125 protein-coding genes and 3 pseudogenes (2 of these 128 only partly in view) are annotated in these 115,343 nt (G+C 33.3%); 56 read left to right on the forward strand and 72 right to left on the reverse strand.

The window, feature by feature from the left end; genetic code table 11:
* Together STK_RS10070 and STK_RS10075 are read right to left on the reverse strand one after the other, a co-directional pair.
* On the reverse strand, nt 1-869 hold the 5' portion of the coding sequence (locus STK_RS10070; protein ID WP_010979868.1) for a thiolase domain-containing protein. The gene continues 307 nt to the left of window position 1, outside the view; the window shows 869 of its 1,176 coding nt (coding positions 1-869); it begins with the start codon at nt 867-869; its stop codon lies beyond the left edge, outside the window.
* Nucleotides 869-1,978, reverse strand: a complete 1,110-nt coding sequence (locus STK_RS10075) for a thiolase domain-containing protein (protein ID WP_010979869.1) — start codon at nt 1,976-1,978, stop codon at nt 869-871. Before STK_RS10075 ends, STK_RS10070 begins: the two co-directional genes overlap by 1 nt.
* Nucleotides 1,979-2,333: 355 nt before the next feature.
* On the opposite strand from STK_RS10075, the gene STK_RS10080 reads away from it, so the two are divergent.
* Nucleotides 2,334-2,558 (forward strand): type II toxin-antitoxin system CcdA family antitoxin, encoded by a 225-nt coding sequence (locus tag STK_RS10080; RefSeq protein ID WP_052846657.1) that lies wholly within the window; start codon nt 2,334-2,336, stop codon nt 2,556-2,558.
* On the forward strand, nt 2,548-2,940 hold the full coding sequence (locus tag STK_RS10085) for a type II toxin-antitoxin system VapC family toxin (protein ID WP_010979870.1): 393 nt from the start codon (nt 2,548-2,550) through the stop codon (nt 2,938-2,940). Before STK_RS10080 ends, STK_RS10085 begins: the two co-directional genes overlap by 11 nt.
* Before the next feature lie 90 nt (nt 2,941-3,030).
* On the opposite strand, the gene STK_RS10090 is transcribed toward STK_RS10085, so the two are convergent.
* Entirely contained in the window at nt 3,031-4,161 is a 1,131-nt protein-coding gene (locus tag STK_RS10090; protein ID WP_198429813.1) for an acyl-CoA dehydrogenase family protein, read from the reverse strand.
* Between the two features lie 67 nt (nt 4,162-4,228).
* Here STK_RS10090 and STK_RS10095 point away from each other — a divergent pair, with 67 nt between their 5' ends.
* Together STK_RS10095 and STK_RS10100 are read left to right on the forward strand one after the other, a co-directional pair.
* Nucleotides 4,229-6,094: an AMP-binding protein gene (locus tag STK_RS10095; RefSeq protein WP_010979872.1), complete on the forward strand. Its 1,866-nt coding sequence runs from the start codon at nt 4,229-4,231 to the stop codon at nt 6,092-6,094.
* Nucleotides 6,091-6,906, forward strand: coding sequence for an amidohydrolase family protein (locus STK_RS10100; RefSeq protein ID WP_052846658.1), 816 nt, complete (start codon nt 6,091-6,093; stop codon nt 6,904-6,906). The genes STK_RS10095 and STK_RS10100 overlap by 4 nt, the downstream gene beginning before the upstream one ends.
* Nucleotides 6,907-6,920: 14 nt before the next feature.
* Here the strand turns inward: STK_RS10100 and gltA are convergent, their stop codons facing one another.
* The 4 genes from gltA to STK_RS10120 are packed head-to-tail and all read right to left on the reverse strand — an operon-like array spanning nt 6,921 to nt 10,624.
* Nucleotides 6,921-8,057, reverse strand: coding sequence for a citrate synthase (gene gltA, locus STK_RS10105; RefSeq protein ID WP_010979874.1), 1,137 nt, complete (start codon nt 8,055-8,057; stop codon nt 6,921-6,923).
* Nucleotides 8,057-8,488 (reverse strand): CBS domain-containing protein, encoded by a 432-nt coding sequence (locus STK_RS10110; RefSeq protein WP_010979875.1) that lies wholly within the window; start codon nt 8,486-8,488, stop codon nt 8,057-8,059. Before STK_RS10110 ends, gltA begins: the two co-directional genes overlap by 1 nt.
* A 23-nt stretch (nt 8,489-8,511) precedes the next feature.
* Nucleotides 8,512-9,354, reverse strand: a complete 843-nt coding sequence (prpB, locus tag STK_RS10115; RefSeq protein ID WP_052846659.1) for a methylisocitrate lyase — start codon at nt 9,352-9,354, stop codon at nt 8,512-8,514.
* Nucleotides 9,329-10,624 carry an MmgE/PrpD family protein gene (locus STK_RS10120; protein WP_010979878.1) on the reverse strand — a complete coding sequence of 432 codons (1,296 nt, stop codon included), beginning with the start codon at nt 10,622-10,624 and terminating at the stop codon, nt 9,329-9,331. Before STK_RS10120 ends, prpB begins: the two co-directional genes overlap by 26 nt.
* A gap of 81 nt (nt 10,625-10,705) precedes the next feature.
* On the opposite strand from STK_RS10120, the gene STK_RS10125 reads away from it, so the two are divergent.
* The 5 genes from STK_RS10125 to STK_RS10140 all read left to right on the forward strand — a co-directional run bounded on the left by STK_RS10125 (nt 10,706) and on the right by STK_RS10140 (nt 14,700).
* Nucleotides 10,706-11,632 (forward strand): lactate/malate dehydrogenase family protein, encoded by a 927-nt coding sequence (locus STK_RS10125; RefSeq protein WP_052846990.1) that lies wholly within the window; start codon nt 10,706-10,708, stop codon nt 11,630-11,632.
* A 33-nt stretch (nt 11,633-11,665) separates the two neighbouring features.
* The gene (locus STK_RS10130) at nt 11,666-12,175 is read left to right on the forward strand and encodes a hypothetical protein (RefSeq protein WP_010979880.1); all 510 of its coding nucleotides are present in this window, start codon (nt 11,666-11,668) and stop codon (nt 12,173-12,175) included.
* Between the two features lie 64 nt (nt 12,176-12,239).
* Complete coding sequence (locus tag STK_RS15360) at nt 12,240-12,455, forward strand: hypothetical protein (protein WP_198429681.1); 216 nt, start codon at nt 12,240-12,242, stop codon at nt 12,453-12,455.
* Between the two features lie 4 nt (nt 12,456-12,459).
* A complete protein-coding gene (locus tag STK_RS10135; RefSeq protein WP_010979881.1) occupies nt 12,460-13,254 on the forward strand; it encodes an undecaprenyl-diphosphate phosphatase in 795 nt (264 codons plus the stop codon).
* A 105-nt stretch (nt 13,255-13,359) separates the two neighbouring features.
* Nucleotides 13,360-14,700, forward strand: coding sequence for an ATP-binding protein (locus tag STK_RS10140; protein WP_052846660.1), 1,341 nt, complete (start codon nt 13,360-13,362; stop codon nt 14,698-14,700).
* Nucleotides 14,701-14,921: 221 nt separating this feature from the next.
* On the opposite strand, the gene STK_RS10145 is transcribed toward STK_RS10140, so the two are convergent.
* The 11 genes and pseudogenes from STK_RS10145 to STK_RS10195 all read right to left on the reverse strand — a co-directional run bounded on the left by STK_RS10145 (nt 14,922) and on the right by STK_RS10195 (nt 24,433).
* The gene (locus STK_RS10145) at nt 14,922-15,290 is read right to left on the reverse strand and encodes a DUF302 domain-containing protein (RefSeq protein WP_010979883.1); all 369 of its coding nucleotides are present in this window, start codon (nt 15,288-15,290) and stop codon (nt 14,922-14,924) included.
* Between the two features lie 611 nt (nt 15,291-15,901).
* Nucleotides 15,902-16,690: pseudogene (gene cobM / locus STK_RS10150) on the reverse strand (precorrin-4 C(11)-methyltransferase); the annotation flags it as partial.
* Complete coding sequence (locus STK_RS10155; protein ID WP_010979885.1) at nt 16,680-17,348, reverse strand: cobalt-factor II C(20)-methyltransferase; 669 nt, start codon at nt 17,346-17,348, stop codon at nt 16,680-16,682. The gene STK_RS10155 and the pseudogene cobM, both read right to left, overlap by 11 nt.
* Complete coding sequence (cbiT, locus tag STK_RS10160) at nt 17,345-17,923, reverse strand: precorrin-6Y C5,15-methyltransferase (decarboxylating) subunit CbiT (protein ID WP_010979887.1); 579 nt, start codon at nt 17,921-17,923, stop codon at nt 17,345-17,347. Before cbiT ends, STK_RS10155 begins: the two co-directional genes overlap by 4 nt.
* The gene (gene cbiD / locus STK_RS10165) at nt 17,920-18,984 is read right to left on the reverse strand and encodes a cobalt-precorrin-5B (C(1))-methyltransferase CbiD (protein WP_010979889.1); all 1,065 of its coding nucleotides are present in this window, start codon (nt 18,982-18,984) and stop codon (nt 17,920-17,922) included. Before cbiD ends, cbiT begins: the two co-directional genes overlap by 4 nt.
* A complete protein-coding gene (locus STK_RS10170; protein ID WP_010979890.1) occupies nt 18,956-19,717 on the reverse strand; it encodes a precorrin-3B C(17)-methyltransferase in 762 nt (253 codons plus the stop codon). Before STK_RS10170 ends, cbiD begins: the two co-directional genes overlap by 29 nt.
* Nucleotides 19,707-20,708, reverse strand: a complete 1,002-nt coding sequence (locus STK_RS10175) for a precorrin-8X methylmutase (protein WP_010979891.1) — start codon at nt 20,706-20,708, stop codon at nt 19,707-19,709. Before STK_RS10175 ends, STK_RS10170 begins: the two co-directional genes overlap by 11 nt.
* A 35-nt stretch (nt 20,709-20,743) precedes the next feature.
* On the reverse strand, nt 20,744-21,412 hold the full coding sequence (locus STK_RS10180; protein ID WP_010979892.1) for a cobalt-precorrin-7 (C(5))-methyltransferase: 669 nt from the start codon (nt 21,410-21,412) through the stop codon (nt 20,744-20,746).
* Entirely contained in the window at nt 21,409-22,368 is a 960-nt protein-coding gene (gene cbiG / locus STK_RS10185) for a cobalt-precorrin 5A hydrolase (protein ID WP_010979893.1), read from the reverse strand. Before cbiG ends, STK_RS10180 begins: the two co-directional genes overlap by 4 nt.
* Nucleotides 22,369-23,184 (reverse strand): isoaspartyl peptidase/L-asparaginase, encoded by an 816-nt coding sequence (locus STK_RS10190; protein ID WP_010979894.1) that lies wholly within the window; start codon nt 23,182-23,184, stop codon nt 22,369-22,371.
* Nucleotides 23,185-23,227: 43 nt separating this feature from the next.
* A complete protein-coding gene (locus tag STK_RS10195; RefSeq protein ID WP_010979895.1) occupies nt 23,228-24,433 on the reverse strand; it encodes an MFS transporter in 1,206 nt (401 codons plus the stop codon).
* Nucleotides 24,434-24,519: 86 nt separating this feature from the next.
* Here STK_RS10195 and STK_RS10200 point away from each other — a divergent pair, with 86 nt between their 5' ends.
* Both STK_RS10200 and STK_RS10205 read left to right on the forward strand, forming a co-directional pair.
* Nucleotides 24,520-25,077, forward strand: coding sequence for a hypothetical protein (locus STK_RS10200; RefSeq protein WP_010979896.1), 558 nt, complete (start codon nt 24,520-24,522; stop codon nt 25,075-25,077).
* A gap of 70 nt (nt 25,078-25,147) precedes the next feature.
* A complete protein-coding gene (locus tag STK_RS10205; protein WP_010979897.1) occupies nt 25,148-25,999 on the forward strand; it encodes a KaiC domain-containing protein in 852 nt (283 codons plus the stop codon).
* Between the two features lie 6 nt (nt 26,000-26,005).
* Here STK_RS10205 and STK_RS10210 read toward each other — a convergent pair whose 3' ends face one another.
* A complete protein-coding gene (locus STK_RS10210; protein WP_010979899.1) occupies nt 26,006-27,334 on the reverse strand; it encodes an APC family permease in 1,329 nt (442 codons plus the stop codon).
* A gap of 43 nt (nt 27,335-27,377) precedes the next feature.
* Nucleotides 27,378-27,905, reverse strand: coding sequence for a hypothetical protein (locus STK_RS10215; protein ID WP_010979900.1), 528 nt, complete (start codon nt 27,903-27,905; stop codon nt 27,378-27,380).
* 122 nt (nt 27,906-28,027) lie between these two features.
* On the opposite strand from STK_RS10215, the gene STK_RS10220 reads away from it, so the two are divergent.
* On the forward strand, nt 28,028-28,369 hold the full coding sequence (locus STK_RS10220; protein WP_010979901.1) for a DsrE family protein: 342 nt from the start codon (nt 28,028-28,030) through the stop codon (nt 28,367-28,369).
* Here STK_RS10220 and STK_RS10225 read toward each other — a convergent pair.
* From STK_RS10225 to STK_RS10255, 7 genes are all read right to left on the reverse strand, one after another.
* The gene (locus STK_RS10225) at nt 28,358-28,771 is read right to left on the reverse strand and encodes a DUF2299 domain-containing protein (protein WP_010979902.1); all 414 of its coding nucleotides are present in this window, start codon (nt 28,769-28,771) and stop codon (nt 28,358-28,360) included. The genes STK_RS10220 and STK_RS10225 overlap by 12 nt on opposite strands.
* Before the next feature lies 1 nt (nt 28,772).
* Nucleotides 28,773-29,375, reverse strand: a complete 603-nt coding sequence (locus tag STK_RS10230; protein WP_010979903.1) for an HAD family hydrolase — start codon at nt 29,373-29,375, stop codon at nt 28,773-28,775.
* Between the two features lie 2 nt (nt 29,376-29,377).
* Nucleotides 29,378-30,844, reverse strand: coding sequence for a 4Fe-4S dicluster domain-containing protein (locus tag STK_RS10235; protein ID WP_052846662.1), 1,467 nt, complete (start codon nt 30,842-30,844; stop codon nt 29,378-29,380).
* Complete coding sequence (locus STK_RS10240; protein WP_010979905.1) at nt 30,841-31,491, reverse strand: TorD/DmsD family molecular chaperone; 651 nt, start codon at nt 31,489-31,491, stop codon at nt 30,841-30,843. The genes STK_RS10235 and STK_RS10240 overlap by 4 nt, the downstream gene beginning before the upstream one ends.
* Nucleotides 31,492-31,504: 13 nt before the next feature.
* Entirely contained in the window at nt 31,505-32,317 is an 813-nt protein-coding gene (locus tag STK_RS10245) for a 4Fe-4S dicluster domain-containing protein (RefSeq protein WP_010979906.1), read from the reverse strand.
* A gap of 38 nt (nt 32,318-32,355) precedes the next feature.
* Nucleotides 32,356-36,666 (reverse strand): twin-arginine translocation signal domain-containing protein, encoded by a 4,311-nt coding sequence (locus STK_RS10250; protein WP_010979907.1) that lies wholly within the window; start codon nt 36,664-36,666, stop codon nt 32,356-32,358.
* Nucleotides 36,667-36,747: 81 nt separating this feature from the next.
* A complete protein-coding gene (locus STK_RS10255) occupies nt 36,748-37,638 on the reverse strand; it encodes a tetratricopeptide repeat protein (RefSeq protein ID WP_010979908.1) in 891 nt (296 codons plus the stop codon).
* A gap of 114 nt (nt 37,639-37,752) precedes the next feature.
* On the opposite strand from STK_RS10255, the gene nrfD reads away from it, so the two are divergent.
* The gene (gene nrfD / locus STK_RS10260; RefSeq protein ID WP_010979909.1) at nt 37,753-38,820 is read left to right on the forward strand and encodes an NrfD/PsrC family molybdoenzyme membrane anchor subunit; all 1,068 of its coding nucleotides are present in this window, start codon (nt 37,753-37,755) and stop codon (nt 38,818-38,820) included.
* Between the two features lie 120 nt (nt 38,821-38,940).
* Nucleotides 38,941-39,699 carry a winged helix-turn-helix transcriptional regulator gene (locus tag STK_RS10265; protein ID WP_010979910.1) on the forward strand — a complete coding sequence of 253 codons (759 nt, stop codon included), beginning with the start codon at nt 38,941-38,943 and terminating at the stop codon, nt 39,697-39,699.
* Nucleotides 39,700-39,727: 28 nt separating this feature from the next.
* On the opposite strand, the gene STK_RS10270 is transcribed toward STK_RS10265, so the two are convergent.
* On the reverse strand, nt 39,728-40,069 hold the full coding sequence (locus tag STK_RS10270) for a DUF2173 family protein (RefSeq protein ID WP_010979911.1): 342 nt from the start codon (nt 40,067-40,069) through the stop codon (nt 39,728-39,730).
* A gap of 253 nt (nt 40,070-40,322) precedes the next feature.
* Between STK_RS10270 and STK_RS10275 the strand changes: the two genes are divergently transcribed.
* Nucleotides 40,323-40,616, forward strand: a complete 294-nt coding sequence (locus STK_RS10275; protein WP_232616470.1) for a hypothetical protein — start codon at nt 40,323-40,325, stop codon at nt 40,614-40,616.
* The gene (locus tag STK_RS10280; protein WP_010979913.1) at nt 40,613-41,428 is read left to right on the forward strand and encodes an SMP-30/gluconolactonase/LRE family protein; all 816 of its coding nucleotides are present in this window, start codon (nt 40,613-40,615) and stop codon (nt 41,426-41,428) included. Before STK_RS10275 ends, STK_RS10280 begins: the two co-directional genes overlap by 4 nt.
* Here STK_RS10280 and STK_RS10285 read toward each other — a convergent pair.
* The gene (locus STK_RS10285) at nt 41,425-41,955 is read right to left on the reverse strand and encodes an LOG family protein (RefSeq protein WP_010979914.1); all 531 of its coding nucleotides are present in this window, start codon (nt 41,953-41,955) and stop codon (nt 41,425-41,427) included. The two genes, STK_RS10280 and STK_RS10285, sit on opposite strands and share 4 nt — an antisense overlap.
* Before the next feature lie 153 nt (nt 41,956-42,108).
* Between STK_RS10285 and STK_RS10290 the strand changes: the two genes are divergently transcribed.
* Nucleotides 42,109-42,801, forward strand: coding sequence for a class II glutamine amidotransferase (locus STK_RS10290; RefSeq protein ID WP_010979915.1), 693 nt, complete (start codon nt 42,109-42,111; stop codon nt 42,799-42,801).
* A gap of 733 nt (nt 42,802-43,534) precedes the next feature.
* Here STK_RS10290 and STK_RS10300 read toward each other — a convergent pair.
* Genes STK_RS10300 through STK_RS10310 form a run of 3 tightly spaced genes read right to left on the reverse strand, consistent with a single transcriptional unit; the run spans nt 43,535 to nt 45,115 of the window.
* A complete protein-coding gene (locus STK_RS10300; RefSeq protein WP_010979917.1) occupies nt 43,535-43,846 on the reverse strand; it encodes a type II toxin-antitoxin system RelE family toxin in 312 nt (103 codons plus the stop codon).
* Between the two features lie 56 nt (nt 43,847-43,902).
* Nucleotides 43,903-44,409: a DUF1286 domain-containing protein gene (locus STK_RS10305; RefSeq protein ID WP_010979918.1), complete on the reverse strand. Its 507-nt coding sequence runs from the start codon at nt 44,407-44,409 to the stop codon at nt 43,903-43,905.
* 31 nt (nt 44,410-44,440) lie between these two features.
* A complete protein-coding gene (locus STK_RS10310; RefSeq protein WP_010979919.1) occupies nt 44,441-45,115 on the reverse strand; it encodes a DUF3834 domain-containing protein in 675 nt (224 codons plus the stop codon).
* A 90-nt stretch (nt 45,116-45,205) separates the two neighbouring features.
* Here STK_RS10310 and STK_RS10315 point away from each other — a divergent pair, with 90 nt between their 5' ends.
* Nucleotides 45,206-46,390 (forward strand): MFS transporter, encoded by a 1,185-nt coding sequence (locus tag STK_RS10315; RefSeq protein WP_198429682.1) that lies wholly within the window; start codon nt 45,206-45,208, stop codon nt 46,388-46,390.
* A 48-nt stretch (nt 46,391-46,438) separates the two neighbouring features.
* Here the strand turns inward: STK_RS10315 and STK_RS10320 are convergent, their stop codons facing one another.
* Nucleotides 46,439-47,527 (reverse strand): MFS transporter, encoded by a 1,089-nt coding sequence (locus STK_RS10320; RefSeq protein WP_052846664.1) that lies wholly within the window; start codon nt 47,525-47,527, stop codon nt 46,439-46,441.
* A gap of 52 nt (nt 47,528-47,579) precedes the next feature.
* On the opposite strand from STK_RS10320, the gene STK_RS15905 reads away from it, so the two are divergent.
* The 8 genes from STK_RS15905 (at nt 47,580) to STK_RS10355 (ending at nt 55,682) form a co-directional block, all read left to right on the forward strand.
* Nucleotides 47,580-47,708 (forward strand): hypothetical protein, encoded by a 129-nt coding sequence (locus STK_RS15905; protein ID WP_260311129.1) that lies wholly within the window; start codon nt 47,580-47,582, stop codon nt 47,706-47,708.
* A gap of 17 nt (nt 47,709-47,725) precedes the next feature.
* A complete protein-coding gene (locus tag STK_RS10325; RefSeq protein ID WP_010979922.1) occupies nt 47,726-48,244 on the forward strand; it encodes a hypothetical protein in 519 nt (172 codons plus the stop codon).
* 516 nt (nt 48,245-48,760) lie between these two features.
* Complete coding sequence (doxD, locus tag STK_RS10330; RefSeq protein WP_010979923.1) at nt 48,761-49,303, forward strand: thiosulfate:quinone oxidoreductase large subunit; 543 nt, start codon at nt 48,761-48,763, stop codon at nt 49,301-49,303.
* A 5-nt stretch (nt 49,304-49,308) separates the two neighbouring features.
* Nucleotides 49,309-49,815, forward strand: coding sequence for a thiosulfate:quinone oxidoreductase small subunit (gene doxA, locus STK_RS10335; RefSeq protein WP_052846665.1), 507 nt, complete (start codon nt 49,309-49,311; stop codon nt 49,813-49,815).
* A 35-nt stretch (nt 49,816-49,850) separates the two neighbouring features.
* The gene (locus STK_RS10340; RefSeq protein ID WP_010979925.1) at nt 49,851-51,245 is read left to right on the forward strand and encodes a hypothetical protein; all 1,395 of its coding nucleotides are present in this window, start codon (nt 49,851-49,853) and stop codon (nt 51,243-51,245) included.
* A gap of 179 nt (nt 51,246-51,424) precedes the next feature.
* Nucleotides 51,425-53,017, forward strand: coding sequence for an APC family permease (locus STK_RS10345; protein WP_010979926.1), 1,593 nt, complete (start codon nt 51,425-51,427; stop codon nt 53,015-53,017).
* Between the two features lie 33 nt (nt 53,018-53,050).
* Nucleotides 53,051-54,913 carry a 4Fe-4S binding protein gene (locus tag STK_RS10350; protein WP_010979927.1) on the forward strand — a complete coding sequence of 621 codons (1,863 nt, stop codon included), beginning with the start codon at nt 53,051-53,053 and terminating at the stop codon, nt 54,911-54,913.
* Between the two features lie 136 nt (nt 54,914-55,049).
* Nucleotides 55,050-55,682, forward strand: coding sequence for a hypothetical protein (locus tag STK_RS10355; RefSeq protein WP_232616471.1), 633 nt, complete (start codon nt 55,050-55,052; stop codon nt 55,680-55,682).
* Here STK_RS10355 and STK_RS10360 read toward each other — a convergent pair.
* On the reverse strand, nt 55,656-57,161 hold the full coding sequence (locus tag STK_RS10360) for a cation:proton antiporter (RefSeq protein WP_198429818.1): 1,506 nt from the start codon (nt 57,159-57,161) through the stop codon (nt 55,656-55,658). The genes STK_RS10355 and STK_RS10360 overlap by 27 nt on opposite strands.
* 117 nt (nt 57,162-57,278) lie before the next feature.
* Between STK_RS10360 and STK_RS10365 the strand changes: the two genes are divergently transcribed.
* Complete coding sequence (locus tag STK_RS10365) at nt 57,279-57,980, forward strand: STK_08120 family protein (RefSeq protein WP_010979930.1); 702 nt, start codon at nt 57,279-57,281, stop codon at nt 57,978-57,980.
* Here STK_RS10365 and STK_RS15365 read toward each other — a convergent pair.
* The 3 genes from STK_RS15365 to thiC form a co-directional block, all read right to left on the reverse strand.
* Entirely contained in the window at nt 57,975-58,124 is a 150-nt protein-coding gene (locus tag STK_RS15365; protein WP_198429839.1) for a hypothetical protein, read from the reverse strand. The two genes, STK_RS10365 and STK_RS15365, sit on opposite strands and share 6 nt — an antisense overlap.
* Nucleotides 58,125-58,536: 412 nt before the next feature.
* A complete protein-coding gene (locus STK_RS15370) occupies nt 58,537-58,758 on the reverse strand; it encodes a hypothetical protein (RefSeq protein WP_198429683.1) in 222 nt (73 codons plus the stop codon).
* A 542-nt stretch (nt 58,759-59,300) separates the two neighbouring features.
* The gene (gene thiC, locus STK_RS10375) at nt 59,301-60,590 is read right to left on the reverse strand and encodes a phosphomethylpyrimidine synthase ThiC (RefSeq protein WP_010979932.1); all 1,290 of its coding nucleotides are present in this window, start codon (nt 60,588-60,590) and stop codon (nt 59,301-59,303) included.
* 109 nt (nt 60,591-60,699) lie between these two features.
* Here thiC and STK_RS10380 point away from each other — a divergent pair, with 109 nt between their 5' ends.
* Complete coding sequence (locus STK_RS10380; protein WP_010979933.1) at nt 60,700-61,938, forward strand: dihydrolipoyl dehydrogenase family protein; 1,239 nt, start codon at nt 60,700-60,702, stop codon at nt 61,936-61,938.
* Here STK_RS10380 and STK_RS10385 read toward each other — a convergent pair.
* From STK_RS10385 to STK_RS10395, 4 genes are all read right to left on the reverse strand, one after another.
* Entirely contained in the window at nt 61,925-62,872 is a 948-nt protein-coding gene (locus STK_RS10385; RefSeq protein WP_010979934.1) for an NAD-dependent epimerase/dehydratase family protein, read from the reverse strand. The two genes, STK_RS10380 and STK_RS10385, sit on opposite strands and share 14 nt — an antisense overlap.
* 41 nt (nt 62,873-62,913) lie before the next feature.
* Nucleotides 62,914-63,297, reverse strand: a complete 384-nt coding sequence (gene lrs14, locus STK_RS10390) for an HTH-type transcriptional regulator Lrs14 (protein WP_010979935.1) — start codon at nt 63,295-63,297, stop codon at nt 62,914-62,916.
* Nucleotides 63,298-63,726: 429 nt separating this feature from the next.
* On the reverse strand, nt 63,727-63,900 hold the full coding sequence (locus STK_RS15375) for a hypothetical protein (RefSeq protein ID WP_232616563.1): 174 nt from the start codon (nt 63,898-63,900) through the stop codon (nt 63,727-63,729).
* Between the two features lie 200 nt (nt 63,901-64,100).
* On the reverse strand, nt 64,101-64,883 hold the full coding sequence (locus STK_RS10395) for an SDR family oxidoreductase (protein ID WP_010979936.1): 783 nt from the start codon (nt 64,881-64,883) through the stop codon (nt 64,101-64,103).
* 213 nt (nt 64,884-65,096) lie between these two features.
* Between STK_RS10395 and STK_RS10400 the strand changes: the two genes are divergently transcribed.
* Nucleotides 65,097-65,552 (forward strand): hypothetical protein, encoded by a 456-nt coding sequence (locus STK_RS10400; protein WP_052846666.1) that lies wholly within the window; start codon nt 65,097-65,099, stop codon nt 65,550-65,552.
* On the opposite strand, the gene STK_RS10405 is transcribed toward STK_RS10400, so the two are convergent.
* The 8 genes from STK_RS10405 to STK_RS10440 form a co-directional block, all read right to left on the reverse strand.
* Nucleotides 65,547-66,470, reverse strand: coding sequence for a CoB--CoM heterodisulfide reductase iron-sulfur subunit B family protein (locus STK_RS10405; RefSeq protein ID WP_010979938.1), 924 nt, complete (start codon nt 66,468-66,470; stop codon nt 65,547-65,549). The two genes, STK_RS10400 and STK_RS10405, sit on opposite strands and share 6 nt — an antisense overlap.
* Entirely contained in the window at nt 66,467-67,159 is a 693-nt protein-coding gene (locus STK_RS10410) for a 4Fe-4S dicluster domain-containing protein (protein WP_010979939.1), read from the reverse strand. Before STK_RS10410 ends, STK_RS10405 begins: the two co-directional genes overlap by 4 nt.
* Nucleotides 67,146-67,829, reverse strand: coding sequence for a hypothetical protein (locus STK_RS10415; RefSeq protein WP_052846994.1), 684 nt, complete (start codon nt 67,827-67,829; stop codon nt 67,146-67,148). The genes STK_RS10410 and STK_RS10415 overlap by 14 nt, the downstream gene beginning before the upstream one ends.
* Nucleotides 67,830-67,875: 46 nt before the next feature.
* Nucleotides 67,876-68,973: a CoB--CoM heterodisulfide reductase iron-sulfur subunit A family protein gene (locus STK_RS10420; RefSeq protein ID WP_010979941.1), complete on the reverse strand. Its 1,098-nt coding sequence runs from the start codon at nt 68,971-68,973 to the stop codon at nt 67,876-67,878.
* Nucleotides 68,974-69,027: 54 nt separating this feature from the next.
* Nucleotides 69,028-70,347, reverse strand: a complete 1,320-nt coding sequence (locus STK_RS10425) for a CoB--CoM heterodisulfide reductase iron-sulfur subunit B family protein (protein WP_052846995.1) — start codon at nt 70,345-70,347, stop codon at nt 69,028-69,030.
* Nucleotides 70,348-70,466: 119 nt separating this feature from the next.
* Complete coding sequence (locus STK_RS10430) at nt 70,467-71,306, reverse strand: 4Fe-4S dicluster domain-containing protein (protein WP_010979943.1); 840 nt, start codon at nt 71,304-71,306, stop codon at nt 70,467-70,469.
* A gap of 58 nt (nt 71,307-71,364) precedes the next feature.
* Entirely contained in the window at nt 71,365-71,604 is a 240-nt protein-coding gene (locus tag STK_RS10435) for a sulfurtransferase TusA family protein (RefSeq protein WP_010979944.1), read from the reverse strand.
* Between the two features lie 10 nt (nt 71,605-71,614).
* A complete protein-coding gene (locus STK_RS10440; RefSeq protein ID WP_052846667.1) occupies nt 71,615-72,040 on the reverse strand; it encodes a DsrE/DsrF/DrsH-like family protein in 426 nt (141 codons plus the stop codon).
* 270 nt (nt 72,041-72,310) lie between these two features.
* Between STK_RS10440 and STK_RS10445 the strand changes: the two genes are divergently transcribed.
* From STK_RS10445 to STK_RS10460, 4 genes are read left to right on the forward strand one after another with little or no spacing between them, the layout of a single operon-like run.
* Entirely contained in the window at nt 72,311-72,691 is a 381-nt protein-coding gene (locus STK_RS10445; protein ID WP_010979946.1) for a DsrE family protein, read from the forward strand.
* 6 nt (nt 72,692-72,697) lie between these two features.
* On the forward strand, nt 72,698-74,011 hold the full coding sequence (locus STK_RS10450) for a dihydrolipoyl dehydrogenase family protein (protein WP_010979948.1): 1,314 nt from the start codon (nt 72,698-72,700) through the stop codon (nt 74,009-74,011).
* A 12-nt stretch (nt 74,012-74,023) separates the two neighbouring features.
* The gene (locus STK_RS10455; RefSeq protein WP_010979949.1) at nt 74,024-74,368 is read left to right on the forward strand and encodes a hypothetical protein; all 345 of its coding nucleotides are present in this window, start codon (nt 74,024-74,026) and stop codon (nt 74,366-74,368) included.
* Nucleotides 74,365-74,913 (forward strand): thioredoxin family protein, encoded by a 549-nt coding sequence (locus STK_RS10460; protein WP_010979950.1) that lies wholly within the window; start codon nt 74,365-74,367, stop codon nt 74,911-74,913. Before STK_RS10455 ends, STK_RS10460 begins: the two co-directional genes overlap by 4 nt.
* Here STK_RS10460 and STK_RS10465 read toward each other — a convergent pair.
* Nucleotides 74,891-75,208 carry a hypothetical protein gene (locus tag STK_RS10465; protein ID WP_010979951.1) on the reverse strand — a complete coding sequence of 106 codons (318 nt, stop codon included), beginning with the start codon at nt 75,206-75,208 and terminating at the stop codon, nt 74,891-74,893. The genes STK_RS10460 and STK_RS10465 overlap by 23 nt on opposite strands.
* Before the next feature lie 46 nt (nt 75,209-75,254).
* Here STK_RS10465 and STK_RS10470 point away from each other — a divergent pair, with 46 nt between their 5' ends.
* Nucleotides 75,255-76,607, forward strand: a complete 1,353-nt coding sequence (locus STK_RS10470; protein ID WP_010979952.1) for a DUF1641 domain-containing protein — start codon at nt 75,255-75,257, stop codon at nt 76,605-76,607.
* On the opposite strand, the gene STK_RS10475 is transcribed toward STK_RS10470, so the two are convergent.
* From STK_RS10475 to STK_RS10495, 5 genes are read right to left on the reverse strand one after another with little or no spacing between them, the layout of a single operon-like run.
* A complete protein-coding gene (locus STK_RS10475; RefSeq protein ID WP_010979953.1) occupies nt 76,584-77,582 on the reverse strand; it encodes a histone deacetylase family protein in 999 nt (332 codons plus the stop codon). The genes STK_RS10470 and STK_RS10475 overlap by 24 nt on opposite strands.
* 1 nt (nt 77,583) lies before the next feature.
* On the reverse strand, nt 77,584-78,402 hold the full coding sequence (locus STK_RS10480) for a hypothetical protein (protein ID WP_010979954.1): 819 nt from the start codon (nt 78,400-78,402) through the stop codon (nt 77,584-77,586).
* Nucleotides 78,399-79,457 (reverse strand): radical SAM protein, encoded by a 1,059-nt coding sequence (locus tag STK_RS10485; RefSeq protein WP_010979955.1) that lies wholly within the window; start codon nt 79,455-79,457, stop codon nt 78,399-78,401. Before STK_RS10485 ends, STK_RS10480 begins: the two co-directional genes overlap by 4 nt.
* Complete coding sequence (locus STK_RS10490) at nt 79,458-80,348, reverse strand: radical SAM protein (RefSeq protein ID WP_010979956.1); 891 nt, start codon at nt 80,346-80,348, stop codon at nt 79,458-79,460.
* On the reverse strand, nt 80,345-81,379 hold the full coding sequence (locus STK_RS10495) for a lipoyl protein ligase domain-containing protein (RefSeq protein WP_010979957.1): 1,035 nt from the start codon (nt 81,377-81,379) through the stop codon (nt 80,345-80,347). Before STK_RS10495 ends, STK_RS10490 begins: the two co-directional genes overlap by 4 nt.
* A 177-nt stretch (nt 81,380-81,556) precedes the next feature.
* On the opposite strand from STK_RS10495, the gene STK_RS10500 reads away from it, so the two are divergent.
* On the forward strand, nt 81,557-81,883 hold the full coding sequence (locus tag STK_RS10500) for a helix-turn-helix domain-containing protein (protein ID WP_052846996.1): 327 nt from the start codon (nt 81,557-81,559) through the stop codon (nt 81,881-81,883).
* Here STK_RS10500 and STK_RS10505 read toward each other — a convergent pair.
* From STK_RS10505 to STK_RS10515, 3 genes are all read right to left on the reverse strand, one after another.
* On the reverse strand, nt 81,869-82,126 hold the full coding sequence (locus STK_RS10505; RefSeq protein WP_010979959.1) for a sulfurtransferase TusA family protein: 258 nt from the start codon (nt 82,124-82,126) through the stop codon (nt 81,869-81,871). The two genes, STK_RS10500 and STK_RS10505, sit on opposite strands and share 15 nt — an antisense overlap.
* Nucleotides 82,127-82,319: 193 nt before the next feature.
* Nucleotides 82,320-82,706: an HTH-type transcriptional regulator Lrs14 gene (gene lrs14 / locus STK_RS10510; RefSeq protein ID WP_052846997.1), complete on the reverse strand. Its 387-nt coding sequence runs from the start codon at nt 82,704-82,706 to the stop codon at nt 82,320-82,322.
* Nucleotides 82,707-82,769: 63 nt separating this feature from the next.
* Nucleotides 82,770-83,126 (reverse strand): hypothetical protein, encoded by a 357-nt coding sequence (locus STK_RS10515; protein WP_010979962.1) that lies wholly within the window; start codon nt 83,124-83,126, stop codon nt 82,770-82,772.
* Between the two features lie 37 nt (nt 83,127-83,163).
* On the opposite strand from STK_RS10515, the gene STK_RS10520 reads away from it, so the two are divergent.
* The gene (locus tag STK_RS10520; RefSeq protein WP_010979963.1) at nt 83,164-83,772 is read left to right on the forward strand and encodes a 7-cyano-7-deazaguanine synthase; all 609 of its coding nucleotides are present in this window, start codon (nt 83,164-83,166) and stop codon (nt 83,770-83,772) included.
* Here STK_RS10520 and STK_RS10525 read toward each other — a convergent pair.
* Nucleotides 83,758-84,240, reverse strand: a complete 483-nt coding sequence (locus STK_RS10525; RefSeq protein ID WP_010979964.1) for a hypothetical protein — start codon at nt 84,238-84,240, stop codon at nt 83,758-83,760. The two genes, STK_RS10520 and STK_RS10525, sit on opposite strands and share 15 nt — an antisense overlap.
* Nucleotides 84,241-84,286: 46 nt before the next feature.
* Between STK_RS10525 and STK_RS10530 the strand changes: the two genes are divergently transcribed.
* The 3 genes from STK_RS10530 (at nt 84,287) to STK_RS10540 (ending at nt 86,313) form a co-directional block, all read left to right on the forward strand.
* Nucleotides 84,287-84,697: a glycine cleavage system protein H gene (locus tag STK_RS10530; protein WP_010979965.1), complete on the forward strand. Its 411-nt coding sequence runs from the start codon at nt 84,287-84,289 to the stop codon at nt 84,695-84,697.
* 73 nt (nt 84,698-84,770) lie between these two features.
* Nucleotides 84,771-85,217 (forward strand): glycine cleavage system protein H, encoded by a 447-nt coding sequence (locus tag STK_RS10535; RefSeq protein ID WP_010979966.1) that lies wholly within the window; start codon nt 84,771-84,773, stop codon nt 85,215-85,217.
* Between the two features lies 1 nt (nt 85,218).
* Nucleotides 85,219-86,313 (forward strand): lipoate--protein ligase family protein, encoded by a 1,095-nt coding sequence (locus STK_RS10540; RefSeq protein WP_052846669.1) that lies wholly within the window; start codon nt 85,219-85,221, stop codon nt 86,311-86,313.
* Here STK_RS10540 and STK_RS10545 read toward each other — a convergent pair.
* Both STK_RS10545 and STK_RS15910 read right to left on the reverse strand, forming a co-directional pair.
* On the reverse strand, nt 86,306-87,025 hold the full coding sequence (locus STK_RS10545) for a CBS domain-containing protein (RefSeq protein ID WP_010979968.1): 720 nt from the start codon (nt 87,023-87,025) through the stop codon (nt 86,306-86,308). The two genes, STK_RS10540 and STK_RS10545, sit on opposite strands and share 8 nt — an antisense overlap.
* On the reverse strand, nt 87,025-87,159 hold the full coding sequence (locus tag STK_RS15910; protein ID WP_269770899.1) for a hypothetical protein: 135 nt from the start codon (nt 87,157-87,159) through the stop codon (nt 87,025-87,027). The genes STK_RS10545 and STK_RS15910 overlap by 1 nt, the downstream gene beginning before the upstream one ends.
* 51 nt (nt 87,160-87,210) lie before the next feature.
* Here STK_RS15910 and STK_RS10550 point away from each other — a divergent pair, with 51 nt between their 5' ends.
* The 4 genes from STK_RS10550 (at nt 87,211) to STK_RS10565 (ending at nt 89,759) form a co-directional block, all read left to right on the forward strand.
* Complete coding sequence (locus STK_RS10550) at nt 87,211-87,660, forward strand: hypothetical protein (protein ID WP_010979969.1); 450 nt, start codon at nt 87,211-87,213, stop codon at nt 87,658-87,660.
* A complete protein-coding gene (locus tag STK_RS10555) occupies nt 87,657-88,067 on the forward strand; it encodes an OsmC family protein (RefSeq protein WP_010979970.1) in 411 nt (136 codons plus the stop codon). Before STK_RS10550 ends, STK_RS10555 begins: the two co-directional genes overlap by 4 nt.
* A 32-nt stretch (nt 88,068-88,099) precedes the next feature.
* Complete coding sequence (locus STK_RS10560) at nt 88,100-88,432, forward strand: hypothetical protein (protein WP_010979971.1); 333 nt, start codon at nt 88,100-88,102, stop codon at nt 88,430-88,432.
* Nucleotides 88,433-88,547: 115 nt separating this feature from the next.
* The gene (locus STK_RS10565) at nt 88,548-89,759 is read left to right on the forward strand and encodes an NRAMP family divalent metal transporter (RefSeq protein ID WP_010979972.1); all 1,212 of its coding nucleotides are present in this window, start codon (nt 88,548-88,550) and stop codon (nt 89,757-89,759) included.
* On the opposite strand, the gene STK_RS10570 is transcribed toward STK_RS10565, so the two are convergent.
* Together STK_RS10570 and STK_RS10575 are read right to left on the reverse strand one after the other, a co-directional pair.
* A complete protein-coding gene (locus STK_RS10570) occupies nt 89,743-90,822 on the reverse strand; it encodes a Zn-dependent exopeptidase M28 (RefSeq protein WP_010979973.1) in 1,080 nt (359 codons plus the stop codon). The genes STK_RS10565 and STK_RS10570 overlap by 17 nt on opposite strands.
* Nucleotides 90,823-90,848: 26 nt before the next feature.
* Nucleotides 90,849-91,106, reverse strand: a complete 258-nt coding sequence (locus STK_RS10575) for a hypothetical protein (protein WP_069168155.1) — start codon at nt 91,104-91,106, stop codon at nt 90,849-90,851.
* 153 nt (nt 91,107-91,259) lie between these two features.
* On the opposite strand from STK_RS10575, the gene tnpA reads away from it, so the two are divergent.
* Both tnpA and STK_RS10585 read left to right on the forward strand, forming a co-directional pair.
* A complete protein-coding gene (gene tnpA, locus STK_RS10580; protein ID WP_010979974.1) occupies nt 91,260-91,670 on the forward strand; it encodes an IS200/IS605 family transposase in 411 nt (136 codons plus the stop codon).
* Entirely contained in the window at nt 91,657-92,961 is a 1,305-nt protein-coding gene (locus tag STK_RS10585; RefSeq protein WP_010979976.1) for an RNA-guided endonuclease InsQ/TnpB family protein, read from the forward strand. Before tnpA ends, STK_RS10585 begins: the two co-directional genes overlap by 14 nt.
* A 16-nt stretch (nt 92,962-92,977) precedes the next feature.
* Here the strand turns inward: STK_RS10585 and STK_RS10590 are convergent, their stop codons facing one another.
* A complete protein-coding gene (locus tag STK_RS10590) occupies nt 92,978-93,202 on the reverse strand; it encodes a YeeE/YedE family protein (protein WP_052846670.1) in 225 nt (74 codons plus the stop codon).
* A gap of 34 nt (nt 93,203-93,236) precedes the next feature.
* Between STK_RS10590 and STK_RS10595 the strand changes: the two genes are divergently transcribed.
* From STK_RS10595 to STK_RS10610, 4 genes are all read left to right on the forward strand, one after another.
* A complete protein-coding gene (locus tag STK_RS10595; RefSeq protein ID WP_010979977.1) occupies nt 93,237-93,971 on the forward strand; it encodes an IS1 family transposase in 735 nt (244 codons plus the stop codon).
* A 171-nt stretch (nt 93,972-94,142) separates the two neighbouring features.
* Nucleotides 94,143-95,093 (forward strand): IS110 family transposase, encoded by a 951-nt coding sequence (locus STK_RS10600; protein WP_010979978.1) that lies wholly within the window; start codon nt 94,143-94,145, stop codon nt 95,091-95,093.
* Nucleotides 95,094-95,474: 381 nt separating this feature from the next.
* A complete protein-coding gene (locus STK_RS10605) occupies nt 95,475-96,587 on the forward strand; it encodes a PhoH family protein (RefSeq protein ID WP_010979979.1) in 1,113 nt (370 codons plus the stop codon).
* A complete protein-coding gene (locus STK_RS10610) occupies nt 96,574-97,299 on the forward strand; it encodes an exodeoxyribonuclease III (protein ID WP_010979980.1) in 726 nt (241 codons plus the stop codon). The genes STK_RS10605 and STK_RS10610 overlap by 14 nt, the downstream gene beginning before the upstream one ends.
* On the opposite strand, the gene STK_RS10615 is transcribed toward STK_RS10610, so the two are convergent.
* Genes STK_RS10615 through STK_RS10630 form a run of 4 tightly spaced genes read right to left on the reverse strand, consistent with a single transcriptional unit; the run spans nt 97,269 to nt 104,918 of the window.
* Nucleotides 97,269-98,246 (reverse strand): stage II sporulation protein M, encoded by a 978-nt coding sequence (locus STK_RS10615; RefSeq protein ID WP_069168205.1) that lies wholly within the window; start codon nt 98,244-98,246, stop codon nt 97,269-97,271. The genes STK_RS10610 and STK_RS10615 overlap by 31 nt on opposite strands.
* A 20-nt stretch (nt 98,247-98,266) precedes the next feature.
* Nucleotides 98,267-100,444, reverse strand: a complete 2,178-nt coding sequence (locus tag STK_RS10620; protein ID WP_010979982.1) for a tRNA(Met) cytidine acetyltransferase TmcA — start codon at nt 100,442-100,444, stop codon at nt 98,267-98,269.
* 3 nt (nt 100,445-100,447) lie between these two features.
* Nucleotides 100,448-102,388 (reverse strand): COG1361 S-layer family protein, encoded by a 1,941-nt coding sequence (locus STK_RS10625; protein WP_010979983.1) that lies wholly within the window; start codon nt 102,386-102,388, stop codon nt 100,448-100,450.
* A gap of 55 nt (nt 102,389-102,443) precedes the next feature.
* The gene (locus STK_RS10630; protein WP_052846671.1) at nt 102,444-104,918 is read right to left on the reverse strand and encodes an MMPL family transporter; all 2,475 of its coding nucleotides are present in this window, start codon (nt 104,916-104,918) and stop codon (nt 102,444-102,446) included.
* Between the two features lie 278 nt (nt 104,919-105,196).
* Between STK_RS10630 and STK_RS10635 the strand changes: the two are divergent.
* From STK_RS10635 to STK_RS10655, 5 genes and pseudogenes are all read left to right on the forward strand, one after another.
* Nucleotides 105,197-106,204 (forward strand): annotated as a pseudogene (locus STK_RS10635) (carbohydrate ABC transporter substrate-binding protein); the annotation flags it as partial.
* Between the two features lie 121 nt (nt 106,205-106,325).
* A complete protein-coding gene (locus STK_RS10640) occupies nt 106,326-107,318 on the forward strand; it encodes an IS5-like element ISSto3 family transposase (RefSeq protein ID WP_010978843.1) in 993 nt (330 codons plus the stop codon).
* A 198-nt stretch (nt 107,319-107,516) separates the two neighbouring features.
* Nucleotides 107,517-107,921: pseudogene (locus STK_RS10645) on the forward strand (carbohydrate ABC transporter substrate-binding protein); the annotation flags it as partial.
* Between the two features lie 45 nt (nt 107,922-107,966).
* Nucleotides 107,967-108,902: an ABC transporter ATP-binding protein gene (locus STK_RS10650; protein WP_052846673.1), complete on the forward strand. Its 936-nt coding sequence runs from the start codon at nt 107,967-107,969 to the stop codon at nt 108,900-108,902.
* Nucleotides 108,895-110,538 (forward strand): ABC transporter permease subunit, encoded by a 1,644-nt coding sequence (locus STK_RS10655; RefSeq protein WP_010979987.1) that lies wholly within the window; start codon nt 108,895-108,897, stop codon nt 110,536-110,538. The genes STK_RS10650 and STK_RS10655 overlap by 8 nt, the downstream gene beginning before the upstream one ends.
* A gap of 355 nt (nt 110,539-110,893) precedes the next feature.
* On the opposite strand, the gene STK_RS10660 is transcribed toward STK_RS10655, so the two are convergent.
* From STK_RS10660 to STK_RS10670, 4 genes are all read right to left on the reverse strand, one after another.
* Complete coding sequence (locus STK_RS10660) at nt 110,894-112,114, reverse strand: ATP-binding protein (protein ID WP_052846674.1); 1,221 nt, start codon at nt 112,112-112,114, stop codon at nt 110,894-110,896.
* A 423-nt stretch (nt 112,115-112,537) separates the two neighbouring features.
* Nucleotides 112,538-112,750: a hypothetical protein gene (locus STK_RS14945; RefSeq protein WP_198429684.1), complete on the reverse strand. Its 213-nt coding sequence runs from the start codon at nt 112,748-112,750 to the stop codon at nt 112,538-112,540.
* A gap of 16 nt (nt 112,751-112,766) precedes the next feature.
* On the reverse strand, nt 112,767-112,907 hold the full coding sequence (locus STK_RS15380) for a hypothetical protein (protein ID WP_198429685.1): 141 nt from the start codon (nt 112,905-112,907) through the stop codon (nt 112,767-112,769).
* Nucleotides 112,904-113,134: a type II toxin-antitoxin system CcdA family antitoxin gene (locus tag STK_RS10670; protein WP_010979989.1), complete on the reverse strand. Its 231-nt coding sequence runs from the start codon at nt 113,132-113,134 to the stop codon at nt 112,904-112,906. The genes STK_RS15380 and STK_RS10670 overlap by 4 nt, the downstream gene beginning before the upstream one ends.
* A gap of 282 nt (nt 113,135-113,416) precedes the next feature.
* Here STK_RS10670 and STK_RS10675 point away from each other — a divergent pair, with 282 nt between their 5' ends.
* Together STK_RS10675 and STK_RS10680 are read left to right on the forward strand one after the other, a co-directional pair.
* The gene (locus STK_RS10675; protein ID WP_052846999.1) at nt 113,417-114,349 is read left to right on the forward strand and encodes a hypothetical protein; all 933 of its coding nucleotides are present in this window, start codon (nt 113,417-113,419) and stop codon (nt 114,347-114,349) included.
* A 102-nt stretch (nt 114,350-114,451) separates the two neighbouring features.
* Nucleotides 114,452-115,343: the 5' portion of an AAA family ATPase gene (locus STK_RS10680; protein WP_010979991.1), read on the forward strand. 794 nt of this gene lie beyond the right edge of the window; the window shows 892 of its 1,686 coding nt (coding positions 1-892); the start codon lies at nt 114,452-114,454; the stop codon falls past the right edge of the window.

Consider the following 115,343-nt stretch of genomic DNA (forward strand, 5'->3'; position numbering starts at 1 on the left):
TCGTAAGGTTCAATCACATCAATTTCCTTATTAGGTCTTTCAATCCCAGCCATTTTATAAGCCATCCTAGCTGCGTGTTCTAAATATCTAGGATAAGCTAATTCTCTTCCGGTCCATTCTGTATTATCTAGTGTCCAACCAACACCTTCAATCCATACTGGAGTATCAGTATATCTACGTGCAACATCCTCATTTACAATAACCATAGCAGCAGCACCATCACTAACTGGGCTAGTATCTAAAAGTTGGACTGGCCAAACTAAAACCTCACTCTTTAAAACATCATTGACTGTAATATTAGCAGCAGCTTGGGCATAAGGATTATTAAGTGCATTCTTTTTGTTTTTAACAGATACTAAAGCTATATCTTCTTTTGTAACTTTATTAACATGCATATATCTATGCATCTCCATTGCAAAGATCCAGATTAGATTAGGATTTAACGGCTTCTCAGTAATCGGATCCCATATATACCTAAATACTGATTGCGGGTGAGGCCTTGCAGGGCTCATCTTCTCCTCTGCAATAGCTAAAACTTTCTCACATAAACCACTAGCAACATGATACCAGGCTGTATTAGGAACCATAACTCCAGTAGCACCACCAACAAAGACTCTACTTACCATTTTCCTAACTCCACCAGAACCATGAGCTAAATATTCTCCTTTCATATGTACTCCATCAAAAGCATCTGGTGCACTACCAATTACAACACAATCAATATCTTTTAGCTCCAAACCAGCCTCATCCAAAGCTTTCCTAGCCGCTTCCCACGCCAATTCTTGTGGAGTCTCTAACATTCTCCTTCTAAATAACGTTAATCCGGCACCTATTACAGCTACCCTTCTAAAATATAAATTCGTCTTCATTATCTACTCACCACCCCAACAACACCTGTAAAAGTAGGAATTCCTCTCCAACTTGCTACTACAGCTTTATCAACAACTCCTTGCCTCAAATATTCAACAGCATCTAGTAATAATGATAATCCACTAACTTCTAATGGTCTACCCTTAGCCAGATGACCACCTAAAGGATTAACTTCAATCTTGCCTCCTCTTTCAAATTCACCTTCTCGTAAATCTTTTACAGCGTTATCACTTAAACTTAGCCCTTCAATATGCTGAAGCTCTTTATAACTATAAGTATCGTCAACAAAAGCAGCTTTTATTTCCCTTTTATTCACTTTCGCCATGTTATAAGCTTCCTTTGAGGCAATTTTCATATATCTTGCCTCTCCCAATTCTGAAAGTTCTATTGTAGAATCAGTAGCAGAGTATATACCATCAATCCATATTGGAGTATCAGTATACTTACGTGCAATCTCTTCACTTGCTAGCACAACAACAATTGCTGCATCCACAAAGCGTGAAATATCTAAATCCGTTAAGGGGTATATTGTATATTCTCTCTCCAATATATCTTCTAAGCTGATATTAGATGCATAAGATGCTCTCGGGTTCTTCAAACCATTACGCTTATTCTTTACAATAACTTTAGCAAAGTCTTCTCTTGTTGCGTTTCTTAATTTCATAAACTTTAACGCCTCTAAGCCGGCAAGAAAATGAATGTTCTTTGCTCCAATCCTATACATTGGGTCGAAGGCGAATTCTATTATATCTCTAATTGTTAGAATGTCACTAGGTTTTGCGTGAGATTCTACTACAGTTATATTAGCTAATCCAGATTTAATATGCATAACTCCATGAAGGATTCCTTGTAATCCATCACCTGTCACAGTCATTGTAGGTCTCATAGCACCACCAATAGGGTCTGGGGCAAATTCGTCAGTTATTGCAATTCCTTCCCAAAAGTCTTCTTGGCATGAAATAAAAGTATCTACATCAGTTCTAGGATTTATATTTCCAGAGTCTTCATAAGCTCTAACGGCGGCCTCAAACATCATTTCTCTAAATGATACATCCTTAGTGTTAGGTCTGAAACCATACCAACCTATACCTACTATAGCTACTTTCATAAAAAATCACAATCATTATATCTCTCAAAAACTATTAAGTTTTTCTTATATAGTGAATATTTCATTTTACTTAAATTGATTTAATTATTAATATATTGCTATAATCCTTAATAACTAAAAATTTGACTTCTTAACGTTTATCTTGTGACTTTACGTGAGGGAAGAGAATGTGATTTATTTATGAGCTCTATAAGAAGATAGCTAATCAATATCTTTTATTTAATATATTTAATAATAGTTGTATAATTTAGAAAATCTCTATTATAACTAAATAAATGAAATCAGTTAATCAAACGCTAGGATGTTATTCTACGTTTACGAAAATTTTATATACACGAAAATCGTATACTTAATTATGTCAACCGTAATAAGTGTAAGAGTGAGGAAAGAGTTGAAGGAGAAAGCTGAAGAATTGGGAATAAACATTAGGGAGGTTGTAGAGAAAGCTTTAGAGGAAGCAATACGAGAGAAAGAAAAGGAAGAAATCAAGGAAACTGCTAGGAAAATTAAGGAACTAATGAAGGATATTAGTGAGGATGAATGGATTACCTCAATAAGGGAAGATAGATATGAGAGATGAGTTTTTATTAGATGCTTCAGCATTATACCCTATACTTAACTACATAGATAAAATAGACGTTGCTAAGATTTATATAATTCCTCTAGCTTTTTACGAGGTGGGAAACACAATATGGAAGGAATACTATCTTCATAAAAAAATTAAGGATCCAATCATATTATCTGCTCTCTTTCAGAAGTTTATGAGTAAGCTTAAACTCCTTAATAGCCCCCCAGCTGAAGAAGTAATGAAGTTTGCAATAGAAAAAGAACTGACTTTTTACGATGCTGCATACGTTTATTCTGCTGCATCTCATGGACTAATCTTAGTCTCAGAAGACAAAGAGTTAATAAAGAAGGCTAATGCACTCTCACTTAAAGATTTTATAAGCAAATTATCTTAAGTGAAATCTCCTATGTAATCAAAATATATTTCATTTTATCAAGGAATAATTAAGAAATTCTAAATGCTGGAAAAAGAAGATTTCTCTTACTCATTCATTGAGTATTTTATCTATCCCATGCCTCATCAAAACTTTATTAATAATTGACAATTGGACTTCGTCAGTCCCTTCTCCAATCCTGGTTAATCTCACATCTCTAAACGCTCTTTCAACTTTGCTCCCTTTAGCATATCCTAAACCACCCATAATTTGTAATGCAGTATCTATAATGTTTTCAGCTACGTTCGAAGAAACAAATTTCAGAGCTGAAATCTTTCCCTCAATTTCAAATAGCCTATCTAACGGATATTTTGAAATTTCTCTTATCATACTCTTAATAGAGTAAAGATTAGCCACAGATTTAGCTAAATACCACTGAATTCCTTGCTTTTCAATTAATTTAGAATCAAATAATTCCCTATGTTTACTCCACTGTATAGCCTCCTCAATTGCGCAAATGCTTAACCCTATGGCTATTGCCGAAATAGCAATCCTACCAACTAATAAAGCGTATTTTACAACTCTCCAACCACCATTTAACTCTCCAACAATGTTCTCTTCTCCAACCTCACAATCGTTTAACTCTACTTCTGCGGTTCCAGTTCCTCTATTTCCCATTACTTCAATTTTTCTTGTAGTAATACACTTATTTCTAGGGACTAGAAAAACAGTAAGTGTTTTTTCCTTTAATTTTGGATCACCAGTCCTTGCTACTATTAAGAAAATATCAGCATAAAGCCCTTGGGTAGTCCACATTTTTCTACCGTTAATAATCCAACTACCCTTAATTCTTTCTGCCTTGGTAATTATACTTCCGGCATCACTACCACAGCAAGGCTCACTTAAACCAAAACCACCAATTAACTCACCTTTTGCAAGCTTATCTAAGATCTCTTTCTGTTCTTTATTCCCAAACATTCTAATAGGTTCTGTTACTAGTTCACCTTGGGCATCTTGTATTAAGGCCACAGAACCACTAACTTTTGCTATCTCTTCAATTATATTTACAGTGTCATATAACGTTAATCCCTCATAAAGCGGTGACAAATAACCAAGCTCACCCATTCTCTTAACTAACTCCCTTGGGTAATAATCCTCTCTATCAATTTTTTCTGCTAATGGTTCAATTTCCCTTTTAACAAACTCTTTTACGGAGGATAAAATTAGTTCACTCATAATTATAAGTTATCAAAGAAAAATAATAAATCATTGTCATAAAACATAAAAATAAAGTATGAGATAATATTGTATGGAAGCGGAATTTTATAGTTTACAAAAAATTAGAAAATTAAGTGAGGAAGCAGTAAAAGACCCAGAAAGTTTTTGGAAGGATAAAATGCATTTGATCTCATGGTTTAAAGAGCCAGAAAAAATAAGGGAAGGAGAACCACCATTTGAGAAATGGTTTGTTAATGGTTATACTAATATTTCTTATAACGCAATTGATAGACATTTAGATAAATCTGAAAAAGTAGCTTTCTATTGGATAAATGAGAAATTAGATACTAGGAGTATAACTTATAGAGATTTATATTGTGAGGTAAATAGGGCTTCTTACGTTTTAAAAGAACTAGGAGTAAAGAAAGGTGACGTAGTATCTCTTATAATGCCTAGTATTCCAGAGGCAGTCTATATGTCTTTAGCTGTACATAGGCTAGGGGCGACACTAGTAATACACTATCTAGGTTTAAGTGAGGAGACATTAACTTATAGGCTAAATGATTGTAATTCTAGGGTTTTAATAGTTGCTAGCAAGGGTTTCAGAAACGGAAATGAAATAAGGATAAAAGATTTCGTGGATAAGCTTCTTGATTCCAGAAAAACTCCGATAGAGAAAGTTTTAGTAGTGAAAAGAGGTTATGACGATTTTAACGTTACAAAGAGGGACGTTATATATGAAGAAGTAAGACCTAGGGGTAGAGTTTATGTTGAACCAATCTGGGTAGAATCTAATGAGCCTTCAACAATTTATTATACTTCTGGAACCACTGGTAGACCTAAAGGCTTATATCACTCTACAGCAGGATATGTAATAGCATTAAATTATGCCTTTAAATCCCTTATGGGTCCTAAAGAGAATGATATATGGTGGACAATATCTGAATTAGGCTGGCCAGTATGGCCTATGGCAAATCTTTACACAATACCATTCATGGGTCTTACTGGAGTACTTTTTGAGGGATATATAGGATATAAACCAGATATGTTCTCCAGAATAATTGAAAGGTTTGGAGTTAATTTAGTATGGAGTTCAACAACAACTTTATATACATTAAAGAGCCTTGGAGAAGAATCGGTTAAATCTGGAGATACTTCAACACTGAGACTCATTTTGAACACTGGAGAACCATTAAACCCTGGTGCATGGAAATGGTTAAGAGAAAATATGCCTCACGTTACTATTGCAGATGCGTATTGGATGACTGAACATTTATTCCCAGTTGCTGGAACACCTTTTGGAATAGGAGAGATTCCTTACAAAGCGGGGTCTGCTGGAATTAGATTTCCTGGTAGTGATTTTAGAGTAGTGGACGATGACGGGAAAGAATTACAAGTTGGAAAGAAGGGATATATTGTGTTAAAGCCTATTAGCCCAGCTTTAGCAAAAATGCACAATGATACTAACGGGGAAAGGATTATAAAGACCTACTGGTCGAGGTTCCCTGGATATTTTTACACTGGTGATTACGGCTATATGGACGAGGATGGATACCTTTACGTTTTAGGAAGAGCTGATGATGTAATAAAGTCTGGTGAAAGAATAGGTACTTTAGAGGTAGAAAGTGTAGTTGTAACACATCCAGCAGTCGCTGAGGCTGCTGTAGTAGGCTACCCAAAGGAAGTAGGAGAAGGAATTTTAGTTTTAGCTGTGATTAAGAAAGGTTATCCAATGAGTGAGGATTTAGCTAATGATATAAAATCATATCTAAGAAATAGTGGATATATAGTAGATAAAGTATATTTAGTAAGAAGACTACCAAAGACTAAGAGTGGCAAGATAATGAGGAGATTAATAAGAGCACTGGTAAGGAATGAGGAGATTGGTGATATCTCTACTTTAGATGACCCAAGCATATTAGAGGAGTTAAAGAGTATATTAAGTGAGAAAGATTGATAGATTTTCACTTCCATGCTCCCATAAAGGAATTCTTAGATTTTTTAGGTGAATATAAGGAATCAACAATGAAATATTTTAATGCGAAGTTCGATATAAAAAGCTTAAGAGAAAGCCTAGACGAGGCTGAAAGCTTAGGGATAAAGAGAGTTGTTTTATTACCCATAGACTCTACAACCTTTTTAGGAAGAAAAATACCTAATGAAATTGTTTGTAATCACACAGATGATAGAATAATAAGGTTTGTGTCAGTAGATCCTTTAAAACCCAATGCTGAAGAAGAACTAAGACGGCTCATAAAAGAATGCGAACCTCAAGGAGTTAAATTTCATCCACAACTTCAAGGATTTAATCCATTAGATGAAAGAGCATTAAGATTATACTCCGTCTTAGATTCGAATGGTCTTGTAGCTGTTTTTCATACAGGGACTTCTGGGGTAGGTGCTGGTGTAAGATCAAATATTAGACTTGATTACGGCAGACCACTATACTTTGACGAAGTAGCAATAAGATTTCCCAGAATGAAGATAATATTGGCACATTTTGGTTGGCCATGGACTGAAGAAGCTATAGCAATAGCACTTCATAAACCCAATATATACTTAGATTTGTCTGGCTGGTTACCTAAATATATACCAGAAGTAGTATGGAAGTATGCGAAAAGATTACAAGATAAGCTCATTTTTGGAAGTGATTATCCCTTAATCTCACAAGAGAGATGGTTAAACGAGTTTGATAAATTAAATTTGCCAGAAGGTATTAAAGAAAAAATTCTGAGAGAAAATGCGGAAAGAATATTGGAAAAAAGTTGAGAAGGAAGAAAATTTTATCTTAACTCTATAGGTTTAAACTCTCTTTTTTCTGGTCCAATGTATAGTGCTCTAGGTCTAATGAGTCTATGCTGTTCCTCTACATATTCAATTATGTGAGCTAACCACCCTAATACTCTTGATAGAGCGAACAGTGAAGTGAACATATATATTGGGAAGCCTAAAGCATAAAATACTATACCACTGTAAAAGTCAGTATTAGGATAAATATGCTTACTACCGAATGTGTCAACTCCCAATTTCTCTATTCTTTCTGCAATTTCATAATACTTTTTAACATTTTCATTTTTTTCAGCAAAGGATTTAGCCAATGTCTTAAATATTTTTGCCCTAGGATCATAAGTCTTATATACACGATGCCCGAATCCCATGAGCCTACTTTTGCCTTTTATTATTTTTTCCTCAAACCATTTATCTGCATTTTCGACAGAACCTATTTCTACAAACTGTTTGAAAGCTTCCTCAGCTGCACCACCATGCAAAGGACCCTTTAGTGCAGCTAATGCTGCAACAATACATGAGTACATATCCGAGAGGGTTGAGGAGGCTACTAAGGCTGCAGTTGTTGAGGCTGGAACTTCGTGATCTGTATATAAAATTAGTGAAGCATCCATAGCCTTTATCTCTTCTTGAGTAGGCTTTTTACCAAACGTTGCAGCCAAGAAGCTTTCAGCATAGCTCTCTGATGGTTCTGGGATCTTTGGTTTTAACCCTTCTTTAGCCCTATAAATATTTGCGGTAATTGTTGCAGTTTTTGCAATAATTTGAACAGCTAATTCTTTATTAGTAGCTCTGTTCCATTTTGGATCATATATTGAAGCTAATATGCCAAATGCTGTTTCCATCATTCCTATTGCATCACAGTTTCTAGGCATCGAAAATATCGTTGATATAACTTGTTCTGGAACTTCAAAACTTTCATTTATTATACCTTTAATCTGATTTAATTGTTGTCTGTTAGGTAATTCACCGTAAAGCATTAAATGGATTAGCTCCTCATATGAAGCATAATTAACTAAATCGTTAATATCGTACCCTCTATATCTTAATATACCGTTAATGCCATCAATGTAAGTTAATCCAGTAGTTTTTATAATTACATTTTCCAATCCTCTACTTACTTCTACGCTCATTAATCACCACCTATCCATTCTTCTATTTTATCTACGTTTGAAAGTATAGATAAAATATGCTTTTCTCCTATGATATCTCTTATTGATACAACACCAATAGGTTTACCAGATTTGTTAACTACAATAAGATGTCTAATACAATGCTTACTCATTAACTCGGCTGCGACGTTAATTGGTGAGTCTTCATCTATAGTAATTAGATTCTTAGTTGTACCTAACTCTTCAACTGGTTTATTTAAATCCTCATCTCTTGCAACAGCCCTAAGTAAATCCCTTTCGGTAAAAATTCCAATAAGCTTATCACCATCAAATATCAAAATAGAACCAACGTTTTCCTTAGCCATTATTCTAACAGCATCCCTAGCACTAGTCCCTTTTTGTACCTTAATTATCGGTTTATTTATTAGTAATTTGATTTTATTCGGCGTCATAATTTTTATATCTCTTTCGTAAACTATAAATCTTTCGCAAGTTGCTTATCTAAATTCTCATAAAAGTAATAATTGATAATTTCATACTGCTCCTTCCTAGTCATCATCTTATCCATCAATGATTTTTGAGATCCTTCTTTAAGAAGTACCTCTAACGCTTCTTTCATGGCTTTTGCTGCAACTCTGAAAATAGTCACTGGAAAGATAACGTACTTATACCCCATTTCTTTAAACTCATTAGCAGTTATTAACGGCGTTTTACCAAACTCTGTCATATTAGCCAATAGTGGTGCTTTAACTTCTTTAGCAAATTTGGCGAATTCTTCTTTGCTTTCCAATGCTTCTGGAAAAATTATATCAGCACCAGCTTCTAAATACATCTTAGCTCTCTCAATAGCGTCTTCAAGACCATTTACCGCTCTTGCGTCAGTTCTAGCAATTATTAACATATCTTTTCTGGCCTTTAGTGCTGATTTTATTTTAGCAACCATATCTTTAGAACTCACAACTTCTTTACCTTCTAGATGACCACATTTCTTTGGAAGAACTTGATCCTCAATTTGAATAGCATTGGCACCAGCTTTTTCCAAAACTTTCACAGCCCTATATACATTTATAACTTCTCCAAAGCCAGTATCAGCATCAACAATAATTGGAATATCAGTGACTTCCCTAATTCTTCTGACCATTTCTGCTACTTCATCTAACGTTATTATGCCAAGATCTGGTAAGCCGTATGAGGACGTTAAAGCTCCTCCAGACAGATACACTGCTTTAAATCCTACTTTTTCAGCTAGTAATGCTGTAAAAGGATTAAATACGCCCGGAATAATTAGGAAATCAGACTTTCGCAAGATTTCTGACAAAATCCCTCACCTTCATATTATCTATTTCCCAAATGAGCTTAATTTGACTTTCTGAAAGCCCTAAAAGCTTAGCTTTTTCTTCAATTTCCTCATCACTCATAGGATTTGCTGAATGCCCTCTAGGAACTCTTACTTCACTTTCATAAGTACCCTTATCTGTAATGACAATAACTCTAGTAGGTAGTTCTTTAGGATAAACAGAAGTATAATCATCCCTCTCTACGACCTCAATCTTTTTCATTAAGCTAACTACTTTAGGGTCTCCAATTAAGCTATACGAATCCAACCAGAAACGCTTTGTAAGTAAAGTAACTGCCGTAATAAATGGTAAACTATGATCGGCAGTTTCTTTATTTTTAGGATTCCATTTATCCTCACTATCAGCCAATATTGTCTTACCAGCTTCGTAAGTTTCTACAATTACTTTCTTTATTTCACCTTCATAGTCTAGTTTCAATGCCGCTTCGACAGTGGCTTCAGCATGGTATTCAACTGGATATTTTTTAATGAAAGTCTTAAGAATAGACCCACTCTTAATATTTTCGAAAGTTGATAAATCAAAATCCTTAGCTATGATATTAAAGAATCCAAAAACTCCAGAAAACGGTTTGTCTGGTGCAGTAAATCCGTTTTTAGCTAAAAGAGTCGCAAATACTGAATTCCTTACAGCCTCAGCCGTAGCTCCAGCTTTCCACATTGATAACTTACCAGATCTTGATTCCCTAAGCGCAATATGAGGAACAAGCGTTAAAGATATTGCATTCTTAGCCTTCTCTCTATCAAGGTTAAGGAGGCGAGAAAGTGCTGAAGTAGAAGCTATTTGAAGGAAATTAACGTGATCATATCCCTTTTTTCTTAGACTTGTACTATCACAGAGCCTCACACCAATTTCATAACCCACGATGATACTCTTTAATAGTTCTTCACCAGAGATATCAAACACGCTACCTACAGATAATAGACCTCCTATCATATCACTTGGATGTAAAGGCTCTTTACTCAAATACGTGTCATTAAAGTCTAAATAACGTATAAGTAAGGTATTATAAAATGATGCAAAATCTATAGTGGCTTCTCCTCCACTTAAAAGAGGAGAATTTCCAGCGAAGAGATTTGACATTTCTCTTAAAATTTTTGCAGGTGGTGAGTTAATTGATGCTAGAGCTACAGCTATGCTATCTAGTAATCTTCTTTTAGCCTCATGAAGCATTTCATCTGAAAAATCCTCAGCTGAGACCACGTATTCGGCTATTTTATCTGAAAGTTCCATAACTTTCTCTTTGAAACTACCAATATAAACTTTTTGAGATAAATTTAAATAATCAAATAGAGAATTTTAAACATGATAAACATGACAAAGATAGCTTTTATAGGAGTTGGAAAGATAGGTCAGACAATCGCCTTTAATACTATAATGGACGGTTACGCTGATGAGGTCATGATCTACGATATTATCCCAGAATTACCGGAGAAATTTGAACATGAACTTAGACATGCTCTTGCATCTAAAAGACTTAAAGTTGAACTTTTATCTACAAACAACTTAGACGATGTTGCTGGTGCTGATATTGTAGTTATTACTGCTGGTAAACCAAGAAAACCTGGTATGAGTAGAAGAGATCTGTTTGTAGATAATGCTAAAATAATGATGGATCTAGCTAACAAATTACCTAAGAAGAATCATGGAGCCGTTTATATTATGGTTTCCAACCCGGTAGACATGATGGCTTCTGTATTCGCAAGATATTCTAGGGAATTCGTAATTAGTACTGGAGACCAAGTAGAGACAATGAGGTTAAGAGCATATATAGCTAAAAAACTAAAGATACCAGTTTATAGAGTTAATGGGTTTGTAGGTGGAGAGCATGGTGAAGATGCTGTAGTATTATGGAGTACTGTAACAGTTAATGGAAAACCATTCTCAGAGGATTTAGGAGTTACAAAGGCAGAGGTTGAAGATTATGTAAAGAAGATCCCAGGAGAGATAATTAGAGTTATGGGAGGTACTACATGGGGTCCTGGGACTATTATAGCTGAATTAATAAGAGCAGTAGCACTCAATGAGAATAAAGTTATGTCAATAGCTACTCCAAGACAATTTGAAGACGAAATAATTCACGTTAGTGTGCCAACAGTAGTTGGAAGTTCAATTGGTCCTTCATTAGAAAACTTATTAGATGAAAAGGACAGATGGAATTTAATGGCTTCAATGAAAGACTTCTATAATGTATATAAAGAGAATTTGAAACACCTAGAAACTTCTATCCAAGCACAGTAAAATCTATTATAAGCTCATCACTTATTTTTTCTTGTGAAAATACTACTTGTTGATTACGATAATACGCTTTTCAACACCAATGAATGTGTAAAAGCATCAGCAAAGGAGTTATGGGGAATTGAAGCTGATAGTGAAGAGATTAGAAAAATAAAAAGAGAGGGAAAAAGTGCTGTTTATTCTCTAGCTTATACAAAGTATAGCCACTTGGCAAAACCTAATCTTAAGATGATTAATTATATAAAAGATAGGATTAAAGAAGGTGATCTGGTTTTTGTATTAACAGCTAGACATTGCTCTGCTAGACCTTATGCCGATTTCTCTCTATTATCTCACGGGGTAATAGTTAGTGGAATTATTTGTAGAAACGATGAAGAGATGAGGTTAAAAGATGAAGAATGGAAAGCAAAAATCATATCTTTATTTAAGGGTGAAATCGAGGTTTACGATGATAAAGAAGAAAATTTAATCTATTTTAGTAAACTGTTTAAGAACATAAAATACTTTCTAGTTAAGGAAGACGAAATTATACCATATAATATATAGTCATATATAGTTCTATGTTGTCTAATTAAGTAAGTCTTAAAATCTTATTGGATACTGTACCTATATGAAATTTATTTTAGTGGCTTCAGCCTTAATGACTCTTTTATCTCTTTTAATAAGCCCAAATTTCGTGTATCTACCATTAATACCACTTATCCTATATCTACATAGAATCAAAATAAAACCATATCTGACAGCAATATTATTGCTCCTCAGTTTACCGCTAGATAATATGATCATATACGGAACAGTTTTAGAGTTAGTGCTAATTTCAGGGTGATAAAATGAATCTTCTAGATATAATAATAATCGGAATTGTACAAGGAATTTCAGAATGGTTACCTATAAGTAGTAAAACACAAGTGTTGATATCATCACATTACCTATTAAATTTACCAATAGCAATAGCTTACTCTTTTGGACTGTTTATGGAAATGGGATCTATAGGTTCTGCCACCATCTATTTTAGAAAAGATATAATGAGTGTATTTAGAGATAGAAAACTACTGCTTTATCTTGCGATAATAACTATAATAACTGGACTAGTTGGAGTACCCCTATATATAATCTCCGATAAACTATTGAAGAACGCATATGATCCTTCGATTCCGATGATAATTCTAGGAATAGCACTAATCGTAGACGGTTTATATATAAGATATTCAAGGATTAAAATTAGAAGTTTTAAAGACTTAAGTTTAAAAAATATAATACTTATCGGAATAGCACAAGGATTAGCGGCATTACCAGGTGTAAGTAGGTCTGGAATGACCGTATCAACAATGTTATTTCTAGGAATCAAACCTGACGATGCTTTCAGATACTCATATCTGGCTTATATTCCAGCAGCAGTAGGTGCAGTAGGAACAACAATATTATTCTCTAAAACTAACATATCTTACGTTATATCTTTAATTGGAATAGGAGGAGTATTAATTTCAGTTATATCAGCATTTATCATAGGAATGCTAACAATAGATCTACTATTAAGATTTGCTAAGAGGAGAAATATTTATATAATAGACTTTACTTTAGGGGGAATAGCAATAGTAGTAAGTGTTTTAACTATACTCATATGATTTTCTTACTAAAAAAGATTGAATAGAGTATTATTTCAACTTTTTATTCAATCGATGAAAAGATATTTAATAAGCATTTGAGAGCTGAGATTTTCTAAGAATTTATTGACTGTCATAAAAATCCTTAATAATTTACTAGGGGAGAATTTGTTAGATAATATGTTTTCTTACACTGAGATATTCAGCGATAAAGAGAGATTTATCCCAGAATTACTATATGGTAGGGAAGATGCTCTGAGGAAGCTAGTTGATTTAGTTTCTAAGCAAGATCTCACATTGTTCTTCATAAAAGGACCTAGAAGGAGTGGTAAATCCAGTCTATTACTTACGCTATTAAAGATTTTAAGCAATGGTGAATACAAGCAGAAATTCAATGTTAAAGATAACTGGATCCCTATAATGGTAAAGTTAGATGCCGTGACTAGTCCCCTTTCTTTGTCTAATTTACTATTGAGAAGAGGATTAACTAATTATACTTTAAAAAGGTTAAACGTTAAAAAAATACCAACTTATGCTAAAGTATTTAGTGAAAAGATTGAGGAACAACTTACAGTAGGAAGAGCTCTAGGTGGCGGAATCTCACTAGGAAATATTGGAGCTTCTGTTAGTAAAGGAAAGAACTTTGCGTTTCCTTACTCAATTGATTTATCACTAGTTAGTGATATTTTATACGAGTCTGCTGAGGGTTCTAAGATAATTATTATGTTTGATGAGTTACAGTATATCTATGAGAACTGGAAAGATAATAAGTCAATTTTTCTTCAATTTTTAAAGAAGATTTCTGACGAATATTATGATAGGATAAAAGTAGTTATGACAGGGTCAGTAATCAGACCTGCAGAATTGTTACTGAGTAAAGATTATACTGAAGAGCTTCACGGTAGACATATCGAAGAGTATAATATAGGAGAGATTTCTTTCGATGATGCAGAAAAGATGCTTATAGATGGTTTTACTTCAGCTAATGTAAATTATAATGATTATATACTTTCATCAGCCCTCAATTTGACCTTTAGGATACCCGGATGGTTAGCTTACTTCGGTAAATATTACGTTGAAACAGGAAAGCTCTTAGAAGCGATTAATAAAAGTTATGAGGAAATGGGGTCTCTAGTAAGAGAAGAATTAGGAAAACTAAAAAGGATAAAAAAAAGAGAATATTACGATACTGCGGTAAATATGCTAGCGAAAAAAGGAATCCTTACACCTTTAGAACTTTCTAAGCAACTTAACATAAGTGCTCATGAAGCAGAAATTATTTTAAATAATCTAAATTATATCGATTTCATAAACGAAAAAGGCGAGCTCAAGGACTATACTATTGCGTCATTAAGGAATGATTTCGAAGAAATGATTTGTCCTATATGCAATTCTGGAAGAGCATTAGTTTTGAAAGGATTACATTATTTTGTGAGATTTTCTTGCAAACATGTAGTTAAATTGTAACTTTTTAACGTGATTCTTTAAGGACTTTAAGTGTAAAAGTGAATTTAATTACGTAAAACATCTACGATAAAAAATTATAATTTTTAGCAAGTTATAAATATTTTTCCTTAGATGAATAAACCCGTTATTCCGCACTAGTATCCTCATCTTTTACCATTAGTTTAATTGGGCTCGTAAATATTGTTTACACCATTCTCTCTATGGCGTAATCTAGCTGTAACTTATGTAACTGAGCTAATAATTGTTTGGATAAACTCATCCATTTTCTTCAGAACCTCGCTCTCTATACTATATTCTTTAGCTATCTCACTCGGTAATTTATAAGCAATATAAGTTTCCCCGTCCTTTTCCCATATAGATACTCTCAAAGGAAGATCATAAGATATTTCAATCTTCTTTTGCATTAAAATAGTGCCTACCTTAGGGTTTCCAAAATAGAGAACTTTACATTTATTTAATTCTAGTCCTACCTCTTCAGCGTTCTTTTTATGATCGATTTCAGTAAATAGTATTGCATTTAATCTTTTTATTTCATTTTTTATCTTTTCTTCACATTCGTTAAAGCTAAATTTACATTTAACGATATGCATAGGGAAAGCTAAGTAAAAATAGAAATAAAATTTTCCCCGGATTATGGAAGAAAAATAAATACCATAAATTCTCTTTACTCTCTATGAAAGTTAAAAACATCGTCTTCGTTATACTAGAAATCTTAGGAGTAGGGATGATATATTTGGGATTTAAAACGAGAGGCGTAGAATCAATAGTTCTGGGAATAGGAGGACTATTATTTATGATAGTAATAGGATTGTATTTCACAAGAGACACCTCCGTTCAATCGAGGCAAAATTAAACATAACTCTTTTATTTAAATTAATGAAAATGTTTTAACAAAAAACTATTAGCAAAGAAATTATTCCATTTACCGTATGATTTTGGAATATTATTCCAGCTATAAAATTATATTATAACTTCACTTATTCATAAAATGATTTCAAAAATCCAGGTGTAATTTTATAATTTTCTCAGCTTCTTCCTTCAACTTAGGATTTATTTTTGCTTCATTAAGTACTTTCTTAATTTTCTCCACTATAACTTCTTTCTCCTCCTTGGAAGAAGTGGTATAGGCCTCAATTAGTGCTTTTAAGTATTCCTCTCCAAATATTTTATCCGTCATATATCTAAGTTCAAAGTACTTTAACTTATCAGTCACCTCAGCGGTTCTAAAGCTAGTGTAATGTTTAGGATCGTAGGTACTTGATCTAACTAAACCCTTATATTTTTCTGGTCTAACAATCTTACCAACGATAATTACTGCGTCCCTGGTTATTTTCTCCTTCTTTACTTTTTCAGCAATGTCCCTTAATTCACCTAAAATTATCTTTTGTTCACCCCACCATGTAGCCTTATATACTACAGCAACTGGAATATCATCAGATATCCCAGCTTCCCTTATTTCTTCAACAACCTTATCGATTACATGAACCCCAGTATAAATGACAAGTGAAGCCCCCTTATTTAGTAGAGGGGCAAAGTCCTTTATAGAACCTTCCATTGGAACTGAAGCTGAAGCCCTAGTTATTATTACAGTTTGAGATACCTTAGGCAATGTTAATTCAATACCTAAAACTGAAGCGGCAGCAATTGCGGCAGTAATTCCGGGGACTAGTTCATAATCTATCCCAGCGTCTTGTAATGCCCACAGTTCTTCCATTAAAGCACCATATATAGAAAAATCACCGGACTTCAGTCTAGCAACTAATTTTCCTTCCTTTGCTTTTTTTATCATAAGATCAGTTATTTCCTCTAGTGTTAGCTCAGCAGTGTTCACAATTTCAGCATCTTTCCTAGCCCACTTTAATATTTCTGGGTTTATCAATGATCCTGCATACAAAATTACATCTGCGTCTTCAATGTAATTTTTTGCCTTGACAGTTATTAATTCTGGATCTCCAGGACCAGCACCAATAAAGACTACTTTACCTTTCAACCTTTTTCACCCCTATTAACATTGAGAAATAGTCTCTATCAAAAGTACCATCCCAGGGAACAATTTTCTCCCCTTCTAAATAACACCTTCTCGCATAAAAAAGCTCATACCCTTCCTTCAAAATCTCTGCTATTTTATCAAGGTTCTCATTTCCTTTAATCACTACGATACTTTCCACCTTATTTTTTACTTCTTGTATGAGAGAAATTCTACTTGAAGGTACTATTAAGATAGCATCATCACCTAAAGCTAAAGAGAGTTTAAGTTTAGAAGCACACGAAGTAACGGAACTAACACCGGGAATTAATTCTATTTTATCAAAACAAGAAAGGAATTTTTTCACTCTGAAAAACGTGGAATATAGTGTAGGATCACCTAAAGTAATAAAGGCTGAAACTTTACCTTTCTCTTCACAAATTGTTCTCCCAATTCTTTCAAGCTCTTTTTCGTCTACCTCTTTAGCCATTGGAAATCCTAGCGTTACTATTTTAGCGTCTTTTTTCCCATAAGCTTGAATAATATTGTAAGATAAACTCCTATTGGTTCCAGTAGAATAGGGAACAAAAATAACATCAGCAATTGATAAAATCTTCATTCCCTTAACTGTTATTAGCTCAGGATCTCCGGGACCTAAACCAATAACATAAAGTTCACTCATGGTTTCTCACCGTAAACGATAAAGATCGGATTACGAGAAATCATAGCATAGCCCTTACTTGTCTTCATACCTTTAGCTATAATGACTTCTATAACATCAGTCTTATATCCCATTTGATTAAGAGTTGATAGAGCCTTATTAACGGTTTCTAAAAGGATAGCATCAATAACAATTCTTCCACCGTTCTTCAACTTTTTATCGCTAGAGAGAAGGATTTCCTCAAGTCTCTCAGTACCCCCAATAAATATTGCGTCAACTTCACTATCTACGTGATCCAAAGCTTCAGGAGCTTCTCCCTCAATGATTACTACATTATTAAGTTTGAATTTTTCCACATTCTTTTTGGTAAGTTCTACAGCATCTTTATCTTTTTCAATAGCCCAAACCTTACCTTTTTCCCCGACTACTAAGCCAGCCTCAACAGTAACGCTTCCAGTCCCACTACCTATGTCAATAAATTTAGCACCATCAAATAGCCTTGCCTTTGAAAGAGCTAAAACTCTTATTTCCTCCTTTGTCATCGGTATCTTTTCAACCCTTATAAATTCCTCATCCGGTATTCCGGGTAGTCTCATAACTCACCCTCCTCAGCTAAAACTTCTCCTTCTTCAGAAATAATAACTACACCTAATTTCACATCATTTTTCACAATCTTCCTTAACCTCTGAAGAACTCTTTTAGCTACTATGCTGAAGAGTGTCTTTCTTTCCTCTGGTAAAAGGTATGTAATTGCTTCTGTCACAGTAGCAGAGTTAGCTATCTTATTTATCTTTTCAATGTCTAATTTCGCTAGAACTGCTGCGTGAGTTAAGGTTTCTATTCTTGCATCACCATATTTACTATGGGTGTTCATTAAACCAGATGCAACTTTAGTTATTTTCCCAGGTAAGCTGACTAAAACTATATGAGTAAAACCTTGCTCAATTGCTAACCTTATTGAATCACCTACTCTATCTCCTATCTTTACTACATTATCGCCATAACGTTTCCTGGCAAACTCAAAGCTAGTATTACCTGGTGCTAAGATTAACTTCTTCTTCCCTAAAGCCTTAACAACGCATATCTCACTTTTTATGTGCTCAAGATATTCATCATCACTGATAGGATACTCAATACCAGTAGTTCCTAAAATTGAAATACCGTTAATAACTCCAACGTCCTTATTCATTGTAAGTTCGGCTATTTTTTCACCATCTGGAACTTCGATCCTAACCTTTACACCATCAGTGGTTACTTCATTTATAGCATCTATTATCATTTGTCTTGCTATTGGATTTATCGCTTTTTCACCCACTTCTACTTTAAGTCCTGGTTTAGTAACTACACCTATCCCATTTCCTCCTTCTATGAAAATTCCGGAATCACACTTTGTACTACAGCTAACAATCTTTAATCCATTTAATACATCTGGGTTGTCCCCAGAAAATTTTGTAACTGTAGCACAGTATTCTTCTCCTCTTCTTTCATAGTCATCTACCGGAATTTCTAGTCTTAAACCAATTGGAGTTGGAATTGTAACACTTTTAGGAGTTTCATTACGAAATAAATAGATAACAGAGGCCTTTGCTGATGCCGCTGCAGTAGCCCCGGTTGTTATTCCAAATCTTTTAAGAGTTGAAAGCATTGACATAATCATACCTCGACGTATAACCTCTTGGAGTTATTATTTTACCATTACATATATATGAACGAGAATTACCAATAATCATCATAGTAACCATATTTATTTTATCAAGATATTTTTTCCACTCTGATAAAGTAGTTACGATAACTTCCTCATTTTCCCTATAAGCACCTTTTACTATACCAACTGGTGTTTCGCCTTTTCTATATTCAGCTATTATCTCCATCGCCTTTAAAAGTAAAGGCTTATTTATAGGATTGTAAAGAGCAATTACAAAGTCACCTTCAGCAGCTTTCCTAACTCTATGAAGAATTTCTTCTGCAGGTACTAAAAGGTCGCTTAAGCTAATCACTGCAAAATCCATTGATAATGGTGAACCTAATCTTGCTGCTGCAGCTAAAGCTGCAGTAACACCTGGTATAATTTCAAAGTCAACGTTAACATTATTAGCACACATCATCTCAAGTGTTGGTGGTGCCATTCCATAAACTTGGGGATCACCACTAGAAACTAAAGCAACAGTATGACCCTCCAAAGCTTTCTTTATTGCCATTTTAGCCCTATATAATTCCTCTTTCATCCTTGCTGTGATAACCTCTTTTCCATCGGTTAAATCCTTAATTAAATCAGCGTAAGTCGTGTACGCAATTATAACGTCACTTTCTTTTATAGCCTCTAGCATTCTTAAAGTACGGTTTTTTTCATCTCCAGGACCAATACCGATTATGTAAATTTTACCCGCCATAACTCCTCACCATTCTAATTAGCTCATTTATGATTGATACTGCTATACTACTACCACCGTAAGTTCCTCTTAACACTATACATGGTATGCCAGATCTTATTAAATCCTCCTTAACCTCAACGGCATTTGTAAATCCTGGTGGAGTAGCAATAACCAAAGGTATCTCTACACCTTCTTTCCTTATTTTTAAAACTTCGGCAACAGCTGTTGGAGCGTTTCCAATAACTACAATCTTTGGAGAAGATAAACCAAGTCTTATACCGGCCGCGGTTCTAGTAATTCTCATTTCCTTAGCTAATTCTGAGGCTTTATCTAGGTAATTTTCAACTTTATTCCATCTTATTCCTGCAGAAACCATCTTTACATCAGTCAAAATTGAAATGCCTGTTTTCAAACTTTCTATTCCAATATCAACTGCATCTTGCGAAATATAGATTTTATCTGCTAAATCAAGATTACCAGACGCATATACTGCTCTGGCTATTATCTCTATCTCTCTGTCACCCATATATGGAAATCGTTCTCTGACTTTTTCCCTGATAAATTTCATTGTTCTTTCTTCAATTTCTTCTGGGTCTTCTATGTACTCATTTTCTTGTTGAGGAAACGCTGTAGAAACTCTGTAAAAAAGTGCTAATTTCACTAGGTTTGAGTCCGCTAAAGGCTTTGTAAAATAGACGTTAATTTCTTTACCCTCATAAGTACTCTTAACCCATTTATAAAACTCACTAACACCAAAACTTCCCATAATGTCTTTAGCTACATGATTTCCCCTTCCCAAAAAAGCTAAAGCAAAGACTATGTGATTAATTCCCTTTGAAAGTAATTCGGATACAATATTCCTCCAATTAGGTTCGGTATATTCATTATGTGATAAAAAAACTGGTACTTCTAGTTTTTCTTCTATATATCTTGCTAGATTTACCATGTCCTCTACAAAGGTATTTCTTCTAGAACCATGTGTGATTATTATAATAGCTGAATTGCTCACGGTATTGGATAGCTTATCCAAATATAAAAATATTTCTAAGAAAAGGAACAAGGAGGAATATAAACTATAGTAAGATCACTAAATTTTAGATCACGCGTTATAATCTCGTCAACATTAAAATTATACACTTTTTCATCTTGATATGTTAACTTTTCCATTATAGTCAAAGTAATAAAATTACAGCCATATTCTTTCAACTTTAATGCAATCCTTTTAACGCCATCTGGATAAGGCTCTGGGTTAATTAAAATTCCTCTACCGGTATTTAGAAACTTCTTAATTTCATCATAATTAATTTCTCCCCTAACATGAAAAGTAAGAAAGACTATTTCTGAAAGGTCTTTTCCTATAATATGTAATGCCCTAATTATTGAAGAAACACCGGGTATAATAACTAACTCTACTCTGTTATCCATACATAATTTCTTCAACTTATTTAACAACTGAAAATCAGAAACAGCAGGATCACCGTGATTAAGGAAAGCCACATTCTCGTTCTTGGCTAATTTCATAATCTCGTTAAGTTGTTTCTCCTCTTCTTTATAATTTAATCTGATTACTTGCTTACCCTGAATATAAGAAGAAAAACGCTCTATTACGCTTCCCCAGCCAGTAACTACTTTACTATCTCTCAAAACTTCTAACCCCTTAACTGTAATTAAACTTGGGTCACCAGGCCCAACGCCAATTACATAAAGTGTCATTCAAATCCCGCTATAGCTATAGTTACTTCATTATTATAAGTAATTTTTCTTAAAAGTAATTTAGCCTCCTTGCCACCAGCTATTAATGCTGAAACTTCTGCAACACCTTTCAGACCAATCTCTTTCAGCTTTTCAGACTGTGGTGATAAACACTCATCGTTAAATGTCTCTATTTCGTCCCTAGTAACCAATCTGAAGGTTATTCCAAGTTCATCAGCAACGATTTTTACTTTTTCCCTAATAGATGAAATAACCTTAACCCTACTTAAGGATAAATTAAGTTTATTCAAAGTTTCAAGAATACCTTTCTTTATTACGGCTGGATCGGTTTCAATTTTACTACCAATTCCTATAGCAAGTTTATAAGGTTTTAAATATACCGTGTTTTCCTCATATCTTTCTGGTTCTTTCTCAACCAGAACTACCTTATATTTACACTCGTCACCTATTACATACCCCGTAACTCCATCTGGTAATTTTTCTAGACCTTGAACACAGACTTTTTCCCCTCTTACCAAGGCGGAAGTTACTTTTACTATATCTTTCACATTAAGTATTTTACAGAATAGTTTACGTGAAAATTCTTCTACGCTGGTTACTCCAAAATTTTCACTCGCTGTAGTTATTATTGCTTCCGCATTCAACAATTTACTTATTAATAAAGCTAAATCATTTGCACCCCAATGAGCTCCTAATATTGGAATAACATATTTCCCTGAATCGTCTACTACAAGAACTGCGGGATCAACATCTTTACTTTTAGCATAATTGCAAATAGTTCTAACAGCACCACTTAAAGCCATTGTAAAAACTATAGCATCATAACATTTCCATATATAGTCAAAGTTAGCCTCAGAATATTTAAAGATATATACTGGATATTCTTTCAGTATCTCCTTAAGTTTGTCTGCAATATCTCTCTTTGAAGCGTAAATGATAGCGATGCCTCTCCACAATTAGATTTCTCCCTCAAAAACAAAGACTCTAACTATATTCTTATCCTTTACTCCCCTTGCCATTCCAACAGTGTTATAATAAGCAGTAGCATATCCTTTATAATCTATCCCAATTAAGCCTACATTACTCTTGCCAAATAGTTCAGTAATCTTATTGATAACAGCCCTAACAGAATCCTCTATTGAGAAACCCATGGAAACTAACATATCTACTTCTTTAGCCGGTAAAATCCTAAGAATAATTTCACCAATACCAGTAGAAGAAACTGCAACTCTAGGAGTTGCATAGTATCCAGCACCAGGTATTGGGGAGTCACCAACTCTACCTGGTAATTTGCCAGAAATTCCTCCAGTACTTGTCCCAGCTACTAAATTACCTTGTTCGTCTAAGGCAACAGCACCGACAGTATCTCCACCGTTATTTCCAATAAAATTGGTTATCGACCTTTCACCCCTTTCGCCAACTAAAAGGACATGTCTACCGTCAAGCATAACTTTTAGTGCTTCTTTTATGGGATTTTTAGCCTTAACCGAAGCCACAGCACCTACTTTCCAACTATTACCATGCATAATTCCAGCATCCATTTCCACTTCTCCTTCAGAGTTCTTAACGCTCCCTATACCAGCATCAAATACTCCAGAGTCCTCCATATATGCGATAGCCTCAACAACAGCTTCAATAGCACTACCTTTTTTAAATTCTTCATAACCCCTTTCTAACGTTTTTTTGATCTCTGTAAGTCCCTTTTCATAGTCTCTTTTACTCCAATCTCCAGCTCCTCCATGGACAACTAAAACGGGTTTTGTGTATTTCATAATAGAAAAGAAGAGTCGAAATAAGAAAAGGTTTTGAAAAAAATTAACTTATTTTTAATTCATTTACCTTTAGAGTTTCTGGTCCTATAGCCAAGCCAATTATAGCAAATAAAGCACCAATTGTTAATACCGTTAAGGCTGAGTAATTAACTGGCATTATTTTACCTAATAAAGAGATATATATTTGTGCAAAGCCTGCAACGAAAAATGCACCGTTATAAGAAAATCCTACACCAGTAGCCCTACTATATGTCTTAAACCTTTCAGCCAAATAGGCTGGAGTAATCGCTGAAGGTAGATTAATTAAAAATCCAAAAGCCGTTATGAGAAAAGTTAGATTAGACGTTGCCGAGTAAAGGTAAAGTAATATTCCAGCAAATATAGAGAGAATAGACCCTATGATAGCCATACTTTTTCTCCCAATGTAGTCTGACAAGAAACCCGAAAGAATCATCGCAGGAATCCCTATTAGGTTCATTATCAGTGCTAGGAAACCGTAAACAGATGAAGGTAACTTTAACACGTTACCTAAAAATACTGGTACAAATTGAGGACCAGAATAAATCATTAGCCAAAATCCTATCATTACTAAAATTGTTTGAAATATAGGTCTCAATCCTTGTGATACAGGCTTTTTCTCAGATTTTAGGTAAATTTCTGATTCTGTAACTTTATACCGTATTATTATAGCTAAAATTGCCGGTAGAATACCTACAAGAAATATTATTCTCCAACCCTCAGTTATTAGAAATGTTGGATCCTTAGCAAAGTAAGTGAAAAGCAAGTCTACTATTACAAATCCCACCAACGTGCCAGACTGTGTTATTCCAGAAAATAGCCCCCTACGAGTAAATACGCTTTCCATTGCAAGCGTAAAACTTGATGAGACATCCCCACCGATAAAAATTCCCTGAAAAACTCTTAAAATGCTGAGGAGTACTGTAGCCAATATTCCAGCTTGATAATATGTAGGAAGAAACGCCGTTAAACCTATTGCTAAGGAGTAACCTAAAACTGTAATGGTTAAAATTGATTTTCTTCCCTTCCAATCTGCAAATAGTCCAAAAATTAATGAGCCTATTGGTCTAAATACAACAGTAAATACTATTGGAAGAACTGCACCTAATAAACCTAGTGTAGGGTAAAAAAGTTTCCCTAAAATTGTTGATGTTATTACTACAGCCCCTAAATCATAAGAATCCATTACCCACGATAAATAAGCTCCAAGAAAGTTTATTTTCCAGTTCATAAATTGAAAACCAAGTTTATATTTTAAAAACTATGTTTTAAGGTATAACGAGTAGTTTTATTAAGTAATGTTAATTAAAAGATATCATGTTTGGATTAATCCTTACCATCATATTTCTTGTAATAGATATTGCGATTTCTATTTGGAATAGCTATAATGCTGGAAAAATATACGCCTATAGGAAAGGATTAGGAGGAGTTGTTTACACTTTAGGAGGATTCTTACCAATATCATACGTATTTGTTATAATAGTTACGGTAATATTCGCTTACTTAGGTTATCTTTCGTTTTCAGATGTAGTTTTCCTTTTAAGCTTTAGTTTCCTGTTTTTTGGCTTAGCAATAGTAGTGTGGGGTGTAATTGCAACAACTTTTTCTTTCATAGCTACAGTAAAGGGGAGAGATTGGAAGGCTGGATTAATTACTGTATATAATGCATTTGCAACAATTTTTGATGCTTATGAATATATAACTGGTTTTCTCTCTGCTTGGAAATCGGTAAGAAGAGCCATAGATTCCTCTGATTTCTCTATAATAGACGTTATAGCAGTAATAGCTATCGCAGTTGGAATAGGATTTGTTATATCTTACGTTGCATTTAAAGAAGGCTTGAGAAGTGAGAGGAGAGTAAGGTATACATTCTGATTTTTGTAACGTGTAAAAATCAGATTTAGTTAGTTTAATTTTATTAGTTCTCTAGTCTATTCTTTAACTAATGAAGGTCCTTAGAGTTAGAACATATATACCAGGGTTTGATGAAATCCTTTATGGCGGAATACCAGAGAGAAATATAGTTTTAATTTCTGGAGGTCCAGGTACTGGAAAATCGATCCTAGGTAAACAGTTTCTTTACAACGGGTTAGTAAAGAAAGATGAACCTGGGATATTTGTAGCGTTAGAAGAACATCCAGTTTCCGTAATTAGAAGTTTTAAGCATTTTGGCTGGGATATTACGAAATACGAAAAAGAAGGAAAGTTTGCAATAGTTGACGCATTCACAGCGGGTATTGGTTCAACAGCGCAAAAGGAAAAATATGTTGTTAAAGACGTAGATAATGTTGGAGAATTAAGTGGTGTATTGAGAGACGCTATAAGGAATTTAAACGCAAAGAGGGTTGTTATTGATTCGGTAAGTACACTATATTTAAGTAAGCCAGCAATGGCAAGATCTATTGTAATGCAACTAAAGAGAGTTATTGCTGGATTGGGTTGCACTGCAATGTTTATTAGCCAAGTGTCAGCTGGAGAAAGGGGATTCGGAGGACCTGGTGTTGAGCATGCTGTTGATGGTATCGTTAGACTTGATCTAGATGAGTATGAGGGACAATTGTATAGGTCAGTAATAGTTTGGAAAATGAGAGATAGTAAAATATCAATGGTTAGACATCCAATGGATATCACAGATGAAGGAATCGTAATACAGTGGGATAAATACTTAAGGATAACTAACGTCAAGGCTGAGATACAGCCTCTACCTCAAAAGGAGATTGAAGAAATGAAAAAGGCGGTTGAAGAGTCTGAAGAAGAGAAAGAATCTATACAAGAAGCTGAAATAGAAGAAGAGTAATCTTTTTTAGTCTTCTTCTTTACTCATATCTATTATCTCAGCAATTAGAAATCCAGCTATTAGCCAAAGTAAGAATATATCTAAAGTTAATGGAACAGTACCTTCGACAGATGCAGAAAAGATTACTAACGTCACTATTACTGCCGATATAGAGAGTGCTAGTTGCAAAATTCTTTTTCTAGCTCTCTTCAAAGATATTTTAAATAAAGAGAAATCTGCCGCTAAATGAACATATAAGTTAGCAAATAATGAGATTAAACCAACTAGAGCGAAAGCATTTGCTAAGTTAAAGCCGCTTATAACTGTAGAGATAAATGAGATAATCCAATATGATGCTACAGCAACAGCTACAGCATAGAAAGGTTCATTCTTTTCTGTTAGCTTAGCCAATATAGAGGGCAAAAAATCATGATACGCCATTGCGAATATGGTTCTAGATGTGGAAAAGATATATGTTAAAGTAGCTAGTACACCATCATTTGCGGCAGCGAATAATACAAATGCTAATGTCAATAATCCAAATCTATATTCTATCAAATGTATTAAATCAATATTAGTTATAGCGATGTGAAAATAAATTATATGATCTATAATCGAATAAATATCAAAAGCAGCAAGTAGTCCTCCGAGTAAGATTACAGTGATTATTGCTCTAGGAACGGTTTTCTTAGGATCTTTAACTTCTCCAGATAATGGAGTTATTGAACCATAACCTGTCGGAATGCTAGAACCAAAAATTATTGCAAGTGCTAGTCGATCTAATGGTGGAATTTTTACAAATGGATTATAAAAAGTAAATTTTGTAGTATATAAGAATGAACCGGCTATAAAAGATAACATGAATATCTCTAAAATACTTGCAAAAATTGCATATCTAAATGAGGGTTTTTTACCTATTAATGCTAAAGTAGAAGATATGCCAAGAATAAGTGAAAGTATTATAAAAGGGTTTATACTGAGTACCTCGCTTAAAACAAAAGATGCACCTAAAGCATAGGCTACACCATAAAATGAAGAATAGAGCAAGTAAGTCCATCCAGTCTCAAAGCCCAATCTTTTTGTTAAAGAATAATAAGCATAAAGATAATATCCTCCCTCCTGCGTAAATTTAGTTGAAAGCCTATATACAACAAGACCGTTAATAAGAACTAAAAGAGTTCCTAATATAACAGCAATAGGAGCGAAATATCCTCCATTTTCAAAAGCCAACAAACCGTAAACTAAAACACTCAAAAACGGAGATTGACCACCAAGACTCAAAAACACGAGATCCCTTAGACCTATTTCCCTTTTAGGTTCTTTCAGCCTCTCCTCTTTCTCAGACGATTTTGACATCTATTTAACTCTTCACTCTTCTTCATTTTTAAAATTTACTTGTTTATTCGTATTTTTTCTTTACTTGTAATCTAACTTTATATTTATTTTTACCTGCTTCAACTATATCATAATCAACAACATAACCAGTACATTCCCTATGTACTGATATCTTATCTTCTGATAATGTTAATTTAGGATCTCCGCAGTTAATTAATAGTTCCTTAAGTCTATCTTCAACTTCTTCTCTGGAGGATACATAAAATTCACTGTACATTCCATCTGCAGTTATAGAAGAGAAAGAGGATTTATAAAATATGAAATTAAATACTAGGAGAGATATAGCTGTATCTATAGCAGAAAATATTATAGCGAAAGTAGGAAGTAAGTTCCCTAATATTGGTACTTTAAGAACATAAAAAGCTAAAGCTATATAAAACGCTGAAGCTATAATAGAGGAAAGTAAAACCGAAAAAATACCTTTCTTATATTCCTTATTAAGAAATGATGAAACAAAACCAAGTATTAAACCACTAAATATTGGTATCCACCAAATTGCTAGAGCTAAAGGTATTGTATATTTAAGTTTCACTTATATCTTCTCTCTATCGTGGTTTTTAAGTCTATCTATTGTTTTGACTACATTTAAAAAGTTAAATTAGTTTTTATCAGTTAAATTTAAAATGAAAAAAGTGATTTTTTAAATGATAAAAAATGGCAAAGTTCCTACTTGTAGTTAAATCCCAAGATCAATTAAACGTTAATACAGCAGTTAACGTAGCACAAGGACTAAAAATGATGGGGGCAGAAGATGTCAAAATGGTATTCCTAGGACCTGGAATAACTGCGTTAAACAAGAAAAATGATATATCACAAATAGTAAGTAAGGCAAGTGAAAATCTTAGAAAAATGAGTATTAAAGTATATGCTTGTGAGATGGCAATGAAAAACTATAATGTTAATAAAGATGACCTAATCTTCTTTGACGAAATATCAAGAGGAGCAGACGTAATAGTTAAATTTGCAAATGAGGGTTATACAATACTAACCTTCTAAAGTTGTTAGAACTAGATAAGCACCATTTTTAACTAATGTAACTGTATCCAATATTTGGTTTTTTGTTAGTCCCTCAGAAAACATAATCTTACCTATTTGTATACTTTTAGGTATTTCAGCATCTGGAGGTATTAAGAAAAACTCCAGGTTCATTCTAATTAAATCTAGCTTTATACTCTTTAATAATGACGGATTCTTTTTTAGTTTATCGACATCTAAATCAATTATTACTGTAATTATATAAAAGGTAGAGTTTGGGTTTGTCCTGATTATTGAAACTTTAACACTATTCTCTACTGGAGGAGAAACAGTTATATGAAAATATGCATTACCGGAAGTCACTTTCTCAACTTTCATACCTAATTCCAAAAACCAATTGTATATTTCAGTATCTGTAGCCATTTTACGTACACCTTAAAGCTGAATCTCCCATACTTGAATCAACTTTATGTTGTGCAGTTGACTCGGCTAAGGACGTTATAGATTTTAGAATATTATCCGGTTGTAAATTGGCTGGAAAGGGGTATTGTAAATTACTGCGATTCATCCAGTAAGCCTTAAACCCCATAGATTTTGCCACTATTATATCTTGTGGATTTGAGGATATTATAGTAATAGCTCCTTTAACACTATTAGCTCTTTTAGCGAGATAATCAAAAAATTCTGGTGAAGGCTTGTATCTTTTTATCTCCTCGGCAGAAATAACATCTTGAACAAACACATCTATATTATTTCTTAACAAAAATTCTTTAACAAATTTCTTTTCTAGATTAGTAATTATAAAGATTCTAGCCCTATAACTTATTTCCTCTAACAATAATGAATCCTGATAAATTTCTAGCTTATCCAATTTAACTCCTTTTGCTTGTAACAGAACAGAATAGGGAACATAAACCCTAGCTAAAGTATAAGTAGTAATTACACATTGTAACTCATTTAACTCTTTAATTGTATTATCTGGGACTTTAGCTATTGTGTTTAGAAAATTAAATGCAAATACGTACATATTTATTTACCTCCTTTTATCTTCAGATAATTCTCAAGCCAGACCTTTGTTAACATTTTTTGTTTACACTCATTACATACATCTGTATACTGTGCTGTGCCAGAAAATCCCATATCTATCAGAAGGGAATCTACCTTATTTTTAACCTTTACAGAACCTATTGGCTTACCACAATATCTACACTTAGCAACAACAGCCTTACTTACAGCAATCTTCTTCAACTCCTTTATTTTAGCAAACCTCTCAACCTTTATAGCATTCTCTGGACAGTTTTTAACACACCGTTGAGAACCTATACACATTGGAATATTATACTCAAGCGACATTGTATCGTTAACATTTTTCAAGTCGGGGACCATCATTTGACAAGCCCTAACACAAACACCACATAAAACACACTTTTCTGGATCTATAGAGACGAAATAGATATCTGGAACTTCTGCTTCTTCATCAAGCTTCACTTTATTTTTCATTTCATCAATAGCCCATAAATATAGATTTCTTCTCCTATACTTCCTTAATGGTAATTCTTCTGGTATTAAGGATTTACTTAGCTCATTTTTTAACTCAAGTTTTTGTAACTCCTCAATCTTAACTTTATAAATGGGTAGTTTCGATCCAGGGAAATATGTAGGAATTTCATCTAATCTCTTCTTTTCGATATCATTAGTTTCACGATCAATTAGTAACACTGGGACTAAACCAGATGCATAAGTAACATAAAGAAATACGTCAGGGATCGAAGCTAATGAAGGTACTAATAATGGATAATAACCCTCCTGCAAAGGAATATCCTTAAATTTAGTAAATACCAAAGCTTTAGCCTTATCATCATAATAATTTATAGTGTTAATAAAATAGACTAGCTGATCAGTTGTAAACGTTGGCATTTCTAAATAACCTAGGTAACCCTTAGTGGTACAATAACCGCAATATGAACAGTTCTCTGGGGAAGTTACTCCAACCCCCTCAATAGTCTTTGCTAATATCCCTTTAGGACATGACGAAATAAGTGTATTAATTTCCCTTTCAGCAAAGATAGAATCAAAAAGAACAGGATAAGGTCTATATTCATAAAGCTTAAACTTAATTAGTGAACGTCTTGATATGGTAACGTTTTTTATGGGCTGTAATCTATATACAAGTTCTTGTCTTGATAACTTTCTTATATAAGCCATGAGTAAAGCAAATCTATAATTCTCGCCCTTTTCGGAGAACCAGGAAAGGGGTAAAACCTCTATTGCTAAAGGATTTAAACCAAGCCTTTCATCTGCTTCAGCAACAAACTTACTCATATCAGACTCGGAAACTATTAAAAGACCTTGCAATTCATTATCTCTAACATCATTAGCCAGATAATCACCAAACTCAGCCACATAAGGAATCCCACTTTCTTTATATATTTTCAACAGAAAATCATCTGTTAGTAATTCTCTAGCCCTTTGGCTAACAACTAAACCAATATTCAATTTTTACCACCACCTAATAAGTAAGAGTTCTCGAAATCAATCCAGCTTTTCAATTCCTTACACACAACCTTAAAAATATCAGCTCTAGGATCATTAATTACGTCATTAATCCAATCTGGAACCCATCCTTGGATATGAGTTATAAAGAAATTCTTTTGATCCATTAAGTTCTTGTAAATATCTTTTCTCTCTTGCCTAAACTCTATCTCTTCTTTAATTAAGTAGGCCATAAATGCTAGAATATTTGAAATATGGTCTTCCTCGAACACAAATTGATTCATGTAATTCAGTTTTAGCCTTCTTGAGCTGTAGAAGCGAATAATGTCGTCTTTCCTAAACTTTGCTACCCTTTCTCCCATTAACGAAAAGAAACGTTTACTTTCAACTGGGGTTAAGGGTTTGACCCCAAGACCAGTTAAAAAGAGGGTTGTGTATTCAATCAGATAATCACTTCTCTTAGAATTTAACAATTTTTCCCATATAGTCTTAAAATTAACGATGGAATTTATTTCTTGAATGTCTTTTATCTTCTCTAGTTTTTTCATTAATTGGGTATAATCTTCTTCATAGTAATTATAAAGGAATAAGTGTGAGAAAGTGTCATAAATTAAAAATCTCATGGAAGAGATTTCAAGAAGAGAAGACATATAAAAAACACCTTTAACTTGTAGAATTACCGTTTTGTTCTGTGTAGGTAGAGTTATTTCCTTGAGATCCTAAAATAACTACACCATTTGAAGTCCATACGTTATAATATTCTGACTCGCTAAGTAATTCAACATCGTTATCAGCGGCGTATGCACTACGCCACGGTAAATAACCGCTAGCTGGATCAGCACCGGTTTCTGGACCTAAAACAAATCCACCTTTATCTATAAACAGTATATTACCAGGGTCAGTGGGATCTAATCTATCAGCCCATATTCTCGCTTGAACCATGCAGCCGTGTATACAAGCTGGGATTCTTTCTTCTGGCGGTAGTGTTGGATCATAAATTCTATCAAAACAATGAGTACACTTCTTTGTAACACCTTCAACATAATCGAAGAATCTATTACCGTAAGGACATGCATAAATACAGTATTTAGTTCCTATGCACTCATTATAATCTACTAATACTATTCCGTCTTCTTCTCTCTTAAACGTAGCACCAACTGGACATACTGGTACACAAGGGGCATTCATACAGTGGAAACAGTTTATTGGGATGTTGTAAACTTTAGTTTGCGGATAGTTACCAACTTCAACATAAAGCACTCTTAGCCAGAACATAACATCTAATTCTCCATATGGATTTAGATCTGGTAACGGTCCAAACATTCCAGAGGTGTTCCATTCTTTACATGACATTTGACAGCCAGCACAGCCGAAACACTTGTTTAAGTCAGTTATTATAGCATAGTTTTTCTTTGGCGTGAAAGGAAGGGATTTTTGAATTCCACCTTCTTTCGGATTTAGAGTTATAGAGGACATATAAAATCACCTCAAGACATATTCATAAAAAAGAAAGACTAACTTGATGAGGACTCACCCGCAAATCCGTACCTTATCTTATAACTACCTAGCTGATAGTTATTTGACGCTAAAGAGTAAGGAGCTACATAACTCCACAGAGATGTGGACTGCATATTATTGGCGTTAAATCTTAAGTGCGGAATATTAACTCCTTGTGCAAATGGTGCACCATTACTTGCCCCACTTATACTTATCTGCCCACTCATCTGGCTAACAATTACTGACAATATATCTTGGCTAGAGAAATCTTGACCCATATAGACAAACCTATTAGCTGTAACACTTGTTTTAGTCGCTGACACTTTGCCAACAATTTTTATTCTGCTATCATGCCATGCAGTTTGTCCAGTTATTGGATCTAAATACATAATTGGGAAAGCATTATCACTCTGTGGTGACAATTGTCCACCCCTAGATGGGGGCATATATGATATATTTGCCCAGTTATTCAATATACTATACTTTACTTGCGGGGAATCTGAAGTCATACCTCTAAAGTTTGGTAAAGCTTGAGCTGAAACTACAACCCAAGCAGCACCGGGTCTAGTTGCATTGTCTAAGAATGCTATAGCTGTTAATGTAGTCCTTAATCCTCCAGACCATGGTTCATTAACAGCTTCAAATTGTACGAAATCACCACTTTGAATTCCCATACTTTTCACGTAAGGATCAGCAGAACTTAACATAACTGGAGTATATGGCATTATTGCAGTCAACCATGGAACATTAAAACTCCATGAATGGTAAGTCCTGTCATGCCTTCTCACAAAGAAAGTTAACGGGTATTCGTTTAAGTCAATGCCGTCAGAAGTAATTTCTGATTTCCATGCGGGAGGTGGATAATATCCTCCAAATGGTCTATGATAATCAAGTAAATTCTTAGCTAAAGCTTGACCATATGAATCATTGGGCAAGACGCTTTTGACTAAGAAGTTTGAGTTACCGGTCTTAAGATAGAAATAGTAATAAGCTGCATTATATCCTTGCCATTTGCCAGCTGCAGCTAGTCTGAACTTCTGTAAATATTCTAGGTATATCCTATGCACATAAGGCAAACCAATTGGTCCGTAGGCTCCAGGCATATAAGCACCCCAACCCTTAAAGTAGAACATGTTTACGTTTCTCATGTACCTTATTGATGGTGGTAACACGTAAACCGCGCCTCCTTTTCCGACCTTTACAAATCCAGGATTAATGTCTTCTAACGTCATTTGTCCAGCTGCATACTTTGTTATTATATTTTGAAGCATCTGTTGTAACTTAGGCTGGAATTTAACTGGAATTCTAAAGTAATGTTCAATACCACTAGATCTTTGATTAGCAGCAATCTTATAGGTTGGAGCTGTTGAGAAAGTTTGCCCTTGAGGTACACTGCTTAATATCTGATTTATAACATCTTGTTGATTAGCACCATTAGGTACAAAAGATGCATATAGTTTTAACTGTTGAGGATTAGGTGACTGTTTACCTTCAGCATCTGTAAGTATATATTCAAAGTTGCTTCCATAACCAGCTATTAAAACTCCGCCCTTTAAAATATACATGCCAGATGATATTAATCCAGGTTGACCTTGTTGCAATATTGTTGTCCCAGTTACTGGATCGTGAACTGTTACTGGACTAACTAATGGTAATCCAGTTACCGGATCTTGTGTCGTATAATGTGGATTCTTAGTTAGATCGATATTATTACCCTGGTTTGGATATATTCTTAGGAGCCATGCTAATGTTAATAAGAAATCACCAGCACTTAAAACTGGATACATTGCTGGCAACACTGGCCAGTTTAATGAATCAGATGGTCCTTGAGGTAAGCTGGTTGGTCTATCGAATGTAGAATGAAAACCATAAATTTCTAGGAAGGATAAGTCTGGAATTATTAAATCCACTACATTATTAGTCTCTTGCATAAATAAATCTATGCTTATTGTGAATGGAATAATATAGTTCCCACTATTATCCTTCTCTGTTACTTTTTGTAACAGATCTGTTAGAGTATAGGCATTATTCCAGTAAGGTGCAGTGATATACCACATCATTGCTTGCACGGTGTAAGGAATGACTTGGTTAGGATACTTATTCATAAAATACGTAGTATATGCAACAGCACTAATTGATCTTTGAGTTGTTAACGGAATTTCCCAGCTATATCCTCTATCTACCAGTAGAGGTCTTCCGGTCTTATAAATTACTAAATCATCTGGACCGTCTGGGAACCCATAAGGACCAGCACCAACAATAGTTACATTCTTAATATCTACAGTACCGTCATTATAAATGTATTCAGTCTTTAAGAATCCAGACCTAGTCTTAGGGAATGTTAAATTGCTTCCTTGTATTGCGCTTGCAATGTCTGGATCTAAAGTTGGTGTATTAGCTAACGGATGAGGAGGTACTGTATGACCTGGGAAATAGTGAGGATATGGATACTTATATAGGTCAGCACCTGGATTGTCCCATGCTCCTATTACTAAGACTAAATAATAATATGCTGCAGCACTCATAAAGCCATTAGCATGAGCAGCTAGACCTCTCATAAAGTAAATTGAGACTGGTCTTCCAACAACGTGGTCATGATATCTACCTAAATAATCAACCCATTTAGCTGGCTCATAAATGGATTTCTGGAATGCTACAGTAGCTATTTCATTAGCTATCCTAACAACAGTATTATGCGGTATTCCAGTGATATCAGCAACATTTAAAACACCGTATTGAGGAGATTGCTGATAGGGTGTATAAGGATCGTAATTTAGTAGTTCAGCTCTAAATAGTTCAAAAGCAGTAGTTACAGTCAATGTTATAGTTTCATTACTACCTAGGGCTTTAGGAACCGTAACTTGAATTGCCGGAACTTTTACGACTTGCCCGTTCTTTAATTTATAAGGTACTTGGATTATTTGACTTTGCATTGAAGAAGGTAATTCATCTAATGTTAGAATTGGAAATACTCCTTTTTGCCACGGAGTATCCACATATGAATACACATTACCATCGCTTCCCATAATAGCCTCTAACCACGGATTTGATGAGGAATATTCTTCATTTGATACTGGCATTCTTAAATGCAAACCTACGTTATTACCAGCTGATGGATCAGTTGGATCTAAACAATCACCATTTTGAGGATTGGGGTTAACTATAACTAGCCATGATAAGTTTGTATAGTATCTTAAGAATTCTTCATCAATGTGTGGAAATACAGCGGTTTGTGGAATATCACCAAACTGAGGTAATTGAACCACTTGCCCATTTGGAGCTACTGTCTGCATTATTAATTGCCCAGATGAAGGATCATAAGCTGGAGAAACTGGTTGTAATGTTTGTGGGTTAAGAACAGGAGTTCCTTGACCAGTTGATGCTAAATAGGCTTTATATACGTAGTAGTGGAAATCAACTAATACTCTTATCCATCCCATAGCTAATGCTCCATCAGTAGCCGGGTTTATGAACAAATGTTCATCAGAAACTGAATAAAATCCAAATCTTTCTGGAGCTATTGTGACTACCTTACCTCCGTTTTCTCTTATTATTGCGATAATTCTCCTCATCCAGTTAGGGAAGTGATCTCCAGCTAAACCGGCTAATATGAAATATTGAGCCCTTTCCTCATCTGGTCCAGCATACTCCCATACTGGCGCACCAGTTACATAAACTCCGGCAGTATAAACGTTCATTGAACAGAAGCCACCATGCGCTCCAGCATTTGCTGTCCCATAATTACCTGCGAAAAACCCAGCAGTTATTCCGGGGATTAACTGATCTCTCCCCTGGAAGAAAGCTAAAGCGTGCGGATTTTCTTCCCTAATTTTCAATAATCCGGGGAAGTTACCGACTCCTAACTGCTGTGGTGATATGCCTAGTTTATTCCAACTGGATGCATTTACACCATTTATAATTATATCATAAGCAGTATCATAGTCAATTGCAATCCATTTACCACTTCCACGATCACCTGCTCTTAGCAGTGGAAATCTTAATCTTGCTGGAGCGAAATAGTAATATACATCTGAAGCACCTCTTGGACAGACTCCTCCATCATTAATATGCCACCCTATGGTGCCAGTTATAAATCTAGGAAAACCTTGCGGTGTTCTTACAATTTCTAGTGAACACCTACCAAGACATTGGAAACAATTACCATAAACTACTTCATCATTAGGGTAGTTTAGTGTATAAGTGAAATCCTCTTGTCCTCTGAACACTTTATCTATTACTGAACCTCCCTCGAGCAAAATCGCAGTTGTTAAAGCTGTAATACCAGACAGTTTTAGAAAATCTCTTCGCGTTAGTTTTAAATTACTCATTTCAATCGTAATGTTGTTAAATTAACTAATTATTTATACCTTCACTTCAGTTTAGTAATATGTATAATAGGAAATAAAAGATTAAAGTAAATCCTCTAGTTCTTTTTTAGTCTCTGAATCTAAATTAATAGCCTTAGATGCCAATTCTTTAGCTTTAGCTAAATCACCCAATTCTTTCATTACTCTAGCCTTTAACGCGTAATATCTCCCTTTCTCTTCAAGGCTTATAGCCTTATCGATAAACATGTTGGCATCTCTATGTAAACCCAACATATAATATGAGAGAGCGACATGATAATACATATCTGCACTGGGAGAGAGTCTCAATGCAATTTTAAACTCCGCTAAAGCCAATTTATAGAATCCAGTTTCAAAGTATATCTTCCCCTTAAGAAAATGAAGAGTAACATTATTTTTTTCAAGGTCTAAGGCTTTATTTATCTCTGATAATGCATCCATTTTTAGCCCAACGTTATAATAGCACATTGCTTTCATTATTCTAGCCTCAATATTCTTAGGATTCATAGAGATAACATCATTTAAATAAACTAGAGCATTTTCGTAATCTTCCTTAGAAAAAAGAATCTTAGCTTTTAAAAACTTATAATCGTAACTTATAGGTAAAATACTGAGAGACTTATCAATGTAATCTAGCGCTTTATCCAAATCTCCTTCTTCAAAATAGTATTGAGCCAATATATAATAAAGTACGTGACTCAAAGAATACTTATTTATTCCTTCCTCTAGACTTTTTATAGCATCTTCTTTCTTGCCTAAACCTTTATAACATTCGAATTTGATATAGTAACTCTCTAATCTATCCACATTGCTAACTTCTTTTATTGCATCATCATATTTACCTAGTCTATAAAGTAGAAAACCCCTAAGAAGTTTTGTATCTTCATCTTCCCCTTTTAATTCCTTTAACGCGTCTTCATACTTACCTTGTTCTATTAGTTCCCCGATGTTCACAACTTAACTTTTTCATTTAAGATTAAAAAGATAGCTAATATGCATGATTATTCATATTACAAAAGTGAAGTGAATGTTTATTTAAAAAATAAATTAATGTTCGAATGAATAGAAATGGGACAGTTTACAGCTCCAGCACCTCCCCCTTACGGAATACAAGCACCAATACAGCAGATAAATGAATATCCTTTATGGGGAACAGAGGTAGCATTAGCATTATATTTTACTGAAGTCGCTGGTATGCTAATGGCTATAATAGGTGCTTTAGAGTTAACCGGTAAGTATCCAAGCATGGCTAAGAAAGGTGCTCCTACTGTATTTGTATCAACGATATTAGCATTTGCGTTCTTTGCATATGATTTAGGAAGACCGCTAGCAGCAACGTCCTCACCTATTGAGGCATTAATAAACTTCTCTCACTCCTGGATGGCTAGAGGTATAATATTTGTCTCAGGGTTACTACTATTTTCCTTACTGTATATGCTCTCCATATTCCTAAAATTACCACAAAAATTGGCTAGGAGTGCGAGAATTACATTTGCAGTTCTCGGAATGTTATTCGGAATATTCTCAACAACATATAGTGGTTTTGAGTTTGCAGCTACTACAGGGATTCCATTTTGGAATAATGCTGGTATACCATTATTATTCTTAGCTGGTGGTGTTTTCGTAGGTTCTGGTATCAGTTATATTTTAGCATTCGTAACTAAAGGTGATGAAGGAATAATGGCAAGAAGACTTATGGCAAAACTTTTAGCTTTCTCTGGAATTGCAGAATTAGCCTCATGGTTCTTATTCCTAGCAACTGTGAATTTCATTTATGTATTTGATGAAATAGCGTATGATTATTTACTATCACAAAGTACATTTTACATAGACCTAATACTCTCTACTCTTGCTGTATTAATCTCTGGAGGAGGAACTCTTGCGTTTTCATTTAGAATGATGCCTATTTCAAAAGAAGTAAGTAAATCATTAGGTGAGATAAAACCAGCAGATTTGCCAACAGCAGTAAAGTATGCAGTTCTAGTAGCAGCTATTTTCGCAATAGTTGCTGCATATTTAACTAGAGCCGATATACTGTTTGCTGGACAATATGCATACCAAGTTGCACCAATGACACCTTTCCAGATAGTAAGTAATCAACCAATACCAGTAGGAAGTTTTGGATGGAGAGGTTAGAAATAAAAACAAAGTTATTTTTAATTCTTTTCTTTTTTTCTATTGTCTTATTAATTATTAACAAACTGTTTTAAAAATAAAGTTTTTAAACCCATATATTAAATATTTTATAGTAAAAATATGATAGGGATACCTCTCGTAATTTCTGATTTCCTTCTTTTTTTATTAAAAGAGAGTATGGTAGTATCAAGTCTAAAGAACATAGATCCATCAGTCCTCGAAGTAATATCTAGATTTAAATTACATTTTCTAGTTTTATTATCAGCAAAAAGTTCAATAAAGGAATTAAAAATACTCTCTAAGTTAACTATAATAGGACCATTATCCTCATATAAACTTTCGCAAGAACTAGGGATGCCGTCAGCAACAGCATGGAGAATTTTAAAGAAACTTTGTAAAGAAGGATATGTGCAAAAAGGAGAAAAGAACTTCAGTATAACACCGAAAGGACTCGCTATTCTCTTCAAAAATTACCATGATGATAAAATACGAAAAGTTGTGGCTAAAAGAATAAAGGAAATTTGGAATTATGAAGGTAGCGTAGATGAAATTTACTGCTTACTTAAGGATATGGTTGATTTAATTGATAAAGGAAAGATAGATATCAAAAACATTTGTCTTAATTATCCAGCGTCACTAGCAGGATTTTTATACCCTCTAGCAAGCGAATTGTCAGAAGAAACAAAAAAAGTAATAGCACATTACATGCTAAAAACCTTTCCTTCAACTAATTTGACTCCCTATTGCAGAGGAATTATATCATTTGATAATAGAGCCACTCCGTATCTTATAGCTGTAGAATGTAAAGCTGAAGGAATTAAATTAAACCATTATTGTGAGCTATTACAAAAATTATATAATAAAAATTCTATAAGCTAAGATAAAAAAGAAAATTTTTCTTGGGAATTTATTTAGATACTTCTCCCAATACTTTAAATATTTCGTTAAAGTCTGCTTCACTAAGTTTAACAAAAACTCCGTAGTTACCCATTACACATACAGCATACTCTCCTGCAGCTACTGCCCAACCAAGAAATGGTGTCCACTTCATTCCGCTGATCTTTGTAAACGATTCGGCTTCTATAGTTCCCATTAATGAATTTGCAGCACACATCTTAGCTACCATTTCAGCTAATTCCTTAGTTAATGGTCCCTTGTACTCAACTAACTTACCATCTGCAGTAAAATGGCCTGCTGCTATAGCTCCCTTTAGCCTCATTAGCCTATCGAGTTTTTCGGAAATAGACATGTTTCTCTAATTTAAATTATATCTATCATATATATAAGATTTTTGTGAAAAACATTTTAATAATATATTTAACTTGATTTTCGAAATGTTTAAATTATTACGATTAACATGTTAAAAGTCGTTAAAGGAAATTTAAAGAAGATAAATAATGTAAATAGAAAAAATTATAAGGAAAGTTATTATATTGAAAATTTATTAAATAAAGAAATTTCCTATGATCAACCATATTAAGATAAACAGTCTAATAAGTATTGTGAAGTTAGACGAAATAAAAAGGATGAAACAAATAGGAGAAGAATACGAAAAACTTCTTGATAACTTACTTAATCTTATTTTCCAGAAAGCCTCAAACTGCTTAGCCTTAGAGTTGGATGATTCCCTTACACCAATATTTGCTGTAACACAAGTAAAAACACCGAATAGTTTACTTGCTTTCCCTTACAAATGTAATGGAAAAATAGGCTACATAGTAATAACTGAAGATGGAAAATTGGTATTTGAGGATGAAGAAGGAAATATAATACAGATTGGAGATATAAGTATATGAAAAAAGTTACTGAATTTAAGGGAAAATTGTTCGAAGGACCAATATGGGTTAAAGACACACTCTATTTCGTTGACATTACTAGAGGTGAAATACATAGTATAAAGGAAAATCAACATGAAGTGATAAGACTAAATTCGTATGTGAGTTCAATACAGCCAAGGAAAAAAGGAGGATTAATTGCAACATCTGGGAAAGGATTCTATATAATAGAAAACAATATGGTTAATCTTCTATATAAAGTTGAAAATTGGGATGAAAGAAACAGATTTAATGACGGAAAATGTGACGCCATGGGAAGATATTGGGTAGGTACGATGAACTTAGAGGAAAAGTATCCAACTGGAGCATTATACGTTTTAGACCTTAATATAAAACTCAGAAAGGTTTTAGATGGAGTCACTATATCAAATGGATTAGCATGGAGTCTAGATAATAAAAAGTTCTATTACATAGATTCTCCCACAAAGAAAATATACGTATTTGATTTTGACCTAATGAAGGGTGAAATATCAAATAGAAACACCTTAATAGATCTTTCTTCATATCCAGGAGTACCAGATGGAATGACAATCGATTCTGAAGGAATGTTATGGGTAGCTCTTTATGGTGGAGGAAGAGTACTAAGAGTTACTGAAGGAAGAGTATTAGAAGAAATAAAAGTCCCTGCCTCTCACGTAACTTCAGTAACATTTGGAGATTCAGACTTAAAAACACTTTATATAACAACTGCAAATGAGGAGGAAAATGGAGGGTATATTTATTCTGAAAGGGTTGGCATTAAGGGAGTGGAAACTTACTACTGTGAATTCTAACCAAAGTTTATTCTTCTTTTTTCTATATTTTCATTACATATTGCATTAGCCATCTTAATCTCATCATCAAAATATTTTATCTTAACTATTTGCCTATCATCAAAATATTCTGGGTATGCTTGCTTCAAGTTATCTGTTGAAAGCCCAGTCTTATATAAACTATAAACAGGTTTTCCCATAGCATAAGCCATAAAGAGCTCAATTTGAGTACCAACACCTCCACCAAGGCTAACTAGAATATCAGAAGACCTGACAAGCATTACTGACCTACATCTAAATTCACATCCCGTATATACTTTAATTACTTCTTCTGGAATTTCCACCTCTTCTCTCTCTATGGGAAGAAAAAGGACAACTGGTAATCCTTTATTCAGAGCCTCATCTACCACTATCTTCATTAATCCCCAGTAACCACCTAAAAGTAATCTAACTTTTTTACAACTTGAGACTTCGTCAACGAATCTCTTAGCCCTTTCCTTTAATTCTTCTGAAACTTCTCCGCTGTGAGCAGCTATACCAATTTGCATAATTACGTATGAGCTAAAGCTGGTAATATTTTTATTAGCACTAGAATAATTCCTATGAGTACACCAATTTCAACTAGAAGTATTGTTATACTCCAATCCTCCCCTTCATCTTTTTGATTCATATATTTTAATTCAGGTGGATAATTATAAATTATGTGCAGAATGTTAGCTTATATAGGTGAAAAGGAAAAACTTAAAAAATTTGCAGAATGTTTAGTAGCTTCCGCTAAAGATGACCCCATTACGCATGATGTACATTCTGATGGTTGGGGGATCGTGGCTTTACAAGATGATGATATAATTTACTATCGCAATGTAAATCCCATCTTTAAAGATAAAGAAAGACTCATAAATATTATAGATTCTTTAAAGAATGCTAAAGTAATAATTCATGCTAGATTAGCTACCGATAAGTCATTAGTAGCTCCTTATCTATCTCATCCATATATGGAAAGTAATGAGAAAGGAATATTCTTTATCGCCCATAACGGTAGTGTTGATAAACAGTTGCTAGGTGAAGCTTTAGGGATAAATCCTAAACTTATGGTTGACTCTGAGCTTATTGGAAAATATATACAGAAAAAAGGAATAGAAGGAGTTGAAGACTTAATTAAGTATACAAAATCTGCCTTAAATCTACTAATATTATATGTGGATAGAGAAAGTAGAAAGTCACATTTATACTATTTTAACTACTACAACAAGGATTATGTAAAGAGCAAAGGGATCCCGGAAGAGTATTATAAGATGTATGTTGGCGAGAATTATGTTTTCTCTTCTTCGTTAGCTTATAGTGGTTGTGACAAGATGAAAGAGGCTGAGTTTGGAGAACTGAAAGAACTCTAATTTTTTATTCTGATAGTTTGATCTTACTATTAATAATGATGAGTTGGGACCTCTAAGATTGGTGAAGAGAACTTACCCGACTGACAATAATTTGGTAAAACCTAAGTATAGCAGACATTATAAATAAAATAACCGCTAAGGGAATTAATGCTATATTTATTAAAAAGAAAGTAGAATCGGATGCGATTAAAAAGGGTAAAAATAAAATCATTAATTTCTCTAATGAGAGTAACTTTAAAGAAATAAGCAATAAGAAAAGTAATGCGTTACTCGTAGCCTTATTAATTTTTCTTAACATTATGTTTACCTCTTAATTGCAGTAATAAATTTAATCCAAGGTCAATAACCGCCTTATTTATAGAATTAACAAGTTAAAAATCTAAGATATCATTTGTTAATCGATATTTATTTCTAGAAAAAATATTACTAATTATTCCTGCAAATTTTCATAGTGTCTTTTAATTAGCTAAGAATTTTCTTAGCATTTAAACTAAGATTACAAGAATTCATCTCAGTACCTAATCTTTGTAAAGATTCGCTATTAATATATCTACGACGACATTATAGTTGGCTACAATAATTAATGATTACCATATCTTTTTTAATGCCAGTAACAAATATATAATTATGAGAATTGTTGAAGATAAGGATGGTGAAAGGTTCTTAGTTATTGAGAACGATGAGGACTTCGAGAGGTTTAAAGAAGACTTACTGAGACTTGCAAGAGAGAAGGCTAAGGGTCATGCCCGTAAACCTTCTTATGAGACCCAACCTCCCAAATGAAAACTACACAATTTTTTGGATCAATACTATAAAGTATCCTTATATCACCCGTAACTTCTATTGAGAACATGGGATTTCCGTATTTATCCTTCCCCAGTTTCTCTCTGGCATATTTTAGTGGGTCTTTTCTTAGTAAATCTAATTTTTCAAGTATTAACATTACTGTTTTATCGATGAAATTATCTACTGCATACTCCATAAACTCATGATAGTTCTTTGCTTTCCTCATTGAAAACCTCAATTCCCACTTCTCACAAACCACAATAAAAGATATAGAAGAGAGATTTAAAAATCTTTCTATTTTCGTATATTATTTCATTAGAAATAATAATATAAATTACTAATGTAATATGCGATTAACAGAAGCAGAAAACCGGCAAAGATTGCTAAACCATTTACTGCTGGGTTATCATACCTATAGTGGGCTAATGCGAACCTCCTCCACCTCCCCCTCTTCTTCACATAAACCCCAGCTTCAGTAAACATATCCAGAAACATATGAGTAGGACCTACTATCACTCCGGAGACCAATACTTCAATTAAAGCATAATAACCGTACATATAGTGTATGAGGAAGATTAAGGGAATTGTTGGTAATAATCCCCATAATACACTCCTAGGATAAGTATGGGTTAAAGGAGACCTAACCGGTATATAACCCCTTCCAGTCAACAACTCCCTATGCCCTATCTTATCAATCAGAGAATTACCCAAAATAGAAGAATATGCAGCTACGAAAAAACTCACGAAAAAATTGTTAGAAAGAAAAACCAAAACTAATGATATAACACCAAGCGAGAAAACATAATGAGTCCTCAACTTCACAGAATAGAATATATAAAAAAGGTATTTAAATTTAGTTATTAGAATATTTCTTTACTAATTCATAAAATTCTCTAAATTCTCCTCCTTTATAGACGTTAAACTCTGCATTTTTCAATACACCAGTTACGAACTCCTTACTAATCTTTATTGGTAAATTTTTAACAATATAATCTGCAGCTATATCTAAGTTTTCTTTAATGATAGTTATTCCCTCCATATACGCATTAATAACTTTATCCTCTTGTGAATTTATGTGAATTCCACAACTCCCTGGAACATTAAGCAGATCTTCAAATGCTTCTCCTTTCCCTAAGGCAGAGGATAATGTTGCTGCACTAATTTGATTATTTTTTAACATATTTACAAGTTGCATCATATCATCAGAGTATACTAGCTCAGCCTTAACCTTTTTTAGATCTATTGTGGCTCTTGTTAAAACGTCAGCAGCACTCCCCTTTCTCCAGACTCCTATTTTACCCTCTGTTAGCTTAGGCGAAATCAACATTAACTTCTTTACAGTAATAAAATCAATCCTTAGCCCTCTTTTTGCTAATGAAACTGTAGAATCAACTATAGCATCGACATCTTTTCCGCCTTCTTTTCCGAAAATTATTTCTATATCTTTATTCTTCATTTGATATGCTATTAAAGGATAGGATACTGGGCCTGGAGCGGCTAATATTCTAATTTTACTCTGGGAATTCATGAGTTTCTATGAAACTACTTTTCTTAAATGTTTTTATTAGAAAAATTGACGATAACTAAACTTAAATATAGCGAGATAAATTACACCTTTATGCAAAAAAAGGATATAACATTTCTTCATGCATTATTAATTATTATTCCTTTGACTATTGCAATAAGAGCATCTAATAATATGTTAATGACAACAATTCCCCTTGTAACCAAATACATATTTAATTTTAGCGAAAGCGAAATCGGAATTATTTCAGCCCTAACTTCACTGTTTACGTTTATTGGAAGCGGTGTAATCAATTCTAGATTGAAACGCGATATGAGGAAAAAAGTTTTTAGAGCATCTGGCATAGTTTACGCTATACTTTTACCTATCTTTTATTTTGCTTCTCCAATTACTATTTGGGTTTTATCAGCGTTAGCTGGGATTGTTCTTGGTATACTTATGCCAAATATTATTACTTATGCCGGATTACTAAAAGATAGAAGGCAAAGGGAAAGAGTACTCTCAATTTATACCTTAGCATTATCAGCAAGTTTAGTAATCGGACCAGCAATTGAGTCATGGATATTAAATTACTTTTCACTCCTAGAAGTTTTCCTATTCTTTGCCCCATTCTCAATTCTTTCTGGGATAATGTCATTCTTTGTAGATTTCCCAGAAGAGAGAAATGATGGTAAAAAGACAAAAGTCTTCGAAAATCCAGGGTTTATAACGGCAGTTATTAATATCTTAACATATAATATAGTTTTCTCAATACTTCTTGCTTTTGCAGGAATATATGCAAAATCTACTTTTAATATCTCTTACTCTTCTGTTACCCTAATCTTCTCAGCTTTCTTTTTAACCTCATTCCTTTCTAGGCTTTACCTTTCTATTAGACCCGCAGAAAGGCTATGGTATTATATGTCTTTTGCAATATCAATAACAACACTTGGTTTAGTATTTATTTCAGTTTTACCATCAAACTTAGTTCTCTTTACGGTAGCTCTATTGCTTCTAGGAATTCCTCATGGAATAACATATCCCTTATCCATCATTTCTATAAGCAGGACTTTCTTACCAGAAGAAAGAAATGAGGCAAATAGTATATTCTTTGCTATTATGATGCTAATAGGTATAGTAACTCCAACAATATCGGGCTTTGTAATTGAGATAATTGGATTTAGAACCACTCTAACTTTCATAATTCCTATAATCCTCTCGCTTCTTGTCTTGTTGAGACGTTATGTTAAATATGTTGATACTCAGATTGATAAAACCTATAAGAGTATAGCTAAATAATTTTAGAAAATATAACGAAGTAGTTCTATAATAATCTTGTTTCATAAACTATGGCCTTAATGTTTTCTGTTTGTTTAATAAAGAGAGGAGAATAAAACCTAATACTGCACAGACTAGACCAAATTCTTTATACATAGGTGTTGAAAGCAATAGAGAGAAAACGAGACTGCCCAAGAGTCCAGCTACAGCTTTTCCAGTATATAAAATTGCATTATTTGAAGTAGAATATTTTTCACCGAATATGTCCCCAGATATCGAGAAGTAAAGTGTTATAAGTGAACCACCAAAGAATCCAATCACTAACACTGAGGCCAATATAATATTGAAAGTAAATAGTAGGCTTCCTAATATCATCATAGAGAGTGTTAAGATTAATGTTCTATATCTTCCTAGTATGTCTGAAATATACCCCAAGATTGGTCTACTTATCCCGCTTAACAAAGGAAATATTGTGATTAAGAATAACGTATTTTCCTTTCCTATTAGAGAAAGCGATGAGGAATATATTGTTAAAGGAACCGCACTTAATGCAAATGAAAGGTAAATTAACCACCATCTACCTTCTTTTATTATTCTACTTGGTTTTTCTCCTCTAGCTATAGAGGGATATTCTACAAAATTTGATAAAAATGATAATAATACTAATTCTACTAGCCCTATGATTAACATCACTAACCTATAATTTTGGTAGGGATAAATAAAGGGATTCAGTATTGAAGCACCTAGGCCGAAACCCAAGGATACGAAACCAGTAGCAAATCCTCTAGTTTTACTAAACCATTTCACAGCTAAATTTGCAGCAATTCCATACAAGATACCTTCACCTATACTTCCAAAAGACCAAAAGAAATAGAACTCATAAATGTTATTTGAAAATGAAGTCCCTAAGAATCCTATTGCTGAGAGTATTGATGATATGATTCCAATACTTTTAGGCCCTCTATAATCAGCTATGCCTCCTCCAATTATTTGAAATACTGTTGAAAAGAATGTGAAGAGAGTGAAAGCTACTTCTATTTCCGGTATAGTAGAATTTAATCCTTTAACTAAGTGAGGCAAGAAAGCATTCCAAGAATATTGATATAATGAATTGAACGACATAATAATGAATCCAATTATTAGAAATTTTCTCTTCACAGTCACTACTTGTTGAAATAATTATTTATATTTCTTTAGCTGATATAGGGTTGTGGGTTATAAATCTAGGCTTTATCATTTAGGCAAATGGAATTTTCTAAGATATAGGTATAATCTGATAATAAGTAAAAAATTGGCTTTAAAGATTGCTAGGAAGAGATGGAAAGAGAGATATTTATGAGTTTCATTAATTAACACATGCTAGTTGAAATTCATCTTAACCTTTTAGAGTTTAAAAATTCCATTTCCAATTATATTCTAGAGACTGAAGAAAATGGATGGAATAAAATTAGAGGTTTTGAGGGTGAATACTATTATAAGGAATTTAATGGATATACTATTTTAGTTTCCGCTAATTTTCCTCTTGAAAAGGGATATATTTTCGAGAATTTAAAGATTAATAAGCTTAGGGAAATTCTTGATCAGCCTGGAAAAGTAAAGTATTATTTAACGTTAGATATTTCTGATAACACGCTAACTACTACTAAGGAGGACTGTTTTGATCCTTTCCCTGGCATAGATATTGTTAACGGTATGTTAAAGGATTTTCAGTTCTTTAGAGACGAATGCTGTGTAAGAATAATTACACAAATGGATTCTATCGATGATTTTCCTATTGCATTAAATAGGATAATCAATGGATTCCAACTTTATTACTCAATAGTTAATCTTCAGGAACAAGTAGCTATAAATTACGTTAAGAACTATATTAAGTGAAGAATACTTACATGCCAGATCTCTAACAAACCTAAAGTAATAATTTAAGGATTTTCTCCTAATCAAAAACCAGGAGATATTTATTCATGAGTAAGCAAAAATTTTCATTTATTATTCTATATTTATTACTAGAATATTCTTAATTAGTTCAGATGCAAAAGATTCTCCAGTTAGTACTTATAGAAAAATCATTACATTTGTACGTTACGTTAAAAATGTATAATAAAGATCAGCTTACTAATTAAAAATTCTTTCTAGTAAGTGCTAAGATCAAGAAAATAAATTAAAAATTATTAATTAAAGAATAAATGTTATAATTTTTTATGGTAACGGAATTTCCTAAAATATTATTCAACTCAATGCAAGTGGAACTAAGTTGGTATTAATACTCTTTTTTACATATATATGTATATTTATTTTTGTGAATATAAAAAATAGAAAGTATGTTATCAGATTAAACTTTTGAGAAGAAAAACTTTTTAATAACAAAGTTAAATAATCATTTTGGGAATTGAAATGTCAAAGATAAACTTCAATGAAGGTAACGCAACAAGATTAGAGTATATATGGCCAATAAGGTTTGCTGTAGGATGGATGTTTTTAGATGGTGGTTTAAGAAAAGCAGTATTAAATCCAGCAAAACTAGACCCTAATTCTTCTTCATTTGTTGGAGGAAAACTAGTTAACTTCTTACCCCATGCAGGGCCATTTAAACCATTTTTATTAATGACTTTAGAGAATCATGCATTTGATGTTACTTTCTTAACAATATTCAGTTACATAGAGATTATAGCTGGTCTATTCTTAGTTATAGGACTTTTGACAAGATTAGCTGCCTTTGGTGCAGCTGTAATGGCTATTGGTATGGCTCCAGCTTACTGGTTAGGTTCAACGTGCGAAGATGAGTGGCAAATTGGTTCATTATTAACTGCTGGTGCTATAGTAGTTATGCTAACTGGTGCTGGTAGGGTTTGGGGATTGGATTATTTCCTCTACAAGAAATTTGGTGATAGAGGTATTGCTAACGTTCCAATATTAAAGTGGATTAAATTGTGGTGAGAAAAATGAACAAAGTAGCAATTGTAGGAATTATTTTTGCACTATTCACAGTAGGCTGGATTTTAGGTACTGGCCAATGGGCATATGGTAATGTTGTAGGACCATTATTCAATAATTCAAAACTACCAAAGCTTAATGTTACCTATATTACTGCATATAATACTCCGCAAGGCTTATGCTTGATCATGAATATCACTGATATTGATGGTCCAGATGCATATCCAGCATCTGCTCCCTTAATGGAAATATCTAATGGAACATGGCACATTTTCCTAAACTCTTCACAGATTGCTAATGATACAGTAAAGATAATTCAAGCACCATGGAATGCAAATAAGAAGGACTCTGTTAATTGGTACTCAGGATTTATAGTTATTTTAGGAAGCGAAGGACAATTTCATCTGCTAATAAAGGGATTACATTTATCTCCAGGTAAGTATGAAGTAAAGCTGTATACTCCAGCAATAAGTTCAAATAGGCAAGCAATTGCTTACTTCACGATAAGTAGTTGAAGATAGTTTAAATTTTTCTTTTTGTATTTTCTTTTATGGAAAATTATTCTAAGGAGATACGCGAGAGGGCTTCTCAAATTTATTCAGATGGAGGTATTTTAGGTTTATTAAAGCGAGGCAATAAGTTAATTGGAATTGTAAAAGATATTGATATTTATAGGGTCGAATACGATCTGTCACTAAGCAAAGGAAAATGTGAGTGTAGACTTGGAGAAAACTGTGAACATATTTATGCGATTAAGATGAGTTATGAAAAAGGCGAATATATAGATTTTGATAGCTTAGAAAATAAGATTATAGAGCTTAATAAAAGAGAACTTCTTGGAATTTTAGTTACTTTAATAGAAAAATTCCCCATGATTGCTAATTATATCTATCCTATTGAGAATGCTAAATATTCCTTAGAAAGATATATAAATCTGATAAAGCAAAATCCTGGGGAAAATATAGTTAACTCATTTACTGATTTTCTTATAAATAATAGAGAAAAAATTAATAAAGATGATATTTTTATTATTCTCGATACTATTGCGTCTTGTAAAAGTAAATGTTTCTATAATTTTATCACAGAAAAACCATATGATGAAAATTTAATGAAAACTTTAGCTAATATACTATTAGAGAAAGAAGTTAAAGAGGATGATATCAAAAAACTGGAGAAAATTATTGAAAAGGATAAATACGGTAACCTTGATACTTTTGTTTTAACTTTACTCGATAACGAGGATATAAGGAAATTAATGGATATTAGAATTTATCTAAATGCTTTAATTAGAAGAGGCGATAAGGATAAAATATTAAAATTACTCCAAACTGATGTAATTTCTAAGGAAGAGAAATTTAATATTCTACTTCAAACTGATGAGAAAGAGGCTTTAGAATTCGCAAAAATCAATATGCTTTACTCAAGCCTCTTCAATTATTACTATAACTTAGGTGAATTTTCACAAGCATTAGAAAATTTAAAGAAAATGATAGAGCTTAAAGATATTATTGGTATAAGTAGTCATAAAGATAAAATACTGCCTCTTATAAAAGGCAATCCTGATCTAATCAAGTCTTTGTATGAATTATCTAAGGATAATGTAGTCCTCTACCCTCTTCTTATCAACCTATATGATGTAGCATCTGGTTCTTTAAAATATGACATTGCAGTTACAGTAATGGATAAATTTCTTTCCTTAAAAGATTACTGCCCAGACGTAATAAGGATAGTAGGAGAACAAAGAAAGGAGAAGTTAAGCTATATTGTGCAACATTTAACTGAGGAACTTGTGGAAAGGAAAAGATACGAAGACGTAATACAGTGTCTAAAAGTTGCTAGAAAGTATATGACGATTGAAGATTTCAATAATTTATTATCACAAATAAAAGAGAATTACAAAAGAAAGAGACAACTAGTTAGTCTTATAAATAAATATTTATCATAATACTTCCTATTTTATTTAAGATTATTTTTATTTGGATAGCCTAATAGTTTAAAAATTTCCACTTAAAAAGTGGGTTTATAAGTAAATAATTTAAGATTATAGATTTATTCTAGGGACTTCAAAAAGGATTTTAAAACAGTTAATTTTATTTTTCGTGTATTGGGGCTTCATATGAAGAAATGTCCCAAGAGAAAAAATCTCTATTCTTAAGAGAGAGTTCCGGTCTAGTGAGAGAAGTTAGCCCCTGGGCATCAATGTCAGCAACTTTCGGATTAGTAACTGGTGGTGTACCAATTCTTATAATTTCATGGCTTTTCACAGCACCGGGGGCGAATTGGGTATTAGCCTTCTTACTAGCTTTACCCCCAACTTTAGGAATGGCATTTCTTTTTTATGTAGCTGGAATTTCAATGCCTAGAGCCGGAGGAGATTATGTTTTTAATAGTAGGGCAGTTCACCCAGCAGTAGGTTTTGTAAATTATTGGGGTCTATTTATAGGTTTTGCACTTTCTTTAGGGTATTATAGTTACTTAGCTGCACAATGGTTCGCATATCTATTCTCTGGTATTGGATTAGCTTACAGTAATCAATACTTTCTAAATATAGGCAAGTTCTTAGGAACTACTGAAGCTGAGGTAATTTTAGGAACAATTGTAGTCATAATTTCAACAGCTTTAGCTATGATACCTAGATTCCAATGGAAGTTTGTGTTATGGGGAGGTATAATTTCCCTTTTATCTAGTATCATAATGTTTATTGCATTAGCTCAAATAAGTCCATCTCAGTTCGCGCTAGCCCTAAGTAAGAATGTTGGGATACCAAATGCTTATAGTGAAGTTATTCAAAACGCGGAAAGTAATGGATTAACATTTTATCCAGCTTTATATGCGTCATTTTTAGCATTACCAGTAGTCTGGTACTATTATACATGGTATAATTTACCAGCTTCATGGTCAGGGGAAATGAAAAGACCTAAAATGAACGTACTTTATTCAATAATCCTAGCAATACTGGTAATATCAGCATATTATATTTTAATAGTATACTTCAGTGAGAAAGCTTTTGGTGCATCTTTCCTTACTTCGTGGAGTTATATATCGTATAATGGTATTAATGACACTGTTTATAACACTCTAAGTAATATAGGAGATTTTATACCATACTTCGCATTCATTGTAAATCACAGTTTACCACTATTCATTATCATGTTTATTGCATTATGGTTACCAAACTTTTATAGTAACCCACCGTTAGTTGTAGCATTAGTAAGATATCTGTTCGCATGGTCTTTTGATAGGGTTATGCCGCCATGGTTAGCTGATGTTAATGATAGATTTAAGTCGCCATTAAAGGCTACAGTATTAGTTGGTATTTTAGGTGAAATTGGAGTATTACTTTATGCATTTAACACACCAGTAGCTATTGTAGATACTACTGTAGTATTTGAAGTGGGATATGCAATTTTCGCAATATCTACTGCACTAATGCCATTTGTAAGAAAAGATCTTTATAAAAGAGCTGTTCAGCATAAATGGAACATTGCTGGTATCCCAGTTATATCAATAATTGGATTTGCCGTTTTCGGCTTTCTTATGTGGGTGCTAACCCTCACCTGGAATAACCCTGTGTTACTACCAGTGAATTTTGTGACTATTCTATCTCTAGGAATAATATATGGAGCTGGAGTCCTAATATATGTTATAGGTTATCTATTAAATAGAAGAAACGGAATAGACCTTAACTTACTATTTAATGAAGTTCCACCAGAATAAATTTTTTATATTTATATTTCATTTTTTTAATACATGAATTTACTGATTTTATTTTCAATTGCAATTTCCATGTTATTAGTTATGTTCTATGTTATCTATGAAGTAAAGAATTGGAGGAGTGATAGGAGAGTTTTAGTTGCTATCTATGTAGAAGGAATGATGCTAGTAATGAATTTAGGTGCTTATCTTTATCTTTTGCTTCACGATCTCTTTCTATTTCTTGTAATAAATGGAGCTTATATGATATTTGGCCTCTATGCTATCCTTAATATCAAATCTATATCAAGAAGTATAGCATATGTTCTGTTTTCCTCATTTATGATTATTTCTGAAGTATTTATGGGTTCGCTTTTTTACATTCTTCAAACTGGTTTACCAGCTAATCTTGATTCCTCTGTAGAAAATCCATGGTTTGTCACAGTTATGGTTGCTGAAATGATCTTTACATTAATGGTATCTTTTAAGAGACTTGATAAGACGTTAAGAAATTATCTTATAAGCTTACTTTTATTAATGCCTTGGTTTCCTGTGATTTTCTCTAACTATGCCTTCTTATTCTCTTCAATAATAATGATAGGTGCTACTATATTAGTTTACGAGACTCTGTATAATCAGAGATTAAGAGCTACTCAAGAGACCTTTACTACAATAGAATTAATGAGTATATTTACTCTTATGATGATAGGAGGATTTATCTATTTTCTAACATTTTCCCTTACTGTCTACGATGTTTCAATGCTAATTGCAATGGTTTGGTTTATTTATAGGACTGTTATAGGACCCAATCCGAGAAAAGGAAATTATCTGAGAGATACAAAGATTGCATTCTCGATAATTTTTCTGACATTTATCATGGAATTCTTCATGGGGGGTGTTTTAGATTTCGTTATGGGATTATTTTCCCCAGGCATTAAAGGCTTTATTTCCTCACTTAGTCTACCATGGACAGGAAATATAATTTGGGATGGTATTGATGTAGTAGGCAGTATACTAGGGAGTACTTGGTTCTTAATAATGATGGGAATAGAAATGGGATTCTTAGCTTTTAAGAAAATGCTAGAGATCAGAGTAAGAGAAGTTAAAATAAGAATGGCTTTAATGATATTAGCATATGCAATTTATTCAATATACATACCTAGCTTCTCTCCCTTATCATCCTCATTACCATATATACCATATATGTGGAGCATGGGTATTGGAACCTTAGCACCAGTCAGTAATTCTGTCTTATTAGGTTTAATAGGAACTTATATTATTTACGCAATTCTCTCATTCCTATTTGGCTCAAGAAATTTGTGCGCTGTGACGTGTACAGCCCCAATGATGTATCAAGGGAACTTTTATGACTCTTTAAAGGTTTATAATAGGACATCTAAAATCGGTAAGAAATTATTAACTAGTAAGAGTAAATATTATAGACCCATAGCCTTATCTGTTTCTGTTCTTGTTCTAATTGCAGCAGTGATATCTTACTTAAATAGTCTAGGAATAATCTCCTTCACAATTTTTAACACTGATATTACTGTTCTAATTTATTTCATTTGGTTCGATATTATGTGGTATCTAATATTCATCTCAATACCCTTCTTAGGTACTTTTGCATGTGTAACTACTGGCTATTGTTATTGGGGAGTTTTCAACCAAGCAATAAGCAGAATAGGGCTCTTTAGACTTAAAGTTAAGAACCCACAGCAATGTATAGAATGCAAGACTGTAGATTGTGCAAATGCTTGCCCAGTAGGTTTGACTGATATGAGAGGCGAGTTTATTAGAAAAGGTGAGTTTAGGTCAATAAAGTGTGTTGGAATTGGAGAGTGTATTGATGCGTGTCCATATAATAACATATTTATTTATGATGTGAGAAATTGGATAAAAGAAAGATTTAGAGGGAAGTAAGATTTTTCCTCTAATATTCACTCTCTCTCTAATAGCTAGTGTGATGGTTGCTATAATAGTTTATACTCTTTATTCCGTTTCCTATAAAATAAAAACTTGGATCGGTTTATTCTTTGCATTTTTTGTATTAATAATGATGATCACAATGTTTATTGGAGCAATAGCTTATTTACTTTCACCTTCTAACATCTCATTAGCTGAGGCAATTATCGTAAATAATGCTTCTATGCTTATCCTTCTAGTTTACCTATTTATGAATGCAAAAAAACTAGCTTCCAATAAAGATTTTTCTAAAATTCACATATTTTCCCTTTCAATTCTTACAGTATTAAACGAGATACTCATGGGAGGAGCATTTAGCTTAGCCTATTTTGGTATAAAATACTTTTTAACTTTCTATTCAGCGTTTTTAACTACCCTAAATTCATATTGGTTTTTCTATCCAATGATGGCTGAAATGTTGGCCTTGTACTTAATTGATTACTTAAAATCAAGAGCAAATAAAGAGTTGTTTGCTTTAATTGGTATAACAACATTTCCTCCAACTATACTTAATTTTTCTCAGTGGATATACTCTAGTATATTTATTGACGTCATCCTTTCCTTAATAGGTATAATAAATTCAAGAGGCTTATGGAGATATCTCTACATAATAACTGCAATAAGTGTTGTCTCAACTTTGTTCATACCAACCTTCTTTGATATCATAATTATTATAGACATGATATTATACTATGTGTATCTACTGAATAGGAGTAAGGTATCTTAACAACTCCCTCTCATAAACTACACTCAATAATCTCCCGTCATCATCAACAATGACAACTACGGGTTCTTCAGTTTCTCTAAAAACTCTTAAAACATCTATTACTTTGCTTTTCTTTTCTAGTATTTTGACCTCATTCTTGTAAATATCACAAACTTTTAGAATTTCATAGTCATTTGGATCAATTTCCAGTAACTGACTTACTGAGACATAACCTAAAGGTCTAAAATTCTCGTCAACAACTACTATAGCTCTATAACCTCTCTCATTAATTATTCCTATTGCTTCTCTTAATGTTTGGTAGCAATTTACAACAGTTTGATTTTTAATAATGTTTAACACAGGCTGTTGAAGATTGATTTTATTTTCTTGAATTTTTGGCTTTCCAAATTTCATTCTAAATAAAAGGGGTAAGACTAGGCTGGAAAATGTTATTGCTAAGGACGAGAAAGAGTACTGATATGGTGTTATTAAATTAGAGGTAAGAGCAGAGATTAATAACGAAACGTCTACTCCGCCTTTCATTGAGGTTCCAAGCCCGTTTATCACCGGATCTATTCCTTGAATTTTCGCTGAAATAAGTCCAGCAAAGAATTTAGAACCTATAGTCACGAGAAAAGTAATTAAGGAAAGCAAAAGTAATGTTGGAGAAATTTTTACGAAGTATAAACCTATACTTACGAAAAATAAGGGTTCAAAGAAACCATATGTAAAAGCCCTCAATCTCTCTATTAAGTACGGCCTATCCTTTAGGTAGTCTCTTAACAAAAAACCTAAAAATAACGCTGTAATAGCAGAGTTGAAGCTAAACACTTCTGCTACATAACCTATAATAAATATAACAGATATTATTGTGGCAAATTCTATTTCTCTGACCTTTACGTAACCCTCAATTAATTCTAATAGTTTAGCAATCTTACCACCTCCTAAGAATATAAAAAGAACAACAAGTAATATGCTGATTATATCTAGTATCTGAAATTTTGAAAATATTGCAAAAAGAACAACTGCAACTATTTCATTTAAAACTGATTGGTAAAACAGTGCTAACCCTATTTTATGTTTGGATATTCCTAGATCTATTAATAATCTAGTTAAAGGACCAGCACTAGTCATAGCTAAAGGAATTACTAAGAGTAGTGAAAAAATTTTGAAATACAAAAGTAAAATACTTATTATCAATATTGGTAATGATAACTCAATGAGAAAAGAAAAATAATCTTTACTCTCGACTTTTAATTTTTCACCTAACTCTTCTGCTCCAGCTAAAAAGAGAAGAAAGACTATACCTAGTGACGTTATAAAAGAGATTATAATATTAATTTTAACTAAATCAAGCACTCCTGGACCAAGTAGGACTCCTACAATTATAGGACCTACGAATCTAACTAGATTAAGTCTACTAAATGCTTCTTCAGCTAATTTGGCTAATATTAACATAATTCCTAAATATAATAAACTATCTACTAGGAGAGACACGATAAGGTATTTTCATTACTGGTTAAAACATTATCTGTCATTTTTAACATAGTTTAATTTAGGACTCTATTAATAATTATAATACTTATTTATTTACTTGATAATAGTTTATTTATATATATGGAATTAGAATATAATTTTGAAACGAATACTCCTAAAGACGTTATTTTAGAATACATTTCAAACCCAGAAAACTTATTAAAATATGTTCCTGCGTTTAAAAGTTTAAAGAGACTCGATGAGAATAGTTGGGAGTTGGAGGTTAAATGGTTATTTACAATTAAACTTAAAGTGAAAAGAATTATTGGAACAGATGAAGTTACATATACTATTGAGAAAACTGAAGGGTTGATAAAAATATCAGCATCCCTAAGATATGTGATTTTAACTCCTAAAAATAGGAATACTATACTTAAGATTATATTCTCTTATGAGGGACCATTTGAAAGTATAGCTAAGAAACAGACTGAAGAATACTATAGAAGAGGAGTTGAAATATTTAAACGAGACCTTGAGAAACTAGAGGAAAAGCACTTAAATATTCAGAGAGTTACAACTAAATTTGATATATTAAACATGAAAACAATACTTGCAAAAGGGATAAAAAGGGGTGAAATTGAAGATATTTTAACTAGAGCTATGATAGAAAGTGTGAACTCGAGAGTATTAGTAATATTAAGTGATGACAAAACAATTGTTGAACTTATATTTGAAAACGGATCTTTAGAAGATTCAAAAGGAGATATTAACACTCTAGGAGAAAACATTAAAGTTTTAATGAAAATCTCTCAAATTATGGAAACCAAAAATAGGACCTCATAAGAGATAAGCTAACGGGTCCTCGTATTTTCTCTTTTTCAAAGTGTTGTAGTATTCTGGATACTCATTTTTTAAATATTCATCCGGTAATTTGGCCAAGTCATACATAATAATTTGTTGCTGATAACTCTTTTTCTTTGCTAGCATTTTATCACCATAATATACTTGTATTTAAAGGTTTAAAAAATCTACTCCATGATTTTAATATTATTAAACTTTTCAACTCTTGTATAAACATACTATATAAAGTCGATTAGATAATACTCAAGACTAATAAAGAAAAATAGAGCTTTTTGGAATTCTTTCGTATACAAAGAGTTTATATTTTTGCTGATCAAGTAGCCAACTGTATAGTAATACTTTAAAATTTACATAGATATCCCAACACATGAGAAGAACTATAATAGCTTTACTATTTTCTTTTTCTTTTTCAAGTCTCATTAGTAGTAGCTTAAATGCAAAGGGTAATTATGTTATCTTCAACACTAATTTTATAATGAATTTTTGTATTATGTTTTTATCTATTTTCATTTTATCATATTATTTCTTAAGAAAAATATTAACCTAAAATCCATTCTTTCTCATTTAATTTAGAGATTAAGAAGCTTTTAACAAGATCAAAATGAGTATTTAAAAGCTCCTTGAACTTTTTATTTCTCATATCTTTTACATAATATTCTACTTCAATAATTATACCAACCCTGCCTTTATTTATAGCATATATTGTTATAAAATCATGAAAAAGTATACCAGAATTATTACTTATTAACTCGAGATACATTTTATAGGGAGATAAACGAAGATCTGATTTTAAAACGCTTATATATGAATCCTTAACACTAAACTCATAAATTAGATTAGACGCGGTAGCACTAAAAGCAAAGGCATATTTAGATTTCCTATGAGTAAAATAAATATAAAAAATTAATAATATAGATATTAAAGTTACTAATCCAATTTTTGTGTTTATAAATAATATAGAAAAAAGAACAATATAGATAACCAACGTCTTAGAGCTTACATTCTTACTTAATTCTAATCCTAATAAATATGAGAGAGGTAAAAGAGAAATTGAGATTAAATAAAATATTTTAAATGAGAGGATAATGAACATAACGAAGATTATATTAAAGGTTATTAAAGGCAGAATTGAAGGTATAGTAATTGTTATTTGGTCTGGATTTTCATATAAGGGTTTAATGACACTTATTTTTGACATAAATTCTTGATGACTAAAATAAATATTCTTCTCATTAACAACATTCCATGGTAATGACATATTTAAGAGAGTAAGTTGAGAAAGTGATTAAATTATTTTCGATTCTAGTCACTAATTTTCCTTACCTGCTCCATTGCCCACATCATAGGACAATAACCACCACACATAGTACATGCCCTAACTTTCGGTTTACCAAATTGCGTATAGACTTTCATAGCCCTTTCGGGATCTATTAATGACGATATCATTTTTTCCCATTCCAATTTTCCTCTATAATAACTTACTACATCATCCCAGTTTCTAACTTTTTTACCCAATTTTACAATATCTCCAGCATGAGCGGCAATTCTATAAGCTATCGCTCCTTCTTCAACTTGTTCAACAGTTGGTAAACTTAAGTGTTCTGCTGGAGTTAGATAACATAATAAGTCAGCACCACTTGCTGAGGCAATTGCCGCACCTATAGCTGAGGCAATATGATCATATGGTGCACCAACATCTATTGGCAAAGGACCTAAAACGTAATAAGGAACACCACCAGTAAGCTTTTTCATTAACTTTACGTCCCACGCTATCTCATTTAATGGAACATGACCTGGTCCTTCTACCATTACCTGAACTCCTTTCTCAAGTGCACTCTTTACTAGTCTCGCTGTTTCTAATAATTCTCCTATCTGGAACTCATCATGAGCATCTCCAGTAGCTCCAGGTCTTAAAGCGTCTCCTAATGAGATTACTGCATCATATTGTTTAAACATTTCTAATATATAATCCCAGTTCTTTCTATATGGATTCTCAGAGTTATTATGAATCATCCACCCTGCTATCATATCTCCTCCTCTAGATACTATAGGGATTATCCTGTTGCTTTTCAAAGCCCTTATAGCTAAATCCTTTGTTAAACCCGCATGAATCGTCATAAAAGCAACCCCATCTTTTAAATGTTTTTCTATAGTATTTAACAAATCATCTTCTGTGAAATATGCTCCACCAGATTTATGCTTAAAAGATTCTATAAACACTTGATAAACTGGAACAGTACCTACTGGTAGCTCAGAGTGTTTTATTATTTCCCTTCTAATTAAATCTAAATCTCCTCCAGTTGATAAGTCCATTAATGTATCTCCCCATTTATTTGCAATCTTCACCTTTTCTAATTCCATATCAAGATTGACGACTTCACTAGATGTTCCTATGTTTATATTAACTTTAGTTGTTAAACCCTTACCTATTGCAACTATCTTTTTAGAAGGATATTTTTCATTTCTAATTAGCATAATTTTTCCTTCTACTATTCTTTTCCTAACTTTTTCTGGTGAAATTTTCTCAATTAGACTTATCTTTTTCATTTCATCAGTTATAATACCTTTTCGTGCATCATCAATTATTGCCATAAAAATATATCAAAAAAGTTACTTATAAACCTTATTATATTCAGTTTGTGTACTAACTTTACATTTTTCTGTGATAAAGCTTAATTAGTAGTAATAGATATCAAAATTCATGATTGTTGTTATAGGCTCTGGTCCTGCCGGAATATATGGTGCATTTACAGCTTCTGCTTTAGGAGAAAAAGTTAAGCTTATCGAGGAAAAAGAAAGGTTAGGTGGAACTTGTGTTTTATATGGTTGTATTCCTTCAAAAGCAATGTTACATCCACTTTATTTAAAGTATTCTTTGGAAAGGTTGGGAAAGAAAATCGATTTTAGCTATGAAGAACTGATCAAGCTTGCCCAAGATGCGATTTCAAGGATCTCAAAAGGAGTTGAATACATGTTAGAAAGTTACGGTGTTGAAGTCATTTATGGTAGAGGAGTACTTAAAAGCAAAGAAATTGAAGTTTCTGGTCAAACTTTATACCCAGATAAAGTACTAGTAGCAACTGGAACTTTAAAACCAGAAATTAATGGAACTATAGCTTCAGACGATTTGCCGTATCTTAATAAAGAGTTTAATTCAGTAACCGTAATTGGTGGTGGTGTAGGGGGTATTGAATATGGCTGGTTGTTACACAAAATAGGGAAAGAAGTACATATAGTAGAGAAAGAAAATTTACTTTTACCGAAACATGATATGGATTTAAGAAATTACGTAACTAACCACTTTAAGAGAATTGGAGTTAAACTTCATTTAGGAGTGGAGGCTAAGATAGAGAATAATAAAGTTAAACTCTCGAATGGAGAAGAAATTAAGAGCGATATTATTTTAATGAGTTTTGGAAGAAAACCTAATCTTACTGGGGTTGAAAGTCTACCTCATGATTATTGGATAAAGGTTAACGAGTACATGGAAACTCCGATAAAAGACATTTACGCTGCTGGTGATATAACTGGTTCATTTACAGCACATGAAGCAATACATAAAGGATATATAGCTGGGCTTAATATGAAAGGAATCAAAAAACCTTATGATAGTTCTGCTGTTCCAAAGGTTATTTATACATCACCACAAATTGCTTACGTCGGAAACACAAATAGTGGTAGATGTATGAAAATGGAATTTTCTGGGTTAGCTAGAGCTATTGCAGAAAAGGAGACTGAAGGATTTTTAAAGATCTGTGTGGAAAATGAAAAAGTAATAGGTGGTGTTGCATTTTCAGAAAGGGCTGAAGAAATTATCTCTCTTTTGGCTTTAGGGATTAAGTTTAAGGGAAGTTTAGATGAGCTTCTCGATTTCCAGTATCCACATCCTTCTTATCTTGAAATGATATGGGAAATTTTAAGAAAAATTAAGTGGGGATAAGGATCTTTTTCTCATCTAATTCTTTCAAGAATAAAGCATTTTGATAAACTTCGTTCTCATCAAACCGTAGCTCACCAAGAAGTTTTTTACTTACGCTACAATCGTACACGGTACCTTCATATTTTAACAGACCTCTTATTTCTTTTGGCATGGCAGATTTAACAATGCTTTTCGGAATTGGTATGTAAATTCCTCTCTTGCCCAATGCTTTCGTATAAATCTCAAAGAATTTCTCAAGAGCTACTCTCTCACACTCGGTAGCATAGAAATATAGTAGCATGGGTTTTTCTTCAATTAGTCTTAATATCATTTTACCTATATTATTTGCACTAATTGGCATGAAAGATATGCCAGTTTTTGGAATAATACCTAGTTTTGCTAATCTATACATGGTTACAAATTGGATATGGGCTGAGTATTTCCCATACACAAGGGTTGGTCTAATAATAATAAGGGGAAAATTCCCTTTTGCTATTGAATAAACAACTTTCTCCCCTTCTAGTTTGGTTTTTTCAAAAGGTGATTGAGGATTTAGACCTTCGCCAAGCTCCTTTTCAATTTTAACTTCTCCAGTTATCCCATAAGTAGATCCGCTAGTATGAATAAAAATAGGTTTATTTTCTGATTCTTTTATTATACTCGCTATAGTTTTTGGGACTTCTACGTTAGAAATATATAGTGTCTTTTCATCACCAGATATTTCTCCAATAAAGTTGATAACCACATCGCTCTTTTTCACTTCTTCTCTTAATCTTTCTGTGTCTGACAGAATGTCTAGTTTAATTAATTTAACTCCTTTTTCCTCAAGTTTTTCATGATAAACTTTCTTTACAGGATTGAGATTTCTATAAGTGACTGTTACTTCATGCATCGAAGATAAGACTTCAGCTACATGAGTTGCTATAAAACCTAAACCAGCAATAAGTATTCTCATAAATTAAAATGAAAATGAAAAAATAAAATGTTGTGTCCTAATTATTGTTGTTGTTTCCCTAACTCCTTAGGAATTAATTGTCCGAAGAGCTCGGCACATCTCTTGAAATCATTAACTATTTTCTCTATTAATCTCTCAGTTGGTATAGCCTTATAGATATATCTAGGTCTACCTCCTTTAGAAGAAGAATCTTTTACTCTTTCAACAAAACCTAAAGATACTAATTTATTTACACTTCTGTTGATAGAGGCTTTAGATAATTTTAGCATTTCTGCTAAAGAATCTTCATTCTTTCCTTCACTGTTTAATAAAACTTTTAGTACTTGAAAATCTGTATCTGAAATATCATAGCAAAAACTTAAAGCCTCTATTATTCCTACTTCTTTACCACTAGTTAGTCTTATTTTAGTTACTTCTAATTCCATACTTAATCATGATATATAGTTTAAATACAAGTATTTAAATCTTTGTATTTTAAGCAAATAGATTACCCAAGTATTAAAACCTAATCTTCACATTTCTAATTATTAAAAAGAATAATACTATTACCAAAAATATAAATATACTTGAGTTACATGAGTATTACTTTAATTGCTTTAAAATTTCTTTTTTGACAATAGATACTTCTATATAAACTTCCCTTTAAAGTTGATACTAGCTCCTTAAGTACTTATTAACACCAGTTACATCAAAAGGCTTATTTATAGTATAGCTGAAGTTAATAACATCAACATAAATAACAACTCCCTTAATATCTGCTATCTGCAGAACATATAATAATTAATTACCTTAAAACCAAATCAAAAAGCAGATGTACCCTTAAGTATTGATATATTAAAACATTCCGTTTATCTCTATACTTTCATTTCAATCATGATTGAGTCTAGGGACTTAGCCTTCAACCAACTACTGGTAGGTAAGTCACAGATCTCCTTTGAGTCTAACGGCACGGAACTCATATCTCTGCTATTTTCATCTTCACCCTTTTGGGCATAACCCACATTGGCATGAGAGATAATTTTTATCAATAAATGTAAAATAAATGAATATAAAAAGATTTCTATAAATACAAAAAGATTCAGTCCTTAATGTATGTAGTGAGATCATGAATATTAACTGCCCATGCAAGACTACAATATAAATACATATTTCCCATATAAAATAAGAAGTCTTAAACCATAATTTATTAATATCTAATTTTTATATTATCAAATAAATAGTTATAATATTAAACTGAATGAGTTAAATTATCTATTCTACCCCCATCAGCAACAATCACTTGCCCAGTTATATATCTAGCTTTTTCACTTGCTAGAAATACTACAATATTCGCTATATCCTCAGGTTTTCCAGTTGTATGAAGTACGGTCTTATTTCTAAATATTTCCCTTAGTTTTTCTTTCTCTTCATCACTTTTATTACCTAAAGTCATATCAGTTTCGATCCAACCTGGTGCTACAGCATTAACCCTTATACCGTACTTTCCTAATTCAAAAGCTAATCTTCTGGTTAATATTATAATCCCGGCTTTTGTAATAGCATAAAAAGTAGTTCCTTCTGCAGCAGTCCCAATACCAGCATTACTAGCAATGTTAATTATACTTGCTGCTGATGACTTTTTAAGTAATGATAAAAATTCATAAGTGACATAAATGGTTCCATTTAGATTAACCCTTAACATTCTCTCATATTTTTCCTCATCAAATTGCTCAAAAGGCATTAAATACCAAATTCCAGCATTATTAACTAAAACATCTAAACGTGGGAAATGATTAGAAATTTCCTCTTTAGCTTTTTTAACTTGATTCCTATCTCCTACATCACACCTTACAGTTAAAACTCCCTTTTCTCTTAACTCTTTGGCTTTATCTTCAGAACCGTGATAAAGAACAGCAACATTGTAGCCTTCTTTTAAAAGTGCTTCAGTTATAGCTCTTCCTATTCCCCTTGTACCGCCTGTAACTAAAGCATACATAACTGATTTAAAGTAAGATTGCGAACTCATACACATTCTGTATAAGTTATATTTTTAAATTTAATTATCTTTGTGACTAAGCATGAAACAATGAATATACTCGCCTTTAAATTGTCAGTCGAGTAAAAATCTCCTTAAAGGGCCGAAGTACTTAAGATTAATTTGTATAACTTGTTTTGATATTAGAGATATATAAAATTATGATATGACGTAAGTTAAAATTATTATTGCCGAATCATGCTTATCTCTGTGGAAGGAATCCTGATTGAGGAGGATAAAGTAAAAGATGAAAAAGAAAGGAAAAAATTAGAAGAAGAGGGTTACAAGATAGTAAAAGTTAAACAGAATGAAAATATTATAAAAATATTTGAGGAAGATAAAACTATATTTTCTTGTGATAAGGACGAGATAATATTCAGGGTTTCATTGTTTAACTCAACCCTCTGCAGAATAATCGTTACAGATAAAATAACTACAGTAGTTGTCTTTTCAAGCAAAAGAGTACAAACATTTACTTTTAGAATCCAGAGGGATACTTCTCTTAGGGGTTTAAGAAAGAATTATTTCAAAGCCAAATCTTATCAGGATTTTGTTACTTCATATATACAATTCTTAAAGGAGAATAACGATGATATAGTAATTGAATGGCTAAAAGAGTTCATGAAAAATAAAGAGAATGAAGAGAAAAAACAAAATAATTTATAAATATCTCTTTAATACTGTCATTGGGTTTGTTAAGTTAGCATTTAATAATGCTTCTTCTGGAGAATGGCCAAATGCAAAAGCTAATAATTGGCTAAAGTAAACTACTGGCATTCTTAAATCTTCACCGTAAATTTCAGCAATTTTATTCATGTTAGTCTCAAAAGCTACTCCACCTAATGGACAATCAACTATTAATAATTCAGCACCATTCCTCCTAGCCTCCTTAAGGATTCTAGCTTCTAAGTTTAATGCAACATTTATATCAGAGTAAACGTGAGGACCACCACAGCACATTGTCTTTGCCTCAAATGGGACTACTTCTGCACCCGTAGCTTCTAGTAGTTTATCCATGAAGAATGGTCTTTCTGGATCATCTTTTATCTTCATATATCCAGTAAGTATGTATTGCTTTGGTCTTGCATATAGACAACCATAATATGGCGCAACTTTTAATCCATTTAATGGTCTCTTTACTCTAGCCTTAACTCCCTCTGGTCCTACAGTATTATAGATAAACTCTACAGCATGAATCATTAAGAGTTTCATATCATAACCTTTTTCACCCATCTTTTCTAAATACGCATTAACCTTCTCCCTTAGTTTTGGATACTTTGTCATGTAATAGTGGGTTCTTGATAAAGAGTAATGACAACCTGGACATGCTGACATTATAGTATCTGCACCCATTTGTCTTGCTAGTGATAAGTTCCTTGCTGGTAATAATAATCCAGCCATTGTATTAACGTTCTTTACCTCTAAAGCACCACAGCAGTTATAATCCTCAATTTTCTCATATTCTAATCCTAAATCCTTAGCAACTAACGCTAATGATACATCATAAGGCTTACCCATACCGTCTAATGAACAGCCTGGATAGAATGCTACTTTACCATAAGGATTATTGATTCTAATACTCATTCTGGTTTCACCTCCTCCTGCATTGCCTCTTCTAATACTTTCTTTATTCTATCCCAATTCTTTACTCTATTTGGCTTAAGTAAATCTTTTACTAAACCAGATCTTAACATTGCACCACCCATAACTATAAGATCTTTCAAGCTGAGTGATACAAAACCAGCTTTTGCTGATGCTGCACCTAAAGTTAATTCTGATATCCTACCACCATTGTTTATTACAGTTTCTAGGAATAATTCATCGAATACTGTGCCTGGATCCTTCTTTACTAAACCATGTTTTAAGAGATAATTGTGTATAGCATGAACAACTTCCTCTACCAATACACCTTTTGGACACCTATGAGTACACTTCTGACATGATACGCATCTCCATAAACTATTTTGTAATTCTATTAATCCTTGTTTATCACCTTTTCTAGCCAAATCTATAAACCTTCTAGGACTATAGTTTGGATCGTACTCCCTCATAGTACAACCAGATGTACATGTACCGCATTGCCAACATGCACTTATTGTATAGCCTTCTAAGGTATTAGCTATTTCATCCCACACTGAGGGATCATAACCAGTTTGAGTCCTCTCTATAAGGAATGCATTCCATGTTCCGTCTAGTTCTACTCCATCTACTATTACTTTATCTTTTTGAATTACTCCTTTTATAATAGGTTTTTCTAATTCAGGAATGGGCATATTTAATCACCTTAATAAAGGGTTTTAACCCAAGAACTAAAGCTGTAGTTGTGAGATGTGTGGGGAGGAGCCCCGCAGCTTTCTTATCAATTGCAAGATGAGTTGTATAATCTAGGAGTCTAACATATGCATAAACCAAAAAAACAGAAGTTGGATAATAGTTACCAGTATCTAAACCAAAAATATCTAAAACCGATTTTAACTCGGATAAAGCCTTAAAGAAGTCATCTTCATTTTTAAGTGTAACATTATCTTTAAGTACGTAAGTAATTGAACCAGTATTTCTCTCTTTATTCCAGACCCATCTGGTCCAGAGAGGATATTTTTCTGGTTCAAGGAAATGAATTATTTCTTTAGCCATGTCTTCAATATCTTTTTTGTTTCCTCCTTTTATAAGAGAAGAAAATTCTTCAACCCTTTCATTATATGATTTAGATGTATCCTTTAAGACAGAATATGCTTTAGATAATAAGGGTAAGGGAGTTTGAGAAATTACATCATTAACATATTTCTTTGCATAAAATATAATTTCGAATAATTTTCTTACATCCTCTTCAGTTTTTATATTCAAATTCTTAAGAAAATCAGTTTTCATTTTCATTGAATCTAAAATGAGAGATAAGGATTTTTTCGGATCAGATACAGTATTATTTATATCCTTATCTAACATAGCATTAAAAATATCTTTTACATAATCAACATTTAAAAAAATCATGTTAATGATGAGCCACCTCAGCAGTAGCTACCTTTACTGGTTCCTCCCATGTGCCCTTCATAATATACTCATAAGCCTTCATTGCAGCAGCATATCCTTCTGTTATTGAGTCTGATATTGTCTTAGGACCAGTTATTGCACCAGCTAGGAATATTCCTTTCTTAGTTGATTGAACTGGTAACCTATCTGGATCTAATGGTTTGACAAATCCGTGGCTTTCAAACTCTAGTCCTAAAACTTTAGCTACTTGTTTTGAACCTAAACCTAGTTCCATACCGTTAGCTAATATTACCATATCATATGGAACTACTAATGCTCTATTCAAGTTCATTGTATCTTCTCCTTTAATTATCACCGTGTCATTGGGGCCTCTCATGAATTCTGAAATTCTTCCTCTTATGAATCCCACTCTGTAGTCTAATTGTGCTTTCCAGTATAGTTTATCCTCCATTAATCCATAAGTTCTTATATCCATATAGTAAATATGAACAACCGCATCTGGAATCCTTTGCTTAATTTCCATTGCTTGCTTAATTGATACGGCACAACAGACTCTTGAACAATAAGTATTTCCTACAGTGGCGTCTCTTGAACCAACACATAATAAGATTGCAACTCTTTTTGGTGGTGTACCCTTTGTAGTTACTAATCTATTTTCTGAAAGCATACCTTCAATATCAGAGATTTGATAAATGTTTGGTATTATCCCATAACCATACTCATATTTTCTCCTAGAATCAAAATGTTCAAAACCTGAAGCAGCTATAATTGCATTTACTTTTTCTGTAGTAATTTTTCCGCTCTTATCCTTAATATTCACAGTAAATCCATTACCCTCTTGTTTTACACTATCAACTATACTTTCTAGGTAAATTTTAACATTTTTATTTTCCTGGACTGATTTAATTAGAGGATCAATTACTTCTGAGGCAGGCCTTAATTCTGGGAATAATAGGCTATATTTCAATCTTTTTGGAGTACCACCAAGAAAAGCTTCTCTCTCTACTAAAACTACGTTAACACCTAAATTAGCCAATTCCTTTGTAGCAGATAATCCAGCGGGCCCAGCTCCAATTACGAGAACTTTTTCACCAGCCATTTTTTCACCAACTACATATTAATTAAATAAAAATAATTTAAAAAACTTTGCTTTTCACTTTTGAACAGCTTGCTCACCTTTATACCATTTTACTCTGTCTGGTAAAGCTAGGTAGAAGTCAATCTTTCTGTGTGGTTTGTATAAGTATTCTGGCTGTGCTTTTCCTTCTCTTAAGTCTGCTAAGTATTGTAAGAATTGTTCTTTGTATTCATCAACTGGTACACCAACTTTTCTTAAGAAACCTTCAACATCTGTTGCATGCCAGTGTATTTGTCCAATCTTATAGGGATCTGCACCCATCATTATTGCTGCAAATTGTGCATCCGCTAATACTGGTAAGTTATAGTTAAATCCATGGGCTTTACCAGCCCACTGGCTCTTGTCTAATGTTGTTACACATCCAGTATCAGATGTTACAAATACATCAGCATGACCTTCTTCAACTGCTGGAATTACTTTCTTGAATAGTGCAAAGCTTCTGCTAAATTCTCTTTCTGTTAATATGTGTCTAAATCCAAATCCACAACAGTCCCACCAAGTTGAGTAATCAACAATCTTAGCTCCAAAGTTCATTACGGTCCCAGTTGGAGCTGCTGGCCTTCTTCCTTCAAAGACTGCAGGATCATAAATCGTATCCTCGGGAACTAACTTATAAACGTGACATGGTGTATGAACTGCTACTCTAATATTGCTTAAATCATATTTTTTATGTTGAGCAGCTTTCTTGCTCATTACATATAACCATTCTGAATAGTGTACAACTTCCTCTGGGACTACAATATCCATGTCTAATTTTCTCATTATCGGCCTTAACTTGTCTCTTATCTCTTTATGTAATATTATCATGTTTCTAACTTCTTTGTAATGACCAAATGATGTACCACAGTGAATTAATGGGAAGTAACCGGTCTCATAAGCTCTCCACATGTTTCTTACATATACACCAGCTAAAGCAACTGGGTTTGAAGCACCAGAAGCATGATAGTTCCAACCCGTACATGAAGTTTGATGAGGTTCATCTAAGTAATCAATTTCTAGTTTGTTCATTATCCAGAATACAGATGTTGGATAACCGGGAATATGCCCACATTGGCCACAGCTCTTATGGTTCCATAATCTTGTTGTAGGTATCTTCTTTGGCATTCCATTTAATGTTTGTACCTCAACTGGGTTATTATTAGGCTTAATATGATGAACAATTATCTCTCCTTCATCCTCTAACTTGTATAATTCTTCCTTGATATGTTGTAAGCCGTGTGGAGTACTATACCTATAAATAATCCTTTGATATACCTCATTCCAATCTACGTCATCTGCATAAGGAAAAGCTTCTTTTATCTCCTCATGTAGCTTTTTTTCTTCTTGATTAACCATTTTACCACCTTTACATACACCTATGTTTTTTGTCATATATAAATTTTTATTTTAAACATTTTATGAGAACATGTAAATTAGCTAAATTTCAATTAAATAATACAAAAAATATTTTTAACTTATAAATCCATCCAATTATCGGGTAATTCGTCCTCGTTAAGTTCTCCTTTCATATATTTTTCTTTGATCTCTTCTAATTGCTGTTTTCTCTCCTCATACATGTCCATGATCATTTCATACAAGTCTTCATCAACATTCTTTATTGCATCAAGTACACCAGATTCAATAAAGATAGTCATTAACTCTACTGCTGTCTGTAATGATGTTTGCCAACCAATATCAGTTCTTTGCATTAAATCAACTGGAACTGCCTTTCTATAAACATCCATATTCTTTGATTCTTCAACAGCTTGTGGACCCCAATCTGGGAATGCTTCTGGTTGAATCATGTTTGGTGTTACTTGGTTACCAGTAGTCATTACAGTGTATAAGACTCTTCTATACGGTGCTAGAATTTCTTTAGCAGATGGTAAACCAAATTGTACTGCATATTCTCTAAGTAACATTATTAATCCAGCTATCTCGTTATTAAACGGACATCTCATTGAGCAAGTATAACATTGTACACAAGCCCAAACTTTCTTATTTACGAATTCCCAAATTTTATCAACTGCATCTCTCATCATATATTGTATCATTTCTCTCGGACCAAAATCATAGAATTTTGCGGCAGGACACCCAGAAGTACATACACCACAATTTAAGCAACCTCTTAGATATTCATTAAATCTAAAATCAGATTTTACTGCTTGCCAATACTTTATTGCAAGTTCTCTTTCCTCTGGCTTTAAATTACTTTCAAAATTTCTGAGTTCTTCTGGTTCTACTGCTTGGACATCATAAGCCATATCCATAACTCTTGGATCATCTGGTAGAGGTATAGCTTTTACAGTTGCCATCAAATAAAAGTAGGAAAACTAACTTATAAATTTTGTTAAAAAAATAAATTAATATCCTTTACTTAACCCTCTTTATTAGTATTCTTGTAACTCCGCCTTGCTGCTGAATATCAAGAATTTGTTGGCCGGTCCTTCTTGCCCAAGCCTCAATATCTGGTTTAGCTGCGGGATCTGTTGCTAAAACCTCTAAAACCTCACCAATTCCAATTTGCTTTATTGCTTTTGCAGTCTCCATTACTGGCCCAGGGCAGTACATTCCCTTAACATCTAATGTTTTTGCAATCTTGATTTCAGCCATTCATATCACCTCATATGAATAAAGTTGTTCCTCCTTCAGCTCTATCTAAAAATGTTGCCACTCCTACTACATCATCAACAAACTCAGCTAGATCTTCTCTCTTTATTCCAAAGAATTCCATTGTTGTACTGCATGCAAATACTTTAACTTCTCCAACCTCTTTTGCTTGTTGAATTAATTGATACCACATTGGATATTTCATTTCTTGCATTTTTTGCATCATCATTGGACCCATTTGCTCATAGTTCTTATCTATTGGGGCTGGTTGTCTCTGAATTCCTGCTTTAGTTATATTTGTTAATCCCCAGAATGTAAAGAATAAGTTAACTTCATAGCCTGCAGCTGCTGCACCAGATGCTAATATTCCTACTGGCATTAACTTATCTATCGTACCAGAGAAAACGATTATAGAGAGTTTTTTCTTTTGTTCAGCCAAGGTTTTTTACCCAAATAATCATTTTTATCTCAAATTATATAAGCTTTTCTCATATTCATTTTTAAAAAAATTTCGTAAGGATTTTCACTTTTATTTAGTATAAATTAAACTTAGTTAACTAATAATGTCTATTTTTATGTACGTCACAATTCTATGCTTTTATCGTGAAAGAACTATGGCACTATATTTTTTGTCAAAACTTTCATTGAGTAAATTTGTTTGATAAAAAATTTAAGTTGGTGTTTAAACTATTATTTAGGAGGATTTAGTATGAGTGAAGGAGAAAAGAAACAAAAAGTATTAGTTGTAGTAACTCATGGACCAGAAGATTTAGATAGAACATACGCACCTCTTTTCATGGCATCAATAGCTGCTTCAATGGAATATGAAACATCCGTATTCTTTATGATAAAGGGACCAAAACTATTGGATAAGAAATGGCAAGAAGAGGAAAGGAGAAAAGGAGGAAATCCATTCATACATTTCTTCGATATGGCAAAAGATAATGGAGTTAAAATGTATGTATGCGTACAGAGTCTTAAAGATATGTGCCACATGAATGAAAGCGATGTAGTAGACGGAGTAGAAATTGTAGGAGGATCAACATTAATAGATTTACTCTTCGACGCTGATAGAGCATTATTCTTCTGACCTAACATGGAATATGATGTTATAATAATAGGCGGAGGAACAGCAGGGTATACTGCTGGCGTCATATTAGGAAGAAGAGGTAAAAAAATAGCAGTAGTAGAAAAGGAAAAGTTTGGAGGTACTTGTGTAAATTATGGATGTGTTCCAAGTATTTTTTTATCAGATATTTCTTTTTTGTATTCACGCCTTTCCGAAATAGGCAATTATAAGGGTATTGAAATTAATTTAAAATTAAATAATTTCTTTTCTAAAAGAGAAGAAATAATAGACTATTTGAGTACAGCGGGTAAGAGACTGATTGAAAATGCTAGTGGAGAGACAATTGAAGGAGAAGGTATAATAAGAGATAATCATACAGTTGAGGTCAACGGAAGGCTACTGACTACTAAAGAGATTATTATTGCTACTGGTTCCAAACCTAAACCTCCAAGAATAGAAGGTATTGAAAATGCAATAAGCGAAGATCAAGTTGTCAGACTTAATACTATTCCTTCATCAATGGTAATTATTGGTGGAGGAGTTGCTGGTACTGAAATTGCTCAAATATTTGCAAAATTAGGAACTAAAGTTACTCTTTTAACAAGAAGCAAAATATTAAAAGAACTTCATGAAGAAACTAGAAAATTAATGATTGATTCGCTAGAGTTTGATGGGATAGATATCATAGAGAATTCTAAAATAGAGAAGATATACGGAGAAAAAGTTTATACAAACAAAGGTGTATTTGATGGAGAAATTGTAGTATATGCCACTGGAAGGGAACCAAATTATCCAAAAGGATTTGAAAAACTAAATGTGGAAATTGGAAAGGAAGGAATAATAGTTAATGAAAGAATGCAGACTAATATTAAGAACATCTATGCTATTGGCGATATTGTAAATAAGGAGAAAAAAGTTGCACATGTTGCATATATGGAGGCAATTATTGCCTCCCTTAATGTCTTAGGTACATGTGAATATATGGATTATACTGGAACACCTCAAGTAATCTATACAGATCCACAAATAGGTATAGCAGGTGAAAAAGATAAAGCAGTTAAGTTTCTTAAGTTTCCTTATAATGCTGATACTAGAGCAATAATAAAAGGGTTAAGGGAGGGATTTGCATTAATAGGGATTGATAAGAACGGTACTATTGTCTATTCAGAAATAATTGGTGATAATGCTGAGGAGCTCATAAATATAATGGCTTTGGCTATACGCAAGAGAGTTACAATCAGAGATTTAGCTTTTACAATATTCATTCATCCTTCCTTAAGTGAGATTCTCGTTAATGCGGCAAGAGGAGAATTTGATTTAGATGTTGACTTATATAAATAATAATGAGAAACAATGTCAAGCCTAGAGGAATACTTAAAAAAGAAGGGATTTCAACTCGTTAATGATGGAAAAACAGAAAAAATCATAATGGATGACTATGAGTTCTATATAGAGAATAACAGTATAAGATTACCAATACCTTTACCAACTGGAAAAGAGTCATTAGATGATTTAGTTTCTATGGGTATTAAGTATGCAAGAGCATCAAGAATATCGCAAGGTTTAGGCGCACCTCTAGAATATGAAATTTCTGGTAATGTATTGTTTATAATAAAGACGTTTAATGATAGAAAAGATTTAGAAGAAAAGTTAATTAAAGCGTTAGAAGGAATAGAGAGTTTGAGGTACTTTTTATGAGCTACGATTATATAGTCTCTCAGTATTTAGCTTATATAAAAGATATAACATTGGAAGGTTGTAAAGCTGAAGAAATATTCGATTATTTCAAGGATAAGTTAAATATAGTTAGTAAAGAAGGTTGTGATAAACCATATATAAAGGTGTACAAAAATAATAGGTTATATTTCTCTTATTATGGAATTCCTGCAATTAATGAGTTTTGGCCCTTTTTAAATGCTCTAGTTAGAATATCTAATAATGTAATACAGCTTGATGAAAAAGAAAAAGAATTAGCAGCTAACATTCGCGGTAATATAAAATTATTTGTAACACCAGATTGTACTAAATGCCCTATAGCAGCTGAATTATTATATCAACTTCCTATACTTAATAGTAATATTAGCTTAGAAATTATTGATGTAACTACTTATGATGATTTAGGGAAGAAACATAGGGTTTTGAATGTTCCTAAGATTGTACTAAATGAAAAAACAGAGATACCAGGTAGTTTTCCTCCTACTATAATATTAAAAATGTTAGCTAAGGGTAGCGAACAACATTAATTTTCATTTCTTTTGCTATTTTTTCCACATTTTCGTCAGATGTAATTAACTTAGCAGATAATTCTTGAGCAACTAAAAGTGATTCAGAGTCTGCTTCATCTAAACCATAAATTTTAACTGGCTTATGAGAATAAGCCCTTATCCAAATTTTATCGTAAACTAATGGATTTATCCCCTTTTTTAGAGCCTTAGATAAGGTAAGAGTAGTAACGACTAATTTTTTATCTTTATATTTTTCCACCAAATCCTTAAGATAATCTAAGGAACTAAATGTTATTACTACAAAGTCAGCCATAATTAAACTATATAAATAAATATGTTAATAAATTTGTGGAGATAAAATGTCACAAACAGTAACTGATCCCTTAGAAAAATTAACCTCACCAGAAAACATACAGAGACTATCAAAATTAGTCGACTCTTTACCTACTATAGAGAAACTAATGGATAAACTAGGTGAATTAGATAAGAAAGGTGAATTAGATCAATTAATTGCATTAACTGACCAAGCAATTTCACTTATAGATGCTGTTCAGAAGGCTGACTTAATAAATGCACTAATATCATTCGGAATGGACCAAATAACAAAAATACAAGCAATATGGCCACTAATAGAAAAACTAACAAGCGATAGAGCACTAAACCTTATTCAAAGCCTTGATGTAGATTCTCTTCTCACTGCTACTGAAAAATCATTACCTTTACTTCAGAAGCTTACTAGTGATAAAGCACTCAAAGTTATTGAAAGCCTAGACATAGACTCACTACTAGGAGCAACAGAAAAACTAACACCAATACTACAAAAACTAACCAGCGACAAAGCACTAAAACTACTAGAACAAATAGACATTGATAATTTGCTTGATACTACTGAAAAGATGATCCCATTATTAAATAAAATTGCCAATATGACAGCAGAAATGCAAAAAAGAGGGCAACTTGATATGTTAATCAATTTAATGCAACAGTCTATTGATTTACTAGATGCTGTTCAGAAGGCTGACTTAATAAATGCACTAATATCATTCGGAATGGACCAAATAACAAAAATACAAGCAATATGGCCACTAATAGAAAAACTAACAAGCGATAGAGCAGTTTCATTACTACAGTCCTTAGATATAGACAGTTTGCTTAATGCAACAGAGAGATTAATGCCTTTACTTCAGAAGCTTACTAGTGATAAAGCACTCAAAGTTATTGAAAGCCTAGACATAGACTCACTACTAGGAGCAACAGAAAAACTAACACCAATACTACAAAAACTAACCAGCGACAAAGCACTAAAACTACTAGAACAAATAGACATTGACTCTACGTTAAATGCACTTCTCGCATTAACACCTCTACTAAAGCAATTAACAAGTGAAAAGACTGTAAAATTACTTTCTCAAGTAGATATGACATCAATGCTTGCCTTATTAGAGAGAATGGCTGAGTTACAAAAAGCTGGAGTTCTAGATAAATTAATGAAAGTCTTTGAGGTATTGGGAGATCCACAATTAATAGATGGTTTAGTCATGATTACACAGAAGATGGGTATTGCATTAAAGATGTGGATTAATGATTTGCCTAGTGTTAAACCAGTAAGCACATTTGGATTAGTAGGAGCTTTAGGAAATAAGGATACAAGCTATGCAATAGGTGCATTAGTAAAGTTTGCTGAGGATTTAGGAAAAGCCTTGAAGCAATAAGTTAATCTCGTTTTTAACTTTTTCAATTTTTTCTTTTTCTGAAAAAGTTTTTGCCTCTATCTCTTCTCTTTTCCCTTCAAGACCAAGTAAGAAGGAAACCATACATTCAGACGACATTTTCCCATACCCCCCACCTCCATATCCAATTACCTTAGAGTTTAAGGAAATCCTTCTAACCTTTAAACCGAGAAGATTATAAGAGTTACAAGATAAATTAAGGGATTTTAAACCATCATCCTTATGTCCGTCCACTCCACCAACTATGAGTATATAAGTCGGATTAAAATCTGGTACAATCTCTAAAATTCGCAAAGCCTCCTCAAAAACATCATCGCCAGAATATAAAGGAAGCTGAACGTTATAGTTTAACCCCTTACCATCACCAATACCTCTTTCTTCTATTTTCCCCGTTCCAGGGAAAAATTTACCGTCATACGCAAAAATATTTATTTTAAGAATTGACTTGTCGTAAAGATACTCTTGTAAACCATTACCATGATGAGCATCAACATCAATTATAGCAACTCTTTCACCTTTTTCGAGCAAAGCTAATGCGGTAAATGCGACATCATTGATTGGACAAAATCCCATAGCCCTTTGCCGTAACGCGTGATGAAATCCACCTAATGGTATATAAATTTTTTCAATAAATCTAGAGTATTTTATTGCAGTAATTGATGCTCCTAAGACTAACAATACATCATCTATCATTCCCGGATAATGAATTGTATCCCCACCGTCAAGAAAACCAATATAGGGTAACTTGCTTACTTCTTCAATTTTCTTAACGTAGCTCTCGTCATGTATCTTTAAAAGATCGTCTATTGTAGCTTTTTCTGGCTTTATTTCAATAAAATTAAGCTTTTGCCTTGCTATTTCTATGAATCTTCTAATCCTTTCTTTTGCTATATCCTTAATCATTGGATGGGAAAATGCTATTTCTTTAAATTTATCATCCCATACAATACCCAGCATTTCAGATCATCTTCTTTAAGTCTTCAAGTTTAATCTCTTCCCCCTCTTTGAAAATTGGTTTCCTAAATACTCTTATCATTGGAGGAGTATTATAACCTAATACAACTTCAATAAATGAACTTCCACAAATAGGTTTATTGGATAGCACTTTAAATGAAGCTTCAAATTCCCAGTTCCTTATTAACCCTTTCTTTCCTTCAAACATTATTACATTTTTCCTCTTAACCTTATAAGGATAACCTAGATTAAAATCTAGAAAAGATAAGGAACCGTCCCAGTCTCCAATTATTCCCCCATAACAACCGAAAGGAAAACTGGTGTTTAGCAATCCACCACAACAACCTACGCCATAATAATTTCCAGCTTCAGAATAATCTAAAATCCTAACATCAAAGTAGTCCTTTTCAACACTTATAACTTGACCAACCGAAGAACTTCTATATCTTTTTATTGAAGGAAATTTAAACGTAATACCTTCTATGTGTGCATGCTTAAAATCTCCAGCAGTATAAGGTGATTCTAAAAATTTACCAATTTTTTCACCTTCCTTTATCTCACTACCTTCTTCTAGATATGGCTCTACATGAAGAACCTTTATTCTCTTCCCATTACTGTTTATATACATTACCACATCATAATCTATTTTTGTATACTTATTTGGCCTTCCTATTTTAACTTTCTCTATTTTTTCTATAATACCAGAAAATGGTGAATAAAAATTCTCTTGGTCTGGCGAACTAAGATCAATAGCCTTTATCTTAACGTGTGATGGAAAACCACTAGAGAAAAAACTTAAAAGACTACCTTTTAAGATCTTCATTGCTTTTGCTCGAAGCGTTTTATTAACGTAGGAAGTCTACTTTGCTTTATAGCTTGTAATGTTTTTTCTCTTGAAGGATACCATGGTATGTTCCTAAATTCCATGTTAGGTCTCTCATTAGAGTAGGGTCTATTACAGCCGGGGCAACCAGAGGTCATAAATGCCGGGGCTAACTCATCAATTGATAAGTCAGATGGAATATCAACATCTAATAAGATGCCTTTTTCATCGAATTTAAATGCTGAATAATCCACCAAATCATTTTCTATTAACCATCTTGCTATTTGCATTCTCCTATAAACGTTAACGGGGGCTGGTTTTACTTTCTCCATAGGAGTTCCTTGTTCTGGATAAAATGCAAATAATGTAATTTTTGCACCCCTTGAATGAGCATACCACATAATGTCTACAGCTTCTTTTTCAGTTTCTCCTAAACCAATAATAAGATGTATTCCAGCATTTCCTTTTCCAAATACTTCGACTGCCTCATCAATACCTTGTAGATATCTTTCCCAACTATGCATACTCCTAACTTTTTTACCCCTAGTTTCTTCAAACACTCTTTTACTAGCTGCATCTATGGCAACATCTACCATATCTCCTCCGGCTTTTCTCATCTCTATTAAATGATGTTTAAATGTATACGTTGGTGTTATTAATTCTGAGATAGATAACTCAATTCCTGCCTCTCTTATTCTTCTAGTGATTTCTATAGAATCTTGCGCAGCCTTAGGATGGGCTAATTGACCTACACATATTCTTTGTAAACCATATCTTGGATCTCCTTGTCTCTCCTTAATTTTCTTTATTACATCATCTAATCTGCGTAATGGCCATTCTACTCTTATTAACGTCTTACACTCAGGACCTTGAGCTACTTCTCTAGCTTGTCCACAATAAGAACAATTGGCTTTACATCCATCTGGATAGTACTGTAATAAGTTTATTGTTGTATTTAGCGCATTATGTAAAAAAACACCTGGACTAAAACCTAATACCATATCCGCTCCGAAACTTAACCTTACCCAATCTGGACTACTTACCATTCTTAACATTTAAATCACCCCTAAAACATCAAAAATAACATTTCCACAACATGCATTACTAAAAATAATTTCCCTTTTATTTCTTGCATATGGAATAACCTCTTCTTCTGGGAAGGCTATCCCATCAATATCATAATCTACTGCAAATTTATCAACCTCAAGATAAGCAGAACCTCTTGGTCTTGCACATCCTAACATAACTGGAACTGAGAATTCATCTCTAGCTTTCCTTAATGCTGCTATCAGTTCTTGTGGAGTAGGTTGTCTTGTATTTCTAGTTCCTACTAATGGCATTAAGCCAACTATAATTACTGTATCTGGATTAACTTCCTTCAAAAGCTCTATTGCATGTAGATCTCCGTCAATTCCTTTTCTACTTAAACCAACAATTACGTGAGGTGCAATTTTTATTCCAGCTGACTTCAAATACTTAAATGAATTTAGATAATCATCCACGGTAAAAGGTTGTTTTAACACATCTCTTATAGTTTCATTATCACCAACCATATCAAGTAATGCTATCTTTACTCCAGCTTTTGCAAACTTTTCTGCTATTTCTGGATTTCTAACTACACCAGTATGCGCAATGAAAGTTAATTTATTTGCATAATTACTTAATAAATCTGAATAACGCCAAATTGGTACTTCTCCCCTAACAGACGAGCCTCCAGATAATATTAGTCCCCTATGTCCTTCTTTTATAACTTTTTCTAAAACATTTTTCATTTTTTCTCTGGTAGATGCATCCTCCATGCCTTCTAAAATACGTCTATTACAATGATCACAGTTAAAAGCACATGCTGTCCCAGTAACTGATACCATCCTCCAACCGTTCTCTGAATTAAGGTAATCTGTCTCATATTTCTTTAACGCTGGTGCATAAAGATATAATTTTCTCATTTTGACAAGACCTCCTTGAATAAATTGATAAGATCATCAGCAGTTATACCAATTATCTTAACGCCTTTATACCAATCCTTAATTTCTCTTTCTATATCCTCGACTCTAGACCATTTTAGTCTTGCCTCTAAGTCATAAATTGCTCTTCTAGGCTCAATGAAGAAATCTCCAGTTATGAGCACAGCTTCTATCATTTTATCTCCTGCCATTTTAACTTGAAGTTTAATGAGACCTCCTTGGAATTTCTTCTCAATATATTTAATATCACCTTCAAGTGATTTCCTTAGATTGTAGATCCAATCTGGAGAGGAATATTTCATTCTAAGTTCTGAAATTAATCTCTTTTCATCTTCCGTGTAAGTTGAGTCCTCTAATTTCACATTTAAAGATTCTTCAAAAGATTGTTTTGCTAAGCTTATAATTTGACTCATCTCCACGTTATTACCTAATTCCCTGTTTACCCATGTCAGTCTATCTCTAAAGTCCTTAGCTAATTTATCTCTCAATTTCTCTGATGTAAGCCTTAACACAGAAACCATTGCTTCTGCATCAAAATCTACTAGAATAGTTCCAGTAACTGCTATATATTTACCTTGTGAAAAGGCTCCAATACCAGAGATTTTTCTGCCATTTACTTCTACGTCATTTTTAGGCCTGAAATTAGCTTTTATACCAAGTTTTTCTAAGGTTTTTATTACACCTTCGGCTCCTCTTCTTATTGCCTCTTCTGGAGTGTAACCGAGATGTGAGGCTTCTGCGTAAATTTCCCAACCTAATTGTTCTTTTCCCATTATAATTGCTCCTCCACCAGTAGGTCTTCTTCCTATATCCCAACCTCTTTTCTTTACTTCCTCTATGTTGACTTCTTGCTCTACCGCTTGATGGTAACCAATTAAAACGGCCGTCGGATCAAATATTACAAACCTAAGAATAGGTGGTGCACCGTTACTTACACTTTCTAATAATGCTTCTTCTCCAGCCAATATTAGATCCTGAGGTCCTCGCTCTACAATAAATCTAAATGTAGTCATCCTTAAGAAATAAAGTTATTTTATTTATTTAAAGATTTCTATTAGGAGAAAACAAGGGTAATTTATAGAAATAACGAGAGAAGAAAATTGTACTATAACCTTAATTTTTTTAAATAACCCTTAACGTTTTAAACTTTGAGAAATTTTTAAATATTAAAAAAGATAAGGTATTTTATGATGAAAGAAAAACTAGAGTCCAAAAAAGATGAAATTAGATGTTGTTATAAAATTACAGATACAGATGTAGCTGTTTTACTAAAGATGGTAGAAATAGAGAAACCTATAACCTCTGAAGAATTAGCTGATATTTTCAAGCTAAGTAAGACTACTGTAGAAAATAGCTTAAAGAAATTGATAGAACTAGGTCTTGTTGTTAGGACTAAAACAGAAGGAAAGAAAATTGGAAGACCAAAGTATTACTACTCTATTTCATCAAATATTCTAGAGAAAATAAGAAATGACTTGCTTAACTGCGCAAAAAGAATGGAATTAGCAGCCACCTAGTTTAACGTCTTTAATTTCTTTACTATCTTCTCCTTTTTCAATAATCATTAAATAAACACCATTTTGATTTGTAAGTTCTATAATCTTGCAATTCATTAAGTTTATGGCTTCTTTAATCATATCAACACATTTAGGATCTTTAAATAATACCTTTACAGACCCTGATTTAATACTCATTAATTTGGCTACTGTTTTCATAAAAGGTTCAGGGCATTCTGCGTTAGTTGCATCAACAACTTCCATAACTTACATTAAGAGTGCAAACTTAAAAATGTATTTACTTTTTTAATGAATATGAAAGTTGTTTGCCCCGTGTGTAACAGGCTCTTTGAAGCCGAATGTACACCATATAAGGTAACGTTTAATGAGATTGTATACTATTTTGACACGGAGATATGTCAATTGGCTTTTATGAGAGAGCCAGAAAAATTTGTTTTTAACTGCCAAAAGAAGAACGAATAAATGAAGGAAGAGTATTGATGAACATTTCTGAACATTTCTTAAAATCTTCAGTAAGTTTTTTCATCAGCTCTTCTTTATCTAGAGCTTTGTAGAGGTATTTTGGTCTTCCTCCTTTATTTGACTGAACTTTTTCTCTTTCAATAAAACCTAAAGAAACCAGTTTATTAAGACTTCTATTTACAGAAGCTTTAGATAACTTTAGCATTTCTACTAATTCATCTTCAGTTATAGTTTTCTTTTCAATAACTGTTTGTAATACTTTAAACTCTGTATCTGAAATATCATAACAAAAAGTTAATGCATCTATTAATTTAGCCTCTTTTCCTGAGGGCAAGGTTATTCTTTCTGTTTCTAGTTGCATATAAAATATTTCATAAATCATATATTTAAATTTTATCAAAAAAAGTTTTTTAGCAAAAAGAGATTAAGCCCAATAACCTTTGTTAATATCTTCTATTTTTGTAAAAAGGGCAATTTGGAAATACCTAAATGCCTCTACTGTAAATTTTATAGCATTTTGATCATCAAACTGAGATATTTTATTTATAAGCTCATTAAAAAACCTAGATAAATCATTATAAGTTGACTTATCTAAGTCTGAATATTGAGATAAATCTAACGCTTTTATTATCTCATCTTTTGTTCTAGCACTCTTAACCTTATCATAAATAATCATTACTATCCCTCTTCCTCCTTGCTTACCAAACAGCGCTTCTTGAGGATTTCTCAGCCATCTAGCGTATGTTGCAGCTAATTTCTTAGCCTCGTTTTCAATAGACACAATTTATAATTAGAATAAAAAGTATTAAAATATAATTATGAAAGCATTACTTTTAATGTCTGGTGGACTAGACTCTTCTTCAGCTGCTTATTACTACACGAGAAGGGGACTTGATTTTGATTGCCTATTCATAAACTATGGACAAAGATCAGCAAGAATGCAATTGAGAAGCAGTAAAATTATTTGTGAAAAATTAAATAAGAAGTTATTAGTAGCTGATATAAGAAAAATTAGAGAATTATTTATATCTGATATCTGGTTAAAGCCACACGAACCAATAACTCACAGAAATTTAGTAATAATACCAATTGCAATTGCTTTTGCCAAAGAAAAGGGATATGAAGAGATTATAATTGCTAGCGTTAAAGAAGATTGTGAATATGAACAAAATAGAATAGAGATAATTAAAGAACTTAAAAATTTGGGAGAAATTCTAAAAGTAAAAGTCTCAACACCTTTTGCTGGTATGCCAAAGTCATTTCTACTTAAGCTAGGTGTTTCGGCTGGATTAGATCCTTCCTTGACTTATTCTTGCCTTTTAGGTCATAAATATCATTGCGGACAATGTAGTCAATGTTTAAAAAGAAAAGAAGCGTTTAAAAGCGCAAACATCCAAGATCCTACAAAATACCTAAATCTTTCTTAATCTTCTTAGGGAATTAATTAAGGAAGACATATCCTTACTAATTAAATAAGGACTATATCTCGAACAGTCTCTAAATCTTTCTATGCATACTACCTTTATTCTTGAATCGTAAAATCTTGCTGAGAGCAAATCTAAGGGAGATGAACCGATTGTTATTACATTTAATGGATCCCAGTTAGTCCTTCTAAATAATTCTTCATAGGGAGCTTTTGAAGGCTTAGTCTTACCATTATTACTAATAAAGGGAAAATTAAGCTCTAGTTTGTTAACTATCTCTTTTGTAGTTTTTTCATCATATGGAGAAAGTAAATAAATCTCATCACGTATATTTAATAGTTCTTTCCAATCCTCAAATGTTTCAGTTGTAATAGGAATATCTGTTATAGGTGTGCCCTTGTAGATATTATATAAAATATCGGTTAGGTCTATCTTTAGGATTACTCCATCGATCCAAACGGCGTATTTCATTAATTAATAATAAAAGTTAATAAGATTAAATTTTATACTTTAACTCATGCAAGTAGAAGGTTTTGAATTTCCAGATGAGCTTTATTACTACCCAGAAGAACATGTATGGGTAAAAATTGAAGGAGACATGGTTACTGTAGGTATAACATCACTTGGTCAATATATGGCTGGTAAAATATTTCAAGTTACAACTAAAAATAAAGGGGAAAAAGTAACTCCTAAAAGTGTAATTTTCACATTAGAATCTGCTAAGTGGATTGGAAAATTTAGATTACCCGTAGAAGGAGAAATAGTTGACATTAATGATGAAGTTGTAAAAAATCCAACTCTGATTAACGAAAAACCATATGATGCATGGATAGTTAAAATAAAAGGAGACATAAAGAAGGAAAAATTACTCCCAGTATCTGAGGCTGTTAAAATATTTGAAAATGACGCTAAAAGAGTAATTAGATAATTAATTTAAATTTCTTTTTCGAGCAAAACATTTTTATTATATTTCTTAGATATAGTAGAAGAGAGGGTTAAATATGGCAAATGTCTCAAATTGTGAAATTCCAGAAAATTTATTATATTTCATAGAAGGTAAGAATACTGTATGGGCAAAACAAGAAGCCCCAGATGTCATAGTAGTAGGAATAACTGATATTGCACAAACAATGGCTGGTAAGGTAGTTAAGGTTAGATTAAAGAAAAAGGGAACTAAAGTTGAAAGGGGTAAACCAGTAGCTACAATGGAGAGCGGAAAGTGGGCTGGACCAGTCCCAGCACCAGCAAGTGGAGAAATTATTGATGTAAATCCAGATGTCGAGAAAAACCCGGTTTTAGTTAATCAAGATCCTTACGGAAAGGGATGGTTAGTAAAGATGAAAGTTAACAATCCAGAAGAGCTTAAGCAATTGGTTACTGGAAGCGCAGCAGTATCTAAATTAACTGAACTGATTAATAGTGAGAAACTACAGTGCAAGAGGCTATGAAATGTCCTGGAGGTTTATTTCCCTCCCTCCTCAAGACGGCTATCATATGGTAACATCTTTTGTAGCTGTAGCTGATTATGTCTCAAGAGGAGGGAAAAACACACTTTTAGTTTTTTACTCTGATAAACCTTTTGTTAATGTTGGAGTTCATCAAGAAGTATGGCTAGAAGTAAACCTTGAATTTACTAAGAAAATGGGTATTCCTGTAGTTAGAAGAGATCTTGGCGGTGGAACAGTAGTTATTACACCCGGAGAACATGATTACTTTATTGTAGTAAAAGCCGATGAAGCACCTTCTAGTCCTAAAGCACTTTATGAAAAATACCTTACCCCAGTTGTAAATGTGTTAAAATCTTACGGTATTAACGCACAGCTTAGAGATCAGGATATAGTAGTAAACGGTAAGAAAATTAGTGGAAATGGCGCAATGACCTATAATAAGGCAGTTGTTATTACTGGTAATATTTTACTTAGCCTTGATGTAGATTTAATAAGTAAATGTATTAGAGTACCTACAGAAAAATTCAGAGATAAAATGGCTAAAGAAATGAGTGACTGGCTAACAAGCCTGGAAAAAGAATTAGGATATATTCCACCTAGGGAAGAGATTAATAAAAAGTTAAAAGAAGAATTTGAAAAATCTTTAGGAGTTAAGTTTGAAGAGGCTAATTTAACACCAGAGGAAATAGAACTTTGGGACAGATTAGCTAAAGAGAAGATGAATGAAGAGTGGATTTATTACAAAGATAATAGACATCCAGAATTACATACAGAAAGATGTGTTAAAATTAATAGTGCTGTTGCTTTATGTCACCTAGATTATAAAGCAAGAAAACTAGTTAGGATTACAGTAAAAATAGTAAATAAGAAATTTGATGAAGTTTCTATTTCAGGTGACTTCTTTATAATGTCTCCGAAAGACTTTTTAGAGTATTTAGAAGATTCGTTAAAAGGAGCTAGCGTCTCTGATTTTGAAAAAATTATAAGAAAAGTGTTTGAAGAAAAGAAACCAGTAATATTTGGTTTTACCGCAGACGATCTAGTTAATGCGTTTAAAGAAATCTTAAATAAACCAGAAGTTCAAGAAGTTATATAGATAAGACAGCTAATATTTCTCTTTCACCTACACTTCCTAATAACGACAAAGCATCCACAACAGGAAGGAACCCGATATTTTTCTCAGCCATGAGTAATCTAGCAGTCTCTAGAGATGAATCTGGAGTAACTTTGTAAACATTTAATGTCATATACCCTTCAGCTTTAACGCTTGTTAAGTCCCTTTTTGCCAGTAACGCTCTTCCTATATCTTTTGCTGATATTACACCTATAGGTCTTTTTTCATCTACTATTACTGCATGTCTTTGCCAGTAAGATTTCATAAAATCGGCGATGTCTGATAATTTAGTTTCTTTAGTTGCAACTAATGGGTCAACATTCATTACGTCCCCTACCTTCACATCTCCTTTAACTTTACAATGCCTAATTAAGTCCCTTTCGGTAACGATTCCTACAATTCTAACTCCATCACCCACAACTAATGAGCCTATTCCCTCACTTGTCATAATTCTACAAGCCTCTTTTATGTCTGAAGTAGGTGTTATGAAAACAATATCCTTATTCATTATCTCTTCTACTGTCCCATCAATTTTTCTCCAATTGTAAATAATATCGCGTATAGTTATGATTCCGTCTTTTTCAACTAGAAGCCTCCTTATGTTGTTATTAATCATAATTTCCAAGGCTTTAAAAATAGAAGTACCTTTAGTTACATAAATCACATCTTTTGTCATAATATCTCTGATTAACATTAGATAGCCCTCTGTGGATTTACACCGTGAGCCCTAAAACACTCTTCTACTGATACATATTTCCATAATGCTTCTGGTTTATAACATTCTAATGCTGGATTCTCAGTTTCTTTCTGTTGTTGAGTAACCATCATGTTAAATCCCAGATAACATTATATTTTAAAAAAGAAAAAAATTTTACTCATATGAAAGTAAAAGTTGGAAACCTCGATTTAGAGATTGTTGGCGAAATTGAACTTAATGGGAAGACTTATAAGATTGTTGAAGTACCTAGTGCTGACGACTTTAAGGGATTTCCTCCATCATGGGAAACAATAAAGAATTCCATGCTCAGCTGGAGACCTTATTTTAAGGGAAAGATGTTAGATGTTGATGGAAAACTAATTCCTATAGTTAATGATGAATACGTATTATACCTTGATGAGGAAATGTACGAGTTACTTTTGGATTTGTATTATACTTTTAAAGTTAATAAGCCTCCTATTGAAGTGAACGTTAGTACAGTAGTTACAAGACAAATAGAGAATTATGAGGCAAAAATAAATAGAAATTTAGATCCAGAAGAGAAAACACATTTATATTTAAGATATTCAATCGAATTAGCAATTTTAAAGGATTTAGGGATGATATCATGATAACTTTTACCGTTGAAGGAATTTTAGAGGGGGATAAAGTAAAAGTAAGCGTAAAAGATACTGAATTTACTATAGGCTTACTAGGTTCTGATTATCCAACACCAGAAGAAGTTTTACTTGCTTCAGCCTTATCTTGTCTCATGCTAACAGTTTACTACGTTGCTAATGAAAAAGGGCTAAGAATTGAGAAGATGAACGGATATATTGAAGGGAATCTAGATCCTAAAGGCTTTCAAGGAGATCCTAATATACCTCCCGGTTTTCTTGATATATCCTATGAAATTGAAGTAAAAGCTGATAACAAAGAGCTATTGGAAAAAGTATTAGAAGAATCTGAGAGGAGGTGTCCTCTTAAAGACACACTAACGAGAAGTATTAAAGTTAATGTGAAATGGAAGGTAATTTAAAACTTTTTAATTTAAAAAATTAAATTATAATTATGATGGTAGAAGAAGAGCTCCTTAAACCTGGTGAAAATGAACTTAAAGAAATGCAACCATATATTTTCAATCTCATAGATCAATTAAATAATATATTAGTACAAAATGAAGATTTACTAACACAAAACGGGCTTGCAAGAAGAATATCAGTAACTCTCTCTATAATGACACTCCACAGATATAATCCAGATATTTTCATGAAAGAGGTATGGGATGACGTTCTACAAATAGTAGAAGAACTAAAAAAGATACCACAAGTTGCTAATCAATTGAATGATTTACTCGCTGACATAGAAAAATTGAACGAACTTAAAAAACAAGCTGGAATATGATTTTTTATTCTTTTCTTGTTTTATTTTATTTATAAACTCTACTAACTAAGGATCCTTCTATTACTAAAATCTAAGGAATAATACTTATTAGTATCTTTGAATATATTTATTTACGATGTGGCGTAAAAGAATTACGACAAGCGAAAAAACAATTAATTTCTTAAAAGTCTTTGGTCCTGCATGGCTTGTTATGATGGCTGACATGGACGCTAGTAGCATTATAGGTGCTGCACAGACTGGTGCTGTATATAATTATGGATTTGTATGGATTCTTTTACTTTTAGTAATTCCACTTTATATTATACAAGAGACCTCGGGTAGAATTGGAGTTGCCACGGGTAAAGGTTTAGGAGAAGTAATTAGAGAAAATTACAGTAAAAGAGTTGCAGCAATTATGGCATTACCTATGGCAATAACAGACGCATTTACTTATGCTATAGAATATATGGGGATAGCCATAGGATTTGAGGTGTTAGGAATTCCATTAATTATAAGTATTCCAGCTATTTTTATTATCCACATTCTAATAGTTACGAAACAGAAATATGTAGAAGCAGAAAGAGTTCTTTTAGGTATCTCGCTAGCCCTAATAGTTGGGCTTACAGCTACCCTATTTTTACGAGGAGTAAAAGATTATTCGCCTATCTATTTTAAACCCTCTCCCCTATTCTTTTTTCTTATTGCAGCCAATGTAGGGGCAGTAATAATGCCATTTATGCTATATTTCCAAGCCTCAGCTACAGCGATTAAACTAAAGGAGATTGATGCAATAGAATACAAATCACAAGTTATTAAACATATGAGAAAAGAGACATTACTTGGAGCAATAGCCACTGAAATCTTAATGGTAATTGTAGAAATGACATTTGCCGGGATAAAAAACGCTTCTGATCCATCAGTTTTTGCCAGTGCTTCCCAATTAGCAACCGTAATGACTCCTATAGCTGGTGATCTTTCTCCAATATTTTTCTCCATAGGGCTAATAAGTGCTGGATTCCTTGCATTAGTTGTAATTTCTTTAGGCAGTGCTTGGGGAGTGGTTGAGGCACTCGGAATCCCAAAAAGGAGTGCTTGGAAGATATATGTTATTGAAAGTATACCGGCAGTTTTAGTTACATTACTATTACCTCCCTCCATGTTAATAAATACAATACTTGATCTCCTAGTATTCTTCGTTTATGCTCTAATTGGACCAATAGTAATCCTTGGAATAATCTCAAGGAATAAAAAGATCATGGGCGAATATTATTCTAGTGGAATAAGGTTAGTTGCATACTGGATATCAGCAATAATTATACTTTCAATTGCTATTATTGCAACTTTTTAAATGTTGATGTTAAACCTAAGGGTATTATACTCCCTTTCCTTTCCTTTATTTCAAATCCTTGTTGCTTGGCATAATCAAAAAATATTTTATCTAATTCTTCCTTGGTAACGTTGTCAGTCTTCTCTAACATTTTTCTTAGTCCTTGTATTATCTCTTTCAGATATACCTTATCTTCATCTAATGGTAAATCCTTATCTGAATGATACCAGGGAATTAAATCATCATTATAAAGTACCATTGCAGGATAGCCTTCTAAGATATAAGAGAAGTGATCTGAGAAAGGAGTTGGCATTTCTATTCTTTTTACATTAAAGAATTGAGAAAACTGAAATAAATCTGGAGTTGCCGAGAAAACAACCCTATTAGGGAAAAGAGCATCTAAAGAAATCATAATAAAAGTGTTGTCTTTTTTATGCTGAAAAGATCCGTTACAACATCTTGGACCTTCCTCAGAGGAAAAGAAAAGGAACTTAAGACCATGGTGTTTCAATTCAACTTTTAACCCCTCGATTATATCCAGAGAAAAGAGATTATCATGATAACCGCTTAACCAATGATCTACATGAGCACCAATTACTATATAATCTTCCCCGGGAATAGCCTCAACCTCTAAATTATAACTTTCATTCTCTCTTAAATAAGATTTAGAATAGATCTCAACTTCATCCCCATCCTTTAAAGGTACTTCAGAAAACACAGCAGGGATCTTTGAACCAACACTTATTCTTCTCAGTTTTCCTTGATCGAAAAATATAACGCCTTTATAACCCTCTGCAACTGTCTTATCATAAAGGTCTTTAACCATAAAAGGGTGAGGGGGCATTTCATAATACCTAATCTCCTTACCCACTTTTCCCTTAACGTAACCAGAAGTATAAGGAAGAAGAGAACCATTTACTTTTTTACCATTTACATAAAGCTCAAAGTTTTCAATTACCCATTCTTTAGTCTTTATAGTATGTAAAGAACCACCGAATTTTTCTTTTAACTTGCTCAAGATAAATTTCTCTTTATCACTACCATGAATAATCTCTCCCAGTGGGAAAAACTCTAAAGAAAGCATTAAAGAAATAAAAGAAGTAAAAAATATTAACTTTTATTTTCTTCCTTAATAGGTTTACCTAAAACTGATGGCGGGAATTGAGAGTAGATAACTCCAGCAATAACTAAGAGTAATGCAACTATATAACCTACAGTGGCTACTTGTGAAGGTGTTGGAGAGAAGCCTTTGTAGTTTTGAGTCTCAGCTATTGCAACAGCAAATATTATTATTAACCCTATAATAAATATAATTTTGAATGTTTTATCCAATTTATTCAAATATTCTTGGTTTTGAATAACTGCCATCTTACTCACCCTCTATATACGAGTTTTGCAGTAATTATCATAGCAATCATTACCATTACACCAAATTCTAAACCACTTATTGACAAAATGTGAGGCAAGCCTCGCCTTTTAAGGCGGGGTAAAGTTTAAAAATTATTTTGAATACTTTAAAGTGTGGAATACAAATCAACTAGGCATGTAAAGTACCTCTGCAACTACCACTTCATATGGATACCAAAATATCGTAGGAAAGTACTAACAGGTGAAGTTGCTGAATACACTAAAGAGGTATTAAGAACCATAGCAGAAGAGTTGGGCTGTGAAGTATTAGCCCTAGAAGTAATGCCAGACCATATCCACCTCTTCGTTAACTGCCCACCGAGATACGCACCGTCATATTTAGCAAACTACTTCAAAGGAAAATCAGCAAGACTAATCCTCAAGAAGTTCCCAGAGCTGAAGAAAGCTACTAACGGGAAGCTCTGGACTAGAAGCTACTTCGTATCTACCGCAGGTAACGTATCCAGCGAGACGATAAAGAAGTACATTGAAGAACAGTGGGCGAAAGAGAGTGAAGAGGACTAACGTAGTTAAACTACAAGTAGACAAGCAAACCCACGAAAGACTGAAGGAGTTGGCTATTACCACAGCGAAGTGTTGGAACGAAGTGAACTGGTTAAGGATGCAACAGTTCAAGGAAGGGGAGAGAGTAGACTTCAACGGTTCTGAGAAGACGGTATATTCAAAATACAAAACAGTGCTCAAAGTAAACGCAGGACAGGTCGCGAGGAAGAACGCGGAGGACTGGAGGAGCTTCTTCGCGTTAATAGAGATGAAAAAGGAGGGAAAACTACCGAGCTGGTTCAAACCGAGACCTCCAGGGTACTGGAAGGAAAACGGCAAGTATAAGCTCATGGTTATTATTAGAAACGATAGGTATGTGGTAAACGAAGAGAAGAGGGAAATTTACTTGAAGGACTTCCACCTCACCCTCAAGTTTAAGGGGAAACTCAAGTGGGAAGGAAAACAAGGCAGACTAGAGATAATTTACAACGAGGCAAGGAAATCGTGGTATGCCCATATACCAGTGGAGTTAGAACATAAAGTAGAGAAGGGTAATTTGACGGCTTCAGTAGACTTAGGCATAGTTAACCTAGCTACAGTGTACGTCGAAGACGGGTCGTGGTACTTGTTTAAGAGTGGGTCTGTTTTATCCCAATACGAATATTACAGCAAGAAAATACAAGTTGCCCAGAAGACCTTAGCGAGGCACAAGCAGAGGAGAAGCAGGAAGCTGAAGCTCTTGTACGAGAAGAGGAGTAGGTTCCTAAAACACGCCTTAAACAGCATGGTTAGGAAGGTAATGGAGCTATTGAAGGATAAAGGAGTAGGCAAGATAGTTGTAGGTCATCCTAAAGACATAGTGAGGGGTCGTGGAAATAAGCTGACGGTCAACTTCTGGAACTACGGCTATGTCATCAAGAGGTTTAAGGGAGTCGGGGAGGAGGTTGGCATAGACGTTGTCGAGGTCAGTGAGGCTTACACTTCAAAGACTTGTTCCCTGTGCGGGGAAGCCCACAAAAGTGGGCGTATTAAACGCGGTTTGTTTAAGTGTCCCCGCACGGGGAAGGTAATAAATGCGGACTTAAACGGTGCGATAAACATCCTACATATCCCCGAGTCCCGAGGAGCTAGGGGCGGAGGGCAACCCCTAGCTAGGGATAGGGGTAATGGGCTGAAGGCCCAGCCCGTGGTCTACCGCTGGACGAACGGAGCGGGGTGGATGCTTTACGCACCCACTAGCTATGAAGTTGTGAGGATGAAGGTGGTAAACCACAAACCTGTGAACCACCCTAAGGGAACCCTCGCCCTTTAGGGCGGAGAGGAGGTGGTCAGATTTGTAATGCACCACTTAAGATATGACCAGATGCACATCCACCAGCCATTCTGGCACCAAACATCATTAATGCAGTTCCGCCAAATGAACCTAAAGCTCTAATAGCCTCATTATTACCAAATCTTTTCTCCCAACTTGGTGGTATGTTCTTTCTGAATGCTGTAAACCTTCTAGTTAAGAATACTGCAGCAAAGAATGAGTGTGGAGATAGTGCCGTCATTAAGCTATTTATATTTGTATTATGAGTATCACTTATGGGTAGGAAGCCTGTAATTAGGCATGATATAGCGTGTCCCTCTTGTGGTAGTCATCACGTCGTTAAGTGTGGTAAGCCTCCTGGTAGGCAGAGGTTTCTGTGTAGGGATTGCGGTAAGTACTTTCTTGCAGACGCAGTTTATCACCACCACTCTAAGGAGGTGAGGGAGGAGGCTTTGAGGATGTATACTAATGGTATGAGTATGAGAGCTATTTCTAGGGTTCTTAACGTACCTCTGGGTACTGTTTTCACTTGGGTTAAGCGTTATGGTAAGAGGAAGTACGAGAAGCTGGTGGACTTGTGGAATAAGGCTAAAGAGTTGGTCAAGGGTAAGGTCGTTACTAAGGTTGTTGATGAGATGTGGACGTACTTGTACAGAAACACTAGGGCTTTCTACAAGTGGGTATTCACTTGTTACGTGTATACTAGGCTAGGGTTATACATAATTTACTCTGTGGGTGATAGGGATGAGAATACTTTTCGTGAGGTCAAGGACTACGTGCCAGATGATGGTAGGTGGGTGAGTGATGATTACAACGTTTACTTTTGGTTAAAGGATCACACGGTAGTCTCACTTGTTAATCCCAACGAGTCCTTTCACTCCTCACTGAGGGATAGGCTCGTACGTTTCAAGAGGGCAACGAAGGCTGTTAACAGGAGTATAAATATGGTGAAGTATTCTATAGCGCTGGTCTTGTGGGAGAGAAGGCTAATCCCAGAATTTGTAGCTTAATGACGACACTATCTTATATAAAACATATTAGTCAGATCTGTGTAATACAGATCTGACTGGGTGAGGCCGTGACACTATTTGGGCTTAAAGCTCGGTGTGGAGCTTGGCCGCCTCCAAATTCGTACCGGAAGTTGGGCTTGAAGCTCGAATAAAACATAAGGGTGAGTATATATGGAGGCCCCAGTTGCAGGAATAGATATATCAAAAGATAAATTAGTAGTGTATTTCCAAGGTAAATTATACGAGTTTCCTAATGATAAGCAAGGGTTTGAGGGAGTAAAGCAAATCTTGCCTAAGGGTTGCAAGATAGGTATTGAAAGTACTGGAGTTTACCACATTAACTTGGTTAAGTACTTGGGTAATGAGTATGATGTTAGGATTATTAATCCCTTAGTACTCAAGAGGTTTAAGGATTTTAGGGGTAAGAAGAGTGATAAGAGTGATGCTAAAAAGCTTGCGGAATTAGTTGTTAATATGGGTAGTGAGTTTATAACGAGTGAGGCTAGGGAGTTAACAAGCCAATGGGATTTTGTTACAAGAAGTATTGTTAGGGTTAAGAATAGGCTGAGGAGGGATTTAATCCTCTTGGGTTATAGGGATAGTTTGTCCAAGGAGAATTTGAATGAGGTGTTGAGAGGGGAGGATAATGTAGTGTTGTCTGAGGTTAGGTTTCTTTTGGGGGAACTGGAGAGGCTTGAGGGTAGGAAGAGGGAGATTGAGGAAGGGCTTGAGAATTTTGTTCCCAAGGATAGTTTGATTTTCACTATTCCGGGTATTGGTAGGACGCTGGGTTGTATTATTTTGGCTAGGGTTGGTGATGTTAGGCGCTTTTCTGATAAGAAGAGGTTTGTTGCTTATTGCGGTCTTGATCCGGTTGTTGAGTCTAGTGGGAAGGGTGTTGTTTCAAGGGGTATTTCTAAGAAAGGTGATGTTGTTTTGAGGAGGGCTTTTTATCTTGCAGCTTTAACTGCTATTAGGGTTAACCCTGTTATCAAGCGTTTTTATGAAGAGCACAAGGGAAGGTTGAGGGGTAAGAAGTTGATTATTGCTTGTGCTAGGAAGCTTGCTGTTATTACTTGGGCTGTGCTGTACTATAATAAGCCCTTTGAGGCTGACGAGTGATAAGGAGAGTCTTGTTTTTCAGAAGTAGTGTGGACTATGCTTGATTTTCGATGGAAAGGTTTTTATACCGGAAGCTCCACACTCAGTTTAGAAATAATTGCAAACAAAAATTAATGAACTTAGAACTAGCATAACTGGCTATTCCTATATCTATATGCTATGGAAAATTTATCCAAATAATTGGAACACCTTGAAATTACTAGAGTAAGGTTAATAAACTACTGTAATAATTATTCTTTATGCAAACCATACTTGTTCAAAAGAAAGAAACAATATTAAAGAGCATTGATGAGCTCACTGAAAGAAGTATAGATAACACAACCGTAATGGAAAGAAGAAACCTAGATTGACTTTTTAAGTCTTAAGTTTTTTTCTTTTTTGATGATTAAGCCTCTTACTTCTTCTCAGGAAGAGGTTTTAAAAGCTCTTAATGATGATAAGTATCAGATTGTAGGGGTATTTGGACCCACTGGTACTGGAAAGACTTTATTAACATTATCATATGGTATAGATGTTATTAAGCAAGGAAAATTTAAGAAATTCATTATAGTAAAGCCAATAGTAGATATTGTTACTAAAAAAGAAATTACTGCTACTGAATTACCTAATTATCACGAGGTTATATTAAGTTATATAAAAGATGTTCTTGGACCCGAGTATTCCGCGACTGTAGATGAATTATATAAAAGTGGAAGGATCGAAATTCTTGATTCAAGACTACTTAGAGGAAGAACGTTTGATGACTCAATTATTTTCATTGATGAAGTCCAAGAACTTCAGCCAGAGAGCATAATTGAGCTAATAATCAGAATTGGAAGAAATAGTAAGCTAGTAGTTGCTGGAGATCCAGTCTTCCAGTCACTTCAAATGAAGACATTCAAAGACCCTTCAGAGTTAGTTAGGGAAGTTTTATTAAATGAAGAAGATGCTAAAGTAATAGATCTTGGAGTTAAGGATATTATAAGGGCTGGTGCAAAGAGAGGTTTAAGACTTCTAATTGAGTATAGGTTAAGGAGTAGAATATTATCAGAAGAAGAGAATAAGGTACTGAATGTTACCAAAGCTCATGCTCCAGACGCAGATATAATAACTGTTGTAGATTTGTCTGAGGAGAAAAAGAAACTAGGACTAGATAATTTGACTACAGTACCCGATAGTATAATAGTAGTAAAGGAAGGAAATATCGGTAGATTGGTAGGAAAAGGTGGTGAAAGAATTAATTCAACCGAAAAGGAAATTGGGAAAAAACTTAGGGCTTTAGAATTATCGCTTGATTTCAAGGAGTATATAAGGGCAGTTCATCCTCTCCCTTGGGTTGTCAAGCATATTGAAGATGCTGATTTTAAAGGAAACGAATTGGTAGTACAGATCAAGAAGGAGACTGGAGCCTTCATGGGACAAAAGGGTTCTTATGTGAGATTTGTTGATGAAGCTATTAGAAAACTTTTAGGTGTAGGTATAAGAGTTATAGCGAAGGAGAATGAAAATAGTTAGTTGGAATGTCAATGGGCTTAAGGCTATAACTAGAAAAGGAGCTTTAGAATCTGTATTAAATTACGATGCTATTTTATTACAAGAGATTCGTAGTAGTGATTTACCCTTAGATTTGTTAATGAGCGGATTTAACATTGCTTCTTTTCCAGCTAAGAAGAAGGGGTATAGCGGTGTTATGACATTAACTAGAGAAAAACCTAAAAGTATAATAAAAGGCTTAAACGTTAAGGAATTTGATGAAGAAGGAAGAACTGTTACAGTTGAGTTGGAAAAATTTTATCTAATCAATGCTTATTTTCCTAGAGCAGGAGATGGGCTTAGTAGATTAGATTTTAAAATATCTTTTGATAATAAAATTGAAGAATTTATGGACCAGCTAAGAAGAACAAAACCAGTTATTATTTGCGGTGATTTTAATGCTGTGGTGGAAAGAAGGGATTCTTCTTTTTGGGATGAAAATGAACCGGGTCTTTCGCCTAAAGAAAGAGAATGGATGAACCACATCTTGAAAAAAGGATATATTGATGCTTATAGGTTTATTAACCCTACAAAAATTGAATATAGTTGGAGGAGCTATAGATTTAAATGGAAAGCTATGAGAATAGATTATTGTTTAGTTTCTGAAGAATTAAAGGATAAAATTAGGGATTGCAAAATATTAAATGTATCTGGCTCTGATCATTATCCTATTCTTCTTGAGATAGAAGTCTGATATATATTTTGTAAAATGGCAGCTAATTGTGTTATTGACGCTTTAAAATTCTGGTAATCATTTTGTATCTTATAGGAGAAAGCTTGTTGATATAGCAAATTAAGTTGAGGATATTGATAGGAAAGTGTTTGGATAACTCTATCTAAATCTTCTTTAGTATAATAAGGCATATTCATCTTTATTGCTATTGCAGCAATTAGGTTAATTATAGATACCCATAGAAAGTTCATAGCATTGCTTAAGTCACCTTGAGATTCATACAATAAAGCTTTAGCCCAATTGTCTCTATATTGGTTAAAATATTGAGAATCTAAAGAATAATACTGCTGTGTTGTTATAGGTTGCAAAGCCGAGGAACTAACTGAAACATGCCTATCAGCCACTTTCTGAATATATTGATAAAAGAAATATAGCCCTACTAGAACTGGTGCTGAAGCAATCCACATTATATAGGGATTAGATACAAAGAATAAACTTGCTTCTATTAATGCAGCAAGGAAAAGTTCGATTGGGACTATTATGAGTGTTAGGATTCCTCTTATCCACTCATTTCTCCTTAAAAGAATGTATGTACCAGAGGCAGTCGCTATTGCATAAGATGGTAATTCTACAAAAGAGTGAGGAAGTGTTAGTAAGAGTAATGCAGCTATAATGCCAGGAATATGATTAGCGGTCATTACAGCACTAAGAATCATCCCCGTATTAACTATGGAATAAGCTAAGAATAATATTCCAATAGCTGGAATAAAATCAAGCAATGCAACTCTGATATTGTTTGAAAATATGCTTAATGCTATTAATATGTAAGGCTCATTTCGTATAGAACTCTCTATACCATTATATTGTTGAACTAATGATGAAGAGTTTATCGGTATTGCTGAAGAGATTAAGAATATAATTATCTCAGCTACAAAGAACATTAGTATTAGTTTACTTATGGGTCTCATAATACTTAATTTTAACTCCATTAAATAAAAGCTTTCATAAGTTTATTAACGGCATTTCTGAGTATCTCTTCTGTTTCCCTTGGGGATTTTTCTATATTGCAACTTATATGTGACCAACTTTTCCCTTGAAGTACTCGGCCAACTAGTACAGCTTCTTCTAATAAATCTAGTTTTATCGGCATTTCCCAAAAATATTTTTTAGTTAACAAACCAATAGAATCGGCTACTGAATTATAAGGAAGAATTCCCTCTAAATATGCATTTATCTTATCTATATCTTGTGGTTTTAAATCCTCGGTTTTATTAAAAGCGTTAATACTATCTAAAAGCTTAGCTAATGATAAAGGCGATACGTTAAAATATACTTGATGAGCAGTATTAATTATCTTTCTTTTTAAATTAAAAGATAATACATTTGCAAGCTCTTTCGCCTTATCAGAAATAGGATAAATAACTATAACAGAGTAACCATTTAGACCTTCATTTTTTCTAGATGCTAGATAGATTGGAGTAAAATCATTTTTTACCCAAAAATTAAGGACTCTTATATCTAAGATGAAAGAAGAACCTAGCCAATCCAAATTATTAGATATTGCATCACCCTTAATATGAGAAAGCAACTTAGAGCCTAGCCCCTTGCCTTGTAATTCCGGTAATACAGCAATCCTTATTATTCTCCAACCTTTCAATTTACCAAATTCCTTCAACCTCTCATATTTTATAATTCTGTGAGGTATTAAATGTCCTAAATTGCTCTCTCCCTTTAAAATGCTATTTATTCTCTCTTCCGATAATCCCCCTTCAAATATAACTTGTGCTAGAGAAACATCACTTAATGAATATAACTTCTGAAAATGTAAATCGCCTAACAACATTAAATCGTCTGGAGAATTACGATAATGAGCTGAGACAAGAATACCGTAAATTTGTCTTAATCTACCGTCATTTTTAAATAGCTCTTCTCTGTTAACTTCTTCTATGCTATTATTTAACTGCTTTATCTTTGGTTCTGCATCCAGGAGCATAACATCATAAATAAATCTCTCTATCGGATCCCCCTTTGAATATCTTATAGGAAAGTCCAAAGTAACGTGTTTAAAAAGATATTTTTGCTTTATCAATAGAAGATACTTAAGAAATGCCTTTCCAGAACCTTCATAACCATGAATAGTAGTTATAAGGATTGTCTTGTTCCACTTTCTAATAATATACTCTAGCGTTTCTATTCCTAAAGCTGCTGCTTCATCAACTACGATTAAATAACCATCATAATCTTTGGCTAAATCTGGGGCTAACCATCTGACTATCACTTCTCCAGCTGAAATCCTCATAATTTTTCCATCCCTCGATTTAGTAACGGTGTATTTTATGCCCAGGCTTTTAAGACCCTTAGCTAAAAACCTAAAGATTTCTGAAGAAGAATAATAAGAGGGAGAGGTTATGATTATTACTGTAGGTTCTCTGTATTTTAGGAAAACAACATATGATAAGAAAAGCCCTATTACAGCACTCTTCCCCCTACCTCTTGGTGCAGTCACAGCTAAAATTCGTTTTCTATCATCATGAAGGATAAATAATGACTCTTCCAATGCCTTATTTTGATCTTCACTTAGGCAAAGGTTATGTAACTTAACCGGAATAGAAGGATTAGATGGGATTTTAAGCGAAGATCTTTTTAATTCATTTACATTTACGCTCTTAAAATTTACTAATTTTTCATCTTTTACATAAATTATCCCTTGATATGATCTTATTTTTCTCATAAACCTATCTTCAAAGAAGCTATCAACAATCCCATCTCTTATTAGACTGTTTCTGTACAACTTGTCTTTATATATATCATTAGTATAGATGACAATTAATCCGCCACCCCTAGCCATATCAGTTAAACGAGAAATATAATTAGGACGAAAATCATCTACAGCATCCATTATTACTAGGTCAAATGTCTCCCCAAGAAATTTTTCTGAAGATGAATAGTCAATATCTGTCAGCGGTAATCCGATTTGCTTAAAAAAATCAAATCTCTCCTTTGCCTTGTCAACCCAAGGGTGGAAAGCGTAAGCTATTCTAGGTTTTTTATTAGTTTCAAGAAAAGAATTTAAAAAACCTAAAGTAGAATTTAGAAAATTATTCCCTTCTACGAAAAGTAAATGCCTATAATAAAAATCTAAGGCTTTTTGAAACTCTTCTCTCATCTTTTAATGTTTCCTCCTACTTCTTAATGCTACCACAACAACTATTAAAATTATTATGATTATCACTACTATTATAACGAGCCAACTTATTGTATACTTTGTATTATTCACTTCTACTATTATTCCTTGAGATACTAAATTGCTAAACGCTGATGGAGACACTTGCACAGTAAACTTATCGTTTTGCACAAACGGGAATAACGCACCAGTTTGATTCCACAATAAAGTTATTGCCATAGTATAATTTCCAGTTTGTGCACCACCACTTATATCAACAACATATGTTACATTAACCTCTTCACCAGGCTTAATATCACCCAAATAAGCTTCAGACGCTGTTAATGCCATTAGCGGATTTGAACTACTAACATATGGATAAATTACGTCATTAGAGCCTAAAATAGCCTTAACGTTTTTTGCAGTAGCATTACCAACATTCTTTATTGTTATAGTTATAGGAACTTGAGAAGCACCAGAGGATAAAGTTGGGTAATAGACTCCAACCACTTCTAAGTTAGCTTTGGGATATACTTCTATCTTAAATGATTTTACATATTTCCCACCATCATATTTAACTGTGAAATTAATGTAGTAATATCCAGCTTTTGTATCATTAGGTACGTTAATTAAAAAGGTTAAATTAGCTGGAACTCCTTGAGGTAAAGCTCCTACAGTAAATTCACTTGAAGAAATTATTGGGAAAGGAGAAGATATTGAAACTGAAACGTTATTGGCTATTGCTTCACCATAATTTACTAGAATCGCTTTAATTTCAACATCATAATATCCCGGAAATACTTGTGGTGGAATTGTAAAGGCGTTTATTGTAATATTTGGTGAGTATATGACTACTGGAGTATAAACAACAGTCTTAGTGTTAAAGTATTGAATAGTTACCGGAATATAATATACTCCAGGTGTTGCATTTGGATAAACATTTACAGTTACAGACGCATAATTATATTCACCAGCTGGTACTATACCAACATATACGTTCTTTTGAGTGAAATATAATGGATATTCTGAGTCTAAATCTAATGTCACATTTAAAGCATTTACATCTCCAAGATTTCTAATAACAAAAGTTAGAGGGACTTGAGATTGCCCAGAAGATATAGTTATTGGTGAATTAATAGATCCCCAAATTGCAGTAACAGAGAAATTAACATACCCATTTATATCCACAGTCATGTTAGTCGTTAAATTAACACCATTAAAGTAACTTACAACAATAGGAACCTGATAAACTCCCTGAGTAGCGTTAGGATAAATACTTGCATATGTAGCTATTTCTACTGGCTGACCAACCGGTAAATAACCTATATTTATTTTATTTTCTTCAAATTTTACCGGATAATGAGATTTAAGAATTACTGAAACATTAGATGCTATAACATTACCAGAATTAACCAGAACTATCGTTAATGGTAAGTTATTTTCTCCACCACTCACAACTAATGGCGAATTTAGCGATCCCCAAACAGATTGTGCTGTTATTGATACATAACCAAGTATAGGAACTATTGCGGATATATTCTTTGATACTACATCTCCATTAGGCAGTTCTCCAGTAATTTTAAGATAAATTTTATAAATTCCGTCAGATGCAGAAGGAGATATCTTGTAAAGGAATGTGACATTTACTTGACTACCAGTTTGTATTTCAGGGATTGTAATATTTTCAGTATTATTGTAGTATTGATATAAACTGAAAGGATATATTGATAGTGGTGTAACATTTACATTATAGATTGGTGAACCTAAATTTATTAACGTAAATGTTATTGGTACTGGTCCCATGCCTGGAGCTAAAATTTGAGAAACATGGGAAATTGCTGAAATATTAACTGATGTATTCTGAGAAAAAACAATTAACGTTGGTAAGATAAAGGCTAATACAAAGAGGAGCCCTAGGGTCTTTTTATTCATTGCCATAAATTTCATATGGGAAATAGATATATCGAAATTAATAAAGCTATCTCAGCAAGGATCCATTCATTCACCTATCATCCCTTGTAAGGCTCATCATTCTAGGCCACCAATTATACTTCTTCAATATTGCTAATATTGCAGGAACAAATATAGGTCTTACTACAAATGTATCGAACAAAATAGTAATACCAACTCCAAATCCTATTTCTTGTAAAAACCTCATATCTGAAGACATTAGGGAAAGAAACGCACCAGCTAATATTAAACCAGCAGCTGTAACTACCAATCCAGTTTTTTTAACAGCATTTACAATTCTTTCCTCATCATTTCCTTTTTCCTCTAAAATTCTGATAATAATAAACATATCATAATCGATCCCAAGACTATACATAATTGCGAAAACTATTAGAGGTGTAAGCCAGTATAGAGAACCATATACTAGATAAAGGATTGAGACGCCAAACAAAGAACTTAATAAAAGAGTAAGACTTAGCCTTATAGGTACTAGGACAGAACCCAAACTAATTACTAAGTACACTGTAATTATAACTATTGTTAGCGGTAAAACTTCTGTATAATATAAATTTACAGTATTATCTACAATATCTATTCTTTCAGCATTACTTCCACCAACAAGATAACCCTCATTAATAAGCTGCTTGGTTAAGTTTATTGCACCGTGACTGAATACCGGATATGGAATGTAAACTTCCAGTAATGAGTAATTATGAGAATAATAAAGATTTGTGACATAAGTCTTATTAACAAAAAGTGCCTTACCTATTGATGCTGGACCATACACTAATGCGCCTTTATTTATTAATTCTTTACTTAGATTGTATATTTCCGAATACGTGGTATTTGGATTTCCCTTAATTATAACATAATCTACACTATAATTATATAATTGACCTAACAGTTGTTCTCCCCTAACCACTTCTGAAGAAGAGGGAACTATCTCATCAATAGCCACATTTGTATGATGTGTTATGAATACCGAGTACGAAGCTACAGCTAACACTATCATAAAAAGAAGAACCCAATACTTATGATTGATTGATACTTTAGATATTTTTTCTAAATATCTTTGCCTAACATCTTGAGGATTTGGAATTTCTTTTCTTGGAAAACTTAGCCATCTTACCTGGATTGAAGCCAATGCTGTTCTTATAAAGAGTATAGCTGGAACTAATGACGAGATTGAAGATATTACTAAGGCTATTCCAATGTTTCTTAACAAAGGCGAAGAAGAAAAAAGAAATGATGAAAAACCTAAGGTTATACTTAACCCACTAAATAGAACTGCTCTTCCCGCAGTTCTAAATGCAACCTTCAAAGGTTCTTTCTCGCCTTTTCTAACTTCTTCAAAATACCTATATAGAAATAGAATCGAGTAGTCAACTGTTATACCAAAAACTATCGGAGGAATAACCAATCCAGAGATATAATAAATAGAATAACCGAAGAAAGTAAGAAGATACAGTAAAGAATATGCTATTACTAACCCTATTACTGCACTTACAATTAATATTATGATAGGAACTAATGATCTCACAAGCACAATTAAAAGTATAGTTAGAATTAATATCGTAAAAATGTCAATAATTCTTAGATCTTGCTCAGTAACTACAGCTGACTCGGCATATATTGGTAAATGCCCAGTTATTATAGCATTTGATAAAGCCTTCATGAACATCTCAACATCGATCAAACTTTCGTTAGAAGGTACTTGAACTATGAAAAGCCACTCATCTCCTTTATGAAACTGGTTAATACTTAAAGGTGGAGGAGGAAATTCCTTTTCAACCAGATTTAAAGAATAATTTAACGGATCCTCAATCTCTGCTGTAGATACGTTCTTTCCGGTTATAATTCTGATCAAATATGCATAATCCTTAAAATCCTCTAAGGTATTGGTAACTAGATTAACATTACTGTAGTTATTAAAAGAGAAAAGAAAAACATACGGATCCTTAAACACTATATAACTCGCATTCCTAGCTTTTTCAACATCAGTACCATTTTTTAAAGCACTATAAACTGCCAAAAACTTTAATGCTAGACTAGAATTACTTTTGAACTTTCCTAAGGGTAATCCGTAGGTTACGTTAAGTTGAAAATAAAAGGATGTTATGTTATTTAATAGCAGAAGTCGTAGTGTTGTTAGATTTTTATAAAGTTCGTGAAGGGGCAAAATTTCTTTGTATACCTTCTCAACTACTGGGAATATAACGGAGAAATATGAGCTGTTACTTTCATTAAGTATATAGTAAGGTGTCAGAAGTTTATAGTTCTGAAGATACTTACTCGCCGTGTCATTTACAATTTTCAGAGATGTACTATAATTTCCTTTAGTTATTACATATATATCATCATTTGTCGAAAAATTAAAATATTTCACGAGAATATCTTTCACTTTTACGCTAGCAAATTGTGAATTTAGAAAAGGTGAGTCAGAATAAACGAATAGATGCTGTATATTTAAAGCGAAAGGAGCTAAAATGACTAGAAGAACTAACCATAAAATTAAGTAAGCTTTCATAACGCTAAATTCTCCATAAGAATTAAAAATGTTAATCATAAGAATTATAACATTACCATTTATTGTATTTTCTCAGAGTTTTTAGACAAGACATATAATGCCCTAAAAACCTTGAGTTCGTACTAGGGAAAGCAAAAAGTACCTGCAACCTTAGTTTTCCCTTTAAACAATTACTGGCATCCGATTATTCAGAAAAGCAATAATTATGTAAAGGTCTAAGTCCCTCTTTATAAGCTATATAGATAAATTATTTTTAACTCAAGTTAACCATATAGCATATGAAGGGTATTTCAACAATAGCAATAGCAATTATAGTAATTATAGTAATAGCTATCGTAGCTGCAGCAGCATATTTTATTATATCAAGCCATCATACACCAACAACTACTAATACTACACCAATTACACTTACAGTAGTTACGTTTAGTGGTACTTCCGCAAACTTTATTCAATATGCTGGAGAGCTTTTTCATCAACTCCATCCCAATGTTCAAGTCCAAGTAGTTCAATATCCGTTTAGCCAATATATAAGTAAGGAATTAACAGCGTTAGAGGCACATTCATCTCAATACGATATTATAGGTTTCACTTCAACCTCTGCTTTATCTGTAGCGCCTTATTTGTTACCATTAAATCAGAGTGATTTCAATTTCTCTGATATAATATATCCGCAAGAGGATTTTGGAGGACTTTATTATAATGTCAGTACTGGGAAAACGGAAATTATAGGAATAGCATATGAGACTGCTGTATATTTAATGGCTTATAACATGACAGTATTTAATAACCAAACCTTAGCAGAAGAATTTGAGCAAGAATATCATATGAACTTCTCTCCAATAACATATAAAAATTGGACTGTAGTTTTAGATGTAGATGAGTTCCTAACTTCTCATCACATAACTAAATATGGCTTTTTAATTGATGACCATGTAGCACATGGTATAATTGATGCCTTTCCTGCTGTGTTTGGTTGGTATTATTTCAGAGATAGTTCAATCAATTTAGGAAACCCGTCTGGAATACCAAATTATAACATAATGTTTGAAGGGAAGATACTTCCAGGATATAATTATCCTTTACCGTCATTTAACAGTACTTCTGGAGTAGAAGCCCTTATGACATATAGAGAATTAGTAAATTACGAACCAAATCCGTCTCAAATTCAAATATCATATGATAATTTACCAGAATTCTTCTCACAAGCTGCAGGTGCATTTTTGTTCACTTCACAGCTAAGTTATATTAATAACTCACAAGATGTACTATTAGCACCACTGCCAGGTGAGAGCGTCCAATGTGTAATTAACGTAATTTACTTTATTAATAAATTTTTATAGAAAAAGCAAGAATTACAGAACCCAATTGGATAATAATACTTAAGGGGGATTACGCCTAGGTTATACAATGGGCATCGAAATTTACCAAAGCGTAATCCCCCAAAAATATTTGGGTTGGAAGAGTAAATATCTTTTGGATTGCGAGGAGATCTTGAAAGAGCTAGATGATGTGATCAGAAGGGAGTTCGAGGGTTTCAAGTTCACTCAATATGACCCCTTGACTTACTTGAAGATGCTGATTGTTATGGTACTCTATAGAGAGTCTTATAGGGGGACAATTGAACTCGCAGCTACAAATATTGTGGTAAAGCGTTTCCTCAAAGTTAAAGAAATCCCATCAAAGTCCTCACTACACTGGTTTGTCCACAAGTTTAGTGACAGAATAAGGGATTTACTCCTCAAGGTATTCAGAAGATTTGAATCACTCGTTGAAGAAGAACAACTCCCAACACACCATCTACTAGCAGAGGAGAAGTTTGGAAGGGATATAAGGTTGCTTGATAGTTTTCCCGTTGAGTTGCCTAATGGTAAGAAGAGTATTGAGACTCATATTGAGAAGTTATTGCTTGATTTGAGGGAGATTGATTCTAAGAGGAAGCCTCATGAGGTTCTTGCTTCACTTGATGAGGGAAAGAGGGAGGAGCTTTTTTCTCATTTCCCTAGGGATTATACTGTTAGGGAGCATGAGGGGAGTTGGGGTAGGAAGTGGGGTAAGGCTTGGTTTGGGGGGAAGTGTTTTGCTGAGGTTTCTTCTAAAACCCTTATGGTATCTAAGGTTGAGTTAGTTTTAGCTAATGTTTCTGACTCGAGGTCTCCTATTGTGCCTAATGTGGTTACGCTTGTGGATAGGGGGTTTGTGGAGAGGGGTAAGGTAATTAGGGCTAGAAAGGGTTTGGGAGTTTTGAGGAGTGGTGTTGAGTTTTTTGGGATTTTCCTCAAGGAGCACATGAGGTGTTTTGCTAGGAGTTTAGAGGTGTTGAATACTTTTGCTAATCTCGTAGGTTTAGCTTATAATATTCAGCGGTTTAGGGCTCTTAGGAAAAGGCGTGTCCTACACTAGAAAAACTCGGTGGGAAAGCATGTTAGAAAAGTTCTCTCAGCTTGGGTTATCGAAAATTGCGAGATTATTTGCAATTGCATTTAATAAACTGATTTTATATTATCTCACTCGTAGTAATTAAGTGAATTTAATTCTAAGCAAACGTGTTTTATAACTTTTTACTTTATTTAGTTATTCACGTTAATTACGCGTTGGACGCTCTCAGGTGGGTATGCAGAAACTGGAACTGACTTCTTAGGCATTAGTAAATACTCTGCTCATCCTCAATTGGCGTTGGAATTCCTACAATTCTTAGTATCACCTAAGGTTCAAGAAATAGCTTTCTTAAAATTTGGTAAGTTCCCAGTATCTAAGGAGGCATTTAACAATTTAATAAGTAACTCCTCACTACCTTATTATCAAAGGGAATGGTTACAAGAAACTTATATAGCAGCCCTTAATGCTTCTGCTAATCCGCCTAATATTCCACCTACTTATCCAAAACTTATACCGAGTTTTAATAACTTAGTCTTTCAGTTTTTAACATCTCCTCAATACAATGAAACCTACGCCATGGAAGTATTGCAACAAGCTGCAAATGAATGGATTTCAGCCCTATCTTAATCGTAAAAGTTAATATTTTTACCTTCATAATTTTTTTGATAATTGTTGATTACACTTAAAAACGTAACTAAACTTTTCGGTAACTTTAAAGCTTTAGACAATGTAAGCCTCGAAATAGAAAAGGGAGAGTTCTTCATAATTTTAGGCAGATCAGGTTCTGGGAAAACTACACTTCTCAGACTTATAGCTGGATTGGAAAAAGTGACTTCCGGGAGAATAATAATAGATAATGAAGACGTTACAGATCTTCCTCCTTCAAAAAGAGATGTGGGAATGGTTTTTCAGAATTATGCATTATATCCAAATAAAACTGTTCATGAAAATATGGCTATAGCTCTTGAAAATATTAAGATAAGTAAATCGGAAAAAGAAAATAGAATAGTTGAAATTTCGAAGGAATTAGATATATATAATTTACTGGATAAATATCCTGGTCAACTTTCTGGAGGTCAGCAACAAAGAGTAGCAATAGCAAAGGCTTTGGTCAGAAGACCTAAGGTAATGCTAATGGACGAACCTCTATCAAACCTAGACGTTCAACTTAGGTATTCTGCCAGAAAATTGATCAAGAAAATACAAAGAGAATTTAATATCACTACACTTTACGTTACCCATGATTCTAATGAGGCTTTAGCTATTGCAGATAGAATATGTGTAATAGATAAGGGAAAGGTTTTACAGGTGGGAAAACCGGAGGAAATTTATAGTTCTCCCTCAAATATAACTGTTGCATCCCTATTAACGTCTATGAGCTTTATACGAGTGGATGGAAAAACTATTGGGGTTAGACCAGAGGATGTTATATTAGGTGAGGGGCAATATGAAGGTACAGTTACAAATTCCGAATTTTGGGGTTCGTATTACTTAATTTATATTGACTATAACGGAAATGAGATAAGGGCTATGAGCAAAAATAGAATAAAAGAAGGCTCAAAAATAAAGTTCGAATTAACTAATTATAAGGTGTTCAATCATGATTAGATATTCCATACCTTACTTAGTATATATTACTATTTTCGGAATTTTACCATTAATTCTAACGTTTGTAATAGTTGGTTTAAACTTTAATCTTGCGAAATCGGCTTTTTCAATAACAAATGTTGGTGAAATAATATATAATACTTTTTACTTCTCATTATTTACTGCAATAGTTTCAACTATTTTGGGCTTTATTCTCGCTATAGGAGTTGATATGTTCCCTAAAAAAGTCTTAATCTTATTAGCCCTATTACCCTTTACAATACCTTTTACGTCATCAGCACTTATCTGGGTAATAAGTTTTTATGGAGGTTACGGATGGTTCACCTACTTACTTGGAATTAATTATGATCCTTTATACTTCTCTAAAACAGCGTTAACTGCAGTAAGCCTTGTCAGTGCATGGAGTTCTACTCCTTTAGCGTTTTTACTAATATTAGCCTCTTTAAGGAGTGTCCCAGTTGAAGTTAAGGAATCGGCACAGATAGACGGTTTAACTCTATCCCAATATTACCTTAATGTAGCCTTTCCCTATGCATTAAAAGGAATATTACTTTCCTTCCTTATTAATTTCGTATTATCCATGGGTAACTTTGACCTACCATATGTTATGACTCAAGGAGGACCAGGGTTTTCTACAACAACACTTTCGTTAATCGTATATTTCATGATGTTTGAATACGATAACTTTTCTGGTGGTGCATTATTTGCGGCAATACTTTCTCTTATAGCAACACTTCCAGCAATAGGTGTTGCCTTATTAATAAAGAAAGGAGGTTTTAAAGTTAGTTTACCAGCAATCAAAATCCCAGATAAGTTATTCAAACCGATAATTCTAGCTCTTACCGTAATAATTATATTATTTTTAGATTTTCCAGTCTATTGGATGATATTAGTCGCTACGAGACCTAACAATTTAGATTTCGTAAAACCGCCAATTTTACTTCCCAAATCCATTAATTTGTCTTATTTAATATCATCATTTTATTCCTCAATACCGTACATGATAAGTTCAATAATTGTAGCATTAATTGTAGGCGTAATTACAATTCTACTGTCAAGTATAAGTGCCTATGAGAGTGCTAGAAAATTCTGGTTCTGGCTCCTAATATTATCAATATATTTATATGCTTTACCATCAACTTCTTACATAATACCTATATATCTAATGGAGGCTGACGTTAATTTAATTAACACATGGATAGGTTTAGCACTACCTTCAGCAATATTTACAGCTACTTTTGCTTTCTGGACTATGTTCAATTTCTATATTGATTTCCCTAAAGTATATGAAGAAGCTGCGGAAATTGATGGAATGAAAAATAAGATGCTTAGATTAATATTACCACTATCCAGACCTTTCTTAATTGCCAGTTTTATAATCTCTTTCATATTTGCCTGGCATTTACTATTTTACCCGCTAGTATTAAGCGAAACACCATATAATATGAATTTCCCACCTAGTGGGAGTGAAACAATAACTATCTTTGCACTGAATTCAATAACACAAGGATCAGTAAATTGGGCTCTATTAGCATCTTCTGCATTGATAGCTGCACTACCAGTTATAATAATATCCTATGTAGCTCAAGATTACGTATTAAGAGGATTATATAGTGGAGGAGTAAAAGGTAGCTGATTTCGCGTAAAGGAAATTATCTTACCATAATGAACTAATAAATACTTTGATTTGAATTTACTCCCTTACTTTATTTCGTTTATTACAAGGAATTTTTCAGTAAATAAGACAATATTTCTTACATATGTTTAACTAACGTAAAAATGTAACGACTCTCCTATAAAGTGCTTTCGTGATATTAACCTTAGCTAGAAGATTTCCATTACTCCTATTATCTTGTTTTTACGTGATAATGTCATTGCAACACAAGAATAATCAGTTAAACTATTTTATCACTTTTCTGAGTTATTTTCGTAATGATGAAATCGGGTCTACTAAATGATTTTCCTACATATGCAATACTGTTTGCATTAGTTTAAATTAAGTACTTCCATAGGGGCACAATTCTAATCTTTTTACCCTCAACTATTATTTCATCTTCCAAATCCCAACTCACTATAGTTAGCTTATTAAACTCCGTGATCTGACTTCCCTTAACTAAAGACCTTATCTCATTCCTATTTATCTCATCTTGAGAAGACACATAAGATACTTGTATTAACTCTCCGTTTTTTTCATCTACAAAATCCACTTCATAATCCTCACCCCTCAAATAGTAAATTCCCTCCAATTGGTTCTTCCTCAGTAATTGTATTGCTACTACGTTCTCCATTAGACCACCATAAGAGAAAGAAGTTAGGTAGTTAACTATTCCAGCGTCTATAACATATACTTTTCTTTGACCATTAAACTGTTTGGGACTTCTGCTATATCTTCTGACGAAGAATAATAAATATGACTCTTGGATTGCGTTAAGCCATTCCTCAATTGTTCTAGTGCTTATCTTTAATAAATTTGCCAATTTCCTCACTGATATCTCAGTAGAGTAGTATTTAACCATGGAGTTTACAAACTCCTTAAATTTAACTACATCCCTTATCTTATACCTACCGATGACATCCTTAGTTATTATATCATTATAAATTGATGGGATAATTCTCTTACCTAAGGATAGGGTTTCCGGAAATCCTCCCTCTTTCAGATAGTTTTCTAATTCATTCTTTATTAAAGAGATTGACTTCGTAGAATATAAGTCCACTTTCACCCCTCTAAAAGTTAAGTATTCTTTAAACGAAAAGGGGAAAAGAATTAAGTCCACATGTCTACCAGTTAAAGCACTAGCTAGCTCGCCAGAAAGTAAACTTGAATTACTTCCAGTAATTATCACACTCTTTTCCTTCCTTAATCTATTTACAAATAATTCCCAGCCATTAACATATTGGGGTTCATCTATCAAAACGTGAGTGAAATCACCGTATAATTCATAGAACGCTTTGGTTAGTGTATCAAAGTCTGTGAAATTTACTAATCTGTCATCACTGAAATCAATATAAGCAAAATTCTTCTCCCTTACCAAAAGATAACCTAATGTAGATTTACCAGACCTTCTCACGCCTAATATTGCTAAGATATTAGGTTTAGATAAATACTGCTCAACGTTAAATGGTAGCTCCCTTTCTATTATTTTCTGTTTTTCTAACGATTCTAAATACTCTCTCTGATCTTTGATCACCCTCTTTAATTCCTCAATGTTCATATAATAATATACTCTCACATTAGTGTAAAAATGTTTTACTGTAGTAAAACACTTATCCGCGAAAATGTATTAGTATAGTAAAACAGTTGTTGAATAAAGAGCTCTCCCTTAAGGAAGATGATGAAAAACAGTAATAACTTTTATATAGAATTTTCCCATTATCGATACTACTTTATTTATCGTAAAGTTTTGTGGACATAGGCTTATTTTCAGCGATTTGTGACTTTCTCACTAATATAATGTTAGTGTCGATCTTTAGAAGAGGGTAGTTCAAAAAGTACTCCTTTTTCGGTGAGTTCTTGATTTTTCCTTCTCTAAATCTTCTTTAGTCCTACTCACTTAGCAAGAAATATAACCACTTTCCTTCATTTATCTCTATTTCATCTTTTACCTTTAAGTATTTTTACTTGATAACAAACTCTACTAAGAAGTCAGATCCTCAAGCCTTTTCGCACCATTCCTTATAAGGTCTTGATCTTGGCTCACGAGCTCTATTCTAAGTCTTTTTGCAGCCACCAGATATGCTGAATCATAATAAGTTAGGTTCCTTTTTACTGCTTCATTTAATATCTCATCATCCAGTTTTACGTTGAATATTTTCATAAATGATAAAGCATATGAAACTGCTTTAAACACCACATTTATATCTATTTTATTTCATTATTTCCATAATTATGTTACCTAACTCATGATTTACTAGATCTATAGTGTAATTATCCTTTAGAAGATCGAGCTCTCTCCTACCTAACCTTATAGCCTTAAAGATTGAACTTGAATCAAAAAGATAACTCATCTCTCCCTCCTCCATTTCCTTATTTCTTCCACAATCTCTTCAGAGGGTATTTTCTTCACTTCTTCTGATGCTAAGTCTAACAACCTTCTAGTCTCCTCCTCTTCTCTTCTCTTCACCTCCTCCTCTAATGCCTTCCTAAGCGTTTCGCCTATGTTAATGTTATATGCTTTAGCCTTCTCCCATACTTCTCTTCTGATTTTAGTAGATACGGTTACCCAGTCACTCACATATTACTTCTTACATCTTATATAAATAAATTTTATGTAGTAAGAATTTATACTACAAGCCATGAAAGAAACTACATGCTTACTTGATATAATGTTTACTTCCAACGTTCCTTGCTTTTAATTCCACTACAAATATCTTTAGAGAACATATACAGTTGCACTTAACTCATTGGGACTAGCCTAAGGGAACGCACTCCATTTTCCTTTTGTCTCTATGTACTCAGTTATTTTGGTTTATCCCCGTCCAAAATAAATATTAAACTGAGTGTGGAGTATATGACTATGGAAGATGAGATTGTAAGGTGGTTCAGTGAGAGTATTTTGAAGATAGTTGAGAAACTGAAGAGTGGGCAAGAGTTAACGAATACTGAGGCTTATATTGCCCTAACGTATATCTATTCACAGTCTTTTGAGAAGAAGATAGAGGAGTTAGAAAGGAGTTTAAGGGATGAAATAAGAAAAACCAGAGAAGAACTATTAACTAACGATGACAAAATAAAGAAAGAAGTCATAGAGAATGATGATAAGATAAAAAGAGAATTAATAGAGTATGTAGATAAGAATAAAAAAGAGATAATAGAATACGTAGATAAGTCTAAAAAAGAGTTATTGGAGAACGATGAAAAGGTGAAGAAAGAAATAATAGAATATGTTAATGGTGTTAAGAAGGAGTTACTAGAAAACGATGAAAGAATAAAGAAAGAACTGCTAGAGAATGATGAAAGAATAAAGAAGGAAATAATAGAATATGTCGATAAGTCTAAGAAGGAATTGTTGGAGAATGATGAAAGAATAAAGAAAGAACTGCTAGAGAATGATAAGAGGATGAAGAGTGAGCTTGAGGCTAAGATTGATGAGGTGAAGGGTGAGGTTGCAGCTCTTAGGAGTGATTTGGGTGTTCTCACTGAGTCGTTTTTTGTTAGTAATTTTTTGGATAGTATTAAAGAAGGGGGTGAAAAGGTGGTTAGTGTTTATAGGCATTATGAGACTTCTATTGGTGAGGTTGATGCTCTTGTTGAGACTGATAAGGCTGTTTATGTTATTGAGGTTAAGTTTAGGGCTGAAATTAAGGAGGTTGATGATTTATTAACTAAAGTTAAGGAGGTTGAGAAGGAGTATCAGGGTAAAAGGATTATCCCAGTACTTGCTGGCCCAAAGATTAGTAAAGCTGTAAGGGGTTACGCAAAAGGCTTAAACGTTATAATATATCAGTAATAGTTAATCAAGAAATAGTTTATAAAGACTCTTATACTCTTTCATAACTTAAAGTACAACAGCCTATATAAAGCATATATCTCCTTTCATGAATTTTATAATATGCTATATAGAGTTAAAGGTAAACAAGGGCTTCTTATTATTGATTTTGACGCTAAGGGTTATTATGTCTTAGATGATAATAAAAGGATTTTAAATGCTTATGGAGAAAAAGGAAAGCTCTACGTTGATGTTAATACTAAGACTCGTTATGTTTACTTGTTTAAGGCTAATGATAATGAATACCCTAAGGATAAAGTCTTTACTCTTTCATATCCAGAAGATTTTAAGATGATTAAATATGAAGAATGTGAAAAGAAGTCTGAGGTAAAGGATAAGCTTCTGCTTGATAACGAAAAAAATTCGTTAACTTACCTATACTCCAGAAAGGAAGTGAAAACTCCATTATACCTAGAGCTGAGTTATTGCTATGAAGGTGAGGCTGATAACCTCTTATTAGGGCTCTTTGCAGAAAACGAGCCAGATACTGTCCCAGAGTGTCACGGCAAGATGTTGGGTGGATGTAGTAAATACTATTCTAAAGGTAGTATTGCTATAGGTTTTGATCCCCATTATTCTAGGACTGATTTAATTGTAATAAATGAGGACGGTAAATGTGAAACACTTAAGATAAACAAAGATTTAACTGGTTGCCATAACTTAAAGCTTCTTGCTAGTGATAAAATATATCTATGGATCGACGATTTTGGTCCTTTTCCGTTCAAAATCTCAAGACACCAAGGTTCGATTTATTTAGTTGCCAATAGTGGAGATAATACCGCAAGAGTTAATGTGAATTTTCTTAACGTTTATGAAGGGGAAATAACTATAGTAGATAAAGTTGAAAAAGCTGGATTTAGTGAAGTTGAGATCGAGAACTTCAGGGGAATAGCGTATGGTAAACTCAATCTTGATAGGGTTAATGTTATAATTGGTGCAAATAATGCTGGAAAAA

The organism is Sulfurisphaera tokodaii str. 7 (genome assembly GCF_000011205.1).
Lineage (GTDB): Archaea > Thermoproteota > Thermoprotei_A > Sulfolobales > Sulfolobaceae > Sulfurisphaera > Sulfurisphaera tokodaii.

Bases quoted from the DNA above. Each gene is read 5' to 3' on its own strand.
- STK_RS10410 (WP_010979939.1), bottom strand. From the start codon at position 67,159: ATGCCCATTCCTGAATTAGAAAAACCTATTATAAAAGGAGTAATTCAA.
- STK_RS10595 (WP_010979977.1), top strand. From the start codon at position 93,237: ATGGGTAGGAAGCCTGTAATTAGGCATGATATAGCGTGTCCCTCTTGT.
- STK_RS10535 (WP_010979966.1), top strand. From the start codon at position 84,771: ATGGCAAATGTCTCAAATTGTGAAATTCCAGAAAATTTATTATATTTC.
- STK_RS10520 (WP_010979963.1), top strand. From the start codon at position 83,164: ATGAAAGCATTACTTTTAATGTCTGGTGGACTAGACTCTTCTTCAGCT.
- STK_RS10285 (WP_010979914.1), bottom strand. From the start codon at position 41,955: ATGCAAATTGGTATAGCTGCTCACAGCGGAGAAGTTTCAGAAGAATTA.
- STK_RS10125 (WP_052846990.1), top strand. From the start codon at position 10,706: ATGACAAAGATAGCTTTTATAGGAGTTGGAAAGATAGGTCAGACAATC.
- STK_RS10155 (WP_010979885.1), bottom strand. From the start codon at position 17,348: ATGAGTGAACTTTATGTTATTGGTTTAGGTCCCGGAGATCCTGAGCTA.
- STK_RS15910 (WP_269770899.1), bottom strand. From the start codon at position 87,159: ATGATGGTTACTCAACAACAGAAAGAAACTGAGAATCCAGCATTAGAA.
- STK_RS10475 (WP_010979953.1), bottom strand. From the start codon at position 77,582: ATGCTGGGTATTGTATGGGATGATAAATTTAAAGAAATAGCATTTTCC.
- STK_RS10525 (WP_010979964.1), bottom strand. From the start codon at position 84,240: ATGAAATACGCCGTTTGGATCGATGGAGTAATCCTAAAGATAGACCTA.
- STK_RS10530 (WP_010979965.1), top strand. From the start codon at position 84,287: ATGCAAGTAGAAGGTTTTGAATTTCCAGATGAGCTTTATTACTACCCA.
- STK_RS10325 (WP_010979922.1), top strand. From the start codon at position 47,726: ATGCTAGTTGAAATTCATCTTAACCTTTTAGAGTTTAAAAATTCCATT.
- STK_RS10210 (WP_010979899.1), bottom strand. From the start codon at position 27,334: ATGTCAAAATCGTCTGAGAAAGAGGAGAGGCTGAAAGAACCTAAAAGG.
- STK_RS10540 (WP_052846669.1), top strand. From the start codon at position 85,219: ATGTCCTGGAGGTTTATTTCCCTCCCTCCTCAAGACGGCTATCATATG.
- STK_RS10250 (WP_010979907.1), bottom strand. From the start codon at position 36,666: ATGAGTAATTTAAAACTAACGCGAAGAGATTTTCTAAAACTGTCTGGT.
- STK_RS10640 (WP_010978843.1), top strand. From the start codon at position 106,326: ATGGGCATCGAAATTTACCAAAGCGTAATCCCCCAAAAATATTTGGGT.
- STK_RS10380 (WP_010979933.1), top strand. From the start codon at position 60,700: ATGATTGTTGTTATAGGCTCTGGTCCTGCCGGAATATATGGTGCATTT.
- nrfD (WP_010979909.1), top strand. From the start codon at position 37,753: ATGGGACAGTTTACAGCTCCAGCACCTCCCCCTTACGGAATACAAGCA.
- STK_RS10590 (WP_052846670.1), bottom strand. From the start codon at position 93,202: ATGACGGCACTATCTCCACACTCATTCTTTGCTGCAGTATTCTTAACT.
- STK_RS10465 (WP_010979951.1), bottom strand. From the start codon at position 75,208: ATGGCTGACTTTGTAGTAATAACATTTAGTTCCTTAGATTATCTTAAG.
- STK_RS10245 (WP_010979906.1), bottom strand. From the start codon at position 32,317: ATGTCCTCTATAACTCTAAATCCGAAAGAAGGTGGAATTCAAAAATCC.
- STK_RS15360 (WP_198429681.1), top strand. From the start codon at position 12,240: ATGAAATTTATTTTAGTGGCTTCAGCCTTAATGACTCTTTTATCTCTT.
- STK_RS10660 (WP_052846674.1), bottom strand. From the start codon at position 112,114: ATGAACATTGAGGAATTAAAGAGGGTGATCAAAGATCAGAGAGAGTAT.
- STK_RS10345 (WP_010979926.1), top strand. From the start codon at position 51,425: ATGTCCCAAGAGAAAAAATCTCTATTCTTAAGAGAGAGTTCCGGTCTA.
- STK_RS10610 (WP_010979980.1), top strand. From the start codon at position 96,574: ATGAAAATAGTTAGTTGGAATGTCAATGGGCTTAAGGCTATAACTAGA.
- lrs14 (WP_052846997.1), bottom strand. From the start codon at position 82,706: ATGCAACTAGAAACAGAAAGAATAACCTTGCCCTCAGGAAAAGAGGCT.
- STK_RS15380 (WP_198429685.1), bottom strand. From the start codon at position 112,907: ATGAGTTATCTTTTTGATTCAAGTTCAATCTTTAAGGCTATAAGGTTA.
- STK_RS10170 (WP_010979890.1), bottom strand. From the start codon at position 19,717: ATGGCGGGTAAAATTTACATAATCGGTATTGGTCCTGGAGATGAAAAA.
- STK_RS10505 (WP_010979959.1), bottom strand. From the start codon at position 82,126: ATGGAAGTTGTTGATGCAACTAACGCAGAATGCCCTGAACCTTTTATG.
- STK_RS10205 (WP_010979897.1), top strand. From the start codon at position 25,148: ATGAAGGTCCTTAGAGTTAGAACATATATACCAGGGTTTGATGAAATC.
- doxA (WP_052846665.1), top strand. From the start codon at position 49,309: ATGAACAAAGTAGCAATTGTAGGAATTATTTTTGCACTATTCACAGTA.
- STK_RS10405 (WP_010979938.1), bottom strand. From the start codon at position 66,470: ATGAGTATTAGAATCAATAATCCTTATGGTAAAGTAGCATTCTATCCA.
- STK_RS10545 (WP_010979968.1), bottom strand. From the start codon at position 87,025: ATGTTAATCAGAGATATTATGACAAAAGATGTGATTTATGTAACTAAA.
- STK_RS10220 (WP_010979901.1), top strand. From the start codon at position 28,028: ATGGCAAAGTTCCTACTTGTAGTTAAATCCCAAGATCAATTAAACGTT.
- STK_RS10565 (WP_010979972.1), top strand. From the start codon at position 88,548: ATGTGGCGTAAAAGAATTACGACAAGCGAAAAAACAATTAATTTCTTA.
- STK_RS10415 (WP_052846994.1), bottom strand. From the start codon at position 67,829: ATGTTAGATAAGGATATAAATAATACTGTATCTGATCCGAAAAAATCC.
- STK_RS15365 (WP_198429839.1), bottom strand. From the start codon at position 58,124: ATGCTAGCAAAGAAAAAGAGTTATCAGCAACAAATTATTATGTATGAC.
- STK_RS10575 (WP_069168155.1), bottom strand. From the start codon at position 91,106: ATGGCAGTTATTCAAAACCAAGAATATTTGAATAAATTGGATAAAACA.
- STK_RS10365 (WP_010979930.1), top strand. From the start codon at position 57,279: ATGGAATTAGAATATAATTTTGAAACGAATACTCCTAAAGACGTTATT.
- STK_RS10615 (WP_069168205.1), bottom strand. From the start codon at position 98,246: ATGAGACCCATAAGTAAACTAATACTAATGTTCTTTGTAGCTGAGATA.
- STK_RS10490 (WP_010979956.1), bottom strand. From the start codon at position 80,348: ATGAGAAAATTATATCTTTATGCACCAGCGTTAAAGAAATATGAGACA.
- STK_RS10620 (WP_010979982.1), bottom strand. From the start codon at position 100,444: ATGAGAGAAGAGTTTCAAAAAGCCTTAGATTTTTATTATAGGCATTTA.
- STK_RS10500 (WP_052846996.1), top strand. From the start codon at position 81,557: ATGAAAGAAAAACTAGAGTCCAAAAAAGATGAAATTAGATGTTGTTAT.
- thiC (WP_010979932.1), bottom strand. From the start codon at position 60,590: ATGGCAATAATTGATGATGCACGAAAAGGTATTATAACTGATGAAATG.
- STK_RS10230 (WP_010979903.1), bottom strand. From the start codon at position 29,375: ATGTACGTATTTGCATTTAATTTTCTAAACACAATAGCTAAAGTCCCA.
- STK_RS15370 (WP_198429683.1), bottom strand. From the start codon at position 58,758: ATGTATCTCGAGTTAATAAGTAATAATTCTGGTATACTTTTTCATGAT.
- STK_RS10145 (WP_010979883.1), bottom strand. From the start codon at position 15,290: ATGCATATCGTTAAATGTAAATTTAGCTTTAACGAATGTGAAGAAAAG.
- STK_RS10290 (WP_010979915.1), top strand. From the start codon at position 42,109: ATGTGCAGAATGTTAGCTTATATAGGTGAAAAGGAAAAACTTAAAAAA.
- STK_RS10605 (WP_010979979.1), top strand. From the start codon at position 95,475: ATGATTAAGCCTCTTACTTCTTCTCAGGAAGAGGTTTTAAAAGCTCTT.
- STK_RS10200 (WP_010979896.1), top strand. From the start codon at position 24,520: ATGTTTGGATTAATCCTTACCATCATATTTCTTGTAATAGATATTGCG.
- STK_RS10355 (WP_232616471.1), top strand. From the start codon at position 55,050: ATGATCACAATGTTTATTGGAGCAATAGCTTATTTACTTTCACCTTCT.
- STK_RS10435 (WP_010979944.1), bottom strand. From the start codon at position 71,604: ATGGCTGAAATCAAGATTGCAAAAACATTAGATGTTAAGGGAATGTAC.
- STK_RS10085 (WP_010979870.1), top strand. From the start codon at position 2,548: ATGAGAGATGAGTTTTTATTAGATGCTTCAGCATTATACCCTATACTT.
- STK_RS10340 (WP_010979925.1), top strand. From the start codon at position 49,851: ATGGAAAATTATTCTAAGGAGATACGCGAGAGGGCTTCTCAAATTTAT.
- STK_RS10110 (WP_010979875.1), bottom strand. From the start codon at position 8,488: ATGACGCCGAATAAAATCAAATTACTAATAAATAAACCGATAATTAAG.
- cbiD (WP_010979889.1), bottom strand. From the start codon at position 18,984: ATGATTATGTCAATGCTTTCAACTCTTAAAAGATTTGGAATAACAACC.
- STK_RS10655 (WP_010979987.1), top strand. From the start codon at position 108,895: ATGATTAGATATTCCATACCTTACTTAGTATATATTACTATTTTCGGA.
- STK_RS10470 (WP_010979952.1), top strand. From the start codon at position 75,255: ATGTCACAAACAGTAACTGATCCCTTAGAAAAATTAACCTCACCAGAA.
- STK_RS10120 (WP_010979878.1), bottom strand. From the start codon at position 10,624: ATGGAACTTTCAGATAAAATAGCCGAATACGTGGTCTCAGCTGAGGAT.
- STK_RS10430 (WP_010979943.1), bottom strand. From the start codon at position 71,306: ATGGCAACTGTAAAAGCTATACCTCTACCAGATGATCCAAGAGTTATG.
- gltA (WP_010979874.1), bottom strand. From the start codon at position 8,057: ATGAGCGTAGAAGTAAGTAGAGGATTGGAAAATGTAATTATAAAAACT.
- STK_RS10080 (WP_052846657.1), top strand. From the start codon at position 2,334: ATGTCAACCGTAATAAGTGTAAGAGTGAGGAAAGAGTTGAAGGAGAAA.
- STK_RS10420 (WP_010979941.1), bottom strand. From the start codon at position 68,973: ATGGCTGGTGAAAAAGTTCTCGTAATTGGAGCTGGGCCCGCTGGATTA.
- STK_RS10450 (WP_010979948.1), top strand. From the start codon at position 72,698: ATGGAATATGATGTTATAATAATAGGCGGAGGAACAGCAGGGTATACT.
- STK_RS10280 (WP_010979913.1), top strand. From the start codon at position 40,613: ATGAAAAAAGTTACTGAATTTAAGGGAAAATTGTTCGAAGGACCAATA.
- STK_RS10135 (WP_010979881.1), top strand. From the start codon at position 12,460: ATGAATCTTCTAGATATAATAATAATCGGAATTGTACAAGGAATTTCA.
- STK_RS10460 (WP_010979950.1), top strand. From the start codon at position 74,365: ATGAGCTACGATTATATAGTCTCTCAGTATTTAGCTTATATAAAAGAT.
- STK_RS10675 (WP_052846999.1), top strand. From the start codon at position 113,417: ATGGAAGATGAGATTGTAAGGTGGTTCAGTGAGAGTATTTTGAAGATA.
- doxD (WP_010979923.1), top strand. From the start codon at position 48,761: ATGTCAAAGATAAACTTCAATGAAGGTAACGCAACAAGATTAGAGTAT.
- STK_RS10455 (WP_010979949.1), top strand. From the start codon at position 74,024: ATGTCAAGCCTAGAGGAATACTTAAAAAAGAAGGGATTTCAACTCGTT.
- STK_RS10315 (WP_198429682.1), top strand. From the start codon at position 45,206: ATGCAAAAAAAGGATATAACATTTCTTCATGCATTATTAATTATTATT.
- STK_RS10195 (WP_010979895.1), bottom strand. From the start codon at position 24,433: ATGAACTGGAAAATAAACTTTCTTGGAGCTTATTTATCGTGGGTAATG.
- STK_RS10240 (WP_010979905.1), bottom strand. From the start codon at position 31,491: ATGTCTTCTCTTCTTGAAATCTCTTCCATGAGATTTTTAATTTATGAC.
- STK_RS10385 (WP_010979934.1), bottom strand. From the start codon at position 62,872: ATGAGAATACTTATTGCTGGTTTAGGTTTTATAGCAACTCATGTAGCT.
- STK_RS10495 (WP_010979957.1), bottom strand. From the start codon at position 81,379: ATGACTACATTTAGATTTATTGTAGAGCGAGGACCTCAGGATCTAATA.
- STK_RS10395 (WP_010979936.1), bottom strand. From the start codon at position 64,883: ATGTGTATGAGTTCGCAATCTTACTTTAAATCAGTTATGTATGCTTTA.
- cbiT (WP_010979887.1), bottom strand. From the start codon at position 17,923: ATGAGACTACCCGGAATACCGGATGAGGAATTTATAAGGGTTGAAAAG.
- STK_RS10555 (WP_010979970.1), top strand. From the start codon at position 87,657: ATGATAACTTTTACCGTTGAAGGAATTTTAGAGGGGGATAAAGTAAAA.
- STK_RS10550 (WP_010979969.1), top strand. From the start codon at position 87,211: ATGAAAGTAAAAGTTGGAAACCTCGATTTAGAGATTGTTGGCGAAATT.
- STK_RS10480 (WP_010979954.1), bottom strand. From the start codon at position 78,402: ATGAAGATCTTAAAAGGTAGTCTTTTAAGTTTTTTCTCTAGTGGTTTT.
- STK_RS10225 (WP_010979902.1), bottom strand. From the start codon at position 28,771: ATGGCTACAGATACTGAAATATACAATTGGTTTTTGGAATTAGGTATG.
- STK_RS10600 (WP_010979978.1), top strand. From the start codon at position 94,143: ATGGAGGCCCCAGTTGCAGGAATAGATATATCAAAAGATAAATTAGTA.
- STK_RS10190 (WP_010979894.1), bottom strand. From the start codon at position 23,184: ATGAAATACACAAAACCCGTTTTAGTTGTCCATGGAGGAGCTGGAGAT.
- STK_RS10310 (WP_010979919.1), bottom strand. From the start codon at position 45,115: ATGAATTCCCAGAGTAAAATTAGAATATTAGCCGCTCCAGGCCCAGTA.
- STK_RS10095 (WP_010979872.1), top strand. From the start codon at position 4,229: ATGGAAGCGGAATTTTATAGTTTACAAAAAATTAGAAAATTAAGTGAG.
- STK_RS10560 (WP_010979971.1), top strand. From the start codon at position 88,100: ATGATGGTAGAAGAAGAGCTCCTTAAACCTGGTGAAAATGAACTTAAA.
- STK_RS10570 (WP_010979973.1), bottom strand. From the start codon at position 90,822: ATGCTTTCTTTAGAGTTTTTCCCACTGGGAGAGATTATTCATGGTAGT.
- lrs14 (WP_010979935.1), bottom strand. From the start codon at position 63,297: ATGGAATTAGAAGTAACTAAAATAAGACTAACTAGTGGTAAAGAAGTA.
- STK_RS10265 (WP_010979910.1), top strand. From the start codon at position 38,941: ATGATAGGGATACCTCTCGTAATTTCTGATTTCCTTCTTTTTTTATTA.
- STK_RS10350 (WP_010979927.1), top strand. From the start codon at position 53,051: ATGAATTTACTGATTTTATTTTCAATTGCAATTTCCATGTTATTAGTT.
- STK_RS10270 (WP_010979911.1), bottom strand. From the start codon at position 40,069: ATGTCTATTTCCGAAAAACTCGATAGGCTAATGAGGCTAAAGGGAGCT.
- STK_RS10075 (WP_010979869.1), bottom strand. From the start codon at position 1,978: ATGAAAGTAGCTATAGTAGGTATAGGTTGGTATGGTTTCAGACCTAAC.
- STK_RS10485 (WP_010979955.1), bottom strand. From the start codon at position 79,457: ATGTTAAGAATGGTAAGTAGTCCAGATTGGGTAAGGTTAAGTTTCGGA.
- STK_RS10180 (WP_010979892.1), bottom strand. From the start codon at position 21,412: ATGACACTTTATGTAATTGGCGTTGGGCCTGGTGACCCAAGTTTAATT.
- STK_RS10630 (WP_052846671.1), bottom strand. From the start codon at position 104,918: ATGAAAGCTTACTTAATTTTATGGTTAGTTCTTCTAGTCATTTTAGCT.
- STK_RS10445 (WP_010979946.1), top strand. From the start codon at position 72,311: ATGAGTGAAGGAGAAAAGAAACAAAAAGTATTAGTTGTAGTAACTCAT.
- STK_RS10425 (WP_052846995.1), bottom strand. From the start codon at position 70,347: ATGGTTAATCAAGAAGAAAAAAAGCTACATGAGGAGATAAAAGAAGCT.
- STK_RS10625 (WP_010979983.1), bottom strand. From the start codon at position 102,388: ATGAAATTTATGGCAATGAATAAAAAGACCCTAGGGCTCCTCTTTGTA.